Source organism: Kribbella sp. NPDC055110 (genome assembly GCF_053607525.1).
Genome location: NZ_JBSGTS010000009.1, coordinates 222,331 through 311,884, shown reverse-complemented (window position 1 = coordinate 311,884; position 89,554 = coordinate 222,331). Strand labels below are relative to the sequence as shown.

Here is an 89,554-nt window from a genome sequence, read left to right as displayed (position 1 = left end):
ATGAAAGACGCCCAATGCCCGTGAACGGGGATACTTCAATTTCGGCATTGACTTTCGGCACGCTGTTGAGTTCTCAAGAATCGGACGCACACCGCGCTTCAGACTTTCGTTTGAAGCTCCGGGGCAACTCGCCCAACTTTACTGTTTCGCTTCCAGCCGGTCAAATCGGCCTTTTTCGATCCAGTCTCCCTGCGTGCCTTAGTGTCCGAAACCCGCCGAGGCGTGTTTCGGCTTCCGAGACCTTCAGGGAGTTTGTTGAAGGGCCGGCCGCTTTCGCGTCCTGCGCCTCGCTCCAACAAGAAGAACATTACTGACATTCGCGGTGCAGATGCAAATCGGGGTCCTGGACCTTCGTCCGAGCCTCCCGGCACCTGTCCTCGGCACCGGCGAACCGGCGTCGAGGGAAGCAGTGCTGGTCCCTCTGGTCACTCCACTCGCACGCGTCTCCGCAAGCGACACTTCCATCATGCCCCACCGACACAAGCCGTTTTCCGCGGGCGCCGGTGAGACGACAAGGTGGGAGCCGATCGGCTCCCACCTGTCACGTACCGCACCGTCCAGCAGACGCCTCTCGGCGAGTGGCCGCTCGTAGCGGCTTAGGTTGAGGCCCGGGGTCATGTTCCGGACGGCACCAGGTGTAACTCCACTCCCCCACGCCCTATTCCCACCCAGCTGACGGTGCGAACTGCACCGCGAGCCGTCGTACTGTCGCCCGTATGTCTCCTGCCTTCCAGACAGCACTGGCCGGCCTGGCTCGCTTCAACGACGCACATCCTTGGTCGCACAACGGCGCGTACGCGCCGCTCGTGCTCCACCATGCACGTCGCGTCCGCGCAGCCGGCGGGATCGAGGCCCTGGACGTGGGCTGCGGGACGGGAAACCTGGCTCGCCGGTCCGCGTCCTGACGCAACCGTTCGAAGAGTTCGACGGAGACCGCTACGACCTGATCACCTTCGTAGCGGTGCTCCACCACCTGCCGTTGGAGGCCACCCTCAGGAAGGCGCGCGACTTGCTGCGCCCGGGCGGCCGACTCGTCGTGGTCGGCGTCAGCCGAGAGGCGCCGGCGGACCGCCCCTGGTCGATTGCCTCGATGATCCTGAACCCGATCGTTGGCATCGCCACGCACCCGCGGCGATCGCACGCGGTCCCCACGCACATGACCGCACCGACCGCCACAGTCGCGGAATCGTTCGACGAGATCGCCCTTGCAGTTGAGCGCATCCTGCCTGGCGCGCGAATCAGCCGGAGTCTGTTCTGGCGATACACGTTGTCCTGGAACGCACCCGGCTCGCGGTAACCGGTTATCGCGACGGCTGAGGTGCCGAACAGTCGATCTTCGGGTTGGCCCCGACATAGTTGAGCGGTCCCGCGACGACTGTGACGAGCACAGTGCCGACCTTGGCGCACGACGTACGCGAACTCTCGAAGTAGTTTCGCTGGGCCGCAGCCGCGAGGCCGATGAGCAGCCAGACGAGGACGATGACCGTGATGGCCCGGGAACGGGACGTGGAAACTCTGCGCGTAGGCATGTCCATCTCCTGCCGTGGACGAACCCCCGTGCGACCCACCTCAGGTGCCCGCTGCGAACCTGACAGAAACTCAGATCTCGCGAACGTCGTAGTACGGCTTGATGTGTTTGTTCACGTACGCGCCGATGCTCGGTGCGGCCAGGAGCGCCGCATAGGTCGGCTGCGGTACGTCGAAGTACTGGTAGATGTAGCCGTTGACGTACTCGAGTTCCAGCGTGCCGTCCGACCATCCGACCGATCGCACACTCGACGAGTCCACCGGGCGTCGCCTCATCCGCGGCTCCTTCCGCGCTCGCACTGCGCCGCCCAGTCTGCCCGTCCCGCGGTCAAGCCGAGGGCGACTGCTCCGGATCTTCGGCCTGCAGGCGTGCCAGGACGCGAGTCAGGTCGCCGAGTGCCGTGTTGAGCTGGGTCAGCACGGTGTGGTCGATAGCTCCCCGGTCCTGGTCCAGGCCGAGGTTCGCCGCGAACCGGAGGTGGGCGTCGGGCGGCGCCTTCTTGAGGTAGGTGTCGAGGGCCTCCTGGAGAAAGGGGCTGGGCACGAGCTCGGGTCTCTCGCGCCACTTCGTGAGCGTGCGCGGCGAAATGCCCAGCTGCTCGGCGAAGGCTTCGTTCGTCAGCCGCAGCGCCGTACGCAAGGCATGCGCATGCCGGCCTGTCCACTCCTCGATGACTGTCATCCATGCTCTCCCTTGCGTGTCAATTACTCCCTGCAATGAGAATATTCGTTTCGGTGACTGCCGGTGGGCAGAATTTGTGCGCTGTGGATACCGGTTGAGTTCCTGGTGAGGACGGCCGCCCGCGCGTTGACTTGGCCCATGGACGAGATCAGCGGGAGAACCGCGACGCTGCTGCGCACCACGCGACAGCGTCATCTGCGCATCGCGAACAAGTCCGGACCACGCCGCTTCGAACTGGTCCGGTATCGCGACGTCTCCGGTGTCAGCGGTACGGGCGTTGTTGCGGAGGGAGTCGAGTGGAGCGACGGGACGGTCGCACTGCGCTGGGGCGGCCACTTCCCGACCACGACCGTGTGGCAGGACGGGATCGACGCGTTGCTGAGCGTCCACGGGCACAACGGCGCGACCACGGTCCGCTGGCTGGACGACTAGCCATGTGCACACGACTCCGGTGGGGCGGGACCACCCTGCAGACAGCCCGCCTCACCGGTCTATTCGGAGAAGAACTGCTCCCGGTACACCGTGTCCGGCTCGGACCTGGAGCCGTTCACCTCGGACCGGACGGGACGACCGTCCTCACCAGAGTCGGCATGCCTCGGGACCGAACGCTGCTCCGAGTCCCCCGGGCTGTCCTGGCTCACAGCGTCCTCCCGGCCCGGAGCAGTTTCGTCCTGGTCCTGAGCAGTTCTGTCCTGGCTGCTGTCGGTCAGGTTCTCGATTGCCGTGCTGAAGGCGAGTTCGGCGCGGGTCGGCCGTCGGCGTTCGATCTCCTCGTCGGTTGTTCGCCGTACCGGGAGATCGTTCGCCGCGGCCGACAGTTCGGCGAGGGTGTCCAGCAAGCCGAGGGCCGTCTCGACCTCACCCGGATGGTTGACCATCCACCAGACCGCGGCCGACCCAGGCGTGGCGAAGACGTCGTCCTTCAGGTACGCGCGTTTGTCCTGCTCCATCCGCCGTTCGAGCAGCGTGGTCTGCTCGCGGCGATGCAGGGCGGCGAGGTGCTGGAGGTGCTTCTGATCCGCGTCCGGCAGCCGCAGTCGTACCTCGGTCGCCCAACTGCGGACCTGCCCCTTCTCGTCCAGCGCCGGCTCGCCGAGGAGCGCAGCCAAGCGGTGCTGGTTGAGGGATTCCTCGGTCACCTGCTGCCGCACGGTCAGCGCTCGCGCCCTGTCCAACAGAGCATCGACAGCGACCGCACCGAGGTCCGCATGACGCGAGCCCGACAGCACCGTCGACCATTGCACGACGGCCGAGAAGCTGAACTGAAAGTCCGGCGAAGCCGACGGCAACCGCACATCGGCGACCGTCCTCGACGGCGGACCGGAGAAGACCGGCTCGGAGAAGACCGGCTCCCGATCCGGCAGTACGACGGAAGGCGCCGGCGCCTGCTTCCTGACAACGGGCCGGGGCTTGTCGGGCTGCTTCCACACAATCGCCAGCAACACCAGCAGCACCAGGGTCAGCACCACAGCCGCCCACGCCGGCAGCCCAACGATCAGCGAAACGACGTACAGAACCAGCACAATCGCGGCAGCCGTGAGCAGAGAGTTCCGGTGGAGCTTCATGGCGGCATTCCTTCACCGGCGTCAGGCGGACGACGAGTCCCCAAAAGTCTCACACGCCTCACCCAAAGTAGCCGCCGAGCGCGTGTCGGGCTGTTAGCCGGTGAGGGAGCGGAGGGCTTGGCGGGAGGGGGTCAGGAGGACCGGTTTGTAGGGGCAGGGTTTGTCGGTGAGGGTTTCGTAGGCTCGGATGGCTCGGTTGGCGGCGTCCCAGCCTTGTTCGGCGGGGGTGCGGCCGAGGCCTCGGTTGCGGACCAGGGCGCCGTAGAAGGCGGAGCAGAAGACAGTGGCTTCGTACCAGCCGATGACGGTGCTGGTGCCGATGTAGGTGATGTCGTCCTGGATGCAGTCGCGGATCGCGCGTTGCCACTTGCCGATGCCGGTTTTGCAGCCGTCGGCGATGACGACGCCGCTGGCGATGCCCCACTGGTGGTCCAGGAACCAGTCGGCGAGGGACCGCAGCGACACCTGGGTCTTCCCGTCGGTGGACAGGAACGACGGCTCCTCGCTGTGATCACCGTGCGCCATCACGTGCAGGACGGTCGACGGGGTGGTGAGCGCGGAGTACGCCGTCTCGTGGTCGCGGGTCCGGACGAAGTTCACGTCGATGAAGGGCTGGTCCCAGCCGGCGTTGATGTTGCCGGTGATGCCCTGCACGAACGACATGGACGCATCGAACGAACTGTCCAGACCGAGATCCACGAGAGTGACCAGCCGGTTCTTCATAAACCCACCCCTCCAACGCTTTTCGTCGCCCGTGGCACCCATGATGAACCACGGATCCGACAGTTCGCGCACGAATGTCCTGGCGCTGAGACAGTCCGTTCCAGCCGTACGCCGTACGCCGGAATCGGGAGACCTCGGCGGCGGGTGCGGACCGTGATCGGCCTATCGTGGCCGGGCGCGTACGCCGAAGGAGGAGACGGGATGAGTCAGGTTCCAGTAGTCACGTTGAGTCACGGAACCGCGATGCCGCGGGTCGGGCTCGGGACATCGCCGATGAACGACGCGGACGCCGAAAGGGCGGTGAGTACGGCGCTCGAGCTCGGGTATCGCCTGATCGACACCGCCGAGAACTACCGGAACGAGGTCGGCGTCGGACGGGCGCTCCGGACGGCGCCACGCGACCAGGTGTTCGTGACGTCGAAGTTCAACAAGCGCTGGCACAGTGTCGACGGGCCGCGCCAGGCGTTCGAAGCGAGCGCGGAGAAGCTCGGCGTCGAGTACCTGGACCTCCTGCTCATCCACTGGCCGAATCCTGAGCAGGACCGGTACGTCGACGCGTGGCAAGGACTCATCGCGCTTCGTGAGGCCGGTCTGGTCCGCGCAATCGGTACGTCGAACTTCAAGCCCACGCACCTGCAACGGCTGATCGACGAGACCGGTGTGGCGCCGCAGGTGAACCAGGTCCAGCTCAGTCCAGTGTGGGCGAAGACCACGGAGCGTGAGTTCCACGCGGCGCACGGGATCGTCACAGAGGCGTGGAGTCCGCTGGGGAAGGGCACTGACCTTCTGAACCACCCGGCGGTGCAGGAGATCGTCAAAAAGCACGGCAAGGCGCCAGGGCAGGTCGTACTGCGGTGGGAGACGCAGCAGGACGTCGTACCGATCCCGAAGTCAGCCGACCCGCAAAGGCTCGCGGACAACCTCGCGGTGTTCGACTTCGACCTGAGCGACGCCGAGCTGGCCGCGCTGGCAGCTCTCGATGGCACCGCCAGAGCGGCCGCCGACTCGGACCGCTCCGGCCACTAGACGGCGTCAGGTGGTGAAGGAGCCGGTGACCACCGAGTACGACTCGACGCCGCCCTTGGAGGACCACAGACGAATACGCACGAGCGTTCCGTCCGTCACCGAGAAGTTGCAGAAGCTCCAGCCCTGGTAGTCGGCCACGGTGGTGTCGTCGAAACACTCGTGCGCGTCGTACCAGAAGCCGACCTGGCTCTGGTACAGCTGGATGGCTGCCCGAGCGCTGTAGCCGTCGGCCTGGTCGTCGTGGACGCCGAGCCACTCACCGTCGGTGCAGTAGACCGCCGCACTGAGGCGCGAGTTCACCAGTTCCTTGTCATGATGGGCGTAGCAGTTGGCAACCGTGTTCGCGTACGCCGGCGCGGCGGTCAGCACGCCCGCGAGCATGAGGCCGGCGGCTGCGGCTGCGAGGACGCGTCGAAGCGGGGACAGAAACGGCATGGGGCGGCTCCCTGCGTTGGCAGATGGGTCGCCGGTGAGCCTAAGAGCCAGGCTGGGAACGCTTCCAGCCCTCTACCTGAGCAACTCGTGAGCAGACGCACCTCGGCCCCCGGGGAAAACGGGAAGTTCCCGGGGGCCGTGGTGCTTTCAGTCGGGTCAGCTGCAGCCGGAGGTGCTGCCGCAGCCTTCGCAGACGTAGCAGGAACCGCTGGGGCGCATCTTGGTGCCGCAGGTGAAGCAGAGCGGGGCGTCGACCGAGGTGCCGGTGATGAGTTCGAGCATCTCGGCGGTGGTGTGGGCCTCGCCCTTGACCGGCTTGGCGGCAGCCGCCTCGGCCGGCTTGTCGACGACCTCCGCGGTGACCTCGGCGGCCGGCTCGACCGTCTTCAGCGACTCGGCCTCGGACACCTCGACCGGGGCCGGCTCGTAGGAACCGGTGTCGAGCTGCCGGGACCGCTCGTCGGCCGAGTAGATACCGAGCGCGGCCCGGTCGTCGAACGGCAGGTAGTCCAGCGCCAGGCGGCGGAAGATGTAGTCCATGATCGACTGCGCCATCCGGACGTCCGGGTCGTCGGTCAGACCGGCCGGCTCGAACTTCAGGTTGGTGAACTTCTGGACGTAGGTCTCCAGCGGTACGCCGTGCTGCAGCGCGATCGAGATCGCGATCGAGAAGGCGTCCATCACCCCGGCCAGGGTCGAACCCTGCTTGCCCATCTTCAGGAAGACCTCACCCAGACCGTCGTCCGGGTAGGAACCGGCGGTCATGTAGCCCTCGGCGCCACCGACGGTGAACGAGGTGGTCCGCGACGGCCGCGACTTCGGCAGACGCTTCCGGGTCGGCCGGTACTCGATGATCTTCTCGACGATCTTCTCGGCAACGGCGGCCTCGGCCTCGACTGCCTCGGAGGACTTCTTCGCCTTCGCGTCCGCCAGCGGCTGACCGACCTTGCAGTTGTCGCGGTAGACCGCGAGCGCCTTCAGGCCGAGCTTCCAGCCCTGGAAGTAGACGTCGGCGATCTCCTCGACCGTCGCGGTCTCCGGCAGGTTCACCGTCTTCGAGATCGCGCCGGACAGGAACGGCTGCGCCGCCGCCATCATCCGGACGTGGCCCATCGGCTTGATGGCCCGCTCACCCATCGCGGTGTCGAAGATCTCGTAGTGCTCCGGCTTCAGGCCCGGGGCGTCGACCACGTGACCGTTCTCGGCGATGTACTCGACGATCGCCTCGATGGTCTCCTCGGTGTAGTTGTACTGGCGCAGCGCCCGCGGGACGGTCTGGTTGACGATCTGCATCGAGCCGCCGCCGACCAGCTTCTTGAACTTGACCAGCGAGAAGTCCGGCTCGATACCGGTGGTGTCGCAGTCCATCATGAAGCCGATGGTGCCGGTCGGCGCGAGCACCGAGGCCTGCGCGTTCCGCCAGCCGTTCTTCGTACCGATCTTCAGTACGCCGTCCCACGCCGCGGTGGCGTGCTGCTGGACGTCCTTGTCGATCTGGTGGATGGTCCGGATCGCGTCGTTGGCCGCGGCGTGCTTGCGCATCACCCGGGTGTGCGCGTCCTTGTTCCGCTCGAAGCCGTCGTACGCGCCGACGATCCCGGCCAGCTCGGCGGAGCGCTTGTACGACGTACCGGTCATCAGCGACGTGATAGCGCCCGCCAGTGCGCGACCGCCGTCGGAGTCGTACGCGTGACCGGTCGCCATCAGCAAGGCGCCGAGGTTCGCGTACCCGATACCCAGCTGCCGGTAGGCGCGGGTGGTGACGCCGATCGCCTCGGTCGGGAAGTCCGCGAAGCAGATCGAGATGTCCATCGCGGTGATGATCAGCTCGACCGCCTTGACGAACTTCTCCGAGTCGAACAGGTCGTCGTCGCGGAGGAACTTCATCAGGTTCAGCGAGGCCAGGTTGCAGGACGAGTTGTCCAGGTGCATGTACTCCGAGCACGGGTTGGACGCGGTGATCCGGCCCGTCTCCGGCGTCGTGTGCCAGTCGTTGATGGTGTCGTCGTACTGCAGGCCCGGATCGGCGCAGGCCCACGCCGCGTGCGAGATCTTGTCGAACAGCTCGCGGGCGTCGACGGTCTCGATCACCGAGTTGTCCAGCCGCGCGCGCAGCCCGAACTCACCCTTCTCCTCGACCGCACGCATGAACTCGTCCGAGACCCGGACCGAGTTGTTCGCGTTCTGGTACTGCACGGAGGTGATGTCGCGACCGCCGAGGTCCATGTCGAAGCCCGCGTCCCGCAGGACCCGGATCTTCTCCTCCTCGCGCATCTTGGTGTCGACGAACTCCTCGATGTCGGGGTGGTCGACGTCCAGCACGACCATCTTCGCCGCGCGCCGGGTGGCGCCGCCGGACTTGATGGTGCCGGCCGACGCGTCCGCGCCGCGCATGAAGCTCACCGGGCCGGACGCCGTACCGCCGGAGGACTGGAGCAGTTCCTTCGAGGAGCGGATCCGGGACAGGTTCAGGCCGGCGCCGGAGCCGCCCTTGAAGATCAGGCCCTCTTCCTTGTACCAGTTCAGGATCGAGTCCATCGAGTCGTCGACGGCGAGGATGAAGCAGGCCGACACCTGCTGCGGCGAGGACGTCCCGACGTTGAACCAGACCGGCGAGTTGAAGCTGAAGTACTGGTGCAGGAGCATCCAGGTGATCTCGTGCTCGAACACCTCGGCGTCCTGCGGCGTGGTGAAGTAGCCGTGCTCCTCGCCGGCCTTGCGGTAGGTCTTCACGACCCGGTCGAGCAGCTGCTTGAGGCTCCACTCGCGGTTGTCGTGGCCGATCGCGCCGCGGAAGTACTTGGTGGTGACGATGGTCGACGCGTTCACGCTCCAGAAGTCGGGGAACTCCACCCCGCGCTGCTCGAAGACGGTCTCACCCGTCTTCCAGTTCTGCTGTACGACGTCGCGGCGCTCCCACGTCACCTCGTCGTACGGGTGGACGCCTTCGGTGCTGAAAACGCGCTCGATGGTGAGTCCCGTGGGCGCGTTCTTCCGCCCTCGGAACCCGGCCGCCGACCGCTTGGTCGACCCCGAGTGGCCGGTCACCGTCTCTGTCATGGTTGCTCCTCGCCCTGTGTCTACTACCGCGGTCTGTCGGGACCGCCCCGTTGGTGTACTGCGTAACGCCGCTATTTCTGGAACTACCTTTCGTTCCCCCGGTTTATGTCTGCTGGGTCGGCTTCAGCGGGTCCGGCTCGGTGCCCTGCGGCTCCTTCTCGGCCCGCAGCAGCGCGATCTCCGTCTCGAAGTCGTCGGCGGACTCGAACTGCCGGTACACGCTCGCGAAGCGCAGGTACGCGACCTCGTCGAGCTCCCGCAGCGGCCCGAGGATCGCCAGTCCGACCTCGTGCGCGGGCACCTCCGGCGAGCCGCTGCCCTTGAGCGCGTCCTCGACCTGCTGACCCAGGCGCGCGAGCTGGTCGGCGTTCACCGGCCGGCCCTTGCACGCCTTTCCGACCCCGTTGATGACCTTCTCCCGGCTGAACGGCTCGGTCGCGCCGGAGCGCTTCACGACCGTGAGCTGCATCTGCTCGACGGTGGTGAACCGCTTCTCGCAGACCGGGCACTGCCGGCGGCGGCGGATCGCTCCGCCGTCCTCGGCCACCCGGCTGTCGACGACCCGGGAGTCGGTATGCCGGCAATACGGACAGTGCACGACGAATCACTCCTCCCGTGACCACCCGCAGGGGGTGGGTTGTGGATCAGCCTGGGGACAACTTGTGTAGAACCTGTGTGCAACCAACCACTACCTGTGGAAAATTACATCCGTGTAACCACTACATCTAGGGATCCTAGATCGCTGCGCCGACAGTTTGCAAGCACGCCCCGGTTGCCCGCGCGTGTCATAGGTTTCAACACTCACGCGGCCCCGTGTACTCCCGCGTGGCGCCACCGCGACGACCCTTTCGAGGCGCAAACTACGGCCCGCACAGAGCACTCCCCGGGCAGGCCGCGGGATAGGGTTCGGCGGGACCCAGGGAGGATGTGGTGAGCGTGACCGAACCGGTCGACGAGCAGGCCCACGACCATGCACAGCACGGCTACATCGGCGACAAGAAGGCGTACCTGGCGCGGCTGAAGCGGATCGAGGGCCAGGCCCGTGGGCTGCAGCGGATGGTCGAGGACGAGAAGTACTGCATCGACATCCTGACCCAGATCTCGGCCATGACGAAGGCGCTCGAGTCCGTCGCGCTCGGTCTGCTCGACGACCACCTCACGCACTGCGTCGTCGACGCCGCCGCGGCCGGCGGTCCGGAGGCCGACGCGAAGATCAAGGAGGCGTCCGCCGCGATCGCCCGGCTGGTGCGCTCCTGACCGGCGTGCAGCAGGCGGCGTGTATCAGGATGGGCGCATGAAGCCGGTGATTCTCGATGTGGACACGGGGCTGGACGACGCGTGCGCGCTGCTGCTGGCGGCCCGGCATCCCGATCTCGACCTGAAGGCCGTGACCTGCGTCGGCGGGAACGTCGGCATCGACGACGTCGTGCGCAACACGCTCACGGTCCTCGACGCCGCGGGCCGGCCGGACGTCCCGGTTGCGCGCGGTGCCGCCGTACCGCTGATTCAGCCGGTTCGGTCGGCGCGGCATGTCCATGGTGAGGACGGGCTCGGGGATCTGGACTGGCCGCGGTCGACTCGGCCGACGGACCCGCGGCATGCCGTCGAGCTCCTCCGCGACGTACTGCGGGACGCGGCCGCGACCGGTGAGCTCATCACGTTGATCCCGTTGGCGCCGTTGACGAACATCGCGCTGCTGCTGCGGACGTATCCGGAGGCGGCGCGCGGGCTGCGCGAGATCGTGTTCATGGGCGGCGCCGCGGGGAGCGGGAACGCGACGGCCTCGGCGGAGTTCAACATCTGGACCGATCCGGAGGCGGCCGCGATCGTGCTGGCGGCGGCCGACGATCTTGGCGTTCCGGTGACGATGTACGGGCTGGATGTCTTCTACGACGTCGTGGTCACGCTCTCGCAGGCGCGTGGGTTGAGCGGATCGCCCTCGGCGGAGTTGGCGTGCAAGCTGATCGAGAAGCGCAGCGAGCGGTACCAGTCGGACGGCGGCAGCATCGGCGACGGCGGCGCGGTGTGCGCGGTGATCGATCCGTCGGGGCTGACGACGCACGAGTACCCGGTACGCGTCGAGCTGTCCGGGAGTTGGTCGCGCGGGCGGACGATCGTCGACACGCGAGACGCGGCGGACATCGCGAGCGATCCGCACGGACCGGCGACGACGATTCGCGTCGCGACCGCAGTGGACGGCAAGCGGTACGCCGAACTGTGGCTGGCAACCGTCAGCTGAGCAGTTCGAGAAGTCGGGCGCGTACGCCGTACAGGAACAAGTCGAGGCCGTCCGTGAACAGGTCCGCGTCATCTGCCTGCTCCGCGACGACGGCGGCCAGGCTCCATCGAGCGGTGACTTCGAAGAGGTGACGCGCCTCAGGTTCCGGTACGCCGATACGCACGAGGGCGTCGATCTGGGCGCGGATGAGTTCGGCTCGCGAGCCGGCACCTTGGTCGCGGTCCGGCGTCGCCTTCGACTGCATCAGCCCGGCCAGGCCCGGATGATCGGTGTAGAAGGCGCGGAGCTCGAGCGAGCCGGACCGCGTGAGCTCGATCCACTCGTCGACGGTCGTCAGGTCCTCGTACGCCGTGTTGTCCGACGTGAACTGGTCGAACGCGTTGCGGACGACGAGGTCGAGGAGGTCTGACTTGTTGTGGACGTGGTGGTACAGCGACGGGGCGCGGACCTGGAGACGCTCCGCGACGGCGCGCATGGTGAGGCCGTCCACACCGTCGCGGTGGATGATCGCCAGGGCCGCGTCGGCGATCGCGGCGACCGTGATGCCGGCCGCCGCGTGGGACGAAGGGTTACGCCTGGTCACGAATATCTCGTTGTCCGCGGTTGGGGATCGTGGGTACTGTCTAACGTCATTAGACAGCTTAGCCGAGGATGGTGCCGTGACTGGATTCCGACCCGCGTACCCGCTGGTGACCGAGCGGCTGGAACTGCGGCCGCATCGCATGGACGACCTGGATGATCTGTTCGCGTTCCACTCACGGCCGGAGGTCGTGCGGTACACGCCGTGGCCGGTGCGGAACCGGGAGGAGACGCGGGCCGCGCTGGAGCGGAAGCTCCCGCAGGGTGAGTTGACCGCGGACGGTCAGTGGCTGGTGCTGGCGATCGAGCTGCGCGAGACCGGGACCGTGATCGGCGAAGTGCTGCTGAAGTGGGCGAGCGAGGCGGATCGTCAGGGTGAGATCGGGTTTGCGCTGCACACCGACTATCAGGGCAAGGGGCTCGCTGCGGAGGCTGCGCGGGAGATGCTGCGGGTCGGCTTCGAGGAACTCGGGCTGCATCGGATCGTGGCGATTCTCGACGACCGGAACACCGCGTCGGCGCGGCTGCTCGAACGGCTGGGGATGCGGCGCGAGGCGCATCTTCTGCAGGCGTTGCAGTTCAAGGGTGAGTGGGGCAACGAGTACGTGTACGCGCTACTCGAAGACGAATGGCGCGCTGCGCGCGGGTGATCAGCCGGTGACGGGGATTTGCAGGGTTTGGCCGGGGGTGATGTCGGCGGGGGTGGTGAGGTTGTTGAGGTTGGCGATCTTTTCCACGACCGCGGCGGGGTCCTGGCCGGGGTTGGTGTCCTGCGCGATGGACCAGAGGGTCTGACCCGGGGCGACCTGCACCGGAACGGTGTGGGTGAAGTGCGGGCCGGGCTCGAGGACGCCGGCGACCCGGAGGCCGAGGACGAGGATCGCGGCACCGAAGACGAGGACCGATACGACGGTCAGCAGCATCCGCCCGCGTCGGGTCAGACGGAGGGTGGCCGACTCGGCCAGCTCAGCTGTCTGATGTCCCAGCGATTCACCGGAGCACCCGCGAACCGGCATCCGATCCGTCGTCGCACCCTCGATCCGCGCCCGCCGACGCGGCGCCACCACCGGAACCGGGGCAACCGGTGACCCAACACGACCAACCGGGGTGACCGGCGATCCGGACCGCGCGGCCGGCGACTCGGCTCGTGTGGTGGGGACGGCCTTGAGGTGTGGGGCCGTTCGGGGGCGGGGTGGTGTGGCCTCCGGCGAGCGGTGTCGGCCCAGTGCGTTGGCCGCTACGGCTGCTGTGCTCATCGGGTCCTCCAGACCTCTGTCGGTGCGCGTCCTACGGTGTCGAGTCCTGTCTATCGGCTGCCTCCGACAGTTTTGCTGCGGTCCCCACCCCACCGCCCCGGTCACTTCTGAAGACCAGCCTGCCGGACCGGACCGAACACCTGTTCGATCGAACGCCTGTACGAATGATTAACCGACAGCCGCCCCTCGCGCAAGCACTTCCAACCAGGACACGCCCAGGAAATTCCCTGTCCCCAGCACCCGGAACATGTCCCTCCCCCCAGCAACCGACCGCCCGCGCCCACGGCTAGCCGTCCGGATCCGACCTCCCCACAAGCGCGGTTATCCCCTCGTGTTGTGGGTTCTCCCCTCGCATACCAACGGAGAACCCACGACACGAGGGGATATCCAGTCCTGTGCACAGAAGAGCCGGAGATTCCCTGTCGCGGCAGCACCCCGCGTGCGCCTTATAACCTGACACCCGAACAAACATGCGAACCGACACGCCTTCGAACAGATGTTTGAAGAATCTCAGGATTCGGTCTACGGTCGACTCAGTCGAGCAAGTTTCGGCCGGTGGGATGTTCACCGGCCCGACCCGAGGAGTTGCCACCGATGGCCAGGACGCCGAGCGGTTCCAGCAAAGATGACCGGGGCGGTGCGGCGGGGCAGCAAGGACCTGCGCGCACTGGCGCGGACAAGGGCGCGGACAAGAGCGCGGGGAAGGCGGACCGCACCGTCGCCGAGCTGCCCGACGGGCCGGCGGACGCGACCGGGCTGACGCCGCGCCAGCGCCGCGTGCTGGACGTGATCCGCGATTCGGTGGACAGCCGCGGCTACCCGCCGTCGATGCGCGAGATCGGTGAGCGGGTCGGCCTGACCAGCTCCTCCTCGGTGTCGCACCAGCTCCGCGTGCTCGAGCAGAAGGGCCTGCTCCGCCGCGACCCGAACCGGCCGCGGGCGATCGAGGTCCGCTACCCGGGCGAGCTCGACGCCGCGGCCCGGCGGGCGGCGCTCGGCTCGGTGCGGCAGACGGCGTACGACGAGACCGGGGCCGGCGACGCGCACCCGGACGCGGTGTACGTGCCGGTCGTCGGCCAGATCGCCGCCGGTAACCCGATCCTTGCCGAGCAGGAGATCGAAGAGGTCTTCCCGTTGCCCAAGGCAATGGTCGGCGAGGGCACGCTGTTCATGCTGAAGGTCAAGGGCGAGTCGATGATCGACGCGGCCATCTGCGACGGCGACTGGGTGGTCGTGCGGCAGGAGCAGACCGCGGAGAACGGCGACATCGTGGCCGCGATGATCGACGGCGAGGCGACCGTGAAGACGTTCAAGAAGACCAAGACCGAGATCCTGCTGCTACCACACAACCCCGCTTTCGAGCCGATCGACGGCAAGGACGCGGTCATTCTCGGAAAGGTCGTAACAGTTCTGCGGCGAGTCTGACATATCGGACGGCGAGCGAAGTCGGGCGTGTCGTGTCAGCATTGAGTCATGACGACTGTCTATGACTTCAGCGCCGCGCGGATCGAAGGCAATGAACAGTCTCTTGCCGATTTCCGCGACCAGGTGCTCCTGGTGGTGAACACGGCCTCGCAGTGTGCCCAGACCCCGCAGTACACGGGTCTGCAGAAGCTCTACCGGACGTACCGTCGGCAGGGCTTCTCGGTGCTCGGTTTTCCCTGCGACCAGTTCGGCCACCAGGAGCCTGGTGACGAGAACGAGATCGCGAACTTCTGCTCGACGATCTATCACGTCACGTTCCCGATGTTCGCCAAGATCGAGGTCAACGGGTCGCGGACGATCCCGTTGTACAACTGGCTGAAACGCGAGCAGGGCGGCCTGCTCGGCGGCCGGATCAAGTGGAACTTCACCAAGTTCCTGCTCGGTCGCGACGGCGCGGTGATCGCGCGTTACGCGCCGACGCACTCGCCGGAGAAGCTGGTCGACAAGATCGAGACCGCACTGGCGGTGCCGGCGCCGTCCCGGGAAACGAACGACTGAAATCCAGTCATTTTCTGCGACAGTTGAACAGCGAATGTCTCAGCGCAGCAGAACATTCTCCGCATTTCGAACATTTCGGTCGCAACCGCATGTCTCGAATGTATTCAGGCGCGCTCCACCAAGACCGATTCCGGGTCGATGTCGAGGCGTAGACCGCGCCATACCGGATGCCGCAGCCGGCCGTCGCCGCCCCAGCCGGAGTAGGTGACTTCGGCGACCAGCGCCGGGTCGAGCCAGTGCGCGCGGCGCCGGTCCGTCATCGGGATGCTCGACGGGTCGAACGCCGGCCGGTCGACCTCGAGGCCGGTCAGCTCGGCGCTCAGCAGATCCAGCGTCGCGAAGTCGAGTCCCGAGCCGACCTTGCCGATCAGCACCAGCTCGCCGTCGGCGTACGCGCCGCAGTAGAAGGAACCGATCTTCCCTTCCCGGTTGCCCTCCCCCGGATGCCAGCCGCACAGTACGACGTCCCTCGTCAGCACCGGTTTGATCTTGATCCAGTCGGCGCTGCGCCGCCCCGGTAGGTACCGCGACTTGCGTCGCTTCGCCACGACCCCTTCGAGCCCTTGCGCAGCAGACTGTTCGAGCGCTTGGGCGCCGTCCAGCAGCGCCGGCGGCACCTCCCAGAACGGGTCGCCGATGTCCAGAGAGTCGAGCAGGCCGCGCCGATCGTCGTACGTTGCCTCCAGCAACCACTCGCCGTCGAAGCGGAGCAGGTCGAACAGCCGCACCGACACCGGCACTTCGGTGATCAGATGCCGGAGCTGGCGAGGGTCGCGGACGTGCATCCGACGCTGCAGCAGGCCGAACGACGGTGCGCCGTTCTCGTCCAGCGTGACGATCTCCCCGTCCAGTACGGCGGGCAATCGCAGCCCCGGCGCCTCAGCCAGACCGATCAGCTCGGGGTAGCCGCCGGACACGTCGTGGCTGTTGCGCGACCACAGCCGGCAGACCCCGTCGTCGACCTCGGCGATGACGCGGATTCCGTCCCACTTCATCTCGTACGACCAGCCCGCTCCGGACGGCATCTGCCCCAGCGCCGCCATCATCGGCAGCACCGGCGGACCGGTCACGGGACTCATGACCGGCTCATGTGGACTGCAACCGCTTCAGCGCGCCGAGCACCTTCTCACGATCGGCGGTCGGCCACATCGGCGGCAAGGATGCGCGCAGGAACGCGCCGTACCGCTGGGTGACGATGCGGGGGTCGAGGATCGCGACGACGCCGCGGTCCGAGCTGCGGCGGATCAGCCGGCCGGTGCCTTGCGCGAGCAGCAGTCCGGCGTGCGTCGCGGCCACGGACATGAACCCGTTGCCGCCCGCTTCGTCGACGGCCCGCTGGCGGGCTGCCATCAGCGGCTCGTCCGGGCGCGGGAACGGGATCCGGTCGATGATCACCAGGTTGCAGGTCGACCCCGGTACGTCGATTCCTTGCCACAGCGACAGCGTGCCGAACAGGGACGTCTCGGGGTCATCGACGAACTCGCGGGCCAGCTCGCCGAGTTGCGCGTCGCCCTGGCACAGCACCTTGAGGTCGGTGGCCTCCCGCACCGCGGCGGTCGCCGCCTCGGCCGCGCGGCGGGACGAGAACAGGCCGAGGGTCCGTCCACCGGCCGCGGTGATCAGGTCGATGATCTCCTCGAACTGCTTCTTGCCCAGTCCGTCGCGGTGCGGTGCCGGGAGGTGCTTGGCGACGTACAGGATCGCCTGCTTCTCGTACTCGAACGGGGAGCCGACGTCGAGGCCGCGCCACGGCAGCGGGCCCTTCTCCTCGGAGTCGTCCAGCTCCGGCATCTCGTCGTCGTCGGCGAGCTTGTCGGCGGGCCGCAGACCGACCTGGCGGGCGATCGCGTCGAAGTCGCCGCCGAGTGTCAGCGTGGCGGAGGTGAGTATCGCCGTACGGTCGCGGAGAACCAGTTCGCGGAGCAGGCCGGCGACGGTGAGCGGGGCGATCCGGAGCTCGCGGCCGAAGCGGTCGCGATCGATCATCCAGACCACGTCGGCATCGCTCAGCGCGGCGACCCGTTCGGCGACGTCGAAGATCTCCTTGACCGCGCCCTTGGACTGCCGCTTGGCGCCGTCCGGGTCGTCGTCCTTGTCGTCGGATTTCTTGTTCAGGTCGGAGTACATGCCGCGGGCCGCGTCGCGGACCAGGGCGGCGGCATCCAGGACGGACGTGTTCGAGGCCTCGATGCGGCCCTCGCGGGTGCCGTCGAGGGCGGCCCGGAGCGCGTCGGACGCGTCGATCAGGTCGTCGGCCTTGTCGTCGTCGACGAACCGGCGGGCACGCTTCGCGGCGCGCTCGACCATCTGCGGCGACAACTCGTCGCCGGCCGCGCCGGTGACCCGGGCGGGCAGCTCGTGCGCTTCGTCGACGATGACGACGTCGTGCTCGGGCAGGACGGTGCGGTTCTCGAAGGCGTCGATCGAGAGCAGTGCGTGGTTGGTGATGACGATGTCGGCCTTGCGGGCGTGTTCCTTGGCCTTCTCGGCGAAGCACTCCTCGCCGTACGGGCATTTCTGCGCGCCGAGGCACTCGCGCGCGCTGATCGCGACCTGCTGCCAGGCCTGGTACTGGTGCGACGGGGCGTGATCCCGGTCACCGGCCTCGCCGTCCGCGAGCTGCTGCTCGGCCCAGTCGCGGAGCTCGACGACCTGCCGGCCGGTCTCCCCCGACGGCGGCACGTCGACGAGCATGCCGTCGTCGTTCGGCGCACCCTCGCGGATCCGGTGCAGGCAGGCGTAGTTGTTCCGCCCCTTCTGGATCGCGTACTTCGGTCTGCGGGGCAGGAGCTTCTCGGTGGCGTCGAGCAACGCCGGTACGTCGCGGTCGACGAGCTGGGACTGCAGCGCGAGGGTCGCCGTGGACACGACGACGCGACGGTCCTCGATCGCGTGCAGCAGCGCGGGCACGAGGTACCCGAGGGACTTGCCGGTGCCGGTGCCTGCTTGGACGAGCAGATGCGATCCGTCATGCATCGCGGTGTTGACGGCCTGCGCCATCTCCACCTGCCCCGGCCGTGTCTGACCGGCGATCCCGGCCACGGCAGCTTCCAGCAGATCCCGCACATCAACACCCACCGCCATACCCTAGCCCGCTCCCCCGACAGATTTCCGCTCCGCCAGGCACCGCTGTGGATAAGTGCCGGGGCGGGCTAGACGACGGCGCCGCGGTCGGGTTGGGCGTCTCGGTCTACCTGGGTGCGCTTGGGGCGCGGGGGTGGGGCCGGGTAGCGGCGTTCTAGTTCGAGGAGGAGGGGGGCCGCGGTGAGGTTGGAGGAGTAGGTGCCGACGAGGATGCCCAGCAGTAGCGCGAGGGCGAAGTCGGCGAGTGAGTCGCCTCCGAGGAACAGCAGTGCGGCGAGGATGAAGAGGGTCGAGATACCGGTGTTGATGGTTCGTGGCAGGACGTTGACGATCGCGGTGTCGATGGTCGTGCCGAGGTTGTCGGTGGCCCGGGCGTTGCGGGTCTCGCGGATCCGGTCGAAGACGACCACCGAGTCGTTCACCGTGTAGCCGATGACGGTCAGGATCGCGGCCAGGAAGATGCCGTCGATCGGTCTCCCGGTCCACGCGAAGACACCGACCACGACGGCGACGTTCTGCAGCAGCGCGAGTACGGCGCCGGCGCCGAACGTCCAGCGGAACCGCGCGGCGAGGTACGCCAGTTGGGCGAGCAGCGCGATGCCGAGGGCGATCAGGCCCTTGTTCCGGAGTTCCTCACCGAGCGACGGGCCGATGCTCTCGTTGCGGATCACCTCGGCGTCGCCGCCGATCCGGGCCAGCGATTCCTTGATCTTCACGGCCTCGTCGTCGCTGATCGTGCCGGTCCGCACGGTGATGTCGTCGGTGCCGGACGCCTGTACGACGGCGGTCGGGTACCCGGCCTCGGCGACGGCAGCGCGCGCCTGGTCCGGCGTGATGCGTTGCGCCGTACTGACCTCGATCAGCCGGCCGCCGGTGAACTCGATGCCGAGGTTCAGGCCGCGGACGGCCACGCCCGCGACGCTCACGATGATCGCGACCGCGGTGATGACCAGCCAACGGCGGCTGTGCTTCATCAGCGACGGCTGCCGGGCTTCGAGCCAGGTCCGGACCCGGCCGTGGCCGCCGATCCCGCTCAGGCCCGGGCGACGCAGGATGAAGCCCCGCGACACGACGAACTCGGCGAGGACGCGGGTGACCACGAGGGCCGACAGCATCGAGGCGATCACACCGATCGAGAGCGTGACGCCGAAGCCGCGGACGGGTCCGGCTGCCAGGAAGAACAGCAGGCCGGCCGCCAGCAGCGTGGTGATGTTGGAGTCGGCGATCGCGGACAGCGCGTTCTGGAAACCGCTGCGCAGCGATCGGCGCAGACCGTCGGTACGGCCCGCGATGAAGTCCTCGCGGGCACGTTCGAAGACCAGGACGTTCGCGTCGACCGCCATCCCGATCGCGAGCACGAATCCGGCCAGGCCGGGCAGGGTGAGGGTGGCTCCGATCGCAGTCAGTACGGCGTACGACATCGCGGCGTACCCGATCAAGCCGATCACCGCCATCAGGCCGACGAGGCGGTAGACCACGATGATGAAGAGCGCGGTCAGCGCGAGGCCGATGATGGCTGCGAGCGCGCTGGCCTGGATCGCGTCCTGACCGAGCGACGGGCCGACGGTGCGCTGGTCGATGACCTCGACCGGCACCGGCAGCGCGCCGCCGGAGATCAGCGCGGCCAGGTCCTTCGCGCCCTCCTCGGTGAAGGAGCCGGAGATCGTGGTGCTGCCGCCGGCGATGCCGATCTTGCAGAGCTGGTTGCCGCCGTTCGGGTCGACCTGCGGCGAGCTGATCACCTCGTTGTCGAGCACGATCGCGATCAGGCGTTGCGGCGTACCGACCGGTTGGCAGGCGGCCTTGCCGGTGATGTTCGCCCAGATCTTGCCGCCGTCACCCTTGAAGTTCATCTCGACGAACCAGCCCTGCGCGACCTGCTGCGGATCGAGCCGGCCCTCCGCGCCGCTGACGAGTTCGCCGGTCATCGCGGGCTTGGCGAGCCGCAGGAGGCCCTGGCCGCCCTCACTCGGCAGGTACGTCTCCCCCGCCGCGGGCTTGGCCGGCTTGGCCGCGACCTGGTCGAGCACCTCGTGGAACGTGAGCTGCGCGGTCTTACCGATCACCTTCGCGGCCTCGCGCGGGTCCTGGACGCCGGGCAGCTCGACGATGATCCGGTTCTCGCCCTGGCGGGTCACGTTCGGCTCGCTGACGCCGAGGGCGTCGATCCGCCGGTGCAGCACCTGGGTCGCCTTGTCGGTGGTCTCCTTGTTCGCCTTGACCGTGGGCGAGTCCTTCGCCTGGAGAACGATCTGCGTCCCGCCGCGCAGGTCGAGACCGAGCTGTGGTTTCGCCGTCAACGTGACGTACGTCGACGCCGCCAGGATCAGGAAAGCGAGAAGTGCGCGGACAAGGGACGACCGGTTCACCGAATCCTCCGGAGATAGGCACCCAAAGTGCAGGTGTCATGACAGAGAGCAACCACGCGGACGTGGAACGCACAGTGTACGAACGCCATTCAAGCGACCGAGTCGCACCGACAACAGGCCCTCGGGCGCCGAGTCGTGGGGTTGATCAGTCTGTGTCGAGGCCGTGTTCTATGGCGTAGCGGACGAGTTCGGCTCGGTTGTGGAGTTGGAGTTTGCGGAGGGTGTTCTGGACGTGGTTCTCGACTGTGCGGTGCGAGAGGACGAGGCGGGTGGCGATCTGTTTGGCGGTGAGGCCGCGGGCGACCAGGCGTAGTACTTCGGTTTCGCGGTCGGTGAGGTGTGGGACTTCGGGGCCGGTCGCGCCCAGGCGGCGGTACTCGCCCAGGAGCAGTCCCGCCAGGCCCGCGCTGAAGATCGCGTCGCCCTCGGCGGTACGGCGTACCGCCTCGTCGAACTCGTCCAGGGACGCGGATTTCACCAGGTACCCCGACGCGCCGTTCTTGACGGCCGCGAGTACGTCGTCCTGCTCGGCGCTGGCCGACAGGACGAGGACACGGGTGTCGGGGAGGGCCGTGGTGATCTCGCGGGTCGCGTCGACGCCGGAGCCGTCGCCGAGTTGCAGGTCCATCACCACAACGTCCGGGCGGGTCGCCAGCGCGATCTTCACCGCACTCGCGACGTCCGAGGCGGTCGCGCAGACGTCGTACCCGCGGCTGCCCAGGTCCCGCGCCACGCCCTCCCGCCACATCGGATGGTCGTCGACGATCATTACTCGCGTCACGAAGCCTCCACCTTCAGCTCCCATTCGGTTCCTTCGCCGGGGGCGGTCCGGACGGTGACGGTGCCGCCGAGGTCGGCGATCCGGCCGCGGATGGACTGGCTGACGCCGAGGTGGCCGTCCGCGCGGGCCTGTTCGAGGAGCGCGGGCGTCGTACCGACTCCGTCGTCGCGGATCGACACCACCACCTGGTCGCCGAGATCCTCGACCACCACCCAGGACCGGGCGTCGGAGCCGGCGTGCTTCGCCACGTTGCTCAGTGCTTCCTTGACTGCGGCAACCAGTTCCACAGCGGTCGGTGAGGGCAGGAGTACCTGCGCGGCCGGTACGACGACATCGATCCGGGTCGTGGCCAGTGGCAACAACAATCCACACAGATCAACACGTCCGGCCGCCGCGATCGCCGGGCGTTTGGACATCAAGGTGCGGAGGGCAACTTCCTGTTCGGCGGCCAGCTGCGCCAGTTCGGTCGCCTCGCCGCCGATCGCCGTACCGCGACGCTGCACCTGGGCCAGCACCTGCAGTACGCCGTCGTGGATCGAGCGACTGAGCCGCAGCCGTTCGGCGGTCGCGCTCTCCGCGGCGATCGCCTCGCGTAGCCGCACGCCCGCCTGCCGCATGGTCGAGGCGGCGTACCCGACGACCAGACCCGCCACCAGCAGCAGCTGGACGTTGCTGAGGATCTTCGACACGTGCTCGACCCCACGCAGCGACAGCAGCGCCAGGCTGATCGTGGCGGCGCCGAGCAGACCGCCGTCGCGGCCACGGGAGATCGCCAGCGCGAGGACCGGACCGGCCGCCCACACCGAGGTCAGGACGGAGGCGCCGGCGCGGATGTCGAGCAGCGGCTGCGCCCACAAGGTCGCGAACATGCAGCCGACCGTGACGATCAGGTCCGCGAACGCGAGCCGCGTGTTGCGGCGGCCCCAGCGGCGGCTGTAGCCGTACGACGAGATCAGCGTCCAGACTCCCATCACGGCCAGCTGGAGCACCGCGCCGTACGGCCGGACGATGCCGTCCCAGCGTGTCCACACGCCGAAGCAGGCGAACGCCCAGGTCAGGACCCGGAACACAACCAGCGCACGCCACAGCGGCTGCAGCAGGTCGACGGTCTTGGGCTCCACGCGCCACAGTCTGCCAAGCGTCAGGGCTGGAACGCGTGAGCCCTACTACTCAGACTGCAGGTTTCCCCGCCCTTTCACAGCTTTTCCTCAGTTTCCACTTCAGCTGCGCTGATTTTCCCCGTACTCTCGCGCAAAACACGCTCGGGGGAGCTACGAACACACTGCGTTATCAGACACGGAGGGGAATCGTGCGCAAGCTACCCGCTGGGCTTTTCAGCCTGGCACTGGCGGCGACGACCGGGCTCGGCATCGCCGCGGCCACGGCCGGAAACGCCGCCACACCGTCCAAACAAGGGTCGGCTCCGAGCGCAAGTGAGCCCGCACCGGTATCCGACGAGCTGCCCAACCCGCTCGAGGACAAGCGCCGCGAGCTCCGGGAGGAGGCCCTGACCAAGGTCATCAACGGTCAGGCCAAGCCTGAGCAGCGCAACGGCAGCACAGTCGTCAAGCTCGGCACCAAGACGGCCGGCGCGAAGGGCGCGTACGGCGCGAAGAACGCCAAGAGCGCCAAAGGCCGCGTCGACCAGTACGTCGAGCTCTCCCGGGAGAAGACCGACCGGATCTTCGTGGTGCTGGCCGAGTTCGGCAACGAGCGGCACCCGGACTACCCGGACAAGGACCAGGCACCGAGCATCCCCGGCCCGGCCACCTTCGAGGGCCCGCTGAACAACGCGATCCCGGCGCCGGACCGCTCGGTGGACAACTCCACGGTCTGGCAGGCCGACTACAACCAGAAGCACTACCAGGACCTGTACTTCGGCGACGGCAACTCGGTGAAGAAGTACTACGAGAAGCAGTCGTCGGGCCGGTACTCGGTGTCCGGTGAGGTCACCGACTGGGTCAAGGTCAAGTACAACGAGGCCCGGTACGGCCGCTCGAACGGCTTCCCGTGCGCGAGCAACGTCTGCAGCAACACCTGGAACCTGATCCAGGACGCGGTGAACCAGTGGGTCGTCGACCAGCAGGCGGCGGGGCGCACCAAGGCGCAGATCACCGCGGACCTGAAGACGTTCGACCAGTGGGACCGCTACGACTACGACGGTGACGGCAACTTCAACGAGCCGGACGGCTACATCGACCACTTCCAGATCGTGCACGCCGGTGGCGACCAGGCCGACGGCGACCCGCAGCAGGGTGAGGACGCGATCTGGTCGCACCGCTGGTACGCCAACTTCCCCGGCGGCCCGGCGAACAACCCGATCGGCGGCGCGCAGATCGGCGACACCGGCGTGTACGTCGGCGACTACACGATCCAGCCGGAGAACGGCGGGATCAGCGTCTTCGCCCACGAGTACGGGCACGACCTGGGCCTGCCCGACCACTACGACACCTCGGGTGCCGCGGTCGAGAACGGCGTGAACTGGTGGACGATCATGGCGCAGAGCCGGGTCGGCAAGCCGAGTGACGGCGGTATCGGCGAGCAGGCGGCCGACTTCGGCGTCTGGGACAAGCTCCAGCTCGGTTGGCTCGACTACGAGATCGTGAACGCGGGCCAGAACAGGACGCTCGAACTCGGACCGCACGAGTACAACTCGGCCAAGGCGCAGGCCGCGGTCGTCACCTTGCCGAAGAAGCTCGTCACCACGCCCCTGCAGCCACCCGCGGCCGGGAGCAAGTCGTGGTGGAGCGGTGAGGGCGACGACTTCACCCACACCATGAACCGGCAACTCGCCGTACCGGCAGGCACCACGACCCTGACGTTCCAGGCCAACTGGGACATCGAGGACTGTGGCCCCGACGCGTGCGACTACGCGTACGTCGAGGTCGACGACGGCACCGGCTACAAGCCGATCGCGGGCTCGATCACCAAGGCGGCCGAGGGCAACGGCATCGACGGCAAGAGCAACGGCTGGGTTCCGGCGACGTTCGACCTGTCCGCCTACCAGGGCAAGACGATCGGCCTGCAGCTGCGCTACTCGACCGACGCGAACACCGGTGGCTTCGGGTTCTTCGCCGACGCGATCAAGGTGACGTCGGGCTCGACCACGCTGCTCGACTCGGGTGCCGAGGCCACGCCGGAAGGCTGGACCCTGAACGGCTTCAGCTCGGTCGGTGCGACCATCACGACGCCGTACGACAACTACTACCTCGCCTCGAACATCACCTACACGTCGTACGACCAGCACCTGAAGACCGGGCCGTACAACTTCGGCTGGGCGAGCACGCTGGGCGACAAGGTGGAGCACTTCCCGTACCAGGACGGTCTGCTGATCTGGTACTGGGACACGTCGCAGCGCAACAACAACACCAACACCCACCCGGGTGAGGGCCTGGTCCTGCCGATCGACAGCCACCCGGTCCCGATCAACCGGATCGACGGCCAGCTGTGGCGTCCGCGCATCGGCGGGTACGACGCTCCGTTCGGCCTCGAGAAGGCGGACTCGTTCACCCTGCACGTCAACGGGCAGGCGAGCTACATCCGCGGGCAGAACGCCGTACCGACGTTCAACGACAGCAAGTCGTACTGGACCGCGGACCAGCCGACGAGCAGCGTCAAGATCCCGAACAACGGCGTCAACATCAAGGTCGTCGCGAAGAACGGCACCTCGATGAAGATCCAGGTCTCGAAGCGCAAGTGACCGCGTGAAACAGCCCCCGAAGTCCTCGGACTTCGGGGGCTGTTGCGTTACTCAGGCGATTGCGTACGGCGTCAGATCGCCCGCGAGGGCCGGGTGGACCCGGGCCGTCAGGCGGGTGCCTTCAGCGGTGTGTTCGAGTTGCTCGACCGAGCCTTCGGAGTGGATCCGGGAGACCAGGTCACCGCGGTCGTACGGCAGCAGCACCTCGAGCGCGACATGCGGCTGAGGCAGGGCGCCCTCGATCAGTTCGCGGAGCTTGTCCATGCCTTCGCCGGTCCGGGCGGACACGACGATCGCGGTCGGCTCGCGGTGCAGGATCGGCGCCAGCGCGAGCGGGTCGGCGGCGTCGGCCTTGTTGATCACCACGATCTCCGGTACGTCGATCGCCCCGATCTCGGTCAGTACCTCGCGGACTGCCTGGATCTGCGCGAGCGGGTCCGGGTGCGAACCGTCGACCACGTGCAGCAGCAGGTCCGCGTCGGTGACCTCCTCCAGCGTCGAGCGGAACGCCTCGACGATGTCGTGCGGCAGGTGCCGGACGAACCCGACCGTGTCGGTCAGCGTGTACACGCGGCCGTCCGCAGTCGTCGTACGCCGGGTCGTCGGGTCCAGGGTCGCGAACAACGCGTCCTCGACCAGCACGCCCGCGCCGGTGATCTGGTTCAGCAGCGAGGACTTGCCGGCGTTGGTGTACCCGGCGATCGCGACCGACGGGACCAGGTTGCGGCGACGCTCCTGACGCATCGTCGACCGGGTGCTCTTCAGGTTCTTGAGCATCCGGCGGAGCTTCGCGATCTTGGTGTTGATCCGGCGCCGGTCGGTCTCGATCTTGGTCTCACCGGGACCACGGCCGCCGATACCGCCGCCGGCCGCACCGACCCGTCCACCGGCCTGGCGGGACAGGTTTCCACCCCAACCACGCAGGCGCTGCTTCATGTACTGCAGCTGGGCCAGCTCGACCTGGGCCTTGCCTTCCTTGCTCTTCGCGTGCTGGGCGAAGATGTCCAGGATCAGCGCGGTCCGGTCGACCACCTTGACCTTGAGCCGGTCCTCCAGGTTCCGCAGCTGCGCGGGCGCCAGCTCGCCGTCGGCGATCACGGTGTCCGCGCCGAGCGACGCGACCAGGTTGCGCAGGTCGGCCACCTTGCCGGAACCGATGAAGGTCGCCGCGTCGGGCTTCTTCCGCCGCTGGATCACGCCGTCCAGGACCTCGGAGCCGGCGGTCTCGGCGAGCAGCTTCAGCTCGGCCAGCGAGTTCTCCGCGTCCTCGGCGCTGCCCTCGGTCCAGACGCCGACCAGCAGCACCCGCTCGAGCAGCAGTTTGCGGTATTCGACCTCGCTGATGTCGGTCAGCTCGGTCGACATCCCGACCACGCGCCGGAGCGCTTGCCGCTCCTCGAGCTCAAGGCCCTCGGTGGTCAGCTCATGTTCGAACTCATCGTGACCCGTCGACGAATCGCCGGAGTCATCGCCCTCAATGAGGTCGGTTTCGACGTCGGTGGTCTCGTCAAATGCATGTGATTGGGTCGTCATATACCTTCCATGGTGGCACGGGCCTCAAGTACAAGCGACCCGTTTACAGCAGTCAACGCCCCACGCAGAACTCAGATTCCCGGCAGCCAGTCGCGATCGAACTCGCCGCGAGCGTGCAGAACGGCCGGCCCGGTCAGTTCCAGGTGGTTGTCCGCGCGCCACGTCACGCTCACTTCACCACCAGGTACGCCGACGCGGTACGTCACCGGCAGCTCGTCACGGGCCGCCCGCGCGGCCGCTACCGTCACGGCACAGGTGCCCGTGCCGCACGATCTCGTCTCCCCCGATCCGCGCTCGTGCACCCGCATCTGGACGTCGCGCGGACCACGCCGTACGACGAATTCCACGTTCACCCCGTGCGGGAACGCATCCGAGGGCGACCAGGTGGGCTGATCGCACAGGTTGCCCGGCTCGTTCAGGTTGTCGACGAAGGTGACCGCGTGCGGGTTGCCCATGTCCACGTGGACGGCGGGCCACTGGTGACCGTTGGCCTCCACCACGATCCCGGCCGCGTCGGGGAGCTTGGGCTCGCCCATGTCGGCGGTCAGCGTGCCGTCGTCGTTCTGCGCGACCTCCTTGACGCCCGCGCGAGTGCCGACCCGGACCGGCTTGCCGTCGATCAGGCCCGCTTCGGCCAGGTACTTCACGAACACCCGGATGCCGTTCCCGCACATCTCCGCGATCGAACCGTCCGCATTCCGGTAGTCCATGAACCACTCGCCGCCGTCCTCGACGTACGACTGCTTGTCGCCCTGAATCACCCGCAGCACACCGTCGGCGCCGAGCCCCGCGTGCCGGTCGCAGAGGAACCGCACGACGGACGCGTCCAGCTCGCCGTGCACGGAACCGTCCGGATCAGGCAGGACCACGAAGTCGTTCTCGGTCCCGTGCCCCTTCAACCAGGGAAACGTACTCATGGGGCCAGCCTACGGGGCGGACCGCCGGCACTCACCAACGAGCCGTCAGCCGAGCGCGGCACGCTCAACCGCGCCGCCCACCCGTGCCGTGGAGGCGGTTGGTGAGTGGTGGAGGTCCGGCCCCGTACCGTTTGGGCATGATCGCGTACTTCTGGGAGCGGGAGGATGCCGTCGCGGTCGCTGACCGGCTGGGCGGTGAGGTACGGCGTGGGCGGTTTCACGGCGAGGACGACGACGAGGACCACCCGTGGCTCGTCGTACTGGAAGGCGTGGACCGCACCGCCCTCGACGAACTCCTGACCGAACACCACGGCTGGCTGGAGATCGACGCCGACGACACCCCCGCGGCCCCTCCCCCACTCCCGGACGCCCCGAAACGCTTCAAGAACGCCCGATGATCCGCCCGGGGCGGTGGCCGGTTGGGCCGGCGTTCGCGACAGTTCGTTGACCGGCTAGGAGGGTGTGGGTGATGCCGGTGGAGAGTTGCCAGGGGGTGTCGTACGTCGAGTTGTCGGTGATCTGGTGTGGGTCGAGGACTACCAGGTCGGCGATTGCGCCTGGCGTGATGGTGCCGCGGTCGGTGAGGCCCAGGCGGGATGCGGGGAGTGCGGTCATTCGGCGGATTGCTTCGGGGAGGGTGAGGACGGCGCGGTCGCGGGCGTAGTGGCCGAGGACGCGGGGGAAGGTGCCGAAGTTGCGTGGGTGCGGGTGTCCGGGTCCGGTCGCGTCCATGATCCAGCCGTCGCTGGCGACCGCCGTCCGCGGATGCTCGAGAACGGTCGTCACGTCGTCCTCGCTCATCGCGTGGTTCACCACGCTGACCGCGGCCTGGTGGGACTCGAGGATGCGCAGCACGATCTCCGCAGCGTCGACCCCGTCGCGCCGGGCGATCTCGGTGAGGCTGAGTCCGCGACTGTCCTCGTAGCGGCCCGGCGGCAGCGAGGCGACCACGACCGAGTCCGGCGAGAGCAGCTCATCGGCGCGCAGGGCTTCGGCGATCCGATCGCGTTTGGACCGGTCGGCGAGGCGGTCGAGGAGGGTGCCGCCGGCCAGGGCCCAGGTCGGGAGCCTGGTGGTGAGGGTCGTACTGGTGGCGGTGTACGGGTAGGCGTCCCAGCCGAGGTCGACGTCGTCGACCTGGTCCAGGTGTTCGAGCGCGGCGTTGACGAGACCGTAGTTGGTCTTGCCAACGGCTTTGAGGTGCGAGATCTCGAGTCGCGCGCCGCCCGCCCGCGCCGCCGCGATCGCCTCGTCCAACGCGGCCAGCAGACCTGCGCCCTCGTTGCGGATGTGGGTTGAGTAGAGCAGGCCGCATTCGGCAGCAGCGGCGACCAGCGCGGCCACCTCTTCGGGTGATGCGTAGGCGCCGGGCGCGTAGATCAGCCCGGTCGAGAAGCCGACCGCGCCCTGGTCGGCGGCCGCGCGCAGCAGGTCCTGCATCGTCCGGAGTTCGTCGGGCGACGGGGCGCGGCGGGCACTGCCCATTGCGGCGATGCGCAGCGTGCAGTGGCCGACCTGCAGCGCCAGGTTCACCGCCGGTTGCAACGTTGCAGCGAACCCGGCGAGATCGTTCCAGGACCAGTCGTGCTGCGGACCGAGGAACGCCGTACCCGCCCGCAGGGTCTCGAGGTCGGTGATCGGGAACGGCGACCAGCCGCAGTTCCCCGCGACCAGCGTGGTGACACCCTGCGTGAGCTGCGATTCCGCGGCCGGACTTGAGCCCAGACTGAAATCCGCATGTGAGTGCAGATCGATGAATCCCGGTGCCACAATGTTGCCCGTGGCATCGATGACGTCGGCTTCGGCGACCGGCTCACCAGGCGGCAGCACCGCGGTGATGCGCTCGCCCTCGACCAGCACCGTCCCGGGCACCAGCCCGGCGCCGGTGCCGTCCGCGATCAGGCCGCCGGTCAGTGCCACGCGCATCGAATCACTCCTGTTCTGGTCCGAAGGACAGCTAGGCGATGTCTGGTCCGAAGGACAGTTGGTCGACCGTGTTCGCGGCGATCAGCTCGCGGTCCACAGCATGCCCGAGACCGGTTGCCTCGGGCACCTGTACGACGCCGCGGACCGCGACCACGGCGGGTACGACGAGGTCCCGGGCGTAGTACTTCTCCGAGGCGGACACGTCCGATGGGAGGGTGAACCCGGGGAGACTGGACAGCGCGACGTTCGCGAGCCGGCCGATGCCGAACTCGTGCATGCCGCCGCACCAGACGGCGAGCCCGGCCTCCTGCGCCCGATCGTGCGCCGCACGCGCCGCGCCGAGCCCGCCCATCCGCGACACCTTGATGTTGAGGACCTGCAGCGCTTCTAACGCCAGCGCGGTGTACAGGTCGTCGACGGACTCGATACTCTCGTCGAGACACACCGGCGTACCGATCGTGCGTTGCAGTGCGGCGTGCGTGAGCAGGTCCCGAGGCGTGAACGGCTGCTCGATCATCGTCAGCCCGAACTCATCCAGCTTCCGCAGCTGCGTGAGGTCGTCGGCGGTGTAGATCCCGTTCGCATCCACATGCAGATCAAGCTCGGGGTACGCCGTACGCACGGCCCGGACCGGCTCTACGTCCCAGCCCGGAGCGATCTTCAGCTTCACCCGTGGATACCCGGCGGCGACCTGGCGCTCGACCTCGGTCAGCAGGTCGTCGATCGTCGGCTCGATGCCCAGTGAGACGCCCGCGACCACCTCGGTCCGCGTACCGCCGAGGACGGTTGCCAGCGGCACCGATTGCGTCTCGGCCCACAGGACCCACGCGGCCATGTCCACGCCGGCCTTGGCGAAGTTGTTGCCGCGGACCTTGGACCACAGCTTGGCCAGCTGGTCGGGGTGATCCCACGGCCGGCCGAGCACCGGGGGCAGCAGGTACTGCGAGGCGATGTGCCAGCAGGACTCGACCGTTTCGGGGGCGTAGTACGGGTCCGAGGACGACGCGATCTCGCCCCACCCGATCGCGCCCGACGCGTCCTCCAGCTCGACCAGGATGTGATCGAGGAATGTCTTGCGGTGCGAGCTGGTCCGGAACTCGTGCACCAGCGGCATCCGCACCCGATGCAGCCGCGCGGCGACGACCTTCAGCTCAGTTGACATACAGCCCCAGCTCCGTGTTCAACCGGTCGCGCTCCATCAGCCGGCGTCGCGCGCCCTTCGAGCTCGCGGTGGTCAGCGTCGCGAGCACGTGCAGCACCGAGGCGACGACGGTCGGCGAGTCGACGTACGACGCACTCCCGGTCGCGACGTAGATGCTCTGGTCGGCCAGCTTCGCCAGCGGCGCGTCCTCGAAGTCCGTGACCGCGACGAGCTCACCACCCGCCTCGACGAACCGGCGCGCGATCTCGACGGTGTCGCGGCGGTACCTGCGGAACGAGAATGCGACCATCAGGTCGTTGGACCGGACGTCGGACAGAACGTCGACCCCGCGGACGACGGTGCCGTCGATCAGCGTCACCTGCGAGAGGCCGACGCCGAGGTCGAAGGCCAGCAACGACGCGTACGAGTACGACTTCGCCGAGCCGATGACGAAGCGCCGGCGGGCCGCGACGATCCGGGCCGCGGCCTGCGCGATCGACTCGTCGGTGAGGATCTGGTCCAGGGCCTCGTCGATCGAGGCGCGTTCCTGCTCGACCACGCGACGCTGCAGCAGCGTCGACGAGCGGCGTTGCAGCCGAGCGTCGTACCGCTCGTGAGGGCTTGCCAGTTCGCGGTTGCTCTTGTGCTTGTGGAGATCGTCAGGCATCGTCGCCCGGCCCGAAGTAGTAGACGCCGGTGCCGTCCGGAAGCCGACGGCACGAGACGGCGACAAGCCCCTTCGCCAGCAGACCCTCGAAGGCGGTGCGCAGCTCGGACGGGTCGGCAGGCACGACCAGCTCGGTCAAATCATCCGGAGTGGTGGGGTGCTCGCGAGTCAGGTCCCACTCGATGACAACGCGGTCGGTGCCCGGACCGTACATGTCGGGCGCGAACCAGCGGCCGCGGGCGCCGAGCACATCCAGGTTGAAGTGCGCGTTGCGGATCTGCGCCGGGTCGTAGGTCCAGCGCATCCGCGACATACCGTGGCTGAGGGCAACTTCTCGCTGGGCGTGCTTGAGCATCCTGCCGAGGCCGCGGCCCTGCTGCCCGGCAGCGACCACGGCCGACTGCGAGTAGTGGTAGAAACCGCGCCGGTCGGTGCCGCAGAAGCCGTACGCGAACGCGACCAGCTGGTCGCTCTCGTCGAGGATGCCGACCACCGAACCGCCGTTGCTCGCCAGCGCGCCGAGCAGCCGCGGGTTCAGCCCGTACGCCGGGTCGAGGTAGCCGAAGACCGCCCGGTACAGCGCGGAGGCCTCGGCGAACCGGGACGCCGTGGTGAGCGAGACCGCCCTGAAGCTCACCTCAGAGATACGATTCATATCCTGATCCTAGCCCCGCATGTTCGACGCTGGTCAATCGCTGATCGGATGATGATACGTTGGCTATCTATGATGATCGAGCGACTCAGGGAGTACGTCGGCGCGGAGACCCCCACCGGCGACGCGGCTGCGCTGAACGCCTTCGCCGACCGGCTGGGGACGCGGTACGCCGAACTCGGCGCGACCGTCCGCCGGGTGCCGACGCCGACCGGCGACCACCTGGTGGCCGACTTCTCCGGCCGCGCCGACGAGGCTCCCCTGCTCTTCCTCGCCCATCACGACACCGTCTGGCCGATCGGGCAGCTGCAGAACGCGATGCCGTGGCGCTTCGAGGACGGTGTCATCCATGGACCAGGCGTGTTCGACATGAAGGGCGGCCTGGTCGTTCTCGAGACCGCACTGGAGCAGATCGCCGGCCACGATCACCGACCGCTGCGGGTCATCGTGGTCGCCGACGAAGAGGTCGGATCGCCGTCGGCGCGTGCGCTGGTGACGGAGGAGGCGAAGGGCGTGTACGCCGCGTTCGGGTTCGAGCCGCCGCATCCGAACGGCGACCTGAAGACGTCGCGCTGGGGCAGCACCAGGGTCCGTATCGAGGTCACCGGCCGCGAGGCGCATGCCGCGCTCGATCCGGCGAGCGGCGTGTCCGCGATCGACGAGCTCGTCGACCAGCTGATCGCCGTACGGCGGATCGTCGCCGAGTACGACGAGGTGCTCTGCAACGTCGGCACCATCACAGGTGGCGGGCGCACCAACGTCGTACCGGGATCGGCTGCGGCTGACATCGGGTTCCGCTTCGTCGATCCTGGGACGGAAAGCGCCGTACTGGACGCTGTTGCCGGGCTGGAGCCGGTGCGGGACGCGCGGCTCAGCGTGAAAGTGATGTCGAACCGGCCGGCCTGGCAACCGTCGGCGGCGACCGACGAGTTGCTGGCGAAGGTGAGTGCGGCCGGGCGGTCCGTCGGTCAGGAGGTCGGCGGTGCGGCCGCGACCGGCGCGGCCGACACCAATCTGACCGGATGGTTGGGGATCCCAACGCTCGACGGCCTAGGCCCGCTCGGCAAAGGCGCCCACGCCGTCCACGAGCAGGTGATCGCGGCGACCCTGACCGAACGAGCCGACCTGGTCGCCGCGATCATCAAATCACTTTAAGGGCCAGGCAGTTCCGGCTGCTCCCCCGCCGCGTCGCGTCGGCTCGGCCGCCGCGAGAATCGCCCCGCCGGGCAGGAATTCCAGTGCCGCGACCGCTCCGATCTCCGCGGCCGAGCTCCCCGGCGCACCCGCCGGCGTGAACGTGTGGCCGTACGGCGCCAGCGAAGCGCCGTACCGATCGATGAACCCCTGCTCGGCCGTCACCAGTGCGGTGTTGCGTTGCGACGCCCGCGGCGCCGCGATCGCCTCCGGCAACGTCATGCCGCGGTCGAGCCGGTTCGTCAGCGTCTGCAGGACGGTCGTGATGATCGTCGAACCGCCCGGCGAACCGAGTGCGAGGTACGGCTCGCCGCCCCGCAGCACGATCGTCGGCGACATCGACGACCGCGGCCGCTTCCCGGCCTCGACCCGGTTCGGGTCCGCCGGGTTCGGTGCGGCGGAGAAGTCCGTCAGCTCGTTGTTCAGCAGGAACCCGCGCCCCGGAACGGTGATCCCGCTGCCGCCGGTCTGCTCGATCGTCAACGTGTACGAGACCACGTTGCCCCACTTGTCGGCCGCGACCATGTGCGTCGTCGACCGTCCCTCGGTGTCCGGGCGCTGCTCGACCGCGCTGCCCTGGTCACACCGCGAGTACTGGCCGTCCGGGGAGCCCGCCGCCACCGGCTTGGTCGCCGCGTGCTGCGGGTCGATCAGGCAGGACCGTTCCGCTCCGAACCCCTTCGACAGCAGTTCCTTCAGCGGTACGTCGACGTACGCCGGGTCTCCGACGTACGCGCCGCGATCCGCGAACGCGAGCGCGGACGCCTCGAGGTAGGTGTGCAGCGCCTGCGTCGTCGACTGCTGCCGCAGGTGCTGCGGTTGCAGGATGTTCAACGCCTCGCCGACGGTGGTGCCGCCCGAGGACGACGGCGGCATGCCGTAGACGTCCAGGCCGTCATACCTGACCTTGGTCGGCGTGCGGTCGATCGCCTTGTACGACGCGAGGTCGCCGGTCTCCAGGTAGCCCGGGAAGAACGGCAGCGTCGCACCCGGTGTCTTCGGCGGGTTCTTCGCGACGGCCGCCATCTCGCCGGCCAATGCGCCGCTGTAGAACGCCGACGAGCCCTGCTGCCCGATCAGCTTGTAGGTGGCGGCGAGTTCGGGGTTCTTGAACAGTGTGCCGACCTGCGGCGCGTCGCCGTTCGGCAGGAACAGCTTCGCCGTCGGTACGACCTGCGCGAACCGGTCCTTGTTCTCCAACGTCTGCAGGCGGAACGTCGGGTCGACCTCGAACCCACGGTCGGCCAGATCCGCGGCCGGTTTCAGTGCCTTGCCGAGCGACAGCGAACCCCACTGCTTCAGGGCCTTGTCCCAGGTCGCGAGCGTTCCCGGTACGCCGATCGACACCCCCGACGTCACGAGCTGCGCGAAGGGGTACGGCGTACCCGTCGCCGGGTTGATGAACGCGTTCGACGGCATCGTCGCGGGCGCGGTCTCACGGCCGTCGATCGTGAACACCTTGCGGGACTTGGCGTTGTAGTACACGAAGTACCCGCCGCCGCCGATGCCGGCCGAGTACGGTTCGGTGACGCCGAGCGCGGCGGCCGTGGCAACTGCGGCGTCGACGGCGTTACCACCACGACGCAGTACGTCGAGGCCGATGTTCGTCGCGTTGGGGTCGACGGAGGACACCGCGCCGCCGTACCCGATCGCGGTCGGCTGCCGCGTCGGAGCTTGCGCTTGCGCAGTGCTTGAGGCGGTGAAGGCAGTGAGAACCAAGGTGCCGGCGGACAGGGATGCGACCAGCTTCTTCACGAGTTCCCCCCAGACGGGCTCGGGGACAGGGACAAGCCCCTGCCTATCTCACCTGGAGGTCGCGCGCCAGTCGCGGCGCGTTTAGTTCACAGTGCAAGAGTCCAGGAAGCGGCGAAGTACGTCGTCCGGCCACTCGACCGTGCCGGTCGGGAGCTCGACCAGCAACCACTTGTCGGACAGCTTCACCTGACCGGTCAGGCGGCCTTCGAGGGTGCCGATATGGAAGGTTTTGCCGCTCGCGTCGATGACGCGGACCTGCGACAGGCTGCGGGCCTGCGGCGCGGCTTGCAGTACCACCTTGGCGGCGCTGTCCGCGGTCCGCATCTCCGGCTGGGACAGTACAACGCGGGTTGCCGTCATCGGGGTCTCGGGGCTCCACCCCTTCGGCGCCAGCGTGCAGTCGAACGTGCTCCACGCCTGCTTGTTGGCGACCAGCTCGACGACCGACGCGCCGAACATCGAGATCGTCTCACCACTCGACGGCGTGGCGGGCGGCACCGTCGCGGGACTCGCGGACGCAGCGGCGGTCTCCTGCTCCGGAGGCCCGCCGGCCACCTCGCTGCCGCTCCCCCACCACTTCACCTGGTTGCCGATCGCGAGCACGAGTGCCGACGCGGCGGCGACACACAGCACCCCGGTGACCCGGCGCCGGCGCTTGATCCTGCGCAGCGCGAGCCGGCCACGCGTGACGTCCGCGTCGATGTCCGCGTCCGGCAGCCCTTCGGCGGCACTGTCCGCGAACCCCTCCAACAACCTCTTGACCTCATCCATCGGCGGTCTCAGCTACTCCCCGTCTCTTCCGTCATCAGTTCCTTCAGGCGCTTCAACGCCTTGGCTGTCTGGCTCTTCACAGTGCCTTCGGTGCACTCCAGGATCCGCGCGCAGCTGGCGACATCGAGATCCTGGAAATATCGCAGTACCAGAACCGCCCGTTGCCGCGGCGCGAGATCCAGCAACGCGTCCCGGATCGCCAGCGTGTCCGCCTGGTCCGGTACGTCGGTCAACCGGGGCTCGACCGTCTCCGCGGTCATCACCTCCGGGTGGCGGCCTGCCCGACGGCGTTCGTCGAGGAAGGCGTTGACCAGGATGCGATGCGCGTACGGTCCGGCACCTTCGTGCTTGATCCGGTGCCAGTGCACGTACACCCGGGTGCACGCGGTCTGGACCAGATCCTCGGCGGTGTGCACGTCCCCAGCGGTGAGCAGCAACGCCGTTCGCATCAGCCGCGTGCGGTCCGCGAGCAGGTACTCACGGAACTCGGCCTCACGGTCACCCCCTCGCATCGACGGCCCCTGCATTCTGCCCGGGGCCCTTGTTCACCTCGACTACGCCGGGGACGCCTTCGCGGTTGCCTTCGGCTATCACTTGAAGTGCCTTCTCCACCAGGTCGGGGGCGTCGTACGGGAGCCACGTGATGCGTTGGTCCTTACGGAACCACGAGTCCTGCCGGCGGGCGAACCTGCGGGTGGCCTGGGCGGTCCGCTCCCGGGCCTGCGTTTCGTCGATCTCACCGTTCAGCAACGCGATCACCTGCGAGTACCCGAGGGCGCGGTTGGCAGTTCTTCCTTCAATCAAACCCTTGTTCAGCAGACCTCGCACCTCGGCGACGAATCCGGCGTCGAACATCCGGTCCACCCGGCGGTCGATCCGCTCGTCGAGCACCGGCCGCGGTACGTCGAGACCGAGCTGGATCGCGCCCTCGTACACGTAACGGTGCTCCGGCAGCGTGGCGACGTACGGGCTCTTGGTGATCTCGATGACCTCCAGCGCGCGGACGATCCGCCGGCCGTTGCTGGGAAGGATCTGTTCGGCGGCCCTCGGGTCTTTCTGCGCGAGTCTTGCGTGCAGGACTCCGGAGCCGTGGACCTCCAGCTCTGCCTCCAGCCGCGCGCGGACGTCTGGGTCGGTGCCGGGGAAGACGAAGTCGTCGAGGATCGCGCGGACGTAGAGCGCCGAGCCGCCCGCAAGCACCGGAACCTTGTCCCGGCCGATGCAGTCGTCGATCGCGTGCCGGGCGAGCTCCTGGAACTCGGCCACGGTCGCGGTCTCGGTGACGTCCAGGATGTCCAGCAGATGGTGCGGTACGCCGGCGCGCTCCGACGTACCGATCTTCGCCGTACCGATGTCCATGCCGCGGTACACCTGCATGGCGTCCGCGTTCACCACTTCACCGCCCAGACGGTGCGAGAGGGCGACAGCTAGGTCGGACTTGCCGGCCGCGGTGGGGCCGACGACCGCGACGACGAGGGCAGCAGGCATCGCTCCAGTCTGGCAGCACCCCGCTCAAGACTTGGCCAAGAGGTCTGTACCAGCCTTGTCGATGACCCTGGACGAGCGGTAGGAATTCTGGAGTTCGAGACATTTCTACGGGAGGAATCACGTGACGAATCCGTTCGAGGAAGAGGCTGACGCGGCCAAGGACGCGCTCGGCCAGGGGGACGACGCCGACGCCCTGTCCGCTGCCAAGCGCAGCGGTGGTGACGTCGAGTTCAGCGCCGGCGACGTACAGCCCGGCGGAGACTCCGGCGGCGATGTCGAGTCCGGCGGCGATGTGGAGTCCGGCGGCGATGTGGAGTCGGGCGGGGACGTCGAATCCGGTGGGGACGTCGAGTCCGGTGGCGGCAGCTCGGATAGTGGCGGCGACGTAGAGTAAGTGCCGTCCGGCATCGTTTTGGGTACGGCACTCGCGGAGATCCCACAGTTCAGGCATGGTTGGTGCGAAGATCGCCGCTAGCTGTCTGTAAGCACTTAACTACGCAGGAATGGGAGCCCCGAGATGGGCATCTTCGACAAGTTCAAGGACAAGGCCGAGGACCTGAAGGACAAGGCCGCCGACCTGGTCGACGGCCACGGCGACAAGGTCGGTGAAGGTCTGGACAAGGCCGGCGACTTCGTCGACGAGAAAACGGGCGGCAAGTACGGCGACAAGATCGACACGGGCGTCGACAAGGCCAAGGAAGGGTTGGACAACCTGGACGGCCAGAACGACGACATCCCCGACGGCCCAAGCCAGCCCGCCTGACACACCCTCTCGAAGGGCCGCAAGCACCCGCTTGCGGCCCTTCGCCACGCCCAGGCCCGGCACGGCGGGCGGGGCGGCGGCGGCTGGGAGACTGGGGATAGGCGGCGGGGACTGGGAACATGCCATTGCCTGTTCCCGGTCGCTGAGGGCTATCCCCGGTTCTCGGCGGCATCCGGTCGCGGAGTAGGTGCGTCGGCCGGCGTACCGGAGGGGGATCGTCCGGAATACGGCGTACGGTCGGCTTATGGTCGACGTCGACGAGTTGACGGTACGGGCGCTTGCGCCGGAGACGTGGGATGCGTTCGCGGCACTCGCGGAACGGCACAACGGGGTGTGGGGCGGATGCTGGTGCACGTACTTCCACACCATGCACAACGAGAAGACGTTCGACGCGGAGAGCAATCGGGAGCTCAAGCACCGGCTCGTACTGGAGGGGCGGGCGCATGCGGCGCTCGTGTTCGACGGTGAACTGGCGGTCGGGTGGCTCGAGTACGGTACGCCGGCCGAGCTGCCGAACATCAACCACCGCAAGGAATACGAGGCCGGGCTGGAGCGCCCGCCCGACTACCGCCTCACCTGCTTCTTCACGGACCGCAACTACCGCCGCCAAGGCGTTTCAGCGGTCGCCCTCCGCGGTGCCCTCGACCTGATCGCGGACGCCGGCGGCGGACTCGTCGAGACCTACCCCCAAGACACCGCCGGCAAGAAGATCACCGCATCCTTTCTCTACAACGGCACCCGCTCGCTGTTCGAACAGGCCGGCTTCACCTACCAACGCCCCAAAGGCAAGAACCACACCGTGATGACCAAGACCGTCGCCAAGCGCACCTGAACGCCGACTCGCCCCGTGCGAGGATCTGGCACGGTGCTGACGAATCCGTGGTTGTCCGGCCCGGCTCCGACCAGGAAGCTTCCGTACGACCGTCTGTCCGAACGGATCCTGAACATGCTGTCGAGCCAGAACATGTGCGTACTCGCGACGGCCGGTCCGGACGGGCCGTTTGGCGACGCCGGTCCGGTACTACCACCTGGATTTCGCGCTGATGTTCACGGCCTCGCCGCGATCACCGAAGATGCGGAACCTGGCCGCGGACCCGCGGGTCTCGGTAGGGATCTTCGGCTCTTGTGACCGATGTGTGGGTGGTCGACAGGTCCCAGGGCGGTACCGGGCTCGGCGTGATGTGCAAGCTCGACAGGAGATGTCGGGCGGCCGGGTAGTGCACCTGAGCGTGAACGCGCCCGCGCGTACACCGTCTCGCCGGTGCACTACCTGTCGACCTTGCACATCACCCCCGCCACCACGCCACCACGCCACCACGCCACCACGCCACCACCAACCCGATCACCCAGCCGGCACCACCACACCCACACCTCGGGCAGAAGAACGGATATCCCCTCGAATGGTGGGTTCTCTGCTCGTACACCAGGGGAGAACCCCCAACGCGAGGGGATATCCGGCCTTGTGACGCAGGTGCGGGTCGGCTGGGCTGAGTTGGGCGGCGCCAGACTCGACGTGAGGCTGCACGGGCGGCCCGCGTGAGCTGGCGCGGCGGGGAAAGAAATCGTCGTTCCGTGCAACTTTGTTTCCCCGCTCTTGAGGATTGGCGCGGATCGAGCAGGAGTTCTCCCCCACTGACCTCCGTCATTCACGGGTGAGCCCGCGTGGTGGGCAGCGGCCCCGCACAAACCTGTCCCAGGTCCCTGGTGGGGCGACGACCACCCACACATCGGACAGAAGACCCGGATCTTCGCTCCCCTGGTCGGTCAGGCAAGCAGTCGCGGCGCCCAACTCTTCGGCCGAGCACAGGTCCTGACGCCCGACAATGACGAGTTCGCCGACCACTGGGGAGCGTTCCGCCGGCAGTCCGACCACGTCGAACGCGGCAACCCACTCGCCAAGCCTCCCCTCGGCCGCCTGGTAGTCGTCACCCCGAACCCGAGTCGTGGCGTTCGGCTCCGGGGAGCCTCGCCGAGTCGTGGATCGGGGCTCGTTTCCGCAGCCGAAATCCACGACTCGGCAGCCCGGATCCGACCTGTCGTTCACACAGTTGTTCGCCTGACGGCGGCCGGCGCGGGGCGGTGTCGGTGGGGGTGGTTAGGGTCTGGGGATGGATCGGTTTCGGGTGGTGCCGGCGGCTTATGTGATTGTTCGGCGTGGGGATGAGGTGTTGTTGCTGCTGCGGGCCAACACCGGGTACATGGACGGGCATTGGGCGGTTCCGGCGGGGCATGTGGAGCTCGGGGAGTCGGTGGTGGCGGCGGCGGTGCGGGAGCTCAAGGAGGAGGTCGGGATCGACGTCGACGCGGCGGATCTGGTGCCGGTGACGGCGATGCATCGGACCGGCGGGAACGGCGATCCGATCGACGAGCGGGTCGACTTCTTCTTCATGACGTCGACGTGGACCGGCGAGCCGCGGTTGATGGAGCCGGAGAAGGCTGCTGCCCTCGACTGGTACCCGCTGGACAAGCTCCCGGAGCCGCTGGTGCCGCACGAGGCGCGAGTGCTCGGCGCAGTGGCCGACGGTGCTGCGCTTCCTGCGGTGATCGCCCAGGGTTTCGCCTGAGTTCACACTTCCGGGGGTCGCCTCGCTCTAGTGTTCGCTGCGGTGTCAGTGACCTTGTGGAGGCGGCAATGGATCAGCAGAACGACGGGACGAGCCGGCGGCGGCTCCTGCAGGCGGGCGCACTCGGCGCCGGTGCGGTGGTCATGCCGGGCGTACTCAGCTCCGGCGAGGCCGCAGCGACCGGCACCGGCGGGTCGGCCAACACCAGGTCGACAGCGAGCACCGGGTCGACGATGAGCAACGGGTCGACAACGAGCGGCGCAGTGCGTACGGCGAGTACGGCGAGTACGGGGCGGATTGATACGGAGCATCCGCGCTTCACGCTGGCCGTCGTACCCGATACGCAGTACCAGTACGACGAGGACCGGGGCGATCCCGCGCCGCTGACCGCGAGCTTCGAGTGGCTGATCGAGCAGCGGTCGGCCGAGAACATCGTCTTCGTCGCGCACCTCGGCGACGTGGTGCAGAACGCGCTGGCGATGGAGTTCGCCCAGGCCGATCCCGTCTTCAAGATCCTGGACCGGGCGCGCTTCCCGTACTCCGTGCTGGCCGGCAACCACGACATCGACGGGTCCAAGGACGACACGCGCGGCGATTCACCGTACCTGCACACGTTCGGGCCGCAGCGGTTCCGGCGGATGGCGACGTACGGCGGGTCGACGCCGAACGGCTACAACTCGTACCACGTGTTCCGCGCCGCCGGACAGCAGTGGTTGCTGCTGGCAATGGACTGGCGGCCGTCGGACGCGAGCTTCGCCTGGGCCCGCGACGTCATCGCCAAGCATCCGAAGCTGCCCGTCATCCTCACGATCCACGAGTTGGTGAACGCCGACCACGGCAACCCGGTCGCGTACTTCAGCGACCACGGCAACCGGGTCTGGGAGCAGCTGGTGAACGACAGCGACCAGATCTTCCTCACGCTGAACGGCCACTACTGGCCGCCCGGCCGAGTGACCCGGAAGAATGCCGCCGGCAACGACGTGCACCTGCACATCACCAACTACCAGGACCGGTTCTACGGCGGATCGGGCATGGTCCGGCTCTACCACTTCGACCTGGCCAGGAACACGATCGACGTGGAAACCGTCTCGCCGTGGATCATGGACCAGGACCCGGCCAAGCGGAGCGAGCTGGCCGAGGCCGAGATCGAGCTGACCGACGACACCAACCGGTTCAGCATCCCGATCGACTTCGCCGAGCGGTTCGCCAAGTTCGCTCCCGTCCCGGTACGTCCGGCCCGGCCCGCCAACCAGCTGGTGATCCCCGGCACGGCGGCGTACTGGCGTTTCGACGGGCCGGCCACCGACCAGGTCGCCGACCAGTCGGGCAAGGGCAATCACCTGACCCGCGTGCTGCTCGCCGGTAGCGCGCCGTCGGCTAGCGCCGAGTTCCACCCGGACCAGCCGGGGCACGCGAGCTGGCTGTTCCCGGGCGGCAAGAACCCGGCCCGCGGCGGGTACCTGAAGACCGCCGACGATGCGCCGCTCAACGCCATGACGTTCACGAGTGGCTACACGATCGAGGCGTTCGTGAAGCTGGCCGACGACGGGCAGGACCACTCCTGGGAGGGGCTGCTCTGCCGGCTCGGCACGGGACGCGACGCAGGCAAGACCGGCAGCGACCCGGACGAGCCGACGGTCAAGCTCGGCTTCTCCGGTGGGCCTGAGCTGCAGTGGGCCGTGTACCCGCTCGACAAGAACGACACGTTCACCAACTGGGGCCACGAGATGGTCCTCGGCCGCTGGTTCCACCTGGCGATCGTGAACGACGGCCGGCACAGCATCGTGTACGTCGACTCGTCCGAGCTGCTCCGCAACCCGGCGACCCCATCCAACGGGCTGGCGACCGCCGGGAAGCCTTGGCTGGTCGGCGCCGGGCATTACGCGAACACGGTCGACCAAGGCTTCGCCGGCAACATCGGTGAACTCCGCATCGTCACCCGCGCGCTGAAACCGTCCCAGTTCCTGAACGCCTGACCGCGCCGGCCGATGCCGCTCTCGGCCGGCGCCCCTCTCGGCATCGCACTTTGTGCACGAGGTCCGTACGCCGGCAGCGTCGCGGTGCGGATCTCGTGCACAAAGTCGCCAGGACGCAGGTGGTGCGGGCCGGGTGGGGCGGTGCGCTGGGTTGGCGGTTGGCTAGAGGTGGGAGCGGATCAGGGATTCTTGGGCGGGGAGGAGGGCTCGCTCGGCGGGGGTCAGGGTGCGGTTGTTGCCGCGTCGCTCTAGTGCGTCGGGGAGCCCTGAGGTGGGGTCGATCGAGTTGGCGAGGTACGTCGCGAGGGCGTCGCGCAACAGGTCGGTGAGGTTCTCGAACGCGGGGTCGAGGGCGACCTGGGCGAAGATGATCGCGGTCATCGCGACGTCGAACTCGGCGGTGCCCTCCTCCGCGTTCCGCCAGTCGATGACGACCGGGCCGTCGGCGGTGGCCATCACGTTCAGCGGGTGCAGATCACCGTGTACGACGACGCGCCCCGGCGTACCGCTCGGGGCCGGGATCGCCTGCAGGCGGCGGTGCAGGTCGGCGTGGATCAGGCCGATCTCGGTCGCGCTCAGGTCGCCCGCGATCGCGGCGTCACCGAGCGTCGGCCCCTCGAGCCGCTGCACGACCATGTCCGCGCCCTCGATGTCGCGCACCGCGGGCACCGGGTACCCGTACCGCGCCACATGCCGCATGAAGTCGGCCTCGTCGCGCACCGGATGCCCATCTCGATACCGCCGCAGCACCCACTCGTCATCGATCGAGTAGATATCCGCATCCCGCCCGAACGCGAACGGCTCGGCGTCTTCCGGCAGGTTCATCCGACCTGGCAGCCGCCGGCGGCGGGCTCGAGGGGTTTGGCGCCGATGGTCGGCATGCCGAGCATCACGCCCGACGGGCCGGCCGGTTCATCCTGAGTGCGCTGCCACGCGTCGCCGGCGCGCGTGCGGCGTACGGCGCCGAACACGTCGGCGACCAGGTGATGCGGAGCGGCGTACGTGACCTCGACCGTTGCCAGGTCACCCGGCCGCGGCGCCTCGACACCTTCCGGTACGGCGAAGTGGACGAGTCGATTGTCCGCGGCGCGACCGCTGAGCCGATGGGTGGCGGCGTCCTTCCGCCCCTCGCCCTCGGCCACGAGCACCTCGACGGACCGGCCGACGACCCGCTTGTTCTCGGCCCACGCCATGTCGTCCTGCAGCGCGACGAGTCGCTCGTACCGATCCTGGACGACGTCGCGCGGGACCTGGTCCGCCATCGACTCGGCCGGCGTCCCGGGACGCTTCGAGTACTGGAACGTGAACGCACCCGCGAACCGCGCCTGCCGGACCACGTCGAGCGTGCCCTGGAAGTCCTCCTCGGTCTCCCCCGGGAACCCGACGATGATGTCGGTCGTGATCGCCGCGTCAGGCATCGCCGCCCGCACGTCTTCGATGATCTTCAAGTATCTGTCGCGCCGATACGAACGCCGCATCGCCTTCAGAACGGCGTCCGAACCCGACTGCAGCGGCATGTGCAGCGAGGGCATCACGTTCGGCGTCTCGGCCATCGCCTCGATGACGTCGGCGGTGAAGTCCCGCGGGTGCGGCGAGGTGAACCGGACGCGCTCCAGCCCGTCGATCTCCCCGCAGGCGCGGAGCAGCTTCGAGAACGCGTACCGGTCGCCGAACTCCACGCCGTACGAGTTCACGTTCTGGCCGAGCAGCGTCACCTCGAGAACGCCCTCGCCGACCAGCGCTTCGACCTCGGCGAGTACGTCGCCCGGCCGGCGATCCTTCTCCCGGCCACGCAGCGCAGGCACGATGCAGAACGTGCAGGTGTTGTTGCAACCGACGCTGACCGACACCCAGGCGGAGTACGGCGACTCGCGCCGGGTCGGCAGCGTGGACGGAAAGACGTCGAGCGACTCCAGGATCTCTACCTGGGACTCCTCGGCGATCCGGGCCCGCTCCAGCAGCACCGGCAGCGCGCCGATGTTGTGGGTCCCGAAGACGACGTCGACCCACGGCGCCTTCTTCGTGATGGACGCCTTGTCCTTCTGCGCCAGGCAGCCGCCGACGGCGATCTGCATGCCGGGTTTGCGCGCCTTCACCGGCGCCAGGTGACCGAGGTTGCCGTACAGCTTGTTGTCGGCGTTCTCCCGGACCGCGCACGTGTTGAAGACGACCACATCGGCCTCGTCCCCCTCGGGCGCGCGGACATAGCCCGCGTCCTCCAGCAGCCCACGCAGCCGCTCGGAGTCGTGAACATTCATCTGGCACCCGTAGGTGCGAACCTCATAAGTACGCATGACAGCCACCTAGAGTACGTGCCGCGGTAGACATTTCCCTACCTGGGACCGGCTGCCTGCAGCCCCTGCGCCCCGTGTCCCACTGAACAACAGTGGAGGGCATGAACAGTTCTCGTCGTCAGTTCCTCGCTCGTACTGTCGCCGGAGCCGCTGTGCTCGCCGGTGGCACCTTCACCTCGACCACCTCGACGTCGGCGTCGGCCTTCGTGAAACCCACCGGGATCACCGCGCTCACCGACGTCACCGTCATCGATGTCGCCACCGGTCGCCGGGAGCCGCACCAGACCGTGCTGATCAGCGGTGACCGGATCACCGGGGTCGGACGGATCCCGGTCCCCCGCGGCGCCGTCGAGTTCAACCTCACCGGGAAGTACGTCATCCCGGGCCTCGCTGACATGCACGTCCACAGCCTCGGTGACGAGCGCGTGTCACCACCTCTCTATCTCGCGAACGGCCTGACCACCGTCCGCGAGATGGCCGGCACGAACCCCATGTTGTACGACTGGCGCGACCGGATCGAGGCCGGCACCCTGCTCGGCCCGCGGATGGTGGTCGCGAGCAACATCATCGACGGCGACCCGACCCTGTGGGACCCGAACCTGATCCAGGTCATCGTCGTCGACGACGCCGACTCCGCGCGGGCCGCCGTACGCCGGGTGAAGTCCGAGGGTGCCGACTTCGTGAAGGTGTACTCGCGCCTCAGCCGCGAGTCCTGGCTCGCGATCGTCGACGAGGCCCGCAAGGTCGGCCTGACCGTGCACGGTCACGGCCCGGACCAGGTCACGTCGAAGGAGGTCAGCAACGCCGGCCAGCGCAGCATCGAGCACATCCACTCGCTCGGGCTGGCGGTGTCGACCCGAGAGGCCGAGGTACGGCGGATGCTGCTCGAGATCAAGGTGGCGACGGGTGACTACAACTCGTGGTTCCGCCAGCTGCACCCGATCGAGTGGATCGCCGCGCACACCTACAGCCCGTCGCGCGCCGCGGACGTGTTCGGAACGCTCCGTCGCAACCGGACCCGGGTCACGCCGACGCTGACGATGCACAACGTGCTCGACCAGATCGACTACACACAGCTCGACCCGGCGCTGGCGAAGTACCTGAGCGAGGAGTCGATCGGCACGTACGACTACGTGATCCAGAACCTGTACGCCGCCAACCGCACCGCGGAGGAGATCTCCCACCAGAAGCAGATGTGGGCGTGGCGGCAGCGGTTCGTGCGAGAACTGTTCGCGCACGACGTACCGATCCTGGCCGGTACCGACACGGGTACGCCGTACTCGGTCCCGGGATTCGCCCTGCACGAAGAACTCGCGCACCTCGTCGACGCCGGGGCCACCCCGCGTCAGGCCCTGTACGCCGCAACCGTGGAGCCGGCCAAGTTCCTCGGATCGGAGGCCGGCGCGGTGCAGCCGCGCAAGCTCGCGGATCTCGTCGTACTCGACGCTGACCCACTGACCGACATCCGCAACACGCGGCGAATCCACACCGTCGTCACGCGGGGTCGCGTCATCTCCCCCACGCAGCGCGAGCGGATGCTCGCCGACGTCGAGGCAGCGGTGAAAGAACCACCGACCACCGCGACCCTCGCGGCCGGCGGCTGCTGCGGAGGCCACCACTCCTGAACATCCACTTTGTGCACCAGATCCGTACGGCGGCGCGCTTCGCGTACGGATCTGGTGCACAAAGATGCCTAGCCGGAGATCAGGCGGGCGGGGTGATGCTCCAGATGCCTCGGCCGTGGGTTGCTGCGTAGATGTTGCCGTCGGGGCCGGACTCGATGTCCATGACCGTTGTGGTGGGTAGGCCGGTGCCGAGGATCTGCCAGTTCGTCGCGCCGGGTGCGCGGTAGAAGGTGGCCAGATCGGAACCGAGGACGAGGGCACCGTTGGCCAACTGCTTGACCGAGTTGGTCGGGATGTCAGGCAGGTTCGCGGAGATGTCCGACCAGGTGCTGCCGCCGTCCTTGGTCTCGTACACGTGACCGACACCCGCTCCCGGTCCCTCGGTGAAGCGCCGCGAGAAGCCGTTCACGGCGACGTACGCATGCTGTCCGTTGGCCGGATCGATGCCGACGCCCGCCAGGAAGCGGTTCGGGAAGCCGGACGGCAGCGTCACCTGGTGCCAGGTGCCGCCGGCGTTCGTGGCCAGACCGCGGGTGAAGCCGGCGTTGTTGCACGGTCCGCACCAGCTGGCCCACGCGACACCGTCGCGCATCGCGACCGCCGTCGCCGAGTGTCCGGCACCGAGATCGAATGCCTTCGTCCACTCTGAAGCGCTGCGCATGCCCCAGCCCTTGGTGGAGGTGTAGACGAACTCACCGCCGGCGATGAAACCGTTCGAGTTCGCCGAGTCGATCGCGACCGGGGCGATGAAGCGCGGCGCCGGGTCGGCCGGGTCGAGACTCCACGAACTGGCGTCGGCCGCACTCAGCGCGCCCTTGTTCAGCGCGCAGTTGTTGGTGATCTTGACCGCCAGAGCAACGTACTCCTGCAGTTGGTTGCAACCGTTCTGCGGATCCGCGGCGCCGTCACCACCGTCACCGCCGAAGTTCGAGCCCATCTTCGTGTCGGTGTTGCTGCCGTTCGGCTGGACGCCGAAGAGGTTCGAGACGCCGTTGTCCTGCAGGCCGCCGGACACGACGACTCCGCCGTTCTTGGTGTCCTTGCCGACCGACACCGAGTAGTACTGCAGGCCGTCCATCGTCCCGTCCGCGGACAGCGAGACCCAGTCGGTCGCGTTGTTGTTCGCGTTGACCTGGCCGCTCACCGGACGTCGGTAGACGCCGCCGTCGTTGCCGACGAACACGACCGGCGTGCCACCGGACGTGCCGACCGCGACCGAGTGCTGGTCGGGGTGCCCGGCCAATGGGCAGGTGTTCTTCGTGTCGTCGAGGTTCCAGCAGCCGAAGCCGAAGTTCCAGTACGGCATCACGGCGGACCAGTGCGAGCCGGAGTCCTTCGTCTCGAACACTTCCTCCAGACCGGCCCACACATGATCGGCGTTCGCCGGGTCCACGGTCAGGAACTGGTTGTACCAGGCCTGCACGCCGACGGCGTACCCCTTGCGGTCCAGTGCGGAGCCGCTGTTGTGCAGGATCTGCGGGTCGGCGATCTTGTTCCACGGGCCGGACGGACTGCCGGTCTTGGAGACGAAGATGCCGGCCAGGCTGGTGCTGCCGTTGATCTTGCTCGGCTGCTGCACGAGCGCGTACAGGCGGTCACCGGTCTTGCTGAACGCGAACGTCGTGTAGCCGACGTCGGTGCTGTTCTTGATGCCGCCCAGCACCACGCTCAGCCGCTTCCAGCTCGACGGCCCGGCGGTGTAGTCGTTGGTCTCGTAGAACCCGTTGTAGGTGTCGCCCGAGCGCCAGCCGATCGCGGCGATCACGTGCTTGGGGTTCTTCGGGTCGATCGCGATGTCGTTGACGATGTTCTTGTACGCCGCATTCGTCGCGCCACCCGTCTGACTGCCGGCCGGCACCAGTACGTTGCCGGCGTCGTCCTTGATCTCCGGCATGAAGTCCGGGTTCGGGTAGAACGCGACCTTCCACGCGCCGGCGCTGGTCGACGCGTCGTGGTACCAGACGCCCCGGTTCGTCGCGGCGAACACCTGCCCGCCGCCCCACCGAAGCCGGCCGACGGTGGTCGACTCCAGTTCCTTGCCACCAACCCGGTCGGACGGCGAATAGGTGCCGGTCACCGGGTTCGCGAGACGGTAGACACCGGATCCGACGTACGACGTACCGCCGGTGTTGGCCTCGCCCGTCGCGTACCAGAGCGAGCCGTCACCGGCCAGCTGGAGATCCCCGCCGCTCAGGGACGGCAGCGAGTCGCTCAACGGTGTCCAGTTGCCGCCGCCGGTGGACGACCTCCAGACACCGCCGTTGGCGCCGGCCGCGTAGACATGGTTCGCGGTGTCCGCGGCCAGGCCGGTGATCCGTCCGGTGACGTGGCCCGCGCCGCCGCTGGAGTTGGAGTACCAGTCGCGGTACCTCGGGTCGTCGGCGTTGTACGGGACCCGCGTCACGTCCCGCCAGGTGCCCGGTGTGTGTTGCATCGCGGTCAGTTGCGCGAACGCCGCGGAGTACGCCCCGGGGGCCACGATCCCGCCCGGTGCGGTGCGGGCCTGCGCGAACTCGTCGGCGATCGTGAAGGCTTCCTTCGACTCGCTCTGCATCTCCGACGGGTTGCCGCCGGCGATCATCAGGGCCTTCTCCATCACCGCCGCGTTGTAATGGCGGTCGGCCCACTGATGTTTGAGCCACTGCTCCTTGAGCTCGTACCGGCCGGCGTAGCCGCCGATCCCGGCGGCTACGAGAGCGGCCCCCAGGCTGCCGGCGATGATCTTGCGACTGCGTGTGGCCAGCGAGATTCGCATGAGGTACTCCGCAGGTTTCTTGGCGGGTCGCCGTCCCGAGGCGGCGCTCCCGTAGCCCCGGGTCAGCGCACAGAGCCGCCGAGACCATACGTCCGGTGCACCTGCGACGGAAGTGATCGATCCCGCTCCGGAACCGGCAAGGGAAAACCTGCGTCTGCGACGGATCCCGGCGCGGGCGGGTCCGGGGCGAGGGAGCCGTCGGGGGCGACGTGCTGGAAGATCTGCTCGACCAGGGCGATCACGTGCGGGTCGGTGACGGTGTAGAGCTGGCGGCGGCCCTCGCGCCGGGCGCTGACCAGCCCCGCCAGCCGGAGCTTGGCCAGATGCTGGCTCGCCGTCGGCACGGTGACGCCCACCCGGGCAGCCAGCGTGCCGACGTCGTACGCACCGCAACTCGCCAACGCCACCAGGTGCAGCCGGACCGGTGCCAGCAACAGCCCGAAGGTCCGGCCCGCGGTGGCGAGCTGCGGCGGGGTCGGCTCGATCACGCGTCCACGCGCTCCTTAGGTTTCCAGCAACTGGTGCCGTCGCTCGGACATGATGCGCTCCGCTCAGTAGATGTTGGAGGGGCGGACCATGCCTTCGGCGAGGTCGCCGAAGCCGGGGGCCATGATCGCGCCGGGGTTGCCGATGATCTCCTCGACGATCGCGGTCTCGGTGGTAATGAGGAGGGCTGCGATCGAGGCAGCGCTCTCCAGTGCCGCCCGGGTGACCTTCAGCGGGTCGATGACGGCCTCCGCGACCATGTCGCCGTACTGGCCGGTGAGGGCGTTGAAGCCGTGGCCGCGCGGCAGTCCGGCGACGTGGGCGACCACCTCGTCGCCGTCGTACCCGGCGTTGATCGCGATCCACCGCAGCGGTTCCGGCAGCGCCCGCCGGACGATCTCCCGGCCGATCGCCTCGTCGCCGGACAGCTCCAGCTCCGACAGCGCCGCCTGCGCCTGGACCAGGGAGGTTCCGCCTCCGGCAAGGACGCCCTCCTCGAGCGCGGCGCGGGTGGCGGCCAGCGAGTCGTCGACCCGCAGCATCCGCTCCTTCAGCTCGACGCTCGTCGCGCCGCCGACGCGGATCACCGCGACCTTGCCGGCCAGCCGCGCCATCCGCAGTTGCAGGCTGTCCTGGTCGGCGTCGATCTTGGCCCGTTCGAACTGCTTCTCCAGCTGAGCGATTCGCGCCTCCACCAGGGACGCGTCGCCGTGACCGCCGACGATCGTGGTGCTGTTCTCGGTGATCGTGATCCGGTCGCAGGAGCCCAGGTGCTCCCGGCTGACCTCGTGCAGGTCGAGGCCGGTGTCCTTCGCGATCACCGTGCCGCCCAGCGCGGTGGCGAGATCCTCCAGCTCCGCGATCCGGCGGTGCCCGAAGCCGGGAGCGTGGACGACGACGGAACGCATCGTGTTGTGCATGTTGCCGCCGACCAGCAGTTGCAGCGCCGGTCCGTCGACATCCTCGGCCAGTACGACGAGCGGACGGTCCGCGCGCTTGGCCACCTCGATGGTCGGCATGATGTCCTGCACCTGGGTGATCTTCTTGTTCGTCAGCAGGATCACCGGGTTGTCGTAGACGGTCTCCATCCGCTCCCGGTCGGTGACCATGTACGCCGACACGTACCCGTGATCGAACTCGATGCCGTCGACGACCTCCACCGACATGCCGAGCGTGTCGGACTCCTCGGTGGTGACGACACCGTTGCGCCCGACCCAGTCGACCGCGTCCGCGATCACCGCGCCGATGGTCTCGTCGTCGCTGGCCGCCAGGGTCGCGATGTGCCGCAGCTCGTCCCGGCCGCCGACGTCGACGGCCCAGCTCCGCAGCGTGTCGATCACGACCGGCACGGTCTGCTCGATACCGCGTCGTACCCGCATCGGGTTCGCGCCGGCGTCGACCTCGCGCAGCCCTTCACGCACCATCGCCTGGGCGAGCACGGTCGCGGTGGTGGTGCCGTCGCCGACCACCCCGTTGGTCTTCATCGCGACTTCCTTCACCAGCTGCGCGCCCATGTTGGCGAACGGCTCGCGCAGCTGGATCTCCCGCGCGATCGTGACACCGTCGTTGGTGATGGTCGGCGGGCCGGTGAGCTTCTCCAGCACCGCGTTGCGGCCTTTCGGCCCGAGCGTCACCTTGATCGCGTCCGCGAGCGCGTTCACCCCGGACTCGAGCAGCCGTCGCGCGTCCGTGTTGAATCGCAGTTCCTTCGCCATGGTCAGCTCCTTCTAGGGAATGAGGATCGCCCGGCCGCGGACCCGGCCGTGGTCGAGATCGTCGAGAGCCTGCTGGAAGTCCTCCAGCGGGTACTTCGTGGTGTGCAGCGCGACCTTGCCCTGCGCCGCGAGCTCCATCAGGTCCTGCAGGTCGTTGTAGGAGCCGACCAGGTTCCCGAGGAAGTTGATCTCGGTGGAGATCACGTCGATGGTCGGTACGTCGAGGTTCTCGCCGTACCCGACGACGTAGTAGTTGCCGGCCCGCCGCAGCATCGCGACCCCGTCCGCGGTCGCACCGCCCTCGCCGACGAAGTCGATCACCGCCTCCGCGCCGGCGCCGCCGGTCAGTTCCCGGACCTGTTCGATCTGGGTGCCATCGGCAACGATTCCGTGGTCGGCGCCGATCTCGACGGCCAGGTCGACGGCGGCCTTGTTGCGGTCGACAACCACCAGGGTCGCCGCGGAGATCGCCTTCATCACCTGGATCCCGATGTGGCCCAGGCCGCCCGCGCCGATCAGTACGCAGACGTTGCCCGGTCGGAGCGACCGCGCCGCCTTCGCCGCCGCGTGGTACGCCGTCAGCCCCGCATCCGCGAGCGCTGCGACATCGGCCGGCTCCAGGGCATCGTCGATCTTGACGACGCTACGGGCGGTGGTGCGCAGGTAATCGGCGTACCCGCCGTCGGTGTCGATCCCCGGGAACGCCGAAGCCTCGCAGTGCACGTCGTCACCGGAGCGGCACGCCCGGCAGAGCCCGCACGTGATCAACGGGTGCAGGATCACCTTGTCGCCGACGGCAACATTGCTGACTGCATCGCCGACGGCGTGCACCCAGCCCGCATTCTCATGCCCGATCGTGTACGGGAGCCGTACGCCGCTCTTCTCCGCCCACTGACCTTCGAGGATGTGCAGATCGGTCCGGCAGACGCCCGCGCCGCCGATCCGCACGATCACGTCCAGCGGTCCGGTGATCTTCGGTTCCGGGATCTCGGTGAGCTGCAGCTTGGTGTGATATCCGATCACCTGCACCGCTCTCATGTCGTCCTCCTCGTGTCGGTGATGAGGCCGCCCGGCTCGTCGCCGTACCTGGTGGCCAGCAGGCCGCGGCAGAAGTGCGCGTTGCCGTCGACCGAGATCCGCACCGCCTTGGCGAAACGCAACCTGGCCGGTACGGCGTCGGGCGGCACCGGTACGCCGTCGTCGTCGACCACCACCAGGTCGTCCGGCCGGATGCCGAGCTCGATGGCGGCCCGGCGACGCAGCAGAGCGTCCTTGTGGGGACCGCCGGGCAGTTGCCCGAGCGTGAGCCCGGGCAACTGCTCGACGGTGGTGGCAGTCGATCTGAGCAGCGCCATCACGCTGCGCTCCATCGCGGCCGTGTGCGCCTTGCGCTGGAAGATCCTGCGCAGCTCGTCCAGGTCCCGCTCGGCCTCGGCTCCGAACGTGCCGACGTACCCCGCGTCCGCGGCCAGGCCGGCGTTGATCTTGTCCGAGTCGTGGTGATCGTCGAGCAGGACACGCACCTTCCCCACCTCGGGCACCCGGCGCAGCGCGTCGACTGCGTCGGATGCCATCAGGTAGGCGAAGTTGGGTGCGCAGAACGAGGTCGGTAACCGGAGGTGGACCGTCACACCCGCCCGTTCGATCCGGATCGACCGGACGAAGCCGAGTTCGGTGATGGGCTGGTCCAGCTCCGGGTCGACAACGGTCGCCAGGGCCGCGACGACCTCGGACTGCAGCGCCTGGATCGACGCTTGCACCGACGACTGGCTCGACGACCGGGCCGAGGCTTGGGCGACCGCGGTCATGACGCCACGGCCTCGGACAGCCGTAGTTCCGCCGGTACGTCGAGACCGTACAGACCGGCCGCGTTCAGCCCGAGGATCTTCTTCTTCTGCTCGACCGTGATCGGCGCGTACTCCGGCAGGTCGGCCGGGATCTGGAAGTCGACGAACTTCTCGATCAGCCACTTCGGCGTCCAGATCGCGTAGTCCGACGAGAACAGGATCCGGTCCTCGCCGATCCAGTACAGCAACTCCCCGAGGATCTGCGCGAAGTACTTCGGCCGGGTGTGGATGAACGGCATCGCCACCGCGAGGCCGCCGTACACGTTGGGCTCCTGCGTCGCGATCCAGCAGAAGTCCTCCAGCCGGGGCAGGCCGACGTGCTCGACGATGAAGTTCAGCTCGGTGTAGTCGGTCGCCACCTTGTCGATGTCGGCGACGTCGAACGAGTCCCGGTCCAGGGGCCGGATGGTGGGGCCCTTGTGCACGTGGATGTTCTTGATCCCGAGCTCGAGGCACTCCTCGAGATAGCGCCGCGACCACGGGTCGTCCAGCTTCCAGCCGCGCGAGTCGCCGTACCACTCGGCGGTGTAGAGCTTGACGCCTTGCAGGTTCATCCGCGCGGCGTCCTTGCGCAGCTGCTCGAGCCCGGCCTCGGCGTGCCGCGGGTCCCAGGCGTGGTTGTACGTGAGCTTGCCGGGGTTGGCCCGGGTCAGCGCGAGCGCGTCCTCGGTCTGCCCGAACCCGTTGACGTAGAAGTCGCTCAGGATCGCGGGCTGGAAGATCGCGTGGTCGACGTACCCGTCCTCGAAGAGGTCCTTCAGCAGCCGCTGCTCGCCGTAGTAGGTGTAGGTGTCGTAGTCCCAGACGGCTTCTTCGGGGCTGAGGTTCTTGTGGTAGTCGTAGAAGCAGTCGATGAACTGCTTGCCGTGGAGGTTCTTGTGGTTCGTCGCGCGCCCGTCCCACAGGGCGATGTGCGCGTCGACGATGAAGTACTTCTCGCCGTTCTTCTCGTACATCCCGACCTCACTTCGTGGTGAGGTCGAAGCCGATGTACTCGGCCGCGTCCTCCGGGCTGGCGAACAGGATGGTCTTGTCGTCCAGGTGGACCATCCGGCCGTAGTGGGTCGAGCTGATCTCCTCGAAGACCGAGCCGTCGAACTCCGACCCGAGCGCCTCGGTCAGCTCGTCGTAGTCGAAGTTCAGCAGGCCGATGCCGTCGACCCGGATCATCGAGGGGTACTCGGTGAGCTCGACGCCCTCCTTGGCCCCCATCACCTCCGCGACGACCCGGCCGATCGGCGTGTTCATCAAGGTCACGCCGCATTTGTTGGAGAACTCGGTGGCCGATCCGAACTGCATGCTCACTGGTCCAGCTCCTTCGGAGAGTCGAGCCCGAGATCCTCGAGCAGCGAACGGAACTTCTGCTTGGCCGCGTCCAGGCTGGACGCGAACGTGACCGACTTCTCGGCCGGCTGCGACCAGATCGGCTGCAGGGCGTGCGCGGCGTCGAGGCAGCGCGGGACCCAGATCGCGAGCCATTCGCCGAACAGCGCCTTGTTGGTCTCGCCGTACTCGCCGTCCCTGGTCAGCAGCCGGAACAGGTTGCGGGTGTAGCCGAGGTCGCGGTCGTAGTCGTGCTCGCCGGTGCCGACGATGGTCGGCGTGATGTAGTCGCCGTTACGAGCAGCGATCTGCATCACCAGCTCGGTCCGGAACAGCGACCCGACCAGCTGCTCGAACACGATGTTGGTGGCGAACAACAACTCGCACCAGTCCCCCACCGCGGTCAGCCGCTCGACGACCTCACGCGTCGGCTGCCACTCGGGCGCGTCCTTCCAGACCCCGACGTGCGCCGTGCCGTCGAAGGAAACATCCGCTTCCGACAGGTCGAGGTTGAACAGTGCGAGGTCCTGGGCGAACCGCATCTTGTGGGCGGCGTTGACCGCGACCGCGGTGTTGATCATGTTCGTCGGGCCGGACCGCTGGATGCTGGTGAACACGTGCAGCGCCAGGCCGTTCTCGGCGTGCATCCAGGCGCCGAGGTTGCGCTCGATGAATTTCAGCCAGGCCGCGTTCCAGCCGTCGTACGCCCGGGCCCGCTTCGCGTTCTGCAGGCAGAGGTCGACCTGGTGGACGACCGCCGAGTTGTTGCGGTAGATCGTCTGGTCCCACTCCTCGTTCGGGTCGAGGAAGGCGTGCCAGTTCGACGACTTCGCGGCCGTCCACTCCTGCGGGTAGCCGCCGGGGCCGTCGCCGAAGCCGTAGATCCAGCCCTGGCTCAGGTGCCGCTCGGGGTCCGGCTGTACGTCGACAGTCACGTCCTCGTACATCGTCGCGCGCAGCTTGGCCGGCTTGTAGTAGTTGTACGCGCGGCTGGTCGAGCTCGGGAACTCCAGCGCGCCGGCCTCGGAGTCGGTGAACTCGATCGTCGGGAAACTGCGGTGCTTGATTTCTGTCATCTCAGGCTCCATCGGTAGTCGCTGGGCTGGTGAACTTGTCGTAGAAGACCTGGTCCTTCGGCACGTTGTTTGCCTCCAGCAACGCCAAGGCGGCGTCGACCATCGGCGGCGGGCCGCACAGGTAGACCTCGCCGCGGTGCAGCTCGGCCTCGCGCCGTTCGACGATCTCGGTGACGTTGCCAACTTCCACCTGAAGGCCGTCCGCGCCCTGAGCCGACTCGGACAAGCAGGCGATGAACTCGAAGCCGGCGAGGTCCGCACCGAGCTCCGCGATCGCATCCAGGTAGAACAGGTCGGCCGCCGTACGGGCGCCGTAGTAGAACCGGACCGGACGGGTGCTGCCGGTCTCCCGCAGGTGTCGCAGGATCGACAGGATCGGGGCCATCCCGGCCCCGCCGGCGACGCAGATCACCGGCAGCACATGGCCGTCCTTCAACGTCGACGAGCCGTACGGCCCGGTCAGCGACAACTCGTCGCCGACGCCGAGCTCGCCGTCGAGCAGGGCCGAGAACCGGCCGCCCGGGTACTTCTTGATCAGGAACTCGATCTCGTCCGGCGTCGACTGGGTGGTCGCCATCGAGAACGACCGGTGGTCGTCGGTGCCGGGGATGGTGATGTCGGCGTACTGCCCCGGCCGGAACTCGAAGGCCTCAGCCGTCTTCAGGCGCAGTGAGACGATGTCCCTGGTGACCGGCTCGATCGCCGTGACCCGCGCGGCCACGGTCTGGATCGGGATGCCGCCGAGCAGCTCGTCCTCGTCGTAGTTGAGCAGCTCGATCGTGCAGTCGCTGAAGGCGTGCGCCCGGCAGAGCAGCACGTACCCCTCGGCGACCTCGGCGTCGTTGCAGGCGAAGGTGGAGTAGCGCTCCATCTGCAAGTCACCCTCGAGGACGTACGACTTGCAGGCGGAGCACTGCCCCTCCTTGCAGCCGTGCATCAGGTGGATGCCCTGCCGGAACGCCGCGTCGAGGATCTTGTCGTCCTCGCTGACGTCCATCTCGATGTCGACCGGTTCGAAGCGGATCCGGTGGGTGTCGGCCATGTCGGCCTCCTCCTGATGCTCGGCGTGGATGCTCGGTAGGGCCTAGGCGGCCGTGGTCCCGTTGGCCTTGTACGCCGCCACGTGGGCCTCGCGCTCGGCGTCGGACATCTCGTTCAGCAGCACGTTCGGGCTCATGAACGTGTTGCCGCGGACGTCGTCGAGGGTCCACAGCTTCTTCGGGTCGTCCAGGTCCAGGTGCGGCTGGCCGATCAGCGTCTTGCCGTCGTCACGCACGTACCCGAGGTCCTGCACGATGTCGGCCAGGTCCTTGTTGTGGTGCAGGGTCTCCCACTCGCGGAAGCCGGTCAGGCGGCCCATGTTCGGCGTCGGCCGGCCGTCGTACTCACCGCGGAACGCAACTGCGTCGGTCCAGTAGCAGGTCTCCGAGCAGTACGTGCGCCACTGGTCGTCGACCTTCTCGGTGACCATGTCCTCGCGGATCAGCGCCGGCACCATGCAGGTCCAGCAGCGGTGCGGGTACTGGTACCCGACCTCTTCGAACGCGATCGGCTTGTTCCGGCCCGGGTAGGCGAGCCGGTTGTAGTTCTCCCACCACTTGCCGTACTTCGAGTACCAGCCCGGGTACTTGTGCTCGAACCACTCGAAGTCCTTGTCGGTCATCGCGTCGATCCGCCAGTAGTTCACCGGCCAGCCGGTCGCGAAGAACCGCGCCACCTCGTGCACGTAGCCCTTGTTGGTGATCCGGTTCCACGCTTCCTCCACCAGGTCGTGCGGAATCGTGAGCCCGTACTTCTCCAGCGGCAGCAGGTAGCTGCGGTAGTAGTCGTCGTAGATCCAGCGGCGCCACATCTCCGCATAGCTCTCCCGGTCCTTCCGGCGGTCCTTCGTGCCGTACTCGATGAACGTGCCGATCGCGGCGTCCACGACGCAGTGGTTGTTCCACCACGCGTAGCGCAGGTCGCGCTCCAGCAGCGGACGGTTGCGCTCGTCGGCCAGTGCCATCAGCAGGATCGAGTAGCCGTTGCTGATGTGCCGCGACTCGTCGGACTGGACCGAGTGGAACACCGTCGGCAGCAGGTAGTCGCCGTTCGCGGCCGCCTCGTCGGGCATCGCGACGAACAGCGTGTTGGTGAACGCGGTCTCGGCGACCACGGTCAGGTAGATGTTCGCGGCGGTGATCGCGTCACCGGTGATGAACCCCTCGCCGAACTGCCGGCCGATGGTGCCCGCGTAGTTGTTCGCGAACGCCTTCTCGGTCATGTCGAACCCGGCCGGGTCGATGTAGTTGTTCATGTACAGCCGCTTGAGGTTCATCTGGATCGTCGAGTGCCTGACCTCGTCGATCATCTGCACCGCGAGCCCGTTGTGGATCTCCGGGTTCGGTACGGCGTCGATCGCCATCGGCATCGCCCGCGCCGCGGAGATCTCCGGGAACGGGATGATGCTGAGGAACAGCTTCTGCCACTCCAGCCAGCGCTGCTGCACCTGGCGGAACATGTTCCCGCGGATGGCGCCGTCCATCGCGCCGTACACGCGGTTGTCCTTCTCCTCCTCCATCGGGAAGTAGGACCGCATGATCTGCTTCAGCGGATCCTTCTTTGGCGCCCTCTCGAAGGTGTAGTCGGTGCCGAAGCGGGTCGCCGGGGTCGCGAAGGTCGGTTCCCAGGACAACTCGGTGATCTTGGCGTGGGCCTTGGTGAGACTCTGCCTGCTCAATGTGGGCCTCCATCATCGGGGTTGAACAGTGATGAAAGCCGCGTATCGGACGTGTCTGTGTCTCAATGTGAGATGGCACTCTGGCGTCAGGGGGCTACGGTGGGAGCAGTTCCGCTGGTGACGGACGTGAAGGAGACGGCCATGGGCGCTGCACAGCCTGTCCGCGATCCGATCCGGGTCTCATGGGAGCGTTCACACGCCTCCCAGGTGGACATCGACCGCCCGGCGCCGGTGTACTTCGACCGGATCGACCGGGAGACCACGCTGATGCGGGCGGCCCGGCCGGTCATCGACGCACTGTCCGCGGAGCTCCACAACGAGCCCGTCTGCATCATCCTGACCGACGCGAAGGGCGTCGTCCTCGACCGCCGGGGCGGAGACCCCTCCCTGCTCCGACGGCTGGACTCGGTCGACCTCGCGCCTGGATTCCAGTACGCCGAGTCCGCGGTCGGCACCAACGGGATCGGTACGGCGCTCGAGGTCTGCGGACCGATCCTGGTCGACGGCGCCGAGCACTACAACGGGAAACTGCGGATGTTCTCCTGCGCCGGCGCACCGATCACGCACCCGGTCACCGGCGGCCTGCTCGGCGTCCTGGACATCACCACCAAGGCCCGGAACTCGAACTCGATCCTGCTGTCGTTCGCCAAACTCGCGGCACGGCGGATCCACGACCGGGTCGTCGAGGAGGCGAACGCGCTCGACCACGCCCTGCTCAGTGACTACTACGCCGCCTGCCGGCACAGCGGCGGACCGGTGCTCGCGCTGGGCGACGAGGTCTTCATGATGAACGCCTACGTGCAGGCCCGCTTCGACGCCATCGACCAGGCGGCCCTGATCGACCGCACCCGCGACGCACGCGGCGGCACCAAGCCGCAGGTCTTCATCACCGACCTGCCCAGCGGGACCACCGCCCGGATGGCCTATCGGCCGACCTTCGTCGGCGACACCCTGGCCGGCGGCGTGATCCAGATCAAGGAGCACCGCCTCCCGGCCCGCGGCCACCAAGCCGCGCGGTTCCCGGTGGTTCCCGGCACGACCGGAACGAGCGCGGTCTGGCAGCACATCGTCCAGGAGATGCTGGATGCCTGCAGCCGGTCCGAGTGGCTGATCGCCGACGGCGAGCCGGGCGCGGGCAAGTTGTCGCTGCTGCGCGCGGTCCGCAGGCAGGTGGCACCCGACCGGCGGCTGGCGGTCCTCGATCCGGCGGTGACAGGCGAGGACTTCGTGGCCGAGGCCCGCGCGGAGCTGGAGTCCGGTGCCGACCTGATCATCCGGCGGGCGCATCTGCTGACCGGCGAGATCCTCGACGGCTTCACCGAACTCCTGCAGAACGTCCGCGACGGAGCGACGGCCGGGGACGCCTGGGTCGCGCTCACGCTGCCGGCGGACCGGGTCGAGATCGCCGACCAACTGCTGGCGTTCTTTCCACGGACCGTCGAGGTGCCGCCGCTTCGGCATCACGTCGAAGACATTCCGACACTTGTCCGGTCACTGCTCGCCAAGGCCGGTATCAACGGCCTGACCTTCTCCACCGCCACGATGAACCAGCTGATGCGGCTGCCGTGGGCGGGCAACATCACTCACCTTCGCTCGGTCCTCGCAGCGATCGCGCGGCGGCGCCGGTCCGGCGTGGTCGAGCTGGCCGACCTGCCACCCGAGTGCCGCGCCACGACCCGGCGGCAGCTGACCGCGATCGAAGCGCTCGAACGGGACGCGATCGTCGAGGCGTTGTCGACGTACGACGGTGACAAGAAGGCCTCCGCCATCGCGCTCGGGATGTCCCGGGCCACCATCTACCGCAAGATCCGCGAGTACGGAATCGTCACCTGACCGGGCGGTCCGCTCACAAACGAACAGACGCAAGCGGGCTGTGATCATCCGGTCACAGCCCGCTCGCTTTATTGCAGATCGTTACCACCGTGGAACCACCCGGGCCTGCGACCGCACCCCCGGCTCCGCTAGGTTCTGGCCATGAGCGATTCCGACACGCTGACGAAAACTGGTCTGGTAGCGCTGACCGGCGTCAACAAGCATTTCGGCGAACTGCACGTCCTGAAGGACATCAACCTGTCCATCGATCAGGGCGAGGTCGTCGTGGTGATCGGCCCGTCCGGGTCCGGTAAGTCGACGCTCTGCCGCGCGATCAACCGGCTGGAGCCGATCGACTCCGGCACTATCTTGCTTGACGGCCAGCCGCTGCCCAGCGAGGGCAAGGCGCTGGCCAAGCTGCGGGCCGACGTCGGCATGGTCTTCCAGTCGTTCAACCTGTTCGCGCACAAGACGATCCTGCAGAACGTCACCCTCGGCCCCTTGAAGGTCCGCAAGTCCGACCCGAAGCAGGCCGAGAAGCGGGCGATGGAACTGCTGGAACGGGTGGGGGTGGCCAACCAGGCCTCGAAGTACCCGGCTCAGCTGTCCGGTGGCCAGCAGCAGCGCGTGGCGATCGCGCGCGCCCTGGCCATGGACCCGAAGGTCATCCTGTTCGACGAGCCCACCTCGGCGCTCGACCCGGAGATGATCCAGGAGGTCCTCGAGGTGATGATCGACCTGGCCAAGCAGGGCATGACGATGGTCGTGGTCACGCACGAGATGGGCTTCGCCCGGACCGCGGCGAACCGGGTGGTGTTCATGGCCGACGGCGAGATCGTCGAGGAGGCCGACCCGGAGACCTTCTTCACCAACCCGGCCTCGCGGCGGGCCCAGGACTTCCTCGGCAAGATCCTCAAACACTGACGTCCGCCCGCAGCCGTACCACGCAACGAAACGAAGGGGAACCCTGATCATGAGAATGCGCACCCTCGTCGCCGGCTTCGGCGTCGTAGCGCTCGCGCTGACCGCCGCCGCCTGTGGCAAGGACGAGCCGAGCGCCGGCGGCGGCAACGGCGGCGGCAACGCCACCGACTCCTGCGGCGAGCTGCACAAGTTCACCACCGCGAGCGGCGTGGACGTGGCCGGCAGCACGACGTTCACCAAGATCAAGTCCGCCGGCAAGGTGACCGTCGGCGTCAAGGCCGACCAGCCGAACCTCGGCTACAAGGATGCCAACGGCAAGCGCTGCGGCTTCGACATCGAGGTGGCCCGGATGGTCGCGGCCGGCCTCGGCGTGGACCCGGACAAGATCGAGTACAAGGAGATCCCGTCGGCGAACCGCGAGACCGCGATCGCCGGTGGTGAGATCGACTACTACGTCGGCACCTACTCGATCACCGACAAGCGCAAGAAACTGGTCTCGTTCGCCGGCCCGTACTTCGTCGCCGGTCAGGACCTGCTGGTCCGCAAGGCCGACACCTCGATGGACGCCGGCAAGACCGCCCTGAAGGGCAAGAAGGTCTGCTCGGCGACCGGCTCGACCCCGATCCAGCGGGTCAAGGACGAGCAGCTGACCGAGGCGAGCAACATCTCCGAGTTCAAGACCTACTCGGAGTGCGTCTCCCAGCTGCTGGACAAGAAGGTCGACACGGTCACCACCGACGACGCGATCCTCAAGGGGTACGCCGCCACGGCGCCCGACGAGCTCCGCGTGGTCGGCAAGCCGTTCAGCACCGAGAAGTACGGCATCGGCCTGCCGCTGGCCGACAAGGCGCTGCGCGACAAGGTGAACTCCATCCTGGAGACGTCGGCCTCCGACGGCACCTGGAAGGCGATCTACGGCGAGACGCTCGGCAAGTCGGGTTCGGACTCGACGCCGCCGCCGCTCGAGAAGTACTGATCCATCAGCCGGCCGCGGTGCCCTCGACTGGGCTCCGCGGCCGGACTGTGTACATGTAGGCACAGGTAGGTAAGAGGAAGGTCGCGATGTTCTCGGTCCTCACCGACAACTGGCCGTTGTTCCGGGACGGCTTCTGGCTGACCATCAGGCTGTTCCTGGTGTCCGGCGTACTCAGCCTGATACTCGGCACCGCGCTCGGAGCGTTCCGCGTCTCCCCGGTGCCCGCGCTGCGCGGCTTCGGCACCGGCTACGTCAACATCCTGCGGAACACCCCGCTCACGCTGGTTTTCGCGTTCCTGTTCTTCGGCGCCGCCAAGATGGACCTCGCCCTGCCCAACCCGTTCTGGACCGCGGTCGGCGCACTGACGATCTACACGTCGGCGTTCATCTGCGAGGTGGTCCGGTCGGGCGTCAACACCATCGCTCCGGGCCAGGCCGAGGCGGCGCGCGCGGTCGGTATGTCGTTCGTGCAGGTGCTCACGATCGTGGTGCTGCCGCAGGCCTTCCGCGCGATCATCCCGCCGTTGATGAGCGTGCTGATCGCGCTGCTGAAGAACACCACCATCGCGGCCGGCTTCTCGGTGGTCGAGGCGGGCTCGATCCCGGCGGCGATGTCCGAGCGCGGTGAGAACCAGTTGCTCACGCTGGTCTGGATCACGATCGGGTTCCTGATCCTGATCGTGCCGCTGATCTTCCTGCAACGGTGGGCCGAACGACGGACGGCGGTAGCCTGATGAGCGCAGTTCTGTACGAGACCCCCGGTCCGCGCGCGAAGCTCCGGAACCGGATCTCCAACGTCGTTGTCCTGCTGGTCCTGCTCGGCGCGCTCGCCTGGCTGATCCACCGGATGTACACGCACGGCCAGTTCGAAGGCAGGCTCTGGCGGCAGTTCCAGTACTCCTCGATCCAGCGGCAGATGCTGGACGGCCTGCTGAACACGCTGAAGGCCGCCGGCCTCGCGGCCGTCCTGGCGCTCCTGTTCGGCGCAGTGTTCGCCGCGGCACGGATCAGCGACCACAAGTGGCTGCGGACCCCGGCGACTCTGATCGTCGAGCTGTTCCGCGCGATTCCCCTGCTGATCCTGATGTTCTACTTCTACTACGCCAACATCCAGTTCCAGTTCGGGCTGGGCCCCTTCTGGGCGGTGGTCTTCGGTCTGACGCTGTACAACGGGTCGGTGCTCGCGGAGATCTTCCGGGCCGGCATCGCCGCCGTACCGAAGGGTCAGCGCGAGGCGGCGTACGGGATCGGTCTGCGGAAGAACCAGGTGGTGCGGCTCGTGCTGCTGCCGCAGGCCATCAGCGCGATGCTGCCGGCGATCGTCAGCCAGCTGGTCGTGCTGCTGAAGGACACCGCACTGGGCTTCATCATCACGTACGGCGAGTTGCTGTACGTCGCGAAGCAGATGGGTGGCCGGCTCACGTACGGCTTCCCCTACATCCCGACGTACATCGTGACCGCGATCATCTACATCGGCCTGTGCTCACTGCTCTCCCTGCTGGCCCGTTACCTCGAGGGCCGCTCGAGGCGCCGCCGCAAAATCACCGGCGCCCCGCCGCCACTGCCCCTGACCACCGATCCCGGCCAGGCACCGCCGATCTGAGCGAGGGCCCCTCCACGCGGAGGGGCCCTCGAACTTTGTTCAGCGCAGGGTGTTGAAGGAGTCTCGGATGATGTCCAGGGCTTCGGTGGTTTCGGCTTCGGTGAGCGTCATCGGGGGTGCCATCCGGAGGACGTTGCCGTAGAGGCCGCCCTTGCCGACCAGGAGGCCGCGGTTCTTGGTTTCCTGCTGGAGCTTGGCGGTGCTGGCGGCGTCCGGGCTGTTGTCCTCGGGCTTGACGATCTCGGCCGCGAGCATCAGGCCCTTGCCGCGGACGTCGCCGAGTTCGGGGAACTCGTCGGCGATACCGCGCAGGCCGTCGACGAGTTGCGCGCCGCGCTTGGCCGCGTTCGCCTGCAGGTCCTTGTCGAGCAGGTAGTCGATCGTGGCCTTCGCCGCGCTGGTCGAGATCGGGTTGCCGCCGAACGTCGACAGCGAGTTCGCCTTGACGCTGTCCATCAACTCGGCCTTCGCGACCACCCCGCCGATCGCGAACCCGTTCCCGAGACCCTTCGCGAACGTCATCGCATCCGGTACGACGTCGTGCGCCTGGATCCCCCAGAAGTGCTCACCGGTCCGGCCCCATCCGGTCTGCACCTCGTCCGCGATCAGCAGGATCCCGTACTCGTCGAGCACCTGCTTGAAAGCGCCGTACATCCCGTCCGGGGGTGACGAGAACCCGCCGACGCCCTGGATCGGCTCGAGGATCAGGCAGGCGACGTCGCCGGAGGTGGTGGTCTCGATCACGTTGCGCAGGTCGTCGACGCAGACCTTGATGTACTCGGCGTCGGGCAGGTCGCGGAACGGGCTGCGGTACCGGTACGCGCCCTGCACGTACTGCACGTTCACCGGCGACAGGCTGCTCGCGGACCAGCCGCGGTTGCCGGTGATCGCGACGGTGCCGAACGCACGGCCGTGGTACGAGTTGCGCATCGCCAGCACCTGGTTGGAGCGGCGGTTCTGGGTGGCGAGCAGGAGGGCCGTCTCGTTCGCCTCGGTGCCGCTGTTGGCGAAGAAGACCTTCGCGTCCGGGATCCCGGACAGCTCGGCGATCTGCTCGGCCAGCTCGATCTGCTTGCGGATCAGGTACACCGTCGACGTGTGCGCGATCCCGGACCCGAGCTGTTCGCGGACCGCGTCGGAGATCTCCGCGATGTCGTACCCGATCGCGTTGGTCAGGATGCCGGCGAAGAAGTCGAGGTACGTGTTCCCCTCACCGTCGGTGACCCGGCGCCCGGACCCCTGCACGATCTCGATCGGCTCCTCGTAGTACAACGCGAGCCAAGCAGGCATAACGGCCTTGTGACGCTCCCAGAGCTCCGCATGTGTCATGCCCTAAGCATTACCGCAGCTGAGAGCAGCCGTCTATTAATGTGCTCTGCGTGACGTTGCCGAGCATTCCGCATGTGGATATCGAGTCGTTGGAACAGTTCGACCGGCTGCTGGACGCAGGCGCCACCGCGATGGCCGGGTGGCGGGTGCAGTCGGTGGATCTGACCGGCCGTACGGCGGAACTCCTCGGGCTGCAGCCGACCGGCTCGGTGTTCCTCGGCTGCTTGCTGGACGACAAGGCCGACGAGTGGGTGCGGGACGGCGGCGGGCTGGTGTTTCCGGCGATCCTGGAGCTGCCGTTCGACGCGTACCGCGGGCGGCTGTACGACGCCGACGAGCTGTACGCCGGCCTCGAGTCCGGGTACGACGCCACGCCCGACGCCCGGATCTACGCGTGGTCCCGTCAGCACGACGAGAAGGGCGACACGAGCCGTACACTCGCGACCGCGCTCCACGACCATGCGATCGCGGATGCGTTGGCGGAACTGCCCGACGACGAGCCGTGGGTCGGGGTGATGGGCGGTCACGGCGTACTGCGGAGCGACGGCAACTACCGCGCCGCCGTACTGCTCGGCCGTACGCTTGCCCGGCGCAACCACCTGGTCGTCACCGGCGGCGGGCCGGGCGCGATGGAGGCCGCCAACCTCGGCGAGTCCCTAGCGTCGTACGACGAGGCTGACGTCGACGCTGCACTGGCCGAGCTGGCCGCCGTACCGTCGTTCCGGCCGTCGATCGGGGCGTGGGCGGCCACTGGGCTGAGCGTGCGCGCCCGGTTCCCCGGGAACGGTGGGGTGTCGATCCCGACCTGGTTCTACGGTCACGAGCCGCCCAACGTGTTCGCCGGCTCGATCGCGAAGTACTTCTCGAACGCCCAGCGCGAGGACGTCCTCCTCGGCCGCGCCCGCGGCGGCATCATCTACCTCCCCGGCGCAGCCGGCACCGTCCAGGAGGTCTTCCAAGCCGTCACCCCCAACTACTACGGCGACGCAGCCACCCAGATCCCGCTCATCCTCGTCGGCGTGGACCACTGGACGACGCAACTCCCGGTCTGGCCGCTCCTCCAGTCCCTAGCCACCAACCGCCCCATGACCCACTCCCTCCACCTCGTAGACACCATCGACGAAGCAGCCTCACTGGTCAGCTGAGCGTCTTCGTCAGGCGACCTGGTGGGGCTTGAACTGCATCTGGGGGTTGGCGTAGGCGTCTTGTGACTCGACTAGTTGTAGCTCGCGCTCTCCCGACTCGTGGGTGCGAGTGAGCAGGTCGAAGACGCTCGAGGTCGTGCGGGCGAGTGCCTCGGCGAGATCGCCCGTACGGCGGTAGTGCGCCGTGAAGAGCGCGGCCGTCACGTCGCCGGAGCCGTTCGCCTTCATCGGGATGTACGGCGTTTGCACGAGCCACGCGCCGCTGTCGTCGACGGCCAGCATCTCGATCGTGCCGTCCTCGCGCTCGGGGCGCTCGACGCTCGTGACAAGCACCGTGCGCGGTCCGGTCGCACGGACCAGGTCCACCGAGGCCAGCGTGGACTCGAGCGTGTCCGGCTCTGTGCCGGTCAGGAAGCCCAGCTCGAACTGGTTGGGCGTGATGATGTCGGCCGCCGGAACCACCCGATCGCGCAGCAGCACCGGGATGGCAGGAGCGACGAAGCACCCGGACTTCGCGTTGCCCATCACCGGGTCGCACGAGTACACCGCGCCAGGATTGGCCGCCTTCACCCGCTCCACCGTCTCGAGAATCACGTCGGCGATCCCCTCGCCGCCCTGGTACCCCGAGAGCACCACGTCGATCTGCGGAAGGACTCCACGCTCCTCGATCCCGAGCAGAACCTCTCGTACGTCGTCCGGGCTGATCAGGGGACCACGCCATTCCCCGTAGCCGGTGTGGTTCGAGAAGTTCACCGTGTACACCGGCAGCACCTCCACGCCGATGCGCTGAAGCGGAAACACAGCTGCCGAGTTACCCACATGCCCGTAGGCAACCGCTGACTGAATCGAGAGGATCTTCACCGCCCGATCATCCCATTGCCTCCCGGCGCGGCTAGCGCAACCAGTCTTCGGCGATGTCGAGGAACTGGTCGACCTCGTCGCAGTCGTAGCGCTGGCCGAGCCGGCGCGCGCTGAACGTGGGCTTCAGCATCAGGGCTTGCTCGCGGCGGCGAGCTGCCCGCAGGCGCCGTCGATCTCCTGACCGCGGGTGTCGCGAACCGTGACCGGGATCCCAGCGGCCTCCAGACGGCGGACGAACTCGCGCTCGTCGGCCGGGTCGGACGCGGTCCACTTCGAGCCCGGTGTCGGGTTCAGCGGGATCAGGTTGACGTGCACCCAGCCCCAGTCGCCGCGCGCGTTCAGCTTCTCGGCGAGCAGGTCGGCCCGCCACGCGTGGTCGTTGATGTCGCGGATCATCGCGTACTCGATCGAGACCCGCCGCTTGGTCTGCTGCGCGTACCCCCAGGCCGCGTCCAGCACCTCGTCGACCTTCCAGCGGTTGTTGATCGGCACGAGCTCGTCGCGCAACTCGTCGTCCGGCGCATGCAGCGACAGCGCCAGCGTGACCGGGATCCCCTCGGTCGCCAGCTGGTTGATCCGCGGCACCAGACCGACGGTCGACACGGTCACACCACGCGCCGAGATCCCGAGACCTTCCGGCGACGGATCGGTGAACCGGCGTACGGCGCCCATGACGGCCTTGTAGTTGGCCATCGGCTCGCCCATACCCATGAACACGATGTTCGAGACGCGCCCCGGACCGCCGGCGACCTCGCCGCGCGCGAGCGCCCGCGCACCGTCGACGACCTGCTCGACGATCTCCGCGGTCGTCATGTTCCGCGTCAGGCCGCCCTGGCCGGTCGCGCAGAACGGGCACGCCATCCCGCAACCTGCCTGGGAGGACACGCACATCGTCACGCGGCCCGGGTACCGCATCAGGACCGACTCGACGAGCGAACCGTCGAGCAGCTTCCACAGCGTCTTGCGGGTCTCGCCGTTGTCGCACTCCAGGTCGCGGACCCGGGTCAGCAGCGGCGGCATCAGGTCCGCGACGAGCTTGTCGCGGGTCGCGGCCGGCAGATCGGTCATCTCGGCCGGGTCGGACACCAGCCGGGAGAAGTAGTGGTTGGACAGCTGCTTGGCCCGGAACGCGGGCAAGCCCAGCGCCTCGACCGCCGTACGCCGTTCCTCCCCGGTGAGATCGGCCAGGTGCCGCGGCGGCTTCTTGGCACGGCGCGGCTCATCGAACACGAGGGGAAGGGAGGTAGACATAACCGACCTATTGTCGCCTGCCGGTACGACGGTTCACAAATTCACATCCCCGGCGTGCTGCGGATCACTTTCCTTGCGGTCCGAGTGGCCGAGCTTGCGGTCCGGCGCGATCCGGTCGCGGACCATCTGCTTCAGCAGCGGGATCTCGGCGAATCCACCCTCCGCCTTCCGCGACCACAGCAGCTCCCCGTCGAGGCTGACGTCGAACACTCCCCCGGTCCCCGGAACGAGCGCCACCTCCCCCAGCTCCTGCGGGAACGTGGTCAGCAGCTCCTGAGCGGTCCACGCCGCCCGCATCAACCACCGACACTGCGTGCAGTACTCAATCTCCACCCGCGGCGCTCGACTCACGCGCACCAGTATCCTCGCCCGCCGCGCCGCCCGCCGCGCACCAGCCCGACTTTGTGCACCAGATCCGTGCCTCGGGGCGGTCGTCGTACGGATCTGGTGCACAAAGTGCCTTCAGGCTGAGTAGCCCTTCGGGGGGATGAGGGTGGCTAGCTGGTTGAAGGTGAGCCAGTACGTCGCTGTTGGGGCGAACCCGGCCGGGTCCGCGATCAGTACGGTTTGGTCGCTGTCGTCGTACCCGATCACCGTGAAGTAGTGGTAGATCGTGTAGTTCGGGTAGCCCGGCGGGTGGTTGCTCGCCGGGGCGACGATGTTCGCGACGATCGGATAGTTGTTGTTGATGTCGAGGACCACGTCCCGCCAGAGCAGGTCGCGCTGCGCCTGGGTGGGCGGGTCGTTCGGCGTCTCCTTGGTCTCGTACCAGCCGGTGCCGAGGTGGTTGTTGAGCACCCGGGTGACCTGGCCGATCCAGTCGGTGCCGTTGGTTGTCGTCGGCAACTCGTTGGCCAGTTGCTGCTGGCTCGGCGGAGAGATCCGGGCCGAGAGCGCGATCCGGGTCGCGGCCGGGCCGCACCAGTAGCCGGTCTGCTGGTACTGGAAGTCGATGTTCAGCGTCCTGACGGTCTGCGTCGAGTAGCCGAGCTTCGGGACCGGCTTGGTCGCTGCGACCGCCTCGGCCGAGACGGTCTGCGGTACGGCGGTAGCGGAGTTCATCGGAAGCACCGCCGCCGCGATGAGGGCGAGACCGCTCAGGGCGGCCTTGAACTTCGTCGTGGGGGTCATGTCAGCTCCTCACTGGACGACCGGGGCGGATCGTCCTGTGTTTGATCCTGACACAGCGCGTTGAGTCGTGGTGAAAAAATCACCACCCGTTTCCATCTCAGTGGAAAGGGTCGATGATTTCGCGGACCAGCCAGCGCACGGCGTGCTCCGGGTACGGGCGGGGCAGCGAGAGCACGATGTGGTCGAAGCCGAGTCCAACGGCTTTTCGGACGATCATGCGGGTCTCGGCCGGGTCGTCGTACGAGACGATCTGCTGCATCGAGCGGCTGATCGTCGACGGGTCCCGTCCGATCCGCTCACATTCCGCGTCCAGGCGACGTACCCGATCGGCAAGCGTGTCGAAGTCGACGTGCGGCGGGCCGCTGATGTTCCAGGTGTCGGCGTACTCCGCGACCAGCCGCAGCATGCGGTTGCCCCAGCCGCCGATCAGCAGCGGCGGGCCACCTTTCTGAACCGGTTTCGGCGCGTTGCGGGTCCGCTCGAGCGTGTAGTACCGGCCGTGGAAGTCGAACTCGTCCTCGGTCCACATCCGGCGCAGGATCTCGATCGTCTCGCGCAGCCGGTCGACTCCCTCCCCCGGCGGCACGAGCGTCAACCCGTAGGCGGCGTACTCCTCGATCGCCGGATTCGGGCCCGGGATCCCGCTCAGACCGGCCGGTTGATGAGTGCCGCCAGCGCCGAGGCCCATGATCAGCCGGCCGCCGGAGATCACGTCCAGCGTGCTGGCGATCTTGCCGAGCACGGCCGGCGGGCGGATCCGGTTGCTCGTGACGAGCAGACCCAGGCGAAGCCTCTCGGTCTGCGCGGCGAGCGCGGTCAGCAGGGTCCAGCCCTCGAGTACGTCGCCGTCCTTCGGTCCGGCGAGCGGGAGGAAATGGTCCCAGAGCCAGGCGTCGCGGATCCGCGGCTCCTCGTCGGCCTCGAGCCAGACGCGGCGGATGTCGGCGTACGGGACATGCATCGGGGTCGTCTTCAGACCGAAGGTCGGTTCCATAACCATCAGGATAACTGATGATCAGTCCCCCTGACGATCAGTGGGCCGGTAGATTTGACGGTATGGCTGATCGGCTCGGGTATCTGCTCAAACACGTCCTCGCGCAGCTCACCGAGGCCCAGACGAAGGCGCTGGCCCCGCACGGTCTGAACGGGCGTGATCTGGCGGTGCTGGCAGCGATCGTCTCCGGTGAGCCGCTGTCGCAGCTCGAGGTCGCCGCGCGGCTGCGGGTGGACCGGACGTCGATCGGCGATCTGCTCGACGGGCTCGAGGAACGCGGCTTCGTCGAACGCCGGCGTAGCCCGGAGGACCGGCGCCGGAACATCGTCGTACTGACGCCACTGGGCGAGTCCACGTTCGAGACCGCAGAGCGGATCCGGTCGGAGGTGGAGCAGGAGTTCCTCGCTCCCCTCTCCTCGGCGGACCGTTTCCGCGACGACCTGAGGCTGCTGCTCGGGGAATGAGGGCTCCGGCGGGGCCGTTGGACTCTGCATGCTCTCCGTCCCGCTGTCAGTCCTGGACCGCTCTCGGACGCGAGTAGGCGAGTCAGAGGCGGAGACGCTGCGCGCGACCGTTGCACTGGCGCAGCAGGTGGAAGAGCTTGGCTACAAGCGTTTCTGGGTGTCAGAGCACCACAGCGTGCCCGGAGTGGTCGGCTCTGCGCCGACGGTGCTGGCTGCGGCTGTTGCCGCTCGCACCGATCGGATCCGCGTCGGCACGGGCGGAGTGATGCTGCCGAACCACAGGCCACTGGTCGTGGCGGAGCAGTTCGGCGTACTGGAGTCGCTGTACCCGGGCCGTATCGACATGGGGCTCGGGCGCTCGGTCGGCTTCACCAACGGCGTACGGCGGGCTCTCGGTGTCTCCAAGGAAGCTGCGGACGATTTCACCGCGCAGGTCCGGGAGCTCCTCGGGTACCTCGCCGGTACGTCAGACGTGCACGCCCGACCAGGCGAGGGCCTGCACATCCCGCCGTTCGTTCTCGCCGTCGGCGAAGGCGCGACGATCGCGGCGACGCTCGGGCTGCCTGTGGTGCTGGCTGCCCGCTCGGACTCGGCCGATCTGCTCGAGGATTACCGGAGCACCTTCCAGCCGTCCGCGTGGGCGTCGGAGCCGTACGTCATCCTCGCGGTCACTGCTGCGGTGGGCGACTCCACCGAGGCAGCGCGAGAGCTCTTGTTGCCGGAGGCATGGGCCAGCGCATACTCGCGTACGCGGGGCGTGTTCCCTCCGCTGCAGCCCGACGTACCGGACGAAATGACTGCGCGCGAGCAGGAGTTCTTCGAGAACGCGCTCCGCGGCCAGATCTACGGCACACCCGCCGACGTCGACGAGGCACTCGACGAACTGGTACGCCGTACCGCTGCCGACGAGCTTCTCATCACCACGAACACCTACGACCGCGCCGCGCTCCTCGCGACCTACGCGGCGCTGGCGAAACTCACCGGCTGATCCGGTCCTCGAGCCGCGAGCCGTCAGCCGTACGCATGTGCCGCCGCAGCACGCCCTCACGGGTCGCCCCGAGCTTCGCGATCGCCGCCTGCGACCGGGTGTTCTTCGAGCCGGTCTGGATCTTCACGCGCCCGAATCCACAGTCCTCGACGGCGTGCTCGAGCAGCAGCAGCTTCGCCGCCGGGTTGACCGCGGTCGCCCACATGGCCGGGGCGTAACCGGTCTAGCCGAGGTGGACTCGCTCGTTCGCCACGTCGACGTCGGCGAGGCTCGACGTACCGACGACGGTGCCATCGGCAACCAAGCGGACGACGTCGGACTCCTGCAATCGGTCCAGCCGTACGACGTCGCCGACCAGGGAACGTCCGTCCGGTGCGACCGTCATGCCTTCACCAACAGGTGCAGGAGGAGCCAGACGATCGGCGCGGTCGCGAGCAGCGAGTCCAGCCGATCCATCACGCCGCCGTGACCGGGCAGCAGGTTCGACATGTCCTTGATCCCCAGGTCGCGCTTGATCATCGACTCGCCGAGGTCACCGACTGTCGCGGTCAGGACTGCGACCGCGCCGACAATCGCACCGACCCACCAGTGACCGTCGAGCAGGAAGACGACCGCCGCGATACCGGCGCCGATACAGGCGAGGACCGAGCCGGTGAAGCCCTCCCAGGACTTCTTCGGGCTGATCGTCGGCGCCATCGGATGCTTACCGAACAGCACCCCCGCGATATAGCCGCCGACGTCGCTCGCGACCACGACCGCGAAGAACGTCACCACCCGGCCCGGACCATCCGCATCCGGCTGCACGAGCAAGATCGCGAACCCGGCCAGCAGCGGCACGTACCCGATCAGGAACACGCCGGCGCTCACGTCCCGGACGAACCCGACCGACCCGCCCGGCATCCGCCAGAAGATCGTGGCGAGGACGGTGATCCCGAGCGCGACCAGCAGCGCCATCGGACCACCGAAGTACGCCGCCACCAGCATCGCCGTCGTACCGGCGAACAGCGGGACCCGCGGGATGACCGCGCCACCCGTGCGCAGCGCCTTGATCATCTCGTCGACGGCGACCAGCACGACGGCCAGCACCAGGACGGTGAACAGGACTTTCTGCCAGTACAGCGATCCGAGGATCAAGGCGCCGAGCCCGACCCCCACCGCGATCGCCGCGGGCAGATTACGCCCGGCACGGCTCGGGCTGGGACTCGGCGCAGGCGTGCTCTCGACGCCCATCACACCTCGAGCAGTTCGGCTTCCTTGTGCTTGAGCAGGTCGTCGATGGAGTCGACGAACTTCTTCGTCAACCCGTCGAGCCGCTTCTCAGCACTCTTGCCCTCGTCCTCGCCGGCGTCGCCGTCCTTGACGGTCTTGTGCACCTGGTCCATCGCATGCCGGCGGATGTTGCGGACCGAGACCTTGGCCTCCTCGGCCTTGGTCTTCGCGACCTTGATGTACTCCTTGCGGCGCTCCTCGGTCAGCGCCGGCAGCACGACCCGGATCACCGCGCCGTCGTCGCTCGGGTTCACCCCGAGGTCCGAGTCGCGGATCGCCTTCTCGATCGCCCCCATCGCGCCCTTGTCGTACGGCGAGATCAGCACGGTCCGGGGCTCCGGCACCTGGAAACCGGCCAGCTGCTGCAGCGGGGTCGGGCTGCCGTAGTAGTCGGCCAGAATGCCCGCGAACATCTGCGGGTGCGCCCGGCCGGTGCGGATCGCGGCGAAGTCGTCCTTCGCAACCTCCACGGCCTTCGACATCTTCTGCTCGGCATCGCGGAGAGCTTCGTCGATCACGACATTCCTCGCTTCCTCTGGGCCACCTCGGCGCGGCCAGTCCTACCCTACGAACGCGGGTCTACCAGATAACGGACATCCACCCGTGTCCGACGATCCTAGTCGTACGCGCGGGGTACCTAATACGCCGGGTACGCCGGGTTACTGGCCCCGGGAGACGACCGTGCCGATCTTCTCGCCGTGGATCACCCGGGCGATGTTGCCCTCCTCCAGACCGAAGATCACGATCGGCAGCGCGTTGTCGCGGGCCAGGCTGATCGCGGTCGCGTCGGCGACCCGGAGACCGCGGGCCAGGAAGTCGTCGTACGACAGCTGGTCGAACTTCACCGCGTCCGGGTTCTTCTTCGGGTCGGAGTCGTAGACACCGTCAACGCCCTGCTTGCCCATCAGCAGCGCCTCGGCGCCGACCTCCAGCGCGCGCTGGGCGGCGACCGTGTCGGTGGAGAAGTACGGCATGCCGGAGCCGGCGCCGAAGATGACCACGCGGCCCTTCTCCAGGTGCCGCTCGGCCTTGCGCGGGATGTACGGCTCGGCGACCTGGCCCATCGTGATCGCGGTCTGCACCCGCGTCTCGATGCCGAGCTTCTCCAGGAAGTCCTGCAGCGCCAGGCAGTTCATGACGGTGCCGAGCATGCCCATGTAGTCGGCCCGGTTCCGCTCCATGCCGCGCTGCTGGAGCTCGGCGCCGCGGAAGAAGTTGCCGCCGCCGACCACCACGGCGACCTGCACGCCCGCCCGCGCCACGTCCGCGATCTGCTTGGCGATCGAGTTGACCACGTCGGGGTCGACGCCGAGCTTGCCGCCGCCGAACACCTCCCCCGACAGCTTCAGCAGCACGCGGTGGTAGGCGGGCGAGGACGGCGAAGAGGCCGGACTCGTCTCGGTACCCAGGGATTCCGTCACGATTCCGGCCTCTCGTCGTTCGTCTTCTGCGGGTGACCTCTGACGGTCAGGCGCCGACCTCGAAGCGGGCGAACCGCTTCACGGTGACACCGGCGGCGTCGAGCACGGCCTTCACGGTCTTCTTGTTCTCCGTGACCGACGGCTGCTCGAGCAGTACGACGTCCTTGAAGAAGCCGTTCACCCGGCCTTCGACGATCTTCGGCAGGGCGCCTTCCGGCTTGCCCTCCTCGCGCGCGGTCGCCTCGGCGATCCGCTTCTCGTTCTCGACCGTCTCGGCCGGGACCTCGTCGCGGGTGGTGTACAGCGGGCGCATCGCGGCGGCCTGCATGGCGGCGCCACGGGCGGCCTCCACGTCGTCGCCCTCGAACTCGACCAGTACGCCGACCTGGGCCGGCAGGTCCGCGGCGCGCTTGTGCATGTACGCCGTGACCTTGCCGTCGAAGACGGCCACCTTGCCGAGCTCCAGCTTCTCGCCGATGACCGCGGCCAGCGCCTCGATGTTCTCGGCGACCGACTTGCCGTCGGTGAGCTTCTCGTTGAGCAGACCCTCGACGTCGCCGACCTTGCTCGCCGAAGCGTGCGCGACGATGTCGGCGGCCAGCTGCTGGAACTGCTCGTTCTTGGCGACGAAGTCGGTCTCGCAGTTCAGCTGGACCAGCGCGTTCTCCGCCGCGGCCACCAGGCCGTTGGTGGCGGACCGCTCGGCGCCGCGCTTCTGGGCCTTGGCCGCGCCGTGGATGCGCAGCTCCTCGATCGCCTTCTCGAAGTCGCCGTCGGTGGCCTCGAGCGCCTTCTTCGCGTCCATCATGCCCGCGCCGGTGGTGTCGCGGAGCTTCTTCACGTCAGCGGCGGTGTAGTTCGCCATTCCTCGATCTCTCGTCTTGTTCTGATGCGGCTGGGTGGGCGGGCAGCGCCGGCGGACTGGCCGCCGCAGCTGGTGGTGCCGCCCAGGATCGACCCGGGCGGCATCAGCGGGCTGTCAGGCCTCGTCGGCCTTCGGGGCGTCGTCCTTCGCCTCGATGATCTCGGCGTCGGTCGCGATCGGCTCGGTCAGGACGTCGGCAGCCGGAGCGGCCTCCGTAACCTCAGCGACCTCAGTGGCCTCGGCAACCTCGGTGACCTCAGCAGCCTCGGCGGCCGGGGCAGCCTCGGCAGCCGGAGCGGCCTCAGCGGTCTCGGTGGCCTTGGCGGCGCCGTTCTGGCTCTCCAGCAGCTCGCGCTCCCAGGCGGCCATCGGCTCTTCCTGGCCCAGCTCCTCGCCGGCGGCGGCGGAGCCCTGGCCGGAGCGGCCCATCAGGCCGTCGGCGACGGCGTCGGCGACGACCCGCGTGAGCAGGCCCACCGAGCGGATCGCGTCGTCGTTGCCCGGAATCGGGTAGTCGACCTCGTCCGGGTCGCAGTTGGTGTCCAGGATGCCGATGATCGGCAGCTTCAGCTTGCGCGCCTCGTCGACGGCGAGGTGCTCCTTCTTGGTGTCCACGATCCACACGGCGGCCGGAACCCGGGCCATGTCGCGGATACCGCCGAGGGTCTTGAGCAGCTTGTCGTGCTCGCGACGCTTCTGCAGCAGCTCCTTCTTCGTGACACCGGAGGCGGCGACGTCGTCGAAGTCGATGAGCTCGAGCTCCTTGAGGCGCTGGAGCCGCTTGTTCACCGTCTGGAAGTTGGTCAGCATGCCGCCCAGCCAGCGCTGGTTCACGTACGGCATCCCGACGCGGGTCGCCTGCTCGGCGATCGCTTCCTGGGCCTGCTTCTTGGTGCCGACGAACAGGATCGCCCCGCCCGACGCGACCGTGCTGCGGACGAACTCGTACGCGCGGTCGATGTAGGACAGCGACTGCTGCAGGTCGATGATGTAGATGCCGTTGCGCTCGGTGAGGATGTAGCGCTTCATCTTGGGGTTCCAGCGCCGGGTCTGGTGCCCGAAGTGCACGCCGCTCTCGAGCAGCTGCTTCATGGTCACGACGGCCATGAGGTGGTCTCCTTTGGCGACCCGGCTGATGCGTCCGGGTCTACTCGGTTGTCTCGCTTCGGATCGGATGATCCGCAGCTCCTGATGCCCGTCGCGCCGGTCCGCCCGGACTGCTCCGGGACCGCTGGACCGCCGCACTGGTGCGGGCATGCGTAGTCGCCCCACCTAGGTGTGGCGCCACCGGAAGTGTACGGGACCACCCAGGCCGGACGCGAACCGGGTCAGGTTGTCCACAATTCCGCGATCGCCGGTCCACAGCCACCCGAAACCGGCATCTTCCCTGGCATGAACCTCGCCTTGCTCCCCCTCGCAGCCCCACCCCCGCCACCCACACCCAGCCCACCCCCGCACGCCGTCGCGGCCTGGCCACTCCAACCCCGCCCGGAGGTCGTGCGCGGCTTCGAGCTGCCTGCGAAACCCTGGCTGCCCGGCCATCGCGGCGTCGACCTCGCCGGCCGCCCCGGCCAACCCGTCCTAGCAGCCACCCCCGGCACGATCACGTACGCCGGTGCGCTCGCCGGCCGCGGCGTCATCACGATCACCACCGGCCCCCGCCGTACGACGTATGAACCTGTGGTGCCCGCGGTCTCGGTCGGAACCACCGTCAAGACCGGCACCGTGATCGGCCGCTTGTCCGCCGCGGGCTCGCACTGCCTGCCCAGATCCTGCCTGCACTGGGGCCTGCTGCAGGGCAAGCAGTACCTCAACCCCCTGACCCTGCTCCCCAACCGCCCGGTCCGCCTACTCCCACTCGCCGAGGAGCAGACCCGATCCGCCGCGGAAGCACCACGCGGCGCTTCATCTGATCTGTCATCCGATCAGTCGCCTGCGCCGGCACCAGAGAGCCCGCCGGACGGCAGCCGACGCGCAGCCAAGCTCGTCATCGCCGCCACTGCCGCCCTGACCCTGACCGCCGGCCTGCTGATCAGGCGCGAATGAGCCTCACTCGTGCGGCAGGTTCAGCTGCCACGACACCCCGTACCGGTCGTTCACCCACCCGAACTTCTTGCTGAACCCGTAGTCCCCCAGCGGCATCAACGCGCCACCGCCCTCGACCAGCGCGCCGTACAGCCGGTCCAGCTCGGCCTCGTCAGCACAGTCAACGAACAACGACACCGAAGGAGTGAAGGTGAAGCCATGATGCGTATAGCTGTCGCTGCACATGAACTGCTGCCCGGCCAACTGGAACACGGCGACCATCACGGACCCCTCGGGTCCCGGCCCGTCGGCGCCGTACTTGACCATCGACACGACCTCGGCGTCCTCGAACAGCGACAGGTAGAAGGTCATCGCCTGCTCCGCGCCGCCCTCGAACATGAGGAACGTCTTGATCTGCTGCATCGCCCTGCTCCTAAAGTCGCGGCTTATATAAGTCACGACTGTAACATGCGATCAGCTGCCGGGGACCCGAGCCTGCCAGGCGTCCTCGTCCCGCGAGCGGCGCTCGACACCGGCCGGGAGCTTGTTCTTGGCGAGATCGATCAGCGTAGTGTTCTCGAGCACGTCCCGGAGGCTCGCACGGGCGGCGATCCAGACGCGCTGCAGGACGACCGCGTGCTCGTTGTACGTGACGCTCTCCGGCCGGACGCCCGAGATGCTCACGATCGGGCCGTCGACCGCGCGCATCACGTCGGCTACGGAGATCTCGTTGGGGTCGACGGCCAGCCGCCAGCCACCCGACTGCCCGCGCTGGCTGGACAGGACACCGGCGCGCCGCAGATCGGCCAGGATGCCCTGCAGGAACCCGTGCGGAATCCCCTGCGCCCGGCTCAGCTCCTCGGCCGATACCACCGCAGCATCGCCGGTCACCCACCGCTGAGTGATCTCGATCAGAGCTCGCAACGCATAGTCAGACTTCGCCGAAACCCGCATGTCCCGCAGTCTGCCGTATCCCGGAGCCCACGCGCCGCATCCCCTGCCAATGTCATGCCCTCGGGTGCGCCTGCTGATAGGCCTGACGGAGACGATCCGTGGAGACGTGCGTATAGATCTGGGTCGTCGCGAGCGACGCGTGCCCCAAGAGCTCCTGCACGCTACGCAGGTCGGCTCCACCCTCCAGCAGATGCGTGGCCGCCGTGTGTCGCAGACCGTGCGGACCAAGATCCGGCGCGTCGACGACAGCGATCCGCTCATGCACCATCCGCCGTACCGCCCGCTGATCGATCCGGCCACCCCGCGCCCCGAGAAACGCCGCAGGCCCACTCCCCTCGCGCGCCAACCTCGGCCGCGCTTCGACCAGCCACCGCGCAACCGCCTGCCCAGCCGGTACGCCGTAGGGGACCGACCGCTCCTTCCGCCCCTTGCCGAAGACCCGTACGACGCGGCGCGAGTCGTCGATGTCGTCGACGTCGAGGGCGCACAGCTCGCCGACGCGGATCCCGGTCGCGTAGAGCAGCTCCATGATCGCGAGGTCACGCAGCCCAACCGGACTGCCGTCGTCCGCCGCGACCGCTGCGGCGTCGAGCACCGCGCGGGTGTCGGCCTGACCGAGCACCCCCGGGAGGGTCTTGTGCGCCTTCGGGCTGGCGAGCAACGCTCCGGGATCCGCACTGATCCGCCCGGTCCGCTGCGCCCAGGCCGTGAACACCCTTGCGGCGGTCGCCCGGCGAGCCATCGTGCTGCGGGATTTCCCCAGACTTTGCTGTTTGGCCAGCCAGGACCGCAGGCTCCGGATATCCAGCCGCCCGAGATCATCGTGACCAAGCCGAATCAAATGTTCGAGTAAATCCGCGACATCTCCGATGTAGGCTCGCACCGAATGAGTGCTGAGGTCTCTTTCCGCCGTCAGATGCCTTTCGTAGTCGGCCAGTAACGCAGTGAAACCTTCCGGCCAGGAACGGTTTCCGCTGACTTCGTCCGGCGTCATACGTCGACGATGCGTGAGGTGGCCCTGCATCGCAAGCCACCGCGCGGAGACCGACGAGAGGAGGGCTGGTCGATAGCCCAACGGTCGACTACTGTTCGGCCCGATTGCCCTAGTAGCAACGGAGGCACCCCTGACCATGGCCCCCTCAGCGAACGGACAGACCGTAGGCCGGCGCCTGCCGGTCGAGTCGGCGTTCACTCGAGTCGAGGACGCGCGGCACCGTCTGCCGCGTTTGTTCGGTCGTCGCGACCTGGTTGTACTTGGCCTGGGCGTGATGATCGGCTCTGGCATTTTCAGCATCAGCGGCGTTCAGGCGGCGAATGTCGCCGGACCGGCAGTGATCCTGTCCTTCGTCATCGCCGCGATCGTCTGTCTGCTGGCCGCGGCCTGTTACGCCGAACTGTCGTCCACCATCCCCGTTTCGGGTAGCGCTTACACGTTCAGTTACGTCACCTTCGGAGAAGCGTGGGCGTGGCTGGTCGGCTGGGCACTCGTGCTCGAACTCGTCACCGCGGCGGCGATCGTCGCCCGGGTCTGGTCGGCGTACTTCCTGGCCACACTCGACGGCTTCGGAGTGACGCTGCCCGCCGGAGTGGCGCAGTTCTTCGGCCCCGAGGCCAAGTTGAACCTGGTGGCCCCGCTGCTGCTGCTGATCCTGACCGCGCTGATCGTGACCGGCACCAAACTTTCGTCCCGGGTGCTGACCGTGGTCGTGATCGCGAAGGTCGCGGTGATCCTCCTGGTGGTGATCGTCGGCGCCGCACACATCAACATGGACAACTATCACCCGTTCGTGCCGCCGGCCCGGGCCGCGCCCGCGACCGCCAGCCCGACGTTGCTGGGCTGGATCCTGGACTCGTCGTTCGGCTCGTTCGGGACGATGGGCATCTTCACGGCCGCCAGCACGATCGTGTTCGCCTACATCGGCTTCGACCTGATCGCGACCGCGTCCGAGGACGCCCGCAGCCCGCGGAAGACCGTCCCGCAGGGCATGCTGCTCGGCGTCGGCGCGGTGACGATCCTGTACATCGCGATGGCAGTCGTCCTGGTCGGCATGCGCCCGTACAGCAAGCTGGGCGGCGGCGCACCGGTCTCCGAAGCGCTCGCCGCAGTGGGGGTCGGGTGGGCCGCGAAGGTGGTCAACCTGGGTGCGTTGCTCGCGTTGATGACTGTGATCATGGTGGTCCTGATCGCGCAGAGCCGGGTGCTGTTCAACATGGGCCGTGACGGCCTGCTCCCGAAGAGCCTCGGCCGAGTCAGCCGCGTGTACTCCTCCCCCGCCCGCGCCGCGGCCTTCGCAGGTCTCGCCGCGCTGGCGCTCACGCTCTATCCGAAGGTCCTCGAGCTCGAAGAGCTGCTGGTCATCGGCGCCCTGTTCTGCTTCGCGTTCTGCGCGGTCGGCGTCCTCACGCTGCGTCGCTCGGAGCCCAACCTGGAGCGCGGATTCCGGGTGCCGATGGTCCCGCTGATCCCGCTGCTGTCGCTCGCCGCCACGGTCTGGCTGATGCTGAACCTGAAGACCAGCACCTGGACGAAGTTCGGCATCTGGATGATCATCGGCATCGCGATCTACGGCCTCTACGGCCGCTGGCACAGCCGCCTCGCCAACGAGGACAGCTGGGACTTCGACCTCGGCGACACCGACCCCGGCACCGGCGGCCTGCAAGCCATCCGCCCCGACCACGACCGCCCCACCGAACTCCGCGCCATCCGCACCCCACCCGAACAACAACCCCAAAAACCCACCCGCGGCAAACACATGCGCAACTAACCTCCCACCGCGAGCACCGTCAGGTCCCCGCGCAGACGGTCCACGGCAGCACGTCCTCGACCAGCGCGCACTTCCCCGCGACCCGCGACGGCACCGGCGGCTGTGAAAGCTGGAGAGGGTCTTTGGCGCCTACCTCTTGGACACCAAGGAAGCCGATCTCAAACCATCCTCGTTCGACATGTCTGAGATGCGCCACCAGTGTTTTCACGGTCATTCGTGGAGATGCCGGCAATACGGCCAGTACGGCCTGCTCTTCTGACAGGCCCGTGCACTTCAGTCTGACCGTGGCGCGCTGGCGGTCCAGCCAGCCCGTGAGCATGTCACGTTCGTTGGCCGTGGCTGGCGGAAACTGGCGGGTCACTCGCCCGAGACTAGCCGCCAGGCTCAGCTACAACCTCGCCAACAACGAGCGAACGTCACCGGCGGCAAGGCCATTCATGCCCAATGCAACCAATCCGAGCTGCTCACCAGTTCGGGCGTTCTCGGCCAAGAACTCGGCTCGCTCAGCGCTGGCGGCATTCTCGATAGCCAGGCGCTAGACGGAGAAGCGTGCGTGCTCTATGAGGTAAGGCGAGGGCAGCGTGGATTCTGTAGCTCTGCCCTCACCTTGGGCCGCCAGGGTCGGTTCGCTGGGCCGGTCTCGGCGGACGGTGCTGGCTCCGGAGGAGGCACCGTCAGGTCATCGGCTCGTCAGAGGCTCGTCGGCCGGTGATGGCGCGGGTTCCCAGGCGAAGCCGTCTGGGTCGACGAAGTTGCCTGCGTCTGCGCTCAGGGCGATCCGGTGGGAGCCAGTGCCGTCGACCGGTACGCCGGCGTCCTTGGCCAGTGCCTTCCGCCCGTACAGGCCCAGCTTGATCGGGCCTGTGGTGGCGAATTCGACGTACTTGCGGCCGAAGCTCCTCGCCACGGTCAGACCGTGGTCCACGTAGAATTTCTTGCTCACGGCAACGTCAGCGCATCCGAGCAGCAGTACGACGGAATCGATCACGCGGGTCGCCGTACCGGTGTCCTTCTTCGCCGAGGTGGCCACCTTCCAGATCGTGCCGTCGGGCGACTGGACGACGCCGCCGTACCCCCAGAGCGACTTGGTCACCGGCTTCACCACCGTCGCGCCGGCGTCGACCGCCGTCTCGAACAGGCTGCTCACCGTACTCGGCTGGGCCACCGTCAGCGACAACGTGAAGTCACGGAAACCAGCCGTTTCCGCGTTGGATTCACGCACCCGTACCTGTTCGGTCAGCCCGAAAGCATCCGTCAGGAACCGCTCCGCCGATGCACCGTCGGCCACTTCCAGAACCACACTGTGAAGAGTTGTCATGTCCCCAAGCTATGCAGCCAGACGGCGCTCCGCTTCTCGATTCCTGACCATCTCCGACGGGTGCCCTGCTGGATCCACAGTCCCTCCCAGCTGACGGGACTATTACGGGGGTGGTGGGGTGGGGGTAAGGCGCCAGCCGGTGGGGGTTTGGGTTATGAGGGCGAGGGTGGTCAGGGTTTGTAGGCATTGTTGGGTGGTGGGGAGGTCTAGGCCTGCGGTGATGGCTATGCGGTGGGTGGGGGCGGGGGTACGCACTGGGACGGCGTCGAGGGTTCGTTGGAGGTCGGGGTCGAGGGTGTCGGTGAGGGTTTCGGCGGCTCTTGGGGGTTGGGTCAGGTTGGTGCCGAACGGCGAGATTGCTTCGATGATGTCGGCGACGTTGGTGGCCAGGACGGCGTTGCGTTCGCGGACCAGTAGATGGCTGCCGGCGGACATGCGCGAGGTGATCGGGCCGGGGACTGCGAGAACTGGGCGGCCGCATTGTTCGGCCCAGCCGGCGGTGTTGAGGGCGCCGCTGCGTACTGCGGCTTCGATGACGACGGTGCCTTGGGTGATGGCGGCGATGAGTCGGTTGCGGGCGAGGAAGCGGAGCTTGGTCGGGGCACAGCCGGGCGGGAGTTCGGCGACGACCAGGCCGTCCTCGGCGATGCGACTGAGCAGGGCGGAGTTGCGTTTCGGGTAGCTGACGTCGACGCCGCAGGCCAGGACCGCGATCGTCAGGCCGGTGGCTGCGAGGGCTCCGCGGTGTGCCGCCGCGTCGATTCCGAAGGCGCCGCCGGAGACGATCGTGAGGCCGTTGTCGGCGAGGCCGGAGGACAGTTCGGCGGATACGTGTTCGCCGTACGACGAGCTGGCGCGGGCGCCGACGATTGCGACGGATCGAATCACGGACTGGCGGAGGTTGGCGCGGCCGCGGACCCAGAGGCCGAACGGTACGCCGGCGCGGCGGGTCAGCTGGCCGGCTTCTTCGAGTACTTCGACCTCGCCAGGCCACTCGTCGTCGCCGGGGATCACGAATCGTGCGCCTGCGGCCGCGGCTCGCTCGAGATCTCGGTGTGGGTCGGCCGTGGCGAGTCGCGTGGACCAGCGCTCCAGGCCGGAGGCGTTGCGCTGGAGACGGTCCCAGATCTCCAACGGGGAAAGGCCGTCGAAGGCTTTCAGAGCGGCGAGGTCGCCCGGCTCGACCACCCGGGACAGGCCTGCGCGAGCCAGACGTTCTTCATCTCCGTTGCCACCAGCAACCGACTCGTAGCCGTCCGCTCCTCGCCCGGAGCCAGAACCTTCGGTCGTGAGTGCGTAGTAGGTGGGGGTCATTGGCTGGGTCCTTTGAGGGGGCGGAGATCGGACAGTTGGGTCAGGGGCTCGCCTGCGCGGAGTTGGTAGGCCTCGTGGGTTTGCTCGACGGTGGGGATGTTGGCGCCGGCTAGGTCGGTCAGGGTCCAGGCGAGACGGACTACGCGGTCGAAGCCTCGGGCTGTGAGGCGGCCGGCGGTGTAGTGGGCTTCCAGGAGTTTTTGGCTGGCGTCGTCCAGCGGGTGCTCGCGACGTAGAACTGGGCCGGGGATCTGGCTGTTGAGGGTCCAGGCGGTTTCGCGATAGCGGTGCGTCTGGCGGTCGCGGGCCGCCTGGACGCGGGCGGCTACGACGGCGGTCGACTCCACGGGTTGGCCGTCGGTGACGGTGCGAGCGGCCGGCAGGATCTGGCGCTGGATGTCGAGGCGGTCCTTGATCGGGCCGCTGATTCGTTGGCGGTACCGCGCCAGGTGCTGCGGTGTGCAGCTGCAGATGCCTTGGTTGGTGCCGGCCAGGCCGCAGGGACAGGGGTTGGCGGCAAGGACGAGCATGAAGCGGGCGGGGAACTTGGCAACGGCTGCGGCTCGGTGAACCTCGACGAAACCCGACTCGAGCGGCTGCCGGAGGGTGTCGAGGGTCAGAGGATGCATCTCGGGCGCCTCGTCGATGAAGAGGATGCCGCGGTGCGCGCAGCTGATAGCGCCCGGTCTCGGGACGCCGGTGCCGCCGCCGACGAGGCTGGACAGGGACGCCGTGTGGTGCGGTGCGATGAACGGCGGGCGGTGGACCAGCTCGGCGTCGTTGGTGAGCAGGCCGGCGAGTGAGTGCACGGCTGAGACTTCCAATGAGTCGTCGGTGCTGAGGTCGGGCATCAGCCCGGCGAGGCGCTCGGCGAGCATCGTCTTGCCGGATCCCGGTGGGCCGTGCAGGAACAGGTGGTGGCCGCCGGCGGCTGACGCCTCGATCGCGCGTCGGCCCTCCTGCTGGCCGATGATGTCGTCGAGATCGACCCCCGGCACCCGGATCAGCGACTCCGACACCAGGCGCGGCTCGGCGCGGGGTGGTGCTTCGTCGGGGATCTCGGTACCGCGGAGCAGGGCGAGGACCTGGCGGAGCGAGCGAGCGCCGTACACCTCGATGCCGGGGACCAGGCGGGCCTCGCCGACGTTGAGGTCGGGGACGACGATGCGGTCGAAGCCGGCCCGGGACGCGGCCAGGGTCATCGCGAGTGCGCCGCGGACCTCGCGGATGCGGCCGTCGAGGCCTAGCTCGCCGATGATCGCCGTACGGCGGAGTGCGCCGGGATCGACTGCGCCGGCTGCCGTGAGGAGCGACAACGCGATGGCGACGTCGTAGTGCGAGCCGGTCTTGGGCAGGGTGGCGGGCGACAGGCCGATCGTGACCTTGCGGTCGGGGAATCGCTCGCCGCTGTTCACCACGGCGGCGCGGACGCGGTCGCGGGCTTCGGACAGGGACGTGTCGGGCAGACCGATCAGGGTTGTCTTCGGCAGGCCCTGGGCGATGTCGGCCTCGACCTCGACGAGGTGGCCCTCCAGGCCGACCAGCGCGACGGACCAGGTGTGTGCGAGCGTCATCAGATCGCACCTCGCACGTGGTCCACCGTGGGTGGCGTGTTGTGGTCGAACAGGATCGAGATGATGTCGATCCGGATCTCGGCCGGTCTGAGCTGATGGGTCTGCAGCCAGCGGCCGGCCAGCCTCCGGAGCGTGGCCAGCTTCCGGTAGGTGATCGACTCCAGCGGGGTGCCGTAGTTCAGGCCGCGCCGGGTCTTCACCTCACAGACGACGAGTGTGTCGCCTTCACGCGCGACGATGTCGATCTCGCCGAACTCGCAGCGCCAGTTGCGCTCGAGCACGGCGAAACCGTGGGTGCTGAGATACCTCGCGGCGAGATCCTCGCCGTACCGTCCGACGGTGTTCCTGGTCCGCATCGATGACCACCTCCGGCAGAGAAGATGCCGGGATCAGGCCTCGAAAACGGAGGTCAGTTTTTGGCTGTGGACAACCTCAGCGGCCGAAGTCGGAGTCCTTCGGGACTTCCAGGTCGGACTTGGCGAGTTCCTCGATGTTGACATCGCGGAAGGTGACGACCTTGGCGTTCTTCACGAAGCGGGCGGAACGGTACACGTCCCAGACCCATGCGTCGGCCATCGTCACCTCGAAGTACACGTCGCCGCCCTCGGTGCGGACCTTCAGGTCGACCGCGTTGCACAGGTAGAAGCGCCGTTCGGTCTCCACGACGTACTTGAAGATCCCGACGACGTCCTTGTACTCCCGATAGAGCTGAAGCTCCATATCGGTCTCGTACTTCTCGAGGTCGTCTGCACTCATCGGCTCTCCACTCCGGTGGGACTGGTGACATTCTGTCCCATAACGGGCCGCAGACTGCGGCGGACATTCTCAAACCGCCGTCGATGTTGTGGGCACGGGCCGTATTCGTCCAGTGCCGCCTGGTGTTCAGGGGTGCAGTAGCCCTTGTGGATCCCGAACCCGTACTGCGGGTACACCTTGTCCCAGTGCTCCATCACGCGATCCCGCGTCACCTTCGCGATCACTGACGCGGCAGAGATGCAGGCGGCCACCCGGTCACCCTTCCACATCGCCAGGCCCGGTACGCCGAGACCGTCGACACCGAAGCCGTCGGTCAGCACGTACGACGGCCGCACGTCGAGCCTGAACAACGCCCGGCGGAGCGCCTGCACGTTCGCCACGTGCATACCGAGCCGATCGCACTCGTCCGCCTCGATCGACACCACCGACCAGGCCAGGGCACGCTTGCGGACCTCTTCGTAGCAGCGCTCCCGCGCCTTCGCGGTGAGCAGCTTCGAGTCGGCCAGTCCTGGGATCTGACCGCGCTTGCCCTCCGGCAGGATCACCGCGGCGGCCACCAGCGGACCCGCACACGGTCCACGACCGGCCTCGTCGACACCGGCGATCGGGTCCAGGCCGACGCGGCGCAGGGCACGCTCGTACCCGTACAGTCCGGCGTCCCGCCGTACCGTGCTCCCGCGCGGCAACGCGCTCATCCAGCCCTCCGCATCACTCAACCCACCCTAGGCGTCCGAGGGGACAGAACGCTCACTTAGGTGGTGGCGTGAGGGATATCGAAGGTTTGTCCGGCGCCGGGCCGGGAGCCGGGACCGCCTTGAACGTGTCCGGTACGCCGAGTTTGCCCCAGCGACCCGCCGGCCAGACGATCATGACCGCGCGCCCGGTGACCTTGTCGAGCGGGACGAACGCCGCGTCGCCCTGGTTGCCGCCGTTCGCGTCGGGATCCTGCAGATGCACGCGGGAGTCGCCGGACGCCGAGCGGTGGTCGCCCATCACGAAGATCCGGCCGGCCGGGACGGTGACCTGGAAGTCCATCTGGGACGGGGCGTCGCCTGGATACAGGTAGCTGGTCTCGTCGAGCGGCTGGCCGTTCACGAGCAGCCGGCCCTTCGCGTCGCAGCAGGCGACCTTGTCGCCGGGCATGCCGATCAGGCGCTTGATCAGGTGACCGTGGCTGGAGTCCGGCAGCAGGCCGACGATCTCGAAGAACCGGCCGATCGAGCCGCGCTTCTGGCCGCTCTCCTCGGCGCCGAGCCAGCCGCCCGGGTCCTCGAACACGACCACGTCGCCGCGCTTGACGTCGGTGAGCTTCTCCACCACGACCCGGTCACCGACCAGCAGCGTGTTCTCCATCGACTCGCTCGGGATGATGAACATCTGACCGACGAACGCCCGCAGGATCGAGGAAACGATCAGGGCACCGACCACGATCAGCACGAACTCGCGGGCGGCCGCCGCGAAGCCCGAGCGGTGGGCAGGTTTGGCGTCCGTCTTGGTCGGTGTATCGGTCACTTCTTCAGCCCCGGCTTCTTGAAGGTTTCCGGAGGACGCAGCATCGTCATCCGGTCAGACGGCCAGATTACGCAACAGGCCCGGCCAACCACGTTCTCGACCGGCACGAATCCACCGCCGGGGCCGCCCATGTGGGCGCGGGAATCGGCGGACTCCGCCCGGTTGTCGCCCATCACCCACAGGTGACCGGCCGGAACCAGGACGTTGAAGGGCAGCTCGGACGGCTTGGCGTCCTTCAGCAGGTACTCACGCTCGTCGAGCGGGATGCCGTTGACGGTGATCTGGCCCTGCTTGTTGCAGCAGATCACCCGGTCGCCGCCGATGCCGATCACCCGCTTCACCAGGTGACCCTCGCCGCTGCGCGGCAGGATGCCGACGAACTCACCGATGCGGCGCACCGTGCCCGGCTTGGCCTCTTCCTCGTTCAGCCAGTTGTCCGGGTCCTTGAAGACGATGATGTCACCGCGATCGACGTCGCGGTGCAGGTAGCTGATCTTCTCGGCGAGGATCCGGTCGTCCTTCGTCAGCGTGTCGTACATCGACTCCGACGGGACGTAGAACGCCTCCGCGACGAACAGTCGCAGGACCACCGTGATGACGAGCGCGAGCACCGTGACGGTGCTCATCTCGACCAGCAGGCTGAGCAGCGGATTCCGCTGCTTCAGCCTGCGGTGACGTCCCTTGCTGCGACGTGCCCTCGTCGATACCGGCCGAGGGCGAGCGCGAGTCGCAGTGCTCGGCGCCATAGGTGACCGTCGTCGTTACGGGCGTCAGGAGGCCGGGACTTCGCGCTTCTCCTTGATCTTCGCCGCCTTACCGCGCAGTTCGCGCAGGTAGTACAGCTTGGCGCGGCGGACGTCGCCGCGGGTGACGACCTCGATCTTCTCGACGATCGGGGTGTGCAGCGGGAAGGTCCGCTCGACGCCGACGCCGAAGCTGACCTTGCGGACCGTGAAGGTCTCCTGCAGGCCACCACCCTGGCGGCGGATCACGACACCCTGGAAGACCTGGACGCGGGACCGGTTGCCCTCGACGACCTTGACGTGCACCTTGACGGTGTCACCGGGGCGGAAGGCGGGGATGTCGTCACGCTTGCTCGCGTTGTCGAGCTCGTTCAGGACGTTGCTCATCAGGTGTCTCTTCCTCGCGCGTGCCACAGGTCACCCACGAATCTAGGTGGTGATGAAGTCATCAAAAGGCTGCCGGTCGGTGGTCACCCCCTGTGGCAGGAGCACCGAAGGGCAGCAACAGACAATCTTGCCACACGCCCCACACGGTGACGAAATCCGGTGCCGTCGACCGCGCAGGGTGATCACTTACGCCGTCTGCGTTTGCCGAGCCGGACGAGGTCGACCTTGGGCGTCTGGGGCTCCCGGCTCAGCTCCCGGTAGCCTGCTTTCCGGTACAGCGCGAGGTTGCGGTCGCTCAGCGCGCCCGTGTCCAGCGTGTACGACGTGACCTCGGCGGGAGCCACCTGCTCGGCGGCGCGCAGCAGGCGGGCACCGAGCCCGCGGCCCTGCCAGTCCGGGGCAACCATGAGCCGCTCGATCCGCCCGACAGCCTCGTCGACGACGAGCTGGACCGATCCGACGATGCGGGTGCCGGCGACGGCCTTCAGCACAGTCCCCCGCTCCAGGCGGGCCGCGGTCGCGGCAGGGTCGTCCGTCAGCGGCGGGATCGAGTAGTCGTCGTACAGCTGCGCCTCGGACAGGAAGGCGGCCAGCTGCAGTACGTGTAGCTCGCCCGCGTCAGCAGCCGTAGCAGGCAGCAGACGGACCGCTGACGTGGCGTCGTCCTTCTGAGCGACCACATCGCCCCACGCTGCCAGGAGGTCGGGCCGGCGTTCCGCAGTACGGCGTACCGACTCGTCGTGGTGCCAGTCGGCGATCAGACCGTGGTTGCCGGACAGCAGGACCTCAGGTACGTCGTACCCGCGCCAGCTCGGCGGCTTCGTGTAGACCGGGTACTCGAGCAGGCCGTCGCCCGAGTGGGACTCCTCCGCCAGTGACTCCGGGTTGCCGATCACACCAGGCAGTAGACGGGCCACGGCCTCGACCATCACGAGTACCGCGACCTCACCGCCGTTCAGGACGTAATCGCCGATGGA

At 67.9% G+C, this 89,554-nt stretch carries 92 protein-coding genes (1 of these 92 cut by a window edge); 28 read left to right on the top strand and 64 right to left on the bottom strand.

The features are described 5' to 3' along the window. Nucleotides 1-716: 716 nt before the first annotated feature. Nucleotides 717-905 (top strand): hypothetical protein, encoded by a 189-nt coding sequence (locus ACWF0M_RS17540; protein ID WP_452236708.1) that lies wholly within the window; start codon nucleotides 717-719, stop codon nucleotides 903-905. Then, entirely contained in the window at nucleotides 866-1,297 is a 432-nt protein-coding gene (locus ACWF0M_RS17535; protein ID WP_452236707.1) for a class I SAM-dependent methyltransferase, read from the top strand. Before ACWF0M_RS17540 ends, ACWF0M_RS17535 begins: the two co-directional genes overlap by 40 nt. Before the next feature lie 4 nt (nucleotides 1,298-1,301). Here the strand turns inward: ACWF0M_RS17535 and ACWF0M_RS17530 are convergent, their stop codons facing one another. The 3 genes from ACWF0M_RS17530 to ACWF0M_RS17520 all read right to left on the bottom strand — a co-directional run bounded on the left by ACWF0M_RS17530 (nucleotide 1,302) and on the right by ACWF0M_RS17520 (nucleotide 2,209). Beyond that, entirely contained in the window at nucleotides 1,302-1,529 is a 228-nt protein-coding gene (locus ACWF0M_RS17530) for a hypothetical protein (RefSeq protein ID WP_452236701.1), read from the bottom strand. 70 nt (nucleotides 1,530-1,599) lie between these two features. Beyond that, nucleotides 1,600-1,803, bottom strand: coding sequence for a KTSC domain-containing protein (locus ACWF0M_RS17525; RefSeq protein ID WP_452236700.1), 204 nt, complete (start codon nucleotides 1,801-1,803; stop codon nucleotides 1,600-1,602). Between the two features lie 52 nt (nucleotides 1,804-1,855). After that, a complete protein-coding gene (locus tag ACWF0M_RS17520; RefSeq protein WP_452236699.1) occupies nucleotides 1,856-2,209 on the bottom strand; it encodes a helix-turn-helix domain-containing protein in 354 nt (117 codons plus the stop codon). 138 nt (nucleotides 2,210-2,347) lie between these two features. Between ACWF0M_RS17520 and ACWF0M_RS17515 the strand changes: the two genes are divergently transcribed. Then, entirely contained in the window at nucleotides 2,348-2,641 is a 294-nt protein-coding gene (locus tag ACWF0M_RS17515; protein ID WP_452236698.1) for a hypothetical protein, read from the top strand. Nucleotides 2,642-2,700: 59 nt separating this feature from the next. On the opposite strand, the gene ACWF0M_RS17510 is transcribed toward ACWF0M_RS17515, so the two are convergent. Continuing rightward, complete coding sequence (locus ACWF0M_RS17510) at nucleotides 2,701-3,774, bottom strand: hypothetical protein (protein WP_452236697.1); 1,074 nt, start codon at nucleotides 3,772-3,774, stop codon at nucleotides 2,701-2,703. Nucleotides 3,775-3,867: 93 nt separating this feature from the next. Then, entirely contained in the window at nucleotides 3,868-4,497 is a 630-nt protein-coding gene (locus ACWF0M_RS17505) for a hypothetical protein (protein WP_452236696.1), read from the bottom strand. 201 nt (nucleotides 4,498-4,698) lie between these two features. On the opposite strand from ACWF0M_RS17505, the gene ACWF0M_RS17500 reads away from it, so the two are divergent. Further along, entirely contained in the window at nucleotides 4,699-5,523 is an 825-nt protein-coding gene (locus ACWF0M_RS17500; RefSeq protein ID WP_452236695.1) for an aldo/keto reductase, read from the top strand. A gap of 6 nt (nucleotides 5,524-5,529) precedes the next feature. Here the strand turns inward: ACWF0M_RS17500 and ACWF0M_RS17495 are convergent, their stop codons facing one another. The 3 genes from ACWF0M_RS17495 to nrdR form a co-directional block, all read right to left on the bottom strand. Continuing rightward, nucleotides 5,530-5,958 (bottom strand): hypothetical protein, encoded by a 429-nt coding sequence (locus ACWF0M_RS17495; RefSeq protein WP_452236694.1) that lies wholly within the window; start codon nucleotides 5,956-5,958, stop codon nucleotides 5,530-5,532. Between the two features lie 156 nt (nucleotides 5,959-6,114). Next, a complete protein-coding gene (locus tag ACWF0M_RS17490; RefSeq protein ID WP_452236693.1) occupies nucleotides 6,115-9,018 on the bottom strand; it encodes a vitamin B12-dependent ribonucleotide reductase in 2,904 nt (967 codons plus the stop codon). A gap of 103 nt (nucleotides 9,019-9,121) precedes the next feature. After that, nucleotides 9,122-9,616 carry a transcriptional regulator NrdR gene (gene nrdR / locus ACWF0M_RS17485; protein ID WP_452236692.1) on the bottom strand — a complete coding sequence of 165 codons (495 nt, stop codon included), beginning with the start codon at nucleotides 9,614-9,616 and terminating at the stop codon, nucleotides 9,122-9,124. A 332-nt stretch (nucleotides 9,617-9,948) separates the two neighbouring features. Here nrdR and ACWF0M_RS17480 point away from each other — a divergent pair, with 332 nt between their 5' ends. Beyond that, nucleotides 9,949-10,275, top strand: a complete 327-nt coding sequence (locus ACWF0M_RS17480) for a metal-sensitive transcriptional regulator (RefSeq protein WP_452236691.1) — start codon at nucleotides 9,949-9,951, stop codon at nucleotides 10,273-10,275. Between the two features lie 37 nt (nucleotides 10,276-10,312). After that, nucleotides 10,313-11,257, top strand: a complete 945-nt coding sequence (locus ACWF0M_RS17475) for a nucleoside hydrolase (RefSeq protein WP_452236690.1) — start codon at nucleotides 10,313-10,315, stop codon at nucleotides 11,255-11,257. Here ACWF0M_RS17475 and ACWF0M_RS17470 read toward each other — a convergent pair. After that, nucleotides 11,250-11,840, bottom strand: a complete 591-nt coding sequence (locus tag ACWF0M_RS17470; RefSeq protein WP_452236689.1) for a TetR/AcrR family transcriptional regulator — start codon at nucleotides 11,838-11,840, stop codon at nucleotides 11,250-11,252. The genes ACWF0M_RS17475 and ACWF0M_RS17470 overlap by 8 nt on opposite strands. A gap of 76 nt (nucleotides 11,841-11,916) precedes the next feature. Between ACWF0M_RS17470 and ACWF0M_RS17465 the strand changes: the two genes are divergently transcribed. Continuing rightward, entirely contained in the window at nucleotides 11,917-12,486 is a 570-nt protein-coding gene (locus ACWF0M_RS17465) for a GNAT family N-acetyltransferase (protein WP_452236688.1), read from the top strand. Here the strand turns inward: ACWF0M_RS17465 and ACWF0M_RS17460 are convergent, their stop codons facing one another. Beyond that, entirely contained in the window at nucleotides 12,487-12,852 is a 366-nt protein-coding gene (locus tag ACWF0M_RS17460; RefSeq protein WP_452236687.1) for a LysM peptidoglycan-binding domain-containing protein, read from the bottom strand. 834 nt (nucleotides 12,853-13,686) lie between these two features. Here ACWF0M_RS17460 and lexA point away from each other — a divergent pair. Next, on the top strand, nucleotides 13,687-14,517 hold the full coding sequence (gene lexA, locus ACWF0M_RS17455; protein WP_452236686.1) for a transcriptional repressor LexA: 831 nt from the start codon (nucleotides 13,687-13,689) through the stop codon (nucleotides 14,515-14,517). A 48-nt stretch (nucleotides 14,518-14,565) separates the two neighbouring features. After that, nucleotides 14,566-15,075 carry a glutathione peroxidase gene (locus ACWF0M_RS17450; protein WP_452236685.1) on the top strand — a complete coding sequence of 170 codons (510 nt, stop codon included), beginning with the start codon at nucleotides 14,566-14,568 and terminating at the stop codon, nucleotides 15,073-15,075. Between the two features lie 104 nt (nucleotides 15,076-15,179). Here ACWF0M_RS17450 and ligD read toward each other — a convergent pair whose 3' ends face one another. The 5 genes from ligD to macS all read right to left on the bottom strand — a co-directional run bounded on the left by ligD (nucleotide 15,180) and on the right by macS (nucleotide 22,430). Then, entirely contained in the window at nucleotides 15,180-16,154 is a 975-nt protein-coding gene (ligD, locus tag ACWF0M_RS17445) for a non-homologous end-joining DNA ligase (protein ID WP_452236684.1), read from the bottom strand. A 7-nt stretch (nucleotides 16,155-16,161) separates the two neighbouring features. Then, nucleotides 16,162-18,159, bottom strand: coding sequence for an ATP-dependent DNA helicase (locus ACWF0M_RS17440; protein WP_452236683.1), 1,998 nt, complete (start codon nucleotides 18,157-18,159; stop codon nucleotides 16,162-16,164). A 68-nt stretch (nucleotides 18,160-18,227) separates the two neighbouring features. Further along, nucleotides 18,228-20,528 carry a protein translocase subunit SecD gene (gene secD / locus ACWF0M_RS17435; RefSeq protein ID WP_452236682.1) on the bottom strand — a complete coding sequence of 767 codons (2,301 nt, stop codon included), beginning with the start codon at nucleotides 20,526-20,528 and terminating at the stop codon, nucleotides 18,228-18,230. Between the two features lie 145 nt (nucleotides 20,529-20,673). Then, entirely contained in the window at nucleotides 20,674-21,309 is a 636-nt protein-coding gene (locus ACWF0M_RS17430) for a response regulator (RefSeq protein ID WP_452236681.1), read from the bottom strand. Next, on the bottom strand, nucleotides 21,306-22,430 hold the full coding sequence (macS, locus tag ACWF0M_RS17425; RefSeq protein WP_452236680.1) for a MacS family sensor histidine kinase: 1,125 nt from the start codon (nucleotides 22,428-22,430) through the stop codon (nucleotides 21,306-21,308). Before macS ends, ACWF0M_RS17430 begins: the two co-directional genes overlap by 4 nt. Nucleotides 22,431-22,618: 188 nt before the next feature. Here macS and ACWF0M_RS17420 point away from each other — a divergent pair, with 188 nt between their 5' ends. Continuing rightward, nucleotides 22,619-25,009 (top strand): immune inhibitor A domain-containing protein, encoded by a 2,391-nt coding sequence (locus ACWF0M_RS17420; RefSeq protein ID WP_452236679.1) that lies wholly within the window; start codon nucleotides 22,619-22,621, stop codon nucleotides 25,007-25,009. A gap of 51 nt (nucleotides 25,010-25,060) precedes the next feature. On the opposite strand, the gene hflX is transcribed toward ACWF0M_RS17420, so the two are convergent. Both hflX and dapF read right to left on the bottom strand, forming a co-directional pair. Further along, complete coding sequence (gene hflX, locus ACWF0M_RS17415) at nucleotides 25,061-26,542, bottom strand: GTPase HflX (RefSeq protein ID WP_452236678.1); 1,482 nt, start codon at nucleotides 26,540-26,542, stop codon at nucleotides 25,061-25,063. A gap of 71 nt (nucleotides 26,543-26,613) precedes the next feature. Beyond that, complete coding sequence (gene dapF / locus ACWF0M_RS17410; protein WP_452236677.1) at nucleotides 26,614-27,459, bottom strand: diaminopimelate epimerase; 846 nt, start codon at nucleotides 27,457-27,459, stop codon at nucleotides 26,614-26,616. 137 nt (nucleotides 27,460-27,596) lie between these two features. On the opposite strand from dapF, the gene ACWF0M_RS17405 reads away from it, so the two are divergent. Then, nucleotides 27,597-27,857 carry a hypothetical protein gene (locus ACWF0M_RS17405; RefSeq protein ID WP_452236676.1) on the top strand — a complete coding sequence of 87 codons (261 nt, stop codon included), beginning with the start codon at nucleotides 27,597-27,599 and terminating at the stop codon, nucleotides 27,855-27,857. Here ACWF0M_RS17405 and ACWF0M_RS17400 read toward each other — a convergent pair. The 4 genes from ACWF0M_RS17400 to ACWF0M_RS17385 are packed head-to-tail and all read right to left on the bottom strand — an operon-like array spanning nucleotide 27,841 to nucleotide 31,848. Then, the gene (locus tag ACWF0M_RS17400; RefSeq protein ID WP_452236675.1) at nucleotides 27,841-29,385 is read right to left on the bottom strand and encodes an N-acyl-D-amino-acid deacylase family protein; all 1,545 of its coding nucleotides are present in this window, start codon (nucleotides 29,383-29,385) and stop codon (nucleotides 27,841-27,843) included. The two genes, ACWF0M_RS17405 and ACWF0M_RS17400, sit on opposite strands and share 17 nt — an antisense overlap. 31 nt (nucleotides 29,386-29,416) lie before the next feature. Further along, the gene (menC, locus tag ACWF0M_RS17395) at nucleotides 29,417-30,547 is read right to left on the bottom strand and encodes an o-succinylbenzoate synthase (protein WP_452236674.1); all 1,131 of its coding nucleotides are present in this window, start codon (nucleotides 30,545-30,547) and stop codon (nucleotides 29,417-29,419) included. Then, a complete protein-coding gene (locus ACWF0M_RS17390; protein ID WP_452236673.1) occupies nucleotides 30,537-31,193 on the bottom strand; it encodes a MurR/RpiR family transcriptional regulator in 657 nt (218 codons plus the stop codon). The genes menC and ACWF0M_RS17390 overlap by 11 nt, the downstream gene beginning before the upstream one ends. Beyond that, on the bottom strand, nucleotides 31,186-31,848 hold the full coding sequence (locus ACWF0M_RS17385) for a hypothetical protein (RefSeq protein ID WP_452236672.1): 663 nt from the start codon (nucleotides 31,846-31,848) through the stop codon (nucleotides 31,186-31,188). The genes ACWF0M_RS17390 and ACWF0M_RS17385 overlap by 8 nt, the downstream gene beginning before the upstream one ends. A 69-nt stretch (nucleotides 31,849-31,917) precedes the next feature. Here ACWF0M_RS17385 and ACWF0M_RS17380 point away from each other — a divergent pair, with 69 nt between their 5' ends. Further along, nucleotides 31,918-33,000, top strand: a complete 1,083-nt coding sequence (locus ACWF0M_RS17380; RefSeq protein ID WP_452236671.1) for a M20/M25/M40 family metallo-hydrolase — start codon at nucleotides 31,918-31,920, stop codon at nucleotides 32,998-33,000. Here the strand turns inward: ACWF0M_RS17380 and ggt are convergent. The 4 genes from ggt to miaA all read right to left on the bottom strand — a co-directional run bounded on the left by ggt (nucleotide 32,992) and on the right by miaA (nucleotide 37,053). After that, nucleotides 32,992-34,794, bottom strand: a complete 1,803-nt coding sequence (ggt, locus tag ACWF0M_RS17375) for a gamma-glutamyltransferase (RefSeq protein WP_452236670.1) — start codon at nucleotides 34,792-34,794, stop codon at nucleotides 32,992-32,994. The genes ACWF0M_RS17380 and ggt overlap by 9 nt on opposite strands. Before the next feature lie 81 nt (nucleotides 34,795-34,875). Beyond that, nucleotides 34,876-35,565, bottom strand: a complete 690-nt coding sequence (locus ACWF0M_RS17370; protein WP_452236669.1) for a hypothetical protein — start codon at nucleotides 35,563-35,565, stop codon at nucleotides 34,876-34,878. Between the two features lie 8 nt (nucleotides 35,566-35,573). After that, the gene (locus ACWF0M_RS17365; protein WP_452236668.1) at nucleotides 35,574-36,077 is read right to left on the bottom strand and encodes a SigE family RNA polymerase sigma factor; all 504 of its coding nucleotides are present in this window, start codon (nucleotides 36,075-36,077) and stop codon (nucleotides 35,574-35,576) included. Next, the gene (miaA, locus tag ACWF0M_RS17360) at nucleotides 36,064-37,053 is read right to left on the bottom strand and encodes a tRNA (adenosine(37)-N6)-dimethylallyltransferase MiaA (RefSeq protein WP_452236667.1); all 990 of its coding nucleotides are present in this window, start codon (nucleotides 37,051-37,053) and stop codon (nucleotides 36,064-36,066) included. The genes ACWF0M_RS17365 and miaA overlap by 14 nt, the downstream gene beginning before the upstream one ends. A 121-nt stretch (nucleotides 37,054-37,174) precedes the next feature. Between miaA and ACWF0M_RS17355 the strand changes: the two genes are divergently transcribed. The 5 genes from ACWF0M_RS17355 (at nucleotide 37,175) to ACWF0M_RS17335 (ending at nucleotide 42,356) form a co-directional block, all read left to right on the top strand. Then, nucleotides 37,175-37,447, top strand: a complete 273-nt coding sequence (locus ACWF0M_RS17355; protein WP_452236666.1) for a hypothetical protein — start codon at nucleotides 37,175-37,177, stop codon at nucleotides 37,445-37,447. A 123-nt stretch (nucleotides 37,448-37,570) separates the two neighbouring features. Then, the gene (locus ACWF0M_RS17350; RefSeq protein WP_452236665.1) at nucleotides 37,571-37,816 is read left to right on the top strand and encodes an antitoxin; all 246 of its coding nucleotides are present in this window, start codon (nucleotides 37,571-37,573) and stop codon (nucleotides 37,814-37,816) included. Between the two features lie 244 nt (nucleotides 37,817-38,060). Beyond that, nucleotides 38,061-38,648, top strand: a complete 588-nt coding sequence (locus tag ACWF0M_RS17345; protein ID WP_452236664.1) for a GNAT family N-acetyltransferase — start codon at nucleotides 38,061-38,063, stop codon at nucleotides 38,646-38,648. 1,276 nt (nucleotides 38,649-39,924) lie between these two features. Next, complete coding sequence (locus ACWF0M_RS17340) at nucleotides 39,925-40,380, top strand: NUDIX hydrolase (RefSeq protein WP_452236663.1); 456 nt, start codon at nucleotides 39,925-39,927, stop codon at nucleotides 40,378-40,380. Between the two features lie 68 nt (nucleotides 40,381-40,448). Next, nucleotides 40,449-42,356 carry a LamG-like jellyroll fold domain-containing protein gene (locus tag ACWF0M_RS17335; RefSeq protein WP_452236662.1) on the top strand — a complete coding sequence of 636 codons (1,908 nt, stop codon included), beginning with the start codon at nucleotides 40,449-40,451 and terminating at the stop codon, nucleotides 42,354-42,356. Nucleotides 42,357-42,518: 162 nt separating this feature from the next. Here the strand turns inward: ACWF0M_RS17335 and ACWF0M_RS17330 are convergent, their stop codons facing one another. Both ACWF0M_RS17330 and miaB read right to left on the bottom strand, forming a co-directional pair. Continuing rightward, nucleotides 42,519-43,181, bottom strand: coding sequence for a phosphotransferase (locus tag ACWF0M_RS17330; RefSeq protein ID WP_452236661.1), 663 nt, complete (start codon nucleotides 43,179-43,181; stop codon nucleotides 42,519-42,521). Next, entirely contained in the window at nucleotides 43,178-44,650 is a 1,473-nt protein-coding gene (miaB, locus tag ACWF0M_RS17325; RefSeq protein WP_452236660.1) for a tRNA (N6-isopentenyl adenosine(37)-C2)-methylthiotransferase MiaB, read from the bottom strand. Before miaB ends, ACWF0M_RS17330 begins: the two co-directional genes overlap by 4 nt. 101 nt (nucleotides 44,651-44,751) lie before the next feature. Between miaB and ACWF0M_RS17320 the strand changes: the two genes are divergently transcribed. Continuing rightward, entirely contained in the window at nucleotides 44,752-46,275 is a 1,524-nt protein-coding gene (locus ACWF0M_RS17320) for an amidohydrolase family protein (RefSeq protein ID WP_452236659.1), read from the top strand. 79 nt (nucleotides 46,276-46,354) lie between these two features. Here the strand turns inward: ACWF0M_RS17320 and ACWF0M_RS17315 are convergent, their stop codons facing one another. The 10 genes from ACWF0M_RS17315 to ACWF0M_RS17270 all read right to left on the bottom strand — a co-directional run bounded on the left by ACWF0M_RS17315 (nucleotide 46,355) and on the right by ACWF0M_RS17270 (nucleotide 58,196). Beyond that, complete coding sequence (locus tag ACWF0M_RS17315) at nucleotides 46,355-49,030, bottom strand: WD40/YVTN/BNR-like repeat-containing protein (protein ID WP_452236658.1); 2,676 nt, start codon at nucleotides 49,028-49,030, stop codon at nucleotides 46,355-46,357. A 62-nt stretch (nucleotides 49,031-49,092) separates the two neighbouring features. Beyond that, complete coding sequence (locus ACWF0M_RS17310; RefSeq protein ID WP_452236657.1) at nucleotides 49,093-49,518, bottom strand: ArsR/SmtB family transcription factor; 426 nt, start codon at nucleotides 49,516-49,518, stop codon at nucleotides 49,093-49,095. A gap of 63 nt (nucleotides 49,519-49,581) precedes the next feature. After that, a complete protein-coding gene (gene groL, locus ACWF0M_RS17305; RefSeq protein ID WP_452236656.1) occupies nucleotides 49,582-51,231 on the bottom strand; it encodes a chaperonin GroEL in 1,650 nt (549 codons plus the stop codon). Nucleotides 51,232-51,243: 12 nt separating this feature from the next. After that, nucleotides 51,244-52,269 (bottom strand): NAD(P)-dependent alcohol dehydrogenase, encoded by a 1,026-nt coding sequence (locus ACWF0M_RS17300; RefSeq protein ID WP_452236655.1) that lies wholly within the window; start codon nucleotides 52,267-52,269, stop codon nucleotides 51,244-51,246. After that, nucleotides 52,266-53,039 (bottom strand): metal-sulfur cluster assembly factor, encoded by a 774-nt coding sequence (locus ACWF0M_RS17295; protein WP_452236654.1) that lies wholly within the window; start codon nucleotides 53,037-53,039, stop codon nucleotides 52,266-52,268. Before ACWF0M_RS17295 ends, ACWF0M_RS17300 begins: the two co-directional genes overlap by 4 nt. Further along, entirely contained in the window at nucleotides 53,036-54,034 is a 999-nt protein-coding gene (locus tag ACWF0M_RS17290) for an amidohydrolase family protein (protein ID WP_452236653.1), read from the bottom strand. The genes ACWF0M_RS17295 and ACWF0M_RS17290 overlap by 4 nt, the downstream gene beginning before the upstream one ends. A gap of 7 nt (nucleotides 54,035-54,041) precedes the next feature. Next, entirely contained in the window at nucleotides 54,042-54,377 is a 336-nt protein-coding gene (mimD, locus tag ACWF0M_RS17285; RefSeq protein WP_452236706.1) for a propane 2-monooxygenase effector subunit MimD, read from the bottom strand. A 2-nt stretch (nucleotides 54,378-54,379) separates the two neighbouring features. Then, a complete protein-coding gene (locus ACWF0M_RS17280) occupies nucleotides 54,380-55,477 on the bottom strand; it encodes an aromatic/alkene monooxygenase hydroxylase subunit beta (RefSeq protein ID WP_452236652.1) in 1,098 nt (365 codons plus the stop codon). A gap of 1 nt (nucleotide 55,478) precedes the next feature. Then, nucleotides 55,479-56,519: an FAD-binding oxidoreductase gene (locus ACWF0M_RS17275; RefSeq protein WP_452236651.1), complete on the bottom strand. Its 1,041-nt coding sequence runs from the start codon at nucleotides 56,517-56,519 to the stop codon at nucleotides 55,479-55,481. A 42-nt stretch (nucleotides 56,520-56,561) separates the two neighbouring features. Beyond that, entirely contained in the window at nucleotides 56,562-58,196 is a 1,635-nt protein-coding gene (locus ACWF0M_RS17270) for a hypothetical protein (protein WP_452236650.1), read from the bottom strand. A 141-nt stretch (nucleotides 58,197-58,337) separates the two neighbouring features. Between ACWF0M_RS17270 and ACWF0M_RS17265 the strand changes: the two genes are divergently transcribed. The 5 genes from ACWF0M_RS17265 (at nucleotide 58,338) to ACWF0M_RS17245 (ending at nucleotide 63,511) form a co-directional block, all read left to right on the top strand. Further along, a complete protein-coding gene (locus ACWF0M_RS17265) occupies nucleotides 58,338-60,029 on the top strand; it encodes a sigma-54-dependent Fis family transcriptional regulator (protein WP_452236649.1) in 1,692 nt (563 codons plus the stop codon). 174 nt (nucleotides 60,030-60,203) lie between these two features. Next, nucleotides 60,204-60,932 carry an amino acid ABC transporter ATP-binding protein gene (locus ACWF0M_RS17260; protein WP_452236705.1) on the top strand — a complete coding sequence of 243 codons (729 nt, stop codon included), beginning with the start codon at nucleotides 60,204-60,206 and terminating at the stop codon, nucleotides 60,930-60,932. A gap of 49 nt (nucleotides 60,933-60,981) precedes the next feature. Beyond that, entirely contained in the window at nucleotides 60,982-61,908 is a 927-nt protein-coding gene (locus tag ACWF0M_RS17255) for a glutamate ABC transporter substrate-binding protein (protein WP_452236648.1), read from the top strand. Nucleotides 61,909-61,994: 86 nt separating this feature from the next. Next, nucleotides 61,995-62,642 carry an amino acid ABC transporter permease gene (locus ACWF0M_RS17250; RefSeq protein WP_452236647.1) on the top strand — a complete coding sequence of 216 codons (648 nt, stop codon included), beginning with the start codon at nucleotides 61,995-61,997 and terminating at the stop codon, nucleotides 62,640-62,642. After that, nucleotides 62,642-63,511, top strand: a complete 870-nt coding sequence (locus tag ACWF0M_RS17245) for an amino acid ABC transporter permease (protein ID WP_452236646.1) — start codon at nucleotides 62,642-62,644, stop codon at nucleotides 63,509-63,511. Before ACWF0M_RS17250 ends, ACWF0M_RS17245 begins: the two co-directional genes overlap by 1 nt. Before the next feature lie 39 nt (nucleotides 63,512-63,550). Here the strand turns inward: ACWF0M_RS17245 and ACWF0M_RS17240 are convergent, their stop codons facing one another. Continuing rightward, entirely contained in the window at nucleotides 63,551-64,840 is a 1,290-nt protein-coding gene (locus tag ACWF0M_RS17240) for an aspartate aminotransferase family protein (protein WP_452236645.1), read from the bottom strand. 50 nt (nucleotides 64,841-64,890) lie between these two features. Here ACWF0M_RS17240 and ACWF0M_RS17235 point away from each other — a divergent pair, with 50 nt between their 5' ends. Beyond that, nucleotides 64,891-65,985 carry an LOG family protein gene (locus ACWF0M_RS17235; RefSeq protein ID WP_452236644.1) on the top strand — a complete coding sequence of 365 codons (1,095 nt, stop codon included), beginning with the start codon at nucleotides 64,891-64,893 and terminating at the stop codon, nucleotides 65,983-65,985. A 9-nt stretch (nucleotides 65,986-65,994) separates the two neighbouring features. Here the strand turns inward: ACWF0M_RS17235 and pdxY are convergent, their stop codons facing one another. From pdxY to ACWF0M_RS17210, 5 genes are all read right to left on the bottom strand, one after another. Then, the gene (gene pdxY / locus ACWF0M_RS17230) at nucleotides 65,995-66,846 is read right to left on the bottom strand and encodes a pyridoxal kinase PdxY (protein ID WP_452236643.1); all 852 of its coding nucleotides are present in this window, start codon (nucleotides 66,844-66,846) and stop codon (nucleotides 65,995-65,997) included. 129 nt (nucleotides 66,847-66,975) lie between these two features. Next, entirely contained in the window at nucleotides 66,976-68,097 is a 1,122-nt protein-coding gene (rlmN, locus tag ACWF0M_RS17225) for a 23S rRNA (adenine(2503)-C(2))-methyltransferase RlmN (RefSeq protein ID WP_452236642.1), read from the bottom strand. A gap of 33 nt (nucleotides 68,098-68,130) precedes the next feature. Then, nucleotides 68,131-68,448 carry a SelT/SelW/SelH family protein gene (locus ACWF0M_RS17220; protein WP_452236641.1) on the bottom strand — a complete coding sequence of 106 codons (318 nt, stop codon included), beginning with the start codon at nucleotides 68,446-68,448 and terminating at the stop codon, nucleotides 68,131-68,133. Nucleotides 68,449-68,559: 111 nt separating this feature from the next. Beyond that, nucleotides 68,560-69,228, bottom strand: a complete 669-nt coding sequence (locus tag ACWF0M_RS17215; RefSeq protein WP_452236640.1) for a C39 family peptidase — start codon at nucleotides 69,226-69,228, stop codon at nucleotides 68,560-68,562. A 97-nt stretch (nucleotides 69,229-69,325) separates the two neighbouring features. Further along, on the bottom strand, nucleotides 69,326-70,222 hold the full coding sequence (locus ACWF0M_RS17210) for an LLM class flavin-dependent oxidoreductase (RefSeq protein WP_452236639.1): 897 nt from the start codon (nucleotides 70,220-70,222) through the stop codon (nucleotides 69,326-69,328). Between the two features lie 62 nt (nucleotides 70,223-70,284). Here ACWF0M_RS17210 and ACWF0M_RS17205 point away from each other — a divergent pair, with 62 nt between their 5' ends. Continuing rightward, entirely contained in the window at nucleotides 70,285-70,686 is a 402-nt protein-coding gene (locus tag ACWF0M_RS17205; protein WP_452236638.1) for a MarR family winged helix-turn-helix transcriptional regulator, read from the top strand. 28 nt (nucleotides 70,687-70,714) lie between these two features. Further along, complete coding sequence (locus ACWF0M_RS17200) at nucleotides 70,715-71,674, top strand: LLM class flavin-dependent oxidoreductase (protein ID WP_452236637.1); 960 nt, start codon at nucleotides 70,715-70,717, stop codon at nucleotides 71,672-71,674. Here ACWF0M_RS17200 and ACWF0M_RS17195 read toward each other — a convergent pair. The 7 genes from ACWF0M_RS17195 to rpsB form a co-directional block, all read right to left on the bottom strand. Further along, the gene (locus tag ACWF0M_RS17195) at nucleotides 71,664-71,879 is read right to left on the bottom strand and encodes a GNAT family N-acetyltransferase (protein WP_452236636.1); all 216 of its coding nucleotides are present in this window, start codon (nucleotides 71,877-71,879) and stop codon (nucleotides 71,664-71,666) included. The two genes, ACWF0M_RS17200 and ACWF0M_RS17195, sit on opposite strands and share 11 nt — an antisense overlap. Before the next feature lie 18 nt (nucleotides 71,880-71,897). After that, complete coding sequence (locus ACWF0M_RS17190) at nucleotides 71,898-72,059, bottom strand: hypothetical protein (protein WP_452236635.1); 162 nt, start codon at nucleotides 72,057-72,059, stop codon at nucleotides 71,898-71,900. Then, entirely contained in the window at nucleotides 72,056-72,904 is an 849-nt protein-coding gene (locus ACWF0M_RS17185; RefSeq protein WP_452236634.1) for a phosphatidate cytidylyltransferase, read from the bottom strand. The genes ACWF0M_RS17190 and ACWF0M_RS17185 overlap by 4 nt, the downstream gene beginning before the upstream one ends. After that, a complete protein-coding gene (gene frr, locus ACWF0M_RS17180; RefSeq protein WP_452236704.1) occupies nucleotides 72,904-73,458 on the bottom strand; it encodes a ribosome recycling factor in 555 nt (184 codons plus the stop codon). The genes ACWF0M_RS17185 and frr overlap by 1 nt, the downstream gene beginning before the upstream one ends. A gap of 144 nt (nucleotides 73,459-73,602) precedes the next feature. Further along, the gene (pyrH, locus tag ACWF0M_RS17175; RefSeq protein ID WP_410793671.1) at nucleotides 73,603-74,364 is read right to left on the bottom strand and encodes a UMP kinase; all 762 of its coding nucleotides are present in this window, start codon (nucleotides 74,362-74,364) and stop codon (nucleotides 73,603-73,605) included. 46 nt (nucleotides 74,365-74,410) lie between these two features. Beyond that, nucleotides 74,411-75,229 carry a translation elongation factor Ts gene (gene tsf, locus ACWF0M_RS17170; RefSeq protein ID WP_452236633.1) on the bottom strand — a complete coding sequence of 273 codons (819 nt, stop codon included), beginning with the start codon at nucleotides 75,227-75,229 and terminating at the stop codon, nucleotides 74,411-74,413. Nucleotides 75,230-75,343: 114 nt separating this feature from the next. Next, nucleotides 75,344-76,336: a 30S ribosomal protein S2 gene (gene rpsB / locus ACWF0M_RS17165; protein WP_452236632.1), complete on the bottom strand. Its 993-nt coding sequence runs from the start codon at nucleotides 76,334-76,336 to the stop codon at nucleotides 75,344-75,346. 285 nt (nucleotides 76,337-76,621) lie between these two features. Between rpsB and ACWF0M_RS17160 the strand changes: the two genes are divergently transcribed. Next, on the top strand, nucleotides 76,622-77,275 hold the full coding sequence (locus ACWF0M_RS17160; RefSeq protein ID WP_452236631.1) for a M23 family metallopeptidase: 654 nt from the start codon (nucleotides 76,622-76,624) through the stop codon (nucleotides 77,273-77,275). Nucleotides 77,276-77,278: 3 nt separating this feature from the next. Here the strand turns inward: ACWF0M_RS17160 and ACWF0M_RS17155 are convergent, their stop codons facing one another. The 3 genes from ACWF0M_RS17155 to ACWF0M_RS17145 are packed head-to-tail and all read right to left on the bottom strand — an operon-like array spanning nucleotide 77,279 to nucleotide 79,202. Then, the gene (locus ACWF0M_RS17155) at nucleotides 77,279-77,677 is read right to left on the bottom strand and encodes a VOC family protein (protein ID WP_452236630.1); all 399 of its coding nucleotides are present in this window, start codon (nucleotides 77,675-77,677) and stop codon (nucleotides 77,279-77,281) included. A 51-nt stretch (nucleotides 77,678-77,728) separates the two neighbouring features. After that, a complete protein-coding gene (locus ACWF0M_RS17150) occupies nucleotides 77,729-78,208 on the bottom strand; it encodes an RrF2 family transcriptional regulator (RefSeq protein ID WP_452236629.1) in 480 nt (159 codons plus the stop codon). Nucleotides 78,209-78,260: 52 nt separating this feature from the next. Continuing rightward, nucleotides 78,261-79,202, bottom strand: a complete 942-nt coding sequence (locus tag ACWF0M_RS17145) for a tyrosine recombinase XerC (protein WP_452236628.1) — start codon at nucleotides 79,200-79,202, stop codon at nucleotides 78,261-78,263. Nucleotides 79,203-79,338: 136 nt separating this feature from the next. Here ACWF0M_RS17145 and ACWF0M_RS17140 point away from each other — a divergent pair, with 136 nt between their 5' ends. Beyond that, nucleotides 79,339-80,973, top strand: a complete 1,635-nt coding sequence (locus ACWF0M_RS17140) for an APC family permease (protein ID WP_452236627.1) — start codon at nucleotides 79,339-79,341, stop codon at nucleotides 80,971-80,973. Nucleotides 80,974-80,992: 19 nt separating this feature from the next. Here the strand turns inward: ACWF0M_RS17140 and ACWF0M_RS17135 are convergent, their stop codons facing one another. The 11 genes from ACWF0M_RS17135 to trmD form a co-directional block, all read right to left on the bottom strand. Next, on the bottom strand, nucleotides 80,993-81,334 hold the full coding sequence (locus ACWF0M_RS17135) for a mycothiol transferase (RefSeq protein ID WP_452236626.1): 342 nt from the start codon (nucleotides 81,332-81,334) through the stop codon (nucleotides 80,993-80,995). Nucleotides 81,335-81,652: 318 nt separating this feature from the next. After that, complete coding sequence (locus ACWF0M_RS17130; RefSeq protein ID WP_452236625.1) at nucleotides 81,653-82,291, bottom strand: glyoxalase; 639 nt, start codon at nucleotides 82,289-82,291, stop codon at nucleotides 81,653-81,655. Between the two features lie 102 nt (nucleotides 82,292-82,393). Next, nucleotides 82,394-83,605 (bottom strand): DNA-processing protein DprA, encoded by a 1,212-nt coding sequence (gene dprA / locus ACWF0M_RS17125; RefSeq protein WP_452236624.1) that lies wholly within the window; start codon nucleotides 83,603-83,605, stop codon nucleotides 82,394-82,396. Beyond that, on the bottom strand, nucleotides 83,602-85,179 hold the full coding sequence (locus ACWF0M_RS17120) for a YifB family Mg chelatase-like AAA ATPase (RefSeq protein ID WP_452236623.1): 1,578 nt from the start codon (nucleotides 85,177-85,179) through the stop codon (nucleotides 83,602-83,604). The genes dprA and ACWF0M_RS17120 overlap by 4 nt, the downstream gene beginning before the upstream one ends. After that, nucleotides 85,179-85,535 carry a YraN family protein gene (locus ACWF0M_RS17115; protein ID WP_452236622.1) on the bottom strand — a complete coding sequence of 119 codons (357 nt, stop codon included), beginning with the start codon at nucleotides 85,533-85,535 and terminating at the stop codon, nucleotides 85,179-85,181. The genes ACWF0M_RS17120 and ACWF0M_RS17115 overlap by 1 nt, the downstream gene beginning before the upstream one ends. 76 nt (nucleotides 85,536-85,611) lie before the next feature. Further along, complete coding sequence (locus tag ACWF0M_RS17110) at nucleotides 85,612-85,935, bottom strand: DUF2469 domain-containing protein (RefSeq protein WP_012922325.1); 324 nt, start codon at nucleotides 85,933-85,935, stop codon at nucleotides 85,612-85,614. After that, a complete protein-coding gene (locus ACWF0M_RS17105) occupies nucleotides 85,932-86,630 on the bottom strand; it encodes a ribonuclease HII (RefSeq protein WP_327636271.1) in 699 nt (232 codons plus the stop codon). Before ACWF0M_RS17105 ends, ACWF0M_RS17110 begins: the two co-directional genes overlap by 4 nt. 52 nt (nucleotides 86,631-86,682) lie before the next feature. Then, nucleotides 86,683-87,447 (bottom strand): signal peptidase I, encoded by a 765-nt coding sequence (gene lepB / locus ACWF0M_RS17100; RefSeq protein WP_452236621.1) that lies wholly within the window; start codon nucleotides 87,445-87,447, stop codon nucleotides 86,683-86,685. Further along, nucleotides 87,444-88,073 (bottom strand): signal peptidase I, encoded by a 630-nt coding sequence (gene lepB / locus ACWF0M_RS17095; protein ID WP_452236620.1) that lies wholly within the window; start codon nucleotides 88,071-88,073, stop codon nucleotides 87,444-87,446. The genes lepB (ACWF0M_RS17100) and lepB (ACWF0M_RS17095) overlap by 4 nt, the downstream gene beginning before the upstream one ends. A 144-nt stretch (nucleotides 88,074-88,217) precedes the next feature. Then, nucleotides 88,218-88,577: a 50S ribosomal protein L19 gene (gene rplS / locus ACWF0M_RS17090; protein WP_131291903.1), complete on the bottom strand. Its 360-nt coding sequence runs from the start codon at nucleotides 88,575-88,577 to the stop codon at nucleotides 88,218-88,220. Nucleotides 88,578-88,759: 182 nt separating this feature from the next. Further along, nucleotides 88,760-89,554, bottom strand: the 3' portion of a protein-coding gene (gene trmD, locus ACWF0M_RS17085; RefSeq protein WP_452236619.1) for a tRNA (guanosine(37)-N1)-methyltransferase TrmD. The gene runs 405 nt beyond the window's last position; the window shows 795 of its 1,200 coding nt (coding positions 406-1,200); its start codon lies off the right edge, out of view — the gene reads right to left on this strand; the stop codon is at nucleotides 88,760-88,762.

Bases quoted from the DNA above. Each gene is read 5' to 3' on its own strand.
- ACWF0M_RS17540 (WP_452236708.1), top strand. From the start codon at position 717: ATGTCTCCTGCCTTCCAGACAGCACTGGCCGGCCTGGCTCGCTTCAAC.
- ACWF0M_RS17530 (WP_452236701.1), bottom strand. From the start codon at position 1,529: ATGCCTACGCGCAGAGTTTCCACGTCCCGTTCCCGGGCCATCACGGTC.
- ACWF0M_RS17525 (WP_452236700.1), bottom strand. From the start codon at position 1,803: ATGAGGCGACGCCCGGTGGACTCGTCGAGTGTGCGATCGGTCGGATGG.
- ACWF0M_RS17520 (WP_452236699.1), bottom strand. From the start codon at position 2,209: ATGACAGTCATCGAGGAGTGGACAGGCCGGCATGCGCATGCCTTGCGT.
- ACWF0M_RS17515 (WP_452236698.1), top strand. From the start codon at position 2,348: ATGGACGAGATCAGCGGGAGAACCGCGACGCTGCTGCGCACCACGCGA.
- ACWF0M_RS17510 (WP_452236697.1), bottom strand. From the start codon at position 3,774: ATGAAGCTCCACCGGAACTCTCTGCTCACGGCTGCCGCGATTGTGCTG.
- ACWF0M_RS17505 (WP_452236696.1), bottom strand. From the start codon at position 4,497: ATGAAGAACCGGCTGGTCACTCTCGTGGATCTCGGTCTGGACAGTTCG.
- ACWF0M_RS17500 (WP_452236695.1), top strand. From the start codon at position 4,699: ATGAGTCAGGTTCCAGTAGTCACGTTGAGTCACGGAACCGCGATGCCG.
- ACWF0M_RS17495 (WP_452236694.1), bottom strand. From the start codon at position 5,958: ATGCCGTTTCTGTCCCCGCTTCGACGCGTCCTCGCAGCCGCAGCCGCC.
- ACWF0M_RS17490 (WP_452236693.1), bottom strand. From the start codon at position 9,018: ATGACAGAGACGGTGACCGGCCACTCGGGGTCGACCAAGCGGTCGGCG.
- ACWF0M_RS17475 (WP_452236690.1), top strand. From the start codon at position 10,313: ATGAAGCCGGTGATTCTCGATGTGGACACGGGGCTGGACGACGCGTGC.
- ACWF0M_RS17460 (WP_452236687.1), bottom strand. From the start codon at position 12,852: ATGCCGGTTCGCGGGTGCTCCGGTGAATCGCTGGGACATCAGACAGCT.
- lexA (WP_452236686.1), top strand. From the start codon at position 13,687: ATGGCCAGGACGCCGAGCGGTTCCAGCAAAGATGACCGGGGCGGTGCG.
- ACWF0M_RS17450 (WP_452236685.1), top strand. From the start codon at position 14,566: ATGACGACTGTCTATGACTTCAGCGCCGCGCGGATCGAAGGCAATGAA.
- ligD (WP_452236684.1), bottom strand. From the start codon at position 16,154: ATGAGTCCCGTGACCGGTCCGCCGGTGCTGCCGATGATGGCGGCGCTG.
- ACWF0M_RS17440 (WP_452236683.1), bottom strand. From the start codon at position 18,159: ATGGCGGTGGGTGTTGATGTGCGGGATCTGCTGGAAGCTGCCGTGGCC.
- hflX (WP_452236678.1), bottom strand. From the start codon at position 26,542: ATGACGACCCAATCACATGCATTTGACGAGACCACCGACGTCGAAACC.
- dapF (WP_452236677.1), bottom strand. From the start codon at position 27,459: ATGAGTACGTTTCCCTGGTTGAAGGGGCACGGGACCGAGAACGACTTC.
- ACWF0M_RS17405 (WP_452236676.1), top strand. From the start codon at position 27,597: ATGATCGCGTACTTCTGGGAGCGGGAGGATGCCGTCGCGGTCGCTGAC.
- ACWF0M_RS17400 (WP_452236675.1), bottom strand. From the start codon at position 29,385: ATGCGCGTGGCACTGACCGGCGGCCTGATCGCGGACGGCACCGGCGCC.
- menC (WP_452236674.1), bottom strand. From the start codon at position 30,547: ATGTCAACTGAGCTGAAGGTCGTCGCCGCGCGGCTGCATCGGGTGCGG.
- ACWF0M_RS17390 (WP_452236673.1), bottom strand. From the start codon at position 31,193: ATGCCTGACGATCTCCACAAGCACAAGAGCAACCGCGAACTGGCAAGC.
- ACWF0M_RS17385 (WP_452236672.1), bottom strand. From the start codon at position 31,848: ATGAATCGTATCTCTGAGGTGAGCTTCAGGGCGGTCTCGCTCACCACG.
- ACWF0M_RS17380 (WP_452236671.1), top strand. From the start codon at position 31,918: ATGATGATCGAGCGACTCAGGGAGTACGTCGGCGCGGAGACCCCCACC.
- ACWF0M_RS17370 (WP_452236669.1), bottom strand. From the start codon at position 35,565: ATGGATGAGGTCAAGAGGTTGTTGGAGGGGTTCGCGGACAGTGCCGCC.
- ACWF0M_RS17365 (WP_452236668.1), bottom strand. From the start codon at position 36,077: ATGCGAGGGGGTGACCGTGAGGCCGAGTTCCGTGAGTACCTGCTCGCG.
- miaA (WP_452236667.1), bottom strand. From the start codon at position 37,053: ATGCCTGCTGCCCTCGTCGTCGCGGTCGTCGGCCCCACCGCGGCCGGC.
- ACWF0M_RS17350 (WP_452236665.1), top strand. From the start codon at position 37,571: ATGGGCATCTTCGACAAGTTCAAGGACAAGGCCGAGGACCTGAAGGAC.
- ACWF0M_RS17345 (WP_452236664.1), top strand. From the start codon at position 38,061: ATGGTCGACGTCGACGAGTTGACGGTACGGGCGCTTGCGCCGGAGACG.
- ACWF0M_RS17340 (WP_452236663.1), top strand. From the start codon at position 39,925: ATGGATCGGTTTCGGGTGGTGCCGGCGGCTTATGTGATTGTTCGGCGT.
- ACWF0M_RS17335 (WP_452236662.1), top strand. From the start codon at position 40,449: ATGGATCAGCAGAACGACGGGACGAGCCGGCGGCGGCTCCTGCAGGCG.
- ACWF0M_RS17330 (WP_452236661.1), bottom strand. From the start codon at position 43,181: ATGAACCTGCCGGAAGACGCCGAGCCGTTCGCGTTCGGGCGGGATGCG.
- miaB (WP_452236660.1), bottom strand. From the start codon at position 44,650: ATGCGTACTTATGAGGTTCGCACCTACGGGTGCCAGATGAATGTTCAC.
- ACWF0M_RS17320 (WP_452236659.1), top strand. From the start codon at position 44,752: ATGAACAGTTCTCGTCGTCAGTTCCTCGCTCGTACTGTCGCCGGAGCC.
- ACWF0M_RS17315 (WP_452236658.1), bottom strand. From the start codon at position 49,030: ATGCGAATCTCGCTGGCCACACGCAGTCGCAAGATCATCGCCGGCAGC.
- groL (WP_452236656.1), bottom strand. From the start codon at position 51,231: ATGGCGAAGGAACTGCGATTCAACACGGACGCGCGACGGCTGCTCGAG.
- ACWF0M_RS17300 (WP_452236655.1), bottom strand. From the start codon at position 52,269: ATGAGAGCGGTGCAGGTGATCGGATATCACACCAAGCTGCAGCTCACC.
- ACWF0M_RS17295 (WP_452236654.1), bottom strand. From the start codon at position 53,039: ATGACCGCGGTCGCCCAAGCCTCGGCCCGGTCGTCGAGCCAGTCGTCG.
- ACWF0M_RS17290 (WP_452236653.1), bottom strand. From the start codon at position 54,034: ATGTACGAGAAGAACGGCGAGAAGTACTTCATCGTCGACGCGCACATC.
- mimD (WP_452236706.1), bottom strand. From the start codon at position 54,377: ATGCAGTTCGGATCGGCCACCGAGTTCTCCAACAAATGCGGCGTGACC.
- ACWF0M_RS17280 (WP_452236652.1), bottom strand. From the start codon at position 55,477: ATGACAGAAATCAAGCACCGCAGTTTCCCGACGATCGAGTTCACCGAC.
- ACWF0M_RS17275 (WP_452236651.1), bottom strand. From the start codon at position 56,519: ATGGCCGACACCCACCGGATCCGCTTCGAACCGGTCGACATCGAGATG.
- ACWF0M_RS17265 (WP_452236649.1), top strand. From the start codon at position 58,338: ATGGGCGCTGCACAGCCTGTCCGCGATCCGATCCGGGTCTCATGGGAG.
- ACWF0M_RS17255 (WP_452236648.1), top strand. From the start codon at position 60,982: ATGAGAATGCGCACCCTCGTCGCCGGCTTCGGCGTCGTAGCGCTCGCG.
- ACWF0M_RS17250 (WP_452236647.1), top strand. From the start codon at position 61,995: ATGTTCTCGGTCCTCACCGACAACTGGCCGTTGTTCCGGGACGGCTTC.
- ACWF0M_RS17245 (WP_452236646.1), top strand. From the start codon at position 62,642: ATGAGCGCAGTTCTGTACGAGACCCCCGGTCCGCGCGCGAAGCTCCGG.
- ACWF0M_RS17240 (WP_452236645.1), bottom strand. From the start codon at position 64,840: ATGACACATGCGGAGCTCTGGGAGCGTCACAAGGCCGTTATGCCTGCT.
- rlmN (WP_452236642.1), bottom strand. From the start codon at position 68,097: ATGTCTACCTCCCTTCCCCTCGTGTTCGATGAGCCGCGCCGTGCCAAG.
- ACWF0M_RS17215 (WP_452236640.1), bottom strand. From the start codon at position 69,228: ATGACCCCCACGACGAAGTTCAAGGCCGCCCTGAGCGGTCTCGCCCTC.
- ACWF0M_RS17210 (WP_452236639.1), bottom strand. From the start codon at position 70,222: ATGGAACCGACCTTCGGTCTGAAGACGACCCCGATGCATGTCCCGTAC.
- ACWF0M_RS17205 (WP_452236638.1), top strand. From the start codon at position 70,285: ATGGCTGATCGGCTCGGGTATCTGCTCAAACACGTCCTCGCGCAGCTC.
- ACWF0M_RS17200 (WP_452236637.1), top strand. From the start codon at position 70,715: ATGCTCTCCGTCCCGCTGTCAGTCCTGGACCGCTCTCGGACGCGAGTA.
- ACWF0M_RS17195 (WP_452236636.1), bottom strand. From the start codon at position 71,879: ATGTGGGCGACCGCGGTCAACCCGGCGGCGAAGCTGCTGCTGCTCGAG.
- ACWF0M_RS17190 (WP_452236635.1), bottom strand. From the start codon at position 72,059: ATGACGGTCGCACCGGACGGACGTTCCCTGGTCGGCGACGTCGTACGG.
- ACWF0M_RS17185 (WP_452236634.1), bottom strand. From the start codon at position 72,904: ATGGGCGTCGAGAGCACGCCTGCGCCGAGTCCCAGCCCGAGCCGTGCC.
- tsf (WP_452236633.1), bottom strand. From the start codon at position 75,229: ATGGCGAACTACACCGCCGCTGACGTGAAGAAGCTCCGCGACACCACC.
- rpsB (WP_452236632.1), bottom strand. From the start codon at position 76,336: ATGGCCGTCGTGACCATGAAGCAGCTGCTCGAGAGCGGCGTGCACTTC.
- ACWF0M_RS17160 (WP_452236631.1), top strand. From the start codon at position 76,622: ATGAACCTCGCCTTGCTCCCCCTCGCAGCCCCACCCCCGCCACCCACA.
- ACWF0M_RS17155 (WP_452236630.1), bottom strand. From the start codon at position 77,677: ATGCAGCAGATCAAGACGTTCCTCATGTTCGAGGGCGGCGCGGAGCAG.
- ACWF0M_RS17150 (WP_452236629.1), bottom strand. From the start codon at position 78,208: ATGCGGGTTTCGGCGAAGTCTGACTATGCGTTGCGAGCTCTGATCGAG.
- ACWF0M_RS17145 (WP_452236628.1), bottom strand. From the start codon at position 79,202: ATGACGCCGGACGAAGTCAGCGGAAACCGTTCCTGGCCGGAAGGTTTC.
- ACWF0M_RS17140 (WP_452236627.1), top strand. From the start codon at position 79,339: ATGGCCCCCTCAGCGAACGGACAGACCGTAGGCCGGCGCCTGCCGGTC.
- ACWF0M_RS17130 (WP_452236625.1), bottom strand. From the start codon at position 82,291: ATGACAACTCTTCACAGTGTGGTTCTGGAAGTGGCCGACGGTGCATCG.
- dprA (WP_452236624.1), bottom strand. From the start codon at position 83,605: ATGACCCCCACCTACTACGCACTCACGACCGAAGGTTCTGGCTCCGGG.
- ACWF0M_RS17120 (WP_452236623.1), bottom strand. From the start codon at position 85,179: ATGACGCTCGCACACACCTGGTCCGTCGCGCTGGTCGGCCTGGAGGGC.
- ACWF0M_RS17115 (WP_452236622.1), bottom strand. From the start codon at position 85,535: ATGCGGACCAGGAACACCGTCGGACGGTACGGCGAGGATCTCGCCGCG.
- ACWF0M_RS17110 (WP_012922325.1), bottom strand. From the start codon at position 85,935: ATGAGTGCAGACGACCTCGAGAAGTACGAGACCGATATGGAGCTTCAG.
- ACWF0M_RS17105 (WP_327636271.1), bottom strand. From the start codon at position 86,630: ATGAGCGCGTTGCCGCGCGGGAGCACGGTACGGCGGGACGCCGGACTG.
- lepB (WP_452236620.1), bottom strand. From the start codon at position 88,073: ATGAGCACCGTCACGGTGCTCGCGCTCGTCATCACGGTGGTCCTGCGA.
- rplS (WP_131291903.1), bottom strand. From the start codon at position 88,577: ATGAGCAACGTCCTGAACGAGCTCGACAACGCGAGCAAGCGTGACGAC.